Below are 113,659 nucleotides of genomic sequence, written 5' to 3'. Positions count from 1 at the left end.
CTGCGTTGGCGCCCCCGTGAGCCCGGCGAGCAAGCCGCCGAGGAGCTCGGTCCCGAGCAGCACACCACTCAGCAGGCGCCCGTTCGAGCCCGCGTTGAACAGGGTGCCGGTGGGCAGGCAGCCGGCGGTCGTCAGCGATGCGGCCGCCAGGGGTGCCGATGCAGCGGCGACAACAAGCGGGGCCGTCCAGGCCGCGCCCGCGACGACAGAGCGTCGCGTGACCGTGCCGGTTCGGGGCTGGGTGCCGGCGAAGCTGCTCGGCACTTGCGGGTTCTGGGGCGAAGGGTCGTTGGCTGTGCTGGGCATTCGGCACTCTTTCGTCGGGGGAACGAATTACATGGGGAACGAAGCGGAACTCGGCACTGAAGTCCGGCACCTCACCCGAAGATAGCGCAGTATCACGGCACCCTGAACACCCTGGCGCAAATCGAAGAAATGTGAGTGAGTTCACCCAAAGCTTCACCCCAAGCGGCCGACCGAACGGTGAGGCAACTTCGGAGTCGCGTCTAGTCGAACATCCCGTCGAGCAGTCCGCCGATCATGAGCCCCCCGAGCACGCCGCCGACAACGTCCCCCATGTCGCCACCGCGCCGGCCGCCGCGACCGCCGTAGCCACCCTGGTAACCACCACCACGAGGCTGTCCCCACTCGTCGTACCCCTGCTGCTGTTGTGGTCGAGACTCGTCGATATCGCGTTGCGCGAGCTGCAGCGCCTCGCTCGCCAGCGAGCCCGCCCGCCGAGCCAAGGCGAGCGCCTGCTCGCGCTCATCTTCCCCGCCCCGATAGCTGACGAGCTCGTTGCGGATGCGCTCGGCCTCGGCGAGCCTGGTCCGTGGTGCCGACCCGATCCATCCACGGTGTCCCGAGATCACGTCGTTCGCGACCGCGATCTGCCGGTCAGCATCGTCGATCGCTGTCGTCACCTGCCCCTGCGACGGGATGGGGCGCGCCGCCCGGTCCCTGGCCTTCGCGATCGCCTCGTCGAGCCCGGTGTTCGCAGCACGCAGCCGCGACAGCGCGGCGAACGGGTCCGTGCGCTCCCCCGCGGGAGGCAGCGCAGCAAGCGCGTCGGTGAGACGCTTCGCTGCGTCCTCGACCTCCTGGCTGCGCGGCGCGTCACGCGCCGCGACCAGGTCCCCGCGCGAGTCGGCGATGACCGCGGCGAGCGTCGACTCGGCACGCAACGCCTCGATCTCGTAGTTCTCGACAGCGTCCAGCAACGTGTGGACTCGGCGCACGGCCTCCGTCGAGGCCTCGAGCGCGAGCCGCGACTGCTCGTTCTGCCCGGCCTCGCGTCGGCGCAGCGACACGTCTGCGCTGTGCTCGGCAAACGTCAACAGCTGCGCCGCCTCCGCCGGGTTGTCGCCGACCTGGTGGAGGGCAGCATCCGAGTAGCGCAACGCGAGTCGGTCGATACTCGCCTGTGCGTCAGGGATGCGCGCACGCAGCCGCTCCGAGTCGCGTTTGACCCCTTCGAGCACGGCCGGCGTCTGGCGAACAACCGCGACGGCTTCCTCGAGCACCGAGGACTTCTCCTCGAGCAGCCCCATGGCCCACTCGCAGATCTGCACGATGCGGGCGTTCCTCGTTCGCAGCTCGTCCGGCGTATCCGGGATGTCATCGACGTTGAGCTGATTGAGGTGGAACGCCTCGCCCATGTACTTGCGCACATTGACGAGCGTCTCCTTGAGATCTCGGGTGGCGCCCGAACCGAGCTCGGCTTCGGCGAACGACAGCTCGTCGTTCATGAGCCGGATGCGTTCGTCGGCGTCGACAAGCGCGACGCCGGCCTTGAGCGCGAGGTCCTTGTCGTGCGCGTCGATCTCGGCCTGTTGCGCTTGCTTCGCGCGGCGAGCGCGCCCCCAGAATCCAGATGCCATGACGCAGATTCTAGTTGCGCGGCACCGCCGGAACCTGGCGGTGTTCACCGTCGGCGGAGCACCCGCCGTCCGGCTTCAGTACCAGATGCCGGGCGAGGGTTCCGGCGAGACCCGAAGCATGCGCCCAGCGAGCTCGATTGCCCCCTCGTTGAACTCAGAGAGCGCCCCGGAAGCACGGAGCGCCGCGGGCGCCACACCACCGAGGAGGAGCGACGCGAGGGCGTCGACCCGCAGCCGCAGCGCGGGAACGTCCCCAGCGAGCTGGTCGACAGCTTCCACAGTTCCGGCGCCGTCGACTGCGACGGTCAGCACATACGTCCCGCCCGCGAAGCCGAGCGCATCCTCGACCTCGATCCCGAGCACACCGGACGACGCGTAGCTTCGCGCCTCGAGCACGGATTTGGTGTCCAGGATGCGCAGCCACTGATGGTCGGTGGTCGAGACGGTCGCGGCGCGCTGGTCGCCGATCATCCACCTGACCGGCTCATCGACAGCCAGCTGCTCAGCCTTGACGGCCGCGACGAGGTCGGCCTCGAGGAAGAACCGCCACAGCGCCGCGTACGCGTCGTCGCTCACCGTTCGAATGAACTCGACGCTCAGCGTGTGGCTCGCGTAGTCATCCTCCCCGTCCTCGAGCTTGAAGAGCGCGGCACCCTCGAGCACACCCGATTCGGAGGTGTACGTGATGGCGCGAAGTTTCTTGCCATCGCCCTCCTCGTCATGGACCGTGCCGGCCAGCCGGGGCCAAATGCCATCCCAGCCCTCAATCTCACCGACCGTCGAGACTCGTGCCCGCTCGAACAGCCCGGCGATCTGCGCTGCCCACTGCTCGCGGGAAACGTAGTCGACGCGACCGGCAGGGGTTGGGCCGCTCCACCGCACGCGACGCGTGTTGATGCGCAGGGTCGCGGCGAAGGTCGCCGGGCCGAAGCCGAAGCGGCCGTAGATCGTCGACTCGGAGACCGTCAGCGCAGCGAGCGGGATGCCAAGCGCCACTGCCGTGCGCAGCTCACCCTCGAGCAGGTTCCTGGCGATGCCGCGCCTGCGACGGGCCTGAGAGACGGTGACCGAGCTGATCGCCCAGCTCTGCAGCTGCCTGCAGCCGGGCAACGTCAGCTCCGCAGGCCACGAGCTCGCGGTCGCGATGGGCTCATCCGCGAGCGGTGCCGACTCGTCCCAGACACCCGTCGTTCGCCGGTAGCCGAGGGATGCCCGCATGCCCTCCAGGTACTTCTCGCTCGGCTCCGCGGCAAGGAAGCCTCGGAGGTCGGAGCGTGCCCACGCGGCGAACGCGGCGGCGTCGCTCGTGTCGAGTGTGTCGTAGCGGAGGCCCGCCTCGGCGAGTTTCGCCTGGGACGTGGGGTCGACGGGGAGGCGCGCAAAATCTTCAACTGCAGACATGCCACCAGGGTACGGGCCTGGGGCGGGACAGCCCTGTGGAGGTCTGAGCCGCTCTGGCCGCGTCAGGCCGTGCCCAGGTCGGGACGTGTGTAGTCCGGCTGCCTGGGGCCAGACAGGTAGGCCGTGCGAGGGATGAGTTCGATGTCCGGCACCGGATCGAGCGTGAGTCGCGCGTGCGTCTCGACGTCGAAGCGCTGATTGCCGTAGCGGAGCTTCTGTCGCTCGATGCCCTCCGGCCGGAACCCGGCGCGGCTGGCGACCCGGCACGACGCGGCGTTGCCGGTACGGTGGCCGAGCTCGAGGCGATACAGCCCGAGTTCGGTAAAAGCCAGGTCGGCGATCGTCGCGAGGCCCCGCGTGGCGAGTCCCCTCCCCCGTGCGCCTTTCGCGAGCCAGTAGTAGGCCCAGCCCGTCTGGTGCACATGCTCGATGTTGCTGAGCCCCACGTTGCCCACCGCGATGCCGTCGACGATGATCGCGAGATCGTGCTTGGCGGTGCCGGAGACGAGGTGCTGCGCCATGTAGGAGACGTAGTCGAGCTCCGTCGAAGGTACCCCTCCCGGGAACTGCGCGGCGAGGTCCGGCGAGGTGCGCATGGCATTCGCAAGGGCGGGGGCGTCATCGGCCACCCATGGTCGGAGGTGTGCATCCACCCCTGCAGTGTCGCATCTGCACATGTGCTCAGGCCGAGGCGACGCGCGGGAGCGCCGAGCAGGACGTAACATGTACAGGCTTCGGAGCCGGTGGGGGAACATCAGCGTCGGTCTGCGAGACCTCCGAAGCTCATCACTTTCGCCAGATCGGACAACTTCATGACCTCGAAGCCCCTCCAACCCGCGCCGCGGCGGCTCAATCACGGCCTTCAGCGGATGCTCGGCCGCGACACCCACGAGAGCGGTCGCGCCGCGACTCCGCTCGAGCTGCTCTACGACCTCGCCTTCGCCGCGTCGTTCGGCGCCGCTGGCAACCTCTTCGCGCACGGCATCGCCGAAGGCCACACGGGTCCAGCCATAATCGGCTTCGGCTTCGCCATGTTCTCGCTCGTCTGGGCCTGGATCAACTTCTCCTGGTTCGCGTCAGCCTTCGACACAGACGACTGGCTGTTCCGCCTGCTCACGATGGTGCAGATGGCCGGCGTCGTCATCCTCGCCCTCGGATTGCCTGCCATGTTCGAGTCCATCGACCACGGCGAGGTGCTCGACAACCGCGTCATGATCGCGGGCTACGTCGTGATGCGCGTCGCCCTCGTCTGCCAGTGGCTCCGCGCCGCGCATGGCAGCAGGAAGTACCGATCGACAGCCATCACGTATGCGATCTTCGTGTCGATCGCGCAGGTCCTGTGGGTCGTCGTCGCGGTCCTCCCGCTGACGCTCGTCTTCGCCCTCGCGGGCGGATTCATTGCCCTCCTCGTCGAGATCTCGGCCCCGCTCGTCGCCGAGCGGCGCGGCGATCGGACTGGCTCCGCTACGCCGTGGCACGCGCACCACATCGCTGAACGCTACTCACTGCTCGCGATCATCGCGCTTGGCGAGGGCGTCTTCGGCACGATCGCCGCCGTCACGACCATTACGACCGAGTATGGCTGGAGCTTCGACGCGATCGTGCTGGTCATCGTCGGCATGGTGCTCATCTTCGGCATGTGGTGGGTGTACTTCACCGTGCCAGCAGCGGAGGTGCTGCACGTCCACCGCGAGCGCTCGTTCCCGTGGGGCTACGGCCACTTCTTCATCTTCGCTTCCATAGCGGCCACGGGAGCTGGCCTCCACGTCGTCGCGTACACCTTCGACGAGCACTACCATCTGAGCGAAGTCACGGCTGTGCTCTCGGTTGCCATCCCTGTCCTGATCTTCCTGCTCACGGCGTTCGTGCTCTACTCGTACCTGCTGCGCACGATCACTGTCTTCCACGTGGCCCTCATGCTCGCATCCGTCGCCCTGCTTGCGGCGAGCGTCGTCATGTCAGCCAACGGCGCGAGCATCTCGCTCAGCCTTCTCGTCGGGATGCTCGCGCCCGTTGTGATCGTGATCGGCTACGAGGCGCTCGGGCACCGCCACACGGCGGAGCACCTCGACCGCATCGAGCAGGCCGCCCGGACCCGCTGACCGCGCTGGTCTCGGCGCACGTCCGCCGGCCACCCCACCCACAGCAAAGAGCTTCGGGATGGGTTTCTCGCTTCGGGATGGCGTGCACGCCATCCCGAGATGAGAAACCCATCCCGAATCTGTTGGTGGGACTGGCGAGTTGGTGAGTGCGGGCGCGCCTGCCCCGCTACTTGATGCGGCGGCGCCAGGCACCGGTCGAGTAGAGCGACCAGGCAATGAGAACAGGCTGGAAGAAGAGGCGCAGGAAGCGCTTCTTGTCGGTGTCGAGGCCGAACGCGTCGCGGCGATGCACGAATTGCGCGAGGTTCCCGGGGAACACCGCTGCAAAGAAGAAGGCGGCGACCCAGCCGACGGTCGGTCGCTGAGCGCGGCGCGCGAACAGGATCGAGAGCCCGAGCGCGATCTCGGCGACACCGGATGCGAGCACAACCTGGTCGGTCGTCACGGGAACGTACTTGGTCACCGACTTCGGCACCTGCGCCGTGAACTCCTCGCGAGCCACCGTCAGGTGGGTGACGCCGGCGAAGACGAGGAACCCACCGAGCAGTACGCGCTTGACGGTCCGGAGCTTGGAAGATGGAGCCGCTTCCGCCAGGCGGATGCCGGCGCTCTCGATTGCCATGCCCATCACGCCCCCTTCGCGCTCTTGCCGAACCGGAAGGCCATGACGAGCTGTGTGATGCCGCCGATGATGAGGATGAACGCGACGATCCAGAGCACGACGACCACGATCCCGGCGGGCCAGAGCAGGATCAGGAGGCCCGCGACGATGCTCAGCGCGCCGGAAAGGATGGCGAACCATCGGGACTGATCGGGCGACGCATCCGCGAGTGACGCGATGCCCTCGATGATCCAGGTTATGGCGATGAGGATACCGAGTGCGTCGATGAGCGCGGCCGGCTGGACGAGGGCGATGACACCGCCGGCGACGAGCAGCAGCCCGACGACGCCGTTGAAGACCCGCCACCCCGTGGGGATGCCCTTCGAGACGATGGCGCGGACGAGGCGAAGCGCACCAGAGAACACAAAGAACAGGCCGAAGATCCAGGCGATGGCGGTCAGTGCCTTCACCGGGAAGGCGAGCGCGACGATGCCGAGGATGAGCGCGGTCGCTCCCCCGATGCCGAACACCCAGCGCAGTGTCGTCACCTGCCTGGCGCTCAGGAGGCTCGGGTTGAGGTTGAAACGCACGATGGGGGTGGACTGGCTCACTGCAGGCTCCTTCAGTGGTGGATGCGCCTTGGACGGCGCGGACTCTCCTCGTCCGTGGATCGAGGGGTTGCCGTCATCCTAGTGACGAAGCGCAGCGCCGGGTCACGCTGACTTCACCGGTCTCCCGGGGCCATCCGACCGTTCCGGAGCGCGACGACGACGTCCGCCGACGCGATCTCGTGGGCGTCGTGACTCGCGACGACGATGGTCTTGCCCCGCGCCGCGAGCGTCTCGAGGCACACTGCGATGCGGGCGCTGGACTCCGCATCGACGCCGGCCGTCGGTTCGTCGAGGAGCAGCAGCTCGGTGTCCTGCGCGATGCCCTGCGCGACAAGGGTGCGCTGCCGCTGACCCCCCGAGAGCTCTCCGAGGAGGCGACGCCGGAGCGGGCTGAGACCCAGCTGCTCGAGCGCCTCCCTCACGTGTTCGGAGTCCGGGCGCCGCACCCGTTCCGACCGTCCCGCGCCTGGCGTCGGTCCCCCGCGTCGCGCGAAAACGCGCGGCACTCCACGACGGTTCGCCCATCTGCCCATCGCGACGGCTGCTTCGAGGGTGATCGGGAACCCCTCCGGCAGCCTCGCGTGCTGCGGCACGGACGCGATGCGCCCCGGAGAGGCGTCGAAGTCCTGCCACTCCAACGATCCCGTGGTGAGGGCCGTTGTCCCCGCGAGCACGCCGAGGAGCGTGCTCTTGCCCGAGCCGTTGTGCCCGACCACGACGGTGATGGCGGCGCGCTGGATCTCGAGCGAGACCCCCGCGAGCGCGGCGTGCGAGTCGTAGCGAACGGTTGCATCCGAGAGCGTGGTGAGGACGGCCATGCGCGCCACCCTATCGGTAATGAGAAGCGTTTTCATTATGCTACGGTCCTTCCTCGTGCCCTTCCTCACCGATCCCCTCGAAGCGAGCTTCTTCGTCAGAGCCCTCCTCGGCGGCTCCCTCGCCGCCGTGCTGTGTGCGTGTGTCGGCACGTGGGTCGTGCTGCGCGGCATGGCATTCCTCGGCGAGGCGCTCGCGCACGGCATTCTGCCCGGGGTCGCGGTCTCCGTGCTCCTCGGGTTCCCGCCCGTCGCCGGCGCAGCCGTGTCCGCTGCGGTCATGGCCGTCGGTGTGCGCACGCTCACGAAGCGCACTCGGCTCTCGAACGACACCGCAATCGGCATCCTGTTCGTCGGAATGCTCGCGCTCGGCATCGCGATCGTCTCGAAGTCGGGAAGCTTCGCCGTCGACGTGACAGCGATGCTCTTCGGTGACGTGCTCGCTATCGGGCCCGCCGCGCTGTGGCTCATCGGCACAGCCCTCGCCCTTGCGGTCGCCGGGCTCGCCGTCTACCACCGCGGCTTCACCGCGCTGGCCTTCGACGAGCGCAAGGCGTTCACGCTCGGCCTGCGACCCGAGCGGGCGAGCCTCGCCCTCATCGCGCTGGTTGCACTTGCCGTGATCGCGTCCTACCAGGCCATCGGAACGCTTCTCGTGACGGCACTTCTGCTTGCTCCTCCTGCGGCCGCTTCCCTCACGAGGAAGAGCGTCGTCGGCATCATGGCGCTCGGCAGCACCATAGGCATCGCCGCGGTAGTCGTCGGCCTCTACGCCTCTTGGCATCTCTCCATCGCGGCGGGTCCAGTCATTGCCCTCGCCGCCGTTCTCTCCGTGGCCGTCGCGTCGGCCCTGCGCCCGGTTCGGCGCCGCCGCGTCAGTGCGCGCCCACCTGCCCAGTCCCCGTCCCAGTCCCTGGCCCAGTCCCCAGCTCCAGCTCCAGCTCCAGCAGAAAGCGCGCCTTCTTGCCCCACACACGCCTAGCAGCCCTGCCCCTCTCCCCCGCATCCACGCGCGGACGCCCGTTTGTCGCCGGCCTCGTCGCCGTCGGGATGCTCGCCCTGACCGGATGCGCATCTCCCGACGTGGCGGATCCCGCGACCACCGAGACCGCCGCAGCCAACGACGAGCAGCCACACGGCTTCGTGGCGGGTGCGGAGGAGCTCTCGGAGGCCCAGTCGAGCATCGCGAGCATCGGCGCGGACGGCTCCGTCAACGTGCTTAACCTTTTGACTGGGGAGATCGTCGAGCTCGATTCCGTGCAGAGTCCGTCTTGGGCGGTGAGCGACGGCAGGTTCGTGTTCTCGGGAGTCGCTCCCTCCGAGAGCGGGGCAGGTCGCACCGAGATCATCGACACCGGAGTCTGGACGGTGCCCCACGGCGACCACGTGCACTACTACCGCGCAGCGCCCGGTCTCGCCGGAGAGATCTTGGAGTCGGGACCGGCCTCCGTCGCCTCGAACGAGGGCATCGCGGCCTTGAGCTACGCGACCTCTGGAACCACCGTGGTCCTCGACCGGCACGCGCTCGGGCAGGGCGAGACGATTGAGCTCGCACGCATCGAGTCAGCTCCGCACGACGCCGCCGCCGCGCCCGTCGGTGACGCGGTCGTCGCCAGCAGCGTCGTCGCCCCTGGCGCCGTCCCGACCCTCGACGCCTACTCGCTCGACGGGGAGGCGCTTGGCGCCGGGGTCGAGTGCCCCGGCCTGAGCGACGTGCAGGCGACCAGCCTCGGCGCCACCTTCTCCTGCTCGGACGGGCTCGTGTTCGCGTCCGCACCGGATGCAGCGGCCGAGGCGACAGCTCCCACGCTCACCAAGGTCGAGTACCCCACGGCGAGCGGCGCATCTCCCGACGCGACCATCGGCCAGGCGAGCACCCTCGACAGCCGCCCCCACAGGCCCGCAGCAGCCGGCCCGGCCGGCGAAGCCGGCATCTGGCTCGCCGCCTCGCGCTCGCAGGACGTGACCTTCATCCCCACGACGGCGCCGATCCTCACCGCGGTCGCGGTGGGCGACGACAGCAGCCGCGTCGTCGCGGTCGACAACCGCGGCACACTGCTGGTCATCGACGGAGAGAGCGGCGAGGTGACCGGCACGCAGGCCGGCCTCGTCGGCTCACCGGAAACCGCGTCGAGCCTCCATCTCTCCGTCGACACGAGCCGCGCCTACCTGGGCACAAGCAGCTCGGCAGAGCTGTCCGAGATCGACTACAAGGACGGCGCGCGCGTCGCCCGCACCCTCACCCTGCCCTCGGCCCCGGCCTTCGCGTTCGAGACGGGAAACTGAGCGTGGGTGCGCGTACCGTCACACACATCCTCCGTGGCGTCGTCGCTGCAGGTGCCGCCCTTGCGATCGCGTCGGGCCTCGCATCCTGCGGCGCGACGACCCCCGCCGATCGGCCGGAGATCGTCGTCACCACCAACATCCTCGGCGACGTCGTCACCGAGCTCGTGGGCGACCAGGCGACCGTCACGACCCTCATGAAACCAGGGGCCGACCCGCACTCCTTCAGCCTTTCCGCGCAGGAGGCGGCTTCCATCGAGAACGCCGACTTCGTCGTGTCCAACGGGCTCGGCCTCGAGGAGGGGGTCGCCCAGCACCTCGGCCAGGTCGACGCCGCGGGCATCCCACATTTCGTCGCGAGCGACGCGTTCGAGCCGCTCGCCTACACGGAAGGCGACACCGAGGGCATGGACGACCCGCACTTCTGGACTGACCCCGCCCGGATGTCCGCGGTCGTCGAGGCGCTCGGCATGCAGCTCGCCGCCGAAGTCGCTGGCCTCGACGCCGAGACTCTCGAGGTCTCCGTCGCCGACTACGCGAGTCAGCTCGAAGAGCTCGACATGTGGATGCAGGGGGAGTTCGACAGCATCCCGAGCTCCTCGAAGAGCCTCGTCACCAACCACCACGTGTTCGGCTACCTCGCTGACCGCTTCGGGTTCACAGTCGTCGGCACCGTCATCCCAGGTGGGACGACGCTCGCCGCCCCGAGCGCGGCTGACTTCGCCGAGCTCAGCGCCGACATCACCGCCGCCGGAGTTCCCACGATCTTCGCCGACTCGTCGAGTCCGGATGACCTGGCGCGTGCCCTCGCGAGCGAGGCGGGCATCGAGGTCCGCGTCGAGCCGCTCTTCACAGAGTCGCTGACGCCTGCCGGAGGCGGAGCCGCGACCTACCTCGAGATGATGCGCACCAATACGGAGCGCATCACGACCGGCCTGGCACCCGGGTCCTCATAACTGACGACAGCGCCGATCCCCCTCTCCCCCAACCAAGCAGCAACCCCCGAAAGAAAGGGTCTCCATGACCATCGCCTCACCCTCAAGGACACGCGGCGCCATCGCCGCAACCGCCCTCGGCATCCTCGCACTAACGGGATGCGCGCAGACCACGCCGGCAGCCACCGGCGAAGCAGCCGCAAGCCCCGGCGCAGCTGCCGCACCCACCTCCGAGCGGGTCACGCTCACCTACGACGGCGGTCTCGTCGTGCTCGACGCGGCGACCCTCGAGGTCGTCGGGGACGTGCCCATCGAGGGCTTCACGCGCGTCAATCCCGTCGGCGACGGCCGCAACGTGCTCGTCACAACTGATGCTGGCTTCCAGGTGCTCGACACGCAGGAGCCCGGCCTGACCGGCCTCACCTTCGAGGGATCCAAGGCAGGACACGCGGTGCCGCACGCCGGCAAGACCGTGCTGTTCTTCGATGGGACCGGTGACTCCGTCGTCTTCGACACTGACGCGCTGCTCGCCGACAACACCAAGCTCCCGGACACCGAGACCGTCACGAGCGACGCCGCGCACCACGGCGTCTCGATCGAGCTCTCGGACGGCACGTTCGTCACGACACTGAGCGACCGCTCCGGCATCGTTGCGACGGACGCCGACGGCAACGAGCTCGCACGCTCCACCGAGTGCCCAGGGGTGCACGGGGAGGGCACCGTCAAGGACGAGGTTGTCATCGTCGGATGCGAGAACGGCGCACTCGCCTACGCAGACGGCGCGATCACGAAACTCTCCTCGCCTGACGACTTCGGACGCATCGGCAACATGCTCACGACCGAGGACTCGGCGATCGCGCTCGGCGACTACAAGTCAGACCCGGACGCCGAGGGCTACCTGCTCAGTGCCTTCAGCCTCGTCGACACCGCGACGGGCAAGATCTCGGTGCACAACCTCCCCGAGGACATCGGCTACACGTTCCGCGACCTCGGCCGCGGCTCCGACAACGAGGCGATCATCCTCGGCTCCGACGGCGCCCTGCACGTCTTCTCGGAGGCAGACGGCTCGCTGATCACGTCGATCCCAGTGATCGACGCGTGGGAGGGCCCGGCCGAGTGGCAGGACGCGCACCCAGCGCTCAAGGTCCAGGACGGTGTTGCTTACGTCACCGATCCAGCGACGAGCACCATCCACGCTGTGAACCTCGAGACCGAGGAGATCACGAGCTCTGAGACGCTCCCCGGCGCTCCGAACGAGATCGCACTGAGCTAGTTCAACACCTCGTCGCCATCCCCGGCTCGCACTACCGTACGAGGCTGGACGGCACCAGGGGCGCATGGGGAGCACTCCCCATGCGCCCCTTGCGCGAACGGCAATAGGATGCCGAACAGCGGGGCCCCTCACCCCAGCCAATGCAGGCATCGTGCTTCAGGGGAAGCAGAGAATAAGGAGAATGAGCATGCGCAGCGAACTATTCGCGGAAGCGAACCGGGAGAGCCAGAGCACCGAACGTTGGGTGCTGCAGTCCAAGAAGATGCTGCGCGTCGGCTTCGGACCCGAGGTCCTCGCCGCCAAGGGCGCCATGGTCGCCTACCAGGGCCAGTTCGATTTCAAGCACGAGGGCTCCGGCGGCCTCGGCAAATTCATGAAGAAGATGGTCTCCGGCGAGGGTGGCGCACTCATGCGAGTCGCAGGCCAGGGCGAGGTGTTCTTCGCACGCCAGGGTGCCGACGTCTTCACGCTCACGCTCGAGGGCGAGGGCATCACCATCAACACGTCCAACCTGCTCGCGTTCGACGCGAACCTGCAGTGGGACATCAAGATGCTCGCCAACGCCGGAATGATGACGGGCGGCCTCTTCAACCTCGAGCTCGGCGGGCACGGCACAGTGGCCGTCTCGAGCGACGGCCCGCCGATGGTGCTCGACTGCTCCGTGCAGCCGACCTTCGTAGACCCGCAGGCCGCGATCTGCTGGTCGCAGAACCTGCAGCCCACCATCAAGAACGACTTCAAGATGGGCTCGCTCATCGGGCGCGGCTCCGGCGAGTCGTTCCAGCTCGCCTTCCACGGCCCCGGATTCGTGGTCGTGCAGCCCAGCGAGGGTGCGCCGATCGTCGCCACGGCGTAAGCACGCCGAACGCTGACACGAATGGGTGCCAGGGCCATCACGGCCCCGGCACCCATTCGCTGTTCGCGAGGCAATCTGCCCCGGCAAGCACCGCGTGGTCCGGTCAGCGCCGCTTCTTGAAGAGCGTGCCGAAGACCCCTCGAACAACTTCTCGGACAATCGTCTGACCAGTGCGTGATCCGAGCATGTCGCTGACGACGTTGCCGCTCCCCGCATCCTGACGGGACCGCGCCGCGGTGGTCGTGCGTGTCTGGGTGCGCGAGCGGGCCGCCTTCTCCGCTCGCTCCCGTTCCTTCGCATCCTTCGCCGCCTGCTTCTCCGCCTCGAGCGCCGCCGCCTCGGCGCGCTCTCGCTCAGCAGCGGCGTTCATCTTCGCCGTCAGCACCTCGTGCGCCGACTGCGGGTCGAGCACCTGCGAGTAGCGCGGGTACAGCGACGAGGATGCGACAAGCTGCTGAAGACCGGCCTCCGGGGTCGGCGACATCGACGCCTGCGGGGCGCGCAGTCGAGTCCAGGCGACGGGCGACGGTGCGCCCTTCTCGTTCATGACGGTCACGATCGCCTCACCCGTCGCGAGTTGCGTCAGCACCTGTTCGAGGTCGTAGCCGCTCTTCGGATACGTGCGCACCGTCTGCCGGAGGGCCGTGGCGTCGTCCGGGGTGTGTGCACGCAGCTGGTGCTGGATTCGGGAGCCGAGCTGGGCGAGCACATCGTCCGGCACGTCCTTGGGCGTCTGGGTGACAAAGAAGATGCCGACGCCTTTCGAGCGGATGAGCCGCACGGTCTGCGTGATCTGCTCGACGAACGCCTTGGAGGCGCCGGAGAACAGGAGGTGAGCCTCGTCGAAGAAAAAAACGAGCTTCGGCTTGTCGAGGTCGCCGACCTCCGGGAGCTCGTTGAACAGATCGGCGAGCAGCCACATCAGGAACGTGGAGAAGAGCGCCGGGTTGCTGGCCACGCCAGGCAGCTCGAGCAGGCTGACGACGCCGCGGCCGTCGTTCGTCACGCGCAGGAACTCGCGCGTGTCGATCTCGGTTTCTCCGAAGAAGATGTCGGCGCCCTGCTCCGAGAAGTTCACGAGCTCACGCAGGATCACACCGACCGTCTGCTTCGAGAGTCCCCCGATCCCCTCGAGCTCGGCCTTGCCCTCAGCACTCGTGAGGTACTGCAGCACCGTCCGCAGGTCCGAGAGGTCGACAAGCGCGAGGCCCTGCTCATCCGCGAAGTGGAACACGAGGCCGAGGCTCGACTCCTGTGTCTTGTTGAGGCCGAGCACCTTCGAGAGCATGAGCGGGCCGAAGCTCGAGACCGTCGCGCGGATCGGCACTCCGATGCCGCGCCCGCCGAGCGAGAACACCTCGGTGGGCGCGGCTGCTGGCACCCAGTCCTGCCCGATGCCCTTCGTGCGGGCGAGGAGCTTGTCGTTCGGCTCGCCAGGGGTCGCGATTCCGGAGAGGTCGCCCTTGATGTCTGCGGCGAACACGGGCACGCCGGCCGCCGACAGCTGCTCGGCGAGCACCTGCAGGGTCTTCGTCTTACCCGTGCCCGTCGCTCCGGCAACGAGGCCGTGCCGGTTCGTCATGGCGAGCGGGATGCGCACGGGGACGCCGGGGACGGCCTCGCCGTTCACGATCGCGCCGATCTCGAGGGCCGGCGCTTCGAACGCGTACCCCGCACGAACAACCTCGAGCTGCTGCGCATCCAGCGGGCCCGAGGTGTCCGTGGCCGCAACGGGAGCTGCGGGAACTGCGGGAACTGCGGGAGCTGCGGGAGCTGCGGGAGCTGCGGGAGCTGCCGACTCCGCTGGCTCCGCCGGAGTTTTTGGCTCCGCTGGATCTGCTGGCTCCGCGACGAGCTCGGCCTCTGGCGTGCTGGCGGCTTCAGCCTCGGCGGCAGCAAGGGCGGCCGTCGCTTCCTCAAGTGCTCTGCGTGCGGCTTCGATACGGGCGTCGGCGTCAGTCATGGCACCAGGCTAGTCACTCCTAGACTTGGTTCCATGCCTCAGCTCGAAGCGTCCGTGATCGTGCCCCTGTCTGTTGACGACGCCTTCGCGCTTGCGCACACCCTCGGCGAGGCACGCAGCTGGGATCCCGGCGTGGTCCGGAGCGAGTACATCCGCGGTGCAAGCTCGCCGGCTACCGGCGCGCACTTTTTCACGAAGACCCCGAGCGGGCGCCGGATGATCCTCGAGCTTCGTGTTGTCCACGCTCCGCTCGTGAGCGCCGCCGAGATGGTCAAGGGCCCGAGCTGGCTCACCTCGTTCGGCGAGGGATGGCGCTTCGAGGCGGTAGATGGTGGGACGAAGGCGACGTGGAAGTTCACGTACAAGCTCGCTTCCCCCGTCTTCTCCTCAACGCTCGGCGCCGCGACCAAGCCTGTCTTCGAACGTGAGCTGCGCGAACGGGCGGCCGCGTTCAAGGCACGCGCGGAAGAAATCGCCGCGACCCGCGAGACGACTGCCCTCCCCGGGAACTCGGCCACATCCCGCTAGGCGGCCGGCAGGTACGCCGCCCACTCTGGCAGCTCACGCTCCACACTTCGCGGAGACCAGCCCGTCGACCGCGGAGGACGAGGCGTGAGGCGCAGGTGCCACCCCATCTCCCCCGGCGTCTTGTCGCCCTTCACGTTGTTGCACCTCAGGCAGCACGCGACGAGGTTCTCCCAGCTGTCGCGTCCGCCCCTCGAGCGCGGCAGGATGTGGTCGATCGTATTCGCGAACCCGTCGCAGTAGCCGCAGCGGTTTGCATCCCGACGCAGCACGCCCTTGCGGCTGACGGGTTGCATGCGCGCCATCGGCACCCGCACGTACCTGGTGAGCAGGATGACGCGAGGCCGCTCCCACACGCCGCTCGAGCCGAGCACGGGGTGCTCTTCGTCAACATCGATGACGCTGGCCTTGCCGTGCAGGACAAGCACAAGTGCCCGCCTATCGGAGACCACCCCGAGCGGTTCGTAGCCTGCGTTCAGGACGAGAGTTCGCATCGCGGACCTGCTTTCGCATCCGTACGAAAAAAGGGCACCGCCCGGATCGGCGGCACCCTTGAATCGAGTAGGTAGATGGACTGACGAGACTCGTCGGCCTGTATTCGTGCGGTGTGACAGGCTTCGCCGCTCTGGTAGACGTCGAGGGCTGAGCACGCGCGCGCATCCTTGGCGTGGATGCTGCTGCGTGCCCTCATTGACGCTCCCGAGTGTCGTCGATCTGGCCTCAGCGTAGACCACGGACGCGAAATGCGGGAGGGGCGTCTTCACTTGTTCACGCGCCCGATGGGCGTGAGACAGGAAGCTGCCCCTCCCGCATTCGGCGGGAGAAAAGGCTCAGAGGCGCACGAAGTAGTAGCTGCCGCCGGCGTCGAGGCCGCCGAGCTCGACCAATCGACCCTCGGTGGGTGCGTCGATCATCTGACCGTTACCCGCATAGATGCCCACGTGGAAGTTCGGGAAGATGACAAGATCGCCCGGCTGCGGGTCCGACACCCGAGTGCCGGCAGCGGCTTGAGCGCTGACGCCGTGCGCGACGTCGACGCCGTGGAGGCCGAAGACGTACTTCACGAGCCCGGAGCAGTCGAAACCGTCTGGCGTTGCGCCGCCGAACACGTACGGGGAGACGCCGATGAACTGCGAAGCAGTCTCGACGACGCTTGCACCGACGGCGCTCTGTCCAGCCGTGTCAGCTGAGGCAGTTGTCTCGGCTGTGCGCGCATCCGCCGTGGGCTCTGGCGTCGCGACGGCTGCAACCTGGTCTGCGCTCATGCTCACGACCGAGGTCTCGGTACGGTCGGTGACCGTCTCCGGTGCCGGCACGGAGGGCGTCGCGTCCGCGACGGCATCGGCGATAGCCGCCTCGACGCTCACCTGGTCGCTCTGCGCGTCCGCGTTGGTGTCATCGGATGCGCCGTCTTGCGCCGTGACGGCGCTCGAGAGGCTCGCTTCGTTGGCGGGGGCAGCCATGGTGCTGGGCACAATCGCGCCGACGGTCGTGACCGCGGCAAGCGAAGCGGCGACCGCGAGGCCGCCGGCAACGCGTCGGCGGGCGACGAGCTGCTTCGGGCGGGGTGCCCGAACCGTCATGGCGCGCTCGCCGGTGAAGGCAGTGGGGACGCGGGGTGCATCCGATTCCTCCTGACCCGCTGAAGCCTGGACCGTGGGGACCTGACCTGCCGGGATGACGGAGAGAAGCGAGGTGATCGCGTTGCGCTCGATGCGCCCGGTCTCTTCGACCTTGGCGCCGGCCGCGGCCTGGGGCTTGGCGACGGAGGCGAACGTCAGGGCGCTCAGTGCCTGCGTGGCATCTGCGACGGGGCGCACACCGGTCTGGCGTTCGATGGCGCGGGCCTCGCGACGAGTCAGCGTGGTGCTCATGGAGTTCCTTCGGGTGGAGCTGAGCACCAAACGGTGCCCTGGACTTTCTGAAGCCTAACTGTTTATAACGAAATTGTCACGCTGAGGTCACAGAAGCATGTCAAAGAGTCACAGTTTCATCACGACAAAGCGACGCCTCGCGCAGCAGCTGCTGCGCGAGGCGTCGCTTGTGGGAGCCGCCGAAGCGACCCGGGACTAGTTGAAGGTGTAGTACACCGGGTTGCCCCACCAGATCGACCGGTACTGGACGACCTTGCCGCCGTACCCGGGAGAATCGATGACCATCCCATTGCCGGCATAGATGCCGATGTGGGCCCCTGGCTGTACGACGAGGTCGCCTGGCTGCGGGTTGGAGGTCTGGCGTGCCCCGGCGATTTGATTGCTCACAGAGCCCGAGAGCGAGATGCCCTGCGTCGCGTAGACCGCCTTCGTGAGGTCGGTGCAAGCCGGGAAGTACGAGCCGACGTAGCTGTGGGCAGCGGCGATGAGGCTCGAGGTGTCGACGTTTCCGGACCCGCCAGCGGATGCACCCGAGGACGAGGAGGAAGAAGAGGACGACGAAGTCTGACCGCTCGTGTCGCCGCCAGAGGAGGTACTCGACGAGGTCGAGGACTCTGCAACGGGCTCTTCCGTCTCTTCTGGCGTTGGTGTGGGGGTCGGAGTCTCGGCCACTGCGGCCAAGTCATCGCTCGAGATGGAGACGACCGTGGAGTCGGTGCGGTCGACCGCAACCTCGGGAGCGGCGACAAGCGCAACCTCTTCGCCAGATGCCTCTTCGGCCGCGGGAACTGGGTCTGCGGCCGTGGTCGTCGCGCTGGCTTCAGGCGACGTGGCGGCGACGAGGTTGGCCTGCGACTGCACTTCGCTCTGCCCATCCGCGACAGCAGCGGGAACGACGATGCCAGCGGTCGCGGCGGCAGCCACGGTTGCGGCGGCGGCAAAGCTCGCCGCTGTGCGGCGACGACCACGCGCGACAAGTGCCGCAGGCTTCGCGGCCCGGATACTCACGGAGCGCCCGGTGAACGCCTCGGAGATGTCGATGACCTCCGCCGATGGCGTGGCGTCAGGCGCTTCGTCGGGTGCGGCCGACTCCCGATCGACGGTTGGCGCGAACGGGAGGACCGAGACGAGGGACCCGTCTCCGTTCCGTTCGATGCGTGCCGTGTCGTGGACCGAGGGCGCGGACACTGAGGAGTTCGAGCGGGCGGGGGCCGCCGACACGATCTCGGCGACCGACGCCTCGATAACTGGGGCGGATACCCCTGCAATCGCTACTGGTGCGGCGGGTGGTGTGGCGGATGATGCGGCGGGACGGACTCCGGTCTGCCGCTCGATCGCGCGGGCTTCGCGGCGGGTCAGCATCGTGGTGCTGTCCGTGCGCGGCATGCTCGATGTGCTCAAGACTTCTCCTCCGGTGTTTCCGAACACCGTTGGAACCGGCATCCTCGACGCGTCCGAGCCTACACAAAGGTCACAGAATTGTCACGGTGCGGTCACAAATCAGTGCATGCAAGATCACGCGCCGGTAACGACGAAACGCGTCCAGCCGAAGCTGGACGCGTTGCGTCGAGGTGATTCGCTCCTTAGCGGAGCGTCACGTAGTAGGGACTTCCCCACGAGATCGAACGGTACTCGACCGAACGTCCACCGTAACCCGGGTCGTCGATGACCATGCCACCACCGGCGTAGATGCCGATGTGCTCGCCGGGCCAGACGACGAGGTCGCCGGGCTGCGGGTTGGAGGTCGGAGTGCCCATAGCAGCCTGCGCGGAGACGCCACGCGGGAGCGTGATGCCCATTGCGGCGTACGCAGCCTTGGTGAGCAGGTCGCATGCACCGAGGCTGGTGCCGACGTAGCTCATAGCAGCGTTGACCACGCTGGACGAGTCGACGTCGATGCCGGCGCCACCAGTTGAAGCTGAGTTCGCCTGACCGGACGTGCTTCCGCCGGTGGACGTCGTCCCACCGGTCGAGGCACGCGTGTCTGCGGTGGGCTCGGGCGTTGCGACGACTTCAGCGACCTGGTCGCTCGAGAGCGTCACGACACTGGACTCGGTGCGGTCGACCGCAACCTCGGGAGCGGCGACGAGGTCGACGGAGACCTGCTCAGTTGCCGCATCTTCGGTGGCTTCGGCCGTTGCGCTTGGCTCAGCGGCAGGAGCATCGGTCTCGACCGTGGTCGCAGCAAGGAGGTTGGCCTGAGCCTGGCTGGCGTCGTTGCCATCGGCGACCGCCGCGGGAACGACGACGCCTGCCGTTGCGATAGCTGCAACCGTTGCAGCAGCCGCGAAGCTGCCTGCCGTGCGGCGACGCTGACGCGTGACGAGTGCTGCGGGCTTCGCTGCGCGGATGCTGACCGAACGGCCCGCAAAGGCCTCGGGGATCTCGATGACCTCAGCGAGCTTCACCTCGGCCTCATCGCCAGCGACCTGCGGCAGCGCCGTGGTCGTGGGGAGCACGGAGACAAGCGCGCCGAGTTCGTTGCGCTCGATGTGTGCCGTGTCGTGCACGAAAGGCGCAGAAGCAACCAGCGCCGATGGCGCCGAGTTGATCTCTGCGACCGACGCCTCGATCACCGGCGCGGACACACCCGCGACACCGACAGTCGCCACTGGGCGCTGGCCCGTGCGGCGCTCGATCTCACGAGCCTGGCGTCGCGTCAGCGGTGCCGTGGCGTTCGTAAAGTTTTCCAAGTCGTTCCTCCAGCGCCTGACTCCGAGGAGCCGATCCCGCTCTTGCCTGTTACCAGGGGAAGCTAGGTCGAGGAGCGGGATACGGCGCCTCGGCCTGCCAGCTAGGCAGATTGCCTAGCTCATGACTCGCACAACACTAGTGGAAAAGCTGTGAATTGTCACGCTTCGGTGTCAGAACCCTAACGCCGAGGTAACGAACCCCGGAATAGAGCGGAAGTCAGGCGCTGGGAGGTCCGCAGAATGCGGAGGAGATCTTCAGCTGGCCGTGACCAAAACTCAGCCTAGCGCACCTTCGGGGCTCAGGACCGCATCCACGCTCACGACCGCATCAACATAGACGTGCTCGGCGGTCTCGAGCGAGACCTCGACCCCGATGCCGCCGGACACCGGGAGCAGGCCGATCCAGGCACCCCGCCGCTGCAGCGTGACTTCGGTGCCGGGAAGCACTCCGGCCTCGCGCAGCAGCGTGAGCGTCTGCAGGTCAGACTGCACGGGCTCGCCGAGGCGGCGGACCTTGGCGCGGACAGGCTCGGTCGATGTCGCGCCGCGCGCGGCCTCCTCGAGCAGCGTCGACACGCTCACGACTCCAGCAAGAAATTCCTCAGCAGGCTCAGCACCGAACTCATCGAGCCCGGGAATCGGCGTGCCGTACGGCGATTCGCTCGGACGCCCGAGCATCTCGAAGATGCGCTGCTCAGCCTCGTCGCTCATGACGTGCTCCCAGCGGCAGGCCTCTTCATGCACCTGCGCGAGATCAAGCCCGATCACGTTGGCGAGCAGACCCTCGGCGATGCGGTGCTTACGCAGCACTCGTGTTGCCTTGGCCCGACCGTCGGTGGTCAGCACAAGCCTGCGGTCGCTGGCGACGGACACGAGGCCGTCGCGCTCCATGCGTGCGATCGTCTGCGACACCGTCGGACCCGAGTGGCCGAGCCGCTCGGAGATACGAGCCCGAAGCGGGGTGATGCCCTCTTCCTCGAGGTCGAGAATGGTGCGGAGATACATCTCCGTGGTGTCCACCAGATTGGTCACGCCCCGCCACCTCCCGTTGCATTGGTTCGCCAAGCCTAGCGGCGAGCGAGGCCGCTTGCGCGCATAGGCTTGCAGCATGCCTGACATTCGCATCCCGACTGAGTTCATTCCGCTCGACGGCCGATTCGGCTGCGGCCCGTCGGTTGTGCGGCCCGCACAGATCGATCACCTCGTCGCCGGGGCCACCAGCATCCTCGGCACGTCGCACCGCCAAGCCCCCGTCAAGGACCTGGTCGGCCGCGTCCGCTCGGGCATCTCGTCCCTCTACCGTCTCCCAGACGGTTACGAGGTACTGCTCGGCAACGGCGGCTCGACGGCGTTCTGGGACTCGGCTGCCTTCGGCCTGATCTCCGAGCGCGCCCAGAACCTGACCTTCGGCGAGTTCGGCGGGAAGTTCGCCAAGGCCGCCGCCGCTCCGTGGCTCACGGCCCCCGACGTGCGCTCCGCAGCGCCCGGCACCATCGCAGCTCCGGAGGCGGTCGCAGGCGTCGACGTCTACGCCTGGCCGCACAACGAGACGTCGACGGGCGCCATGGCCCCCATCCGGCGAGTGCACGGCGACGAGGGTGCCCTGACCGTCATCGACGCCACGAGCGCCGCCGGCGGCGTCGACATCGACATCAGCGAGACGGATGTCTACTACTTCGCGCCCCAGAAGAACTTCGGCTCGGACGGCGGCCTCTGGATCGCCATCGCGTCGCCGGCCGCGATCGAGCGCATCGAGCGCATCGCCGCTTCCGAGCGCTACATCCCCGACTTCCTGAAGCTCAGCCACGTCGTCGAGAACTCGCGCAAGAACCAGACGCTCAACACGCCTGCGATCTCGACGCTCCTGCTCCTCGAGGCGCAGCTCGACTGGATCAACGGCAACGGGGGCATCGCCTGGGCTGACGATCGCACCCGCACGTCCTCCGGCATCATGTACGACTGGGCCGAGGCATCCGCGTTCGCGACACCGTTCGTCGCGAATCCCGCAGAGCGCTCGCAGGTCGTCACGACAATCGACTTCAACGAAGACGTGGATGCGGCCGCGATCGCTGCGGCCCTGCGCGCCAACGGCATCGTCGACACCGAGCCGTACCGCAAGCTCGGACGCAACCAGCTGCGCGTTGCCACGTTCACGTCCGTCGACCCGGACGACGTGCGCCGCCTCACGGGCGCCATCGACTACGTGGTCGAGCACCTCGCCTGACCTCACCCCGCGCACGGAGCGGGCCGCGGAACATAAGACGGGCGTCACCAGCAGCTGCCGGTGACGCCCGTCTTGTGTTCTCTCAGCGTGTGTTCTCTCAGCGTGTGTTCTCCAGGCGCGCCGCGCGCCCCTGGATTACTCCTTCGCGTCAGCGCTCTTCGGCGCGTCGTCGGCGGCGTCAGGCTCGAAATCGACGCCATCGAAGACGTCGTCCATGTCGTCAGCGAACTCGCGAATATCGGCGGCCTCACCGAATTCCACCGGCGCCTGCGCCGGCAGCTCGTCCTCACTGCGAGGCACGACGACGACCCGACGCCGCTTGCCGCGAGCCTTCGCCTTGGCGGGCTGCGCAGGCTCCGAGTCGTCAGCGACGTGCTTCCGCTCGACAGGTTCGCTGGGCTCGTCCTTCGAAGCCGTCTCATCGGAAGGCACCGCTTCGACAGCTTCGACGGCTTTGACCGCCTTCTTCCGCTTCCGGCGCTCGGGCTTGCTCGGCGCACCATCGTCGGGCGCGCCGACGGGCGCGTCGACCGGCGCGGCCTCGGCCCGCTCTGCTTCGACGGCGTCAGGAGTCGCCTGCTCGACGCGTTTGCGTCGTGATTTCTTCGGCTTCTCGGCCGCCGGCGCGGCTTCCTCGGTCGAGGAGACCGACGACTCGCCCGCAGCCTCAGCGCCCTCGGAACCGTCAGAGCCCTCGGACTTCACGTCGAGCCCAGCCTCGGACTTCGCCTTCTTGGCAGACTTCTCCTTCTTGCGCTTCTTCTTCTTGGGCTTCTCGACCTCGGCCTCGGCTGGCGCGTCGTGATCGGCGGCAGGCGCTCCCGCTGACTCGCCTTCATCCGGCTCGCCCGCACCTGTGTTCGACGCTCCGGGCTCGATCTCGGCCGCCCCGTCGGCGCCGATACGGCGGCGCGTGCGGGTGCGGCGAATGCGCTTGCTCGACTTGGGCGCGGCCTCCTCGCCGGCCGCCTCTGCGGTTTCGTCGCCACCCTCGGCAGCCTCGCCGGCCTCGAGCAGCTGCGCCGCTTCGTAGTCAGCGAGTCGATCGGACCACGGCACCCAGGAAGGCGCGAGCAGGGCCCCGTCGCCTGGGAGCAGCTCGGCCTCGAGGACCGTCGGCTCCGACTGGTCGACCAGGCGCACCAGCGAAACATTCCAGCGCCAGTCCGGATACCCGGGCAGGCGCGTCGTGTACTGGAGCGTGTACACGCCATCGTCCTCTTCCGGGACGACCGCGATGAGCTCGCCGAGCTCCGAGGCCGGCGTCACGTCCAGAAGCGCCGCCCATGCGAGCCTTCGCGAGGGCTCGAGCTCAGCAGCGTCAAGGGCGACCCCGAGCGGGGCAGGAAGCACGGCCTCGTTCGACATCAGGCGTCCAGGTCGTCCGCGACGCGACGAAGCATCGCTGCGATCTTCGCGCCCTGCGGCTTCTCGGGGTAGCGGCCGCGACGCATCGCCCCGCCAACCGTGTCAAGCAGCTTGACGAGGTCCTCGATGATGACCGCCATGTCGTCGGGCGACTTGCGCTGGATGCGGGCGACGCTCGGCGGCGCCTCCAGAACTCGGACCGAGAGCGCCTGGGCGCCGCGTCGGCCGTCGGCGATGCCGAACTCGAGCTTCGTACCCGGGCGCACCGACGAGGTTCCTGCAGGAAGCGCCGTTGCGTGCAGGAAGATTTCCTGACCGTCGTCGGCCGCAATGAAGCCGAATCCCTTGTCCTCGTCGTAGAACTTCACCTTGCCGGTGGGCATGGCCATCTCCTTGTTCGGCGCACAATGCACCAGATCGAACTTTCACAGGCGGGGCGGCGAACTTCGCATCCCCTGGTCGGCCGCGGCGTGCGGCTGATCCGAACCAGTCTACGGTGGCGCGCATGTCGATTAGTCTGGTTCGGTGACCTCTTCCAACGGCGCCCCCATCGCGAAGGGCGAACGCATCCTCGCTTTCATGTCCCTCGGCATCGCGGCGATCTCCTTCATCGCACTCCTCGTGCTGCTCGCGACGCCACTCCTCGGCATCGAGGTCGACGCAAGCAACCCGATCTGGCCGACGCTCCTGTTCGTCACCTACATCGGCTTCCCAGTCGCGTTCCTCCTCATCCTCTCGCTCATCATCTGGCGCATCGTCGCGAACCGACGCTCGCGGGGCAGGTCCGAGAGCTGATAGACGCCTCCCCGAGCGCGCTGCGGGTGCTCCAGCTCCTCCGCAGCCTCGATCGCACCGACCTCGCCGGCCTCGCCGCCTGGCGCAGGCTGTCGATGCGCGGCTCCAGCGGCGCGATGGACATCGCCGAAGCGCTCGCTGACGAGTCCGCCACGGGCGAGGCCGTCGCGCGCCTCGGCTGGCGGGACGCATCCCGACTCGCGTCAGGCTCAGCTGCAGCGCTGCAGCTCGCGAGGCTCCGCGGCCTCGCCGTCGGTACCCCCGACGCGCCAGAACTCCTGCCCGCGGCGGCCACCGCGCTGGCTGAGCTGCTCGCCGACTCGCCCGACCACCAGACCGTCGACGAGGCCAGCCTGGCGCCACTCCCCCAGGCGACCGAGCGCGCCCACGGTGCGGCGCAGCTCGCCGCCGACGCGATCGCCTCCTTGGACCTCGCCCCGCGCGCCTACCGCGACGGCCGTGGCGGCCTCCAGCTCGGAGCCACCACGATTCGACGCATCGCCGCCGAGCTGCACACGGAGCAGGCCGTCCTGTCGCCCCTCTTCGAGTGGATGCTCGACCTCGGACTCTGCAGCCCCGTCGCGGATGCCATGCGACCGACCGACGCCGGCCGGGTCTTCAGGCTGAGCGCCCCGCTTTCGCGCTGGCGCAAGCTCGCGGAGTGCTGGCTCGCCGAGCTTCGCGTGGCCGACCGGTCCGGCATGCTCACCGACAGCCAGTCGCACGCGACGCCCCAGACAGAGCTCCTCGGTCTCACGGTGGAAGGCCAGCTGAGCCAGCTGGGGCTCCTGCTCGCCCAGGACGATCTCGACGCGGCAGCCGACCTACTCGAGGCTTCGCTCCCGGAGGAGGTCACTGGCGTCTACCTGCAACCAGACCTCTCCGTCATCGCACCCGGCCCCCTCGCCCCCGCGGACGAGCAGTCGCTGCAAGCCGTCGCGTCACTCGAGCGGCGCGGTCTCGCCTCGAGCTACCGCCTCTCGGAGGCCTCCGTCACACACGCCCTCGGCACCGGGCTCTCCATCTCCGAGATCGAGGCGACCCTGGCAAGACTTTCCCTCACGGGAATTCCGCAACCAGTGGAGTACCTGCTCCGCGAAGCCGCGAACCGCCACGGACGGGTGCGTGTGCGCGAGCATCCTGTCAGACCAGGAACCATGGTCACGAGCCAAGACCCTGCCCTCATGGACGCACTGCGAGTGGACGCCGCGGTCGCGCCGCTCGGGCTGCGCCAATCAGGTGAGGGAGCGCTCGTCTCGTCAGCTTCGCGAGACACGGTTGTGCTCATGCTGCTCGACGCGCGCTACCCGGCCAGCGCTGAGAACGCCACAGGGCAGCTCGTGCCACTGCGTCCGAGGGAGACAGCTCCGGCACGCGACCTTCGACCGAGCGACGCTGCGCTGCGGTTCGCGGACGCGCTGCACGATGAGGCGACTCGACTCGATGCGGGCGACGACGCCCAGACGTGGGTGCAGCGCCAGCTCGAGGTCGCCAGGCGAGCCAAAAGCGAAGTCACGGTACGCGTCGACCTCGGCGGCGGCAAGGAGACGACCCTCCGCCTCGTGCCGATGAGTGTCGCCGCCGGCCGCCTCCGCGCGAGGGACCTGGCCGCCGACGTCGAGCGGACGCTTCCGATCCGCGCGATCCTCGAAGTGCAGCTCTCAGAAATCCCAGACGCGGAGTAGACGGCGGCGCGGAGTAGACCGCGGCGCAGACTAGTCGCCCTGACCCGACCCCGCCAAGCACTCAGGCGCGCGAAGGCCGGCGGGTATGATTGACCGTTATGGCACTTGGACCGTTGATCGTACAGAGCGACAGAACTGTCCTGCTCGAAGTCGCCCATCCCGACGCCGACGCCGCACGCCACGCGCTTGCGGTCTTTGCCGAGCTCGAGCGTGCTCCAGAGCACATCCATACGTATCGGATCACGCGACTTGGCCTCTGGAACGCCCGCGCTGCAGGCCACGAGGCCGACGAGATGCTCGACGTCCTCGAGCGCTTCGCGAAGTTCCCCGTCCCAGCATCCGTCTCCGCGGAGATCCGCGAGACTGTGGCGCGCTACGGCAAGCTCGTGATCTCCCGCGATGAGCACGGCGAGCTTGTCGTCTCGAGCGACGACCCCGCCGTGCTCCTGCAGATCTCCAGGGCCAAGCACGTTGCGCCCCTCCTCGAGGGGCCGACCGGCGAATCCGGATTCCGGGTTCAGGCCTGGGCGCGCGGCGAGCTCAAGCAGCAGCTCGTGAAGCTCGGCTGGCCCGCGGAAGACCTGGCCGGCTACACACCGGGCACACCGCACGCCATCGCGCTCGACGAATCCGAATGGCAGCTGCGCGACTACCAGCGCTCGGCCGTCGACCACTTCTTCGCCGGTGGCTCCGGCGTTGTTGTCCTCCCGTGCGGCGCTGGCAAGACCCTCGTCGGGGCGGGAGCCATGGCGACAGCCTCGACAAGCACTCTCATCCTCGTGACGAACACGGTGTCTGCGCGGCAATGGCGGGACGAGCTTCTCCGGCGGACCACGCTCACGGAGGACGAGATCGGCGAGTACTCGGGCGAGATCAAGGAGATCAAGCCCGTCACGATCGCGACCTACCAGATCCTCACGGCTCGGAGGAAGGGCGTCTACACGCACCTCTCGCTGCTCGATGCCCTCGATTGGGGTCTCATCGTCTACGACGAGGTGCACCTTCTTCCCGCGCCGGTCTTCAAGCTCACCGCCGAGCTGCAGGCACGCCGCCGCCTCGGGCTCACGGCGACTCTCGTCCGCGAAGACGGGCGGGAGGGCGACGTCTTCAGCCTCATCGGCCCGAAACGCTTCGACGCTCCGTGGAAGGACATCGAGGCGCAGGGGTACATCTCACCAGCCAAGTGCTACGAGGTGCGCGTCGACCTGCCGTACGAGACGCGAATGGAGTACGCGGCGGCAAGCGACGACGAGCGGTACCGGATCGCCGCGACGGCGCCTGCCAAGCACGAGCTCGTGAAGGCCCTCATCGCCAAGCACGAGGGCGAGAACATCCTGGTCATCGCGCAGTACCTCGATCAGATCGACAGTATCGCCGAGGAGCTGGGCGTCCCGAAGCTCACGGGGCAGACGCCCATCGCCGAGCGCGAGGAGCTGTTCCAGGCCTTCCGCGAGGGCCGAGAGAAGGTGCTTGTCGTCTCGAAGGTCGCCAACTTCTCCGTCGACCTGCCGGATGCGTCTGTCGCCGTGCAAATCTCCGGCTCGTACGGCTCACGCCAGGAGGAGGCTCAGCGGCTCGGCCGACTGCTCCGCCCGAGCTCGACGGGCGTGACCGCGTCGTTCTACACGTTGGTCTCCCGCGAGACCGTCGACCAGGACTTCGCGCAGAACCGCCAGCGCTTCCTCGCGGAGCAGGGCTACTCGTACGAGATCCTCGACGCCGACGCGATCCTCGCGCCGGCGTAAACAGTCGGCACGGTCGATCACACGCGCGCGAGCAACTCCACGTGGGTCATGACGAACTCGGCGTCGTCATCGGACGCCCACGCCGACCAGGCATCAGCGATCCGCTGAAGATCTCCAGACGACGCGATGCCCCGAGCTCTGGCGTCCTCCGCGAAGCGAGAGAGCGTTGCTCGCTCGGCCCACGTGGAACCCCACCACTCGCGCTCGTCACCCGTCGCGAAGATCCACGCACTCGCCGTGAGTCGGACATCACCAAGTCCCGCGGCTCGCGCCCAGCTCTTGAGGAGCCTCCCCGCATTCGGCTCGCCGTCGTTCGATCTGGCGACCCGGTCGTACACCGCGAGCCAGTGGTCGAGCGCGGGGAGCTGCGGATGCCACACGCACGTGCCGTAGTCGACGTCGCGCACAGCAACAAGCCCACCCGGCTTCGTCACTCGGCGCATCTCACCCAGCGCCGCAACAGGGTCGGCAAGATGCTGCAGCACCTGATGCGCGTGCACAACATCGAACTCGCCATCCGCGAAGTCGAGCGCGTAGACGTCGCCAAGCTGGAACTCCGTTCGCGAGTCCCCTCGGGAGACCGCGGCGGCACGAGCCGTCTCGAGAGGCTCATCGACGACTTCGATGCCGATGACCTGACCAGCCGCACCGACCAGCGCCGCCAGATCGAGCGTGATCGACCCGGGCCCGCAGCCGACGTCGAGCACGCGCATCCCCTGTCGGAGTTCGGGCAGCAGGTATGCGGCCGAGCTCTCGGCCGTGCGACGCCCGTGCGAGCGAAGCACGCTCGAGTGGTGCCCGTGCATGTACCTGGGTGCAGCGGAGTCGTCCATACCGGCACAGTAGTGCAGTCGTCGGGCCGAAGAATTCTCACGAGGGCGACCCAGAAGATTAGCGCACCCGCAGAGCGGAGACACCGCGCGCCGTCAGACTTCACTCAGACGGCGTCAAGATACTTAGTCCATGACTGATGGCCCCAAGATTCTCGTTGTTGACGACGAGCCAAACATCCGCGAACTCCTGTCGACCAGCCTGCGCTTCGCAGGGTTCATGGTGCGTGCCGTCGGCAACGGCGCCGCTGCGATCTCCGCTGTCATCGAGGAGGAGCCCGACCTCATCGTTCTCGACGTCATGCTCCCCGACATGAACGGCTTCGGCGTCACCAAGCGCCTGCGCGCTTCCGGGTACACGAGCCCCATCCTCTTCCTCACCGCCAAGGACGACACCGACGACAAGATCGAGGGCCTCAACGCGGGAGGCGACGACTACGTCACCAAACCGTTCAGCCTCGACGAGATCGTGGCCCGTATCAAGGCGATCCTCCGTCGCACGATGCAGGCAGAGGAAGAAGCGGTCATCCGCACCGGAGAACTCACGATGGACCAGGACACCCACGAGGTGTTCATCGGCGACGAGCCCATCGAGCTGTCCCCCACGGAGTTCAAGCTGCTCCGCTACCTCATGCTGAACCCGAACCGCGTGCTCTCCAAGGCGCAGATCCTGGACCACGTGTGGGAGTACGACTTCAACGGCGACGCCGGAATCGTGGAGTCCTACATCTCCTACCTGCGACGCAAGCTCGACCAGTTCACGGAGGAGCCGCTCATCCAGACAAAGCGCGGCTTCGGCTACATGCTGAAGGTCTCCGGGGCCAAGGCCTAGCAGAGGTGGCCAGGCTCGGTCACGAGGGGAAGTAGGCGGTGCCGTTCAAGGCCTGGCGCTGGGATCGGCTCTCGCTCCGCAACAAGCTGACGATCGTCAACATCACCCTGTTGACGTTTGGCATCGTCGTCGCCGGAATAGGGACGACGCTGCTGCTTCGACCGACCCTCGTTTCGCAGACGGACTCGCAGTTGAGCGTCTACGCGAGCGACCCGACCCAGTTCCTGGCCACCGACGTATCGTCGCAGCTATTCACGTACGATTCGGTGCGCATTGCGCCGTCGACGCTGTATGTCGCCGTCGTCGATGCCGAAGGCGAAGTTGTCGTCGACAACTGGGGGCAGTGGCAGCGCCCGCGGGCGATCGCACCGGAGGTGCCGACCGACGCCGCCAACCGGGGAAGCCAGAGCCTCTTCGACATGGAAGATCCGCTCGGCGCGAGCTGGCGGACGATCACCGTTCCAGAAGGCGAGTATGCGGCCGATCAGGTGCGAGGAACGCTCCTCATCGCCGCCCCGCTCACGAGCGTGAACGCGACCATGGTCAACTTCCTCGCCATCTTCTTCGGATTCGGACTGACCGTCGTGATCTTCGGGGCCGCCCTCACTCGGGTGCTTGTCTCAGCCACCCTGCTGCCCCTCAGGCAGGTCGAGGCAACTGCCATGCAGTTCGCGTCAGGCGACTACTCGCAGCGGCTCCCCGCCGGGACGCCCAACACGGAGGTCGGGCGACTCTCGCGGTCGCTCAACACCATGCTCGTGCGCATCGACCACGCTTTCGACGAGCGCACACGCACGATCGCCCAGATGCGCAGGTTCGTCGGCGACGCCAGCCACGAGCTACGCACACCGCTTGTCACCGTGCGCGGGTACGCCGAGCTCTACCGCATGGGGGCGCTGAACGACCCGGAGAAGGTCGGCCAGGCCATGGAGCGGATCGAGAAGGAAGCCCTCCGCATGGGCGGCCTCGTCGAGGACCTCCTGCAGCTCGCGCGGCTCGATGAGACCCGCGAGCTCGTCAAGGACGTCATCGATCTCGAACCGATCGCAGAAGACGCGGCGATGGATGCCCACGCCACGGCAAAGGACAGAGTTGTGCGGGCCCTCCCGGTGCGCATCATCCAAGACCCTCAGGACGAGGCCGACTCCCCCGGGATGGCGACCACCGGCGAGCTGCCGGCTCCGATCGAAGCAGAACCGGTCGCCGAAGACATGGCCACCTCGCCGGAGGCCACTCCCGCGCGCCGCGCGATCTGGCGGCGGCGCCCCCTGCCCCGCCCCGCGCTGCGAGGCTTCCCGATCCGTCGCAAGGGCGTGGAAGCAAGCGAGGTCGAAGTCGCTGAGGCCGACGAGGACTTCGGCGACGTGCCGGCCATGGTCCATGCGAACGAGGACAAGGTGCGACAGGCGATCTCCAACCTGCTTGGCAACGCCATGCGGTACACCCCGGAGGGATCGCCGCTCGAGGTCGGCGTCACGGTCGACCTGCCGAACCAGCTGGCAATCGTCGACATCATCGACCACGGGGAGGGCATCCCTCCGCAGATCAGGCAGAAGATCTTCGAGCGCTTCTGGCGCGCGGACACCTCGAGGGCGCGCGAGACCGGCGGCTCCGGGCTCGGCCTGTCAATCGTCTCGGCGATCATGAAGGCGCACGATGGCGAAGTCGACGTGTTCGAGACGCCTGGCGGCGGTGCAACCTTCCGCCTCAAGTTCCCACTCCTCATGTCTGCGCCTGTGGACAGTTCTTCCTCCACAGCCCCGAACGCATAGCCTCAGCTCGGCCCCGAGCTCCCTTAGCCTTCTCGCGAGGTGCCGCCGGAAGCGGTCCGGCGGCCGACGAGGGGGGAACCACCATGGCCATCTACATGGTTGACAGCGAACAGTTGCAGCTCACCGTGACGAACACCCAGGCATCCATCGGCCGCGTGCAGGCGGAGGTCGCGACGCTTCTGTCCAACCTGACCGCCTTGGAGGGCTCGTGGACCGGTGAGGCCGCGACTGCCTTCCAGGGGCTGGTCCAGCAATGGCGCGCAACCCAGGTGCAGGTCGAGTCGAGCATCTCGTCGATCAACGGTGCCCTTGGCAGTGCAAGCGCCAGCTACGGCACCGTCGAGGGCGACGTGCGGCGGCTCTTCAGCGCCTAGTTACCCGGGAGCGCCTGGGGGTCGGACGCAGATGGGTGGGCACACCCGCTCGCTACTCGGCGAAAGCGTGCACGACAGGGCGTGCACGACAAGGCCTGCACGACAAAGCCTGCACGACAAGGCCTGCACGACAAAGCCTGCACGACAAGGCCTGCACGACAAAGCCTGCACGACAGGGCCTGCACGACAAAGCCTGCACGACGAAGCGGGCGACTCCGTGAGGAGCCGCCCGCTTGCCTACTTGCGTGGGGTGCTTAGAAGTCCATTCCAGCGCCCGGGTCCATCGCAGGAGCGCCAGCCTTTTCGGGCTTGTCTGCGACGACGACCTCGGTCGTGAGGAAGAGACCAGCGATCGACGCAGCGTTGAGCAGCGCGGACCGCGTGACCTTCACTGGGTCGAGCACGCCTGCTTCGATGAGGTTGACGTACTCGCCGGTTGCGGCGTTGAGGCCCCAGCCGTCTTCGAGTCCGGCGACCTTCTCAGCGACGACGCCCGGCTCGAGGCCAGCGTTCGTTGCGATCTGCTTGAGCGGTGCGAGAATGCCGACCTTGACGATGTTGACGCCAGTCGCCTCGTCGCCCTTGAGCTCAAGCTTGTCGAGCACGCGAGCGCCAGCCTGGATGAGCGCAACGCCACCACCGGCGACAATGCCCTCTTCGACGGCAGCCTTCGCGTTACGGACTGCGTCCTCGATGCGGTGCTTGCGCTCCTTGAGCTCGACCTCGGTCGCTGCTCCGGCCTTAATGACGGCGACGCCACCGGCGAGCTTCGCGAGGCGCTCCTGGAGCTTCTCGCGGTCGTAGTCGCTGTCGCTGTTCTCGATCTCGGCGCGGATCTGCGCAACGCGACCGGCGATCTGCTCGGGCGAGCCAGCGCCCTCGACGATCGTGGTCTCGTCCTTCGTGACAACAACCTTGCGGGCCGTGCCGAGGAGGTCGAGCGTCGTGTTCTCGAGCTTGAGGCCGACCTCTTCGCTGATGACCTGTCCACCGGTGAGGATGGCGATGTCCTGCAGCTGTGCCTTGCGGCGGTCGCCGAAGCCGGGAGCCTTGACGGCAACCGACTTGAAGATGCCGCGGACCTTGTTGACGATGAGGGTCGCGAGAGCCTCGCCCTCGACGTCCTCAGCGATGATGAGGAGCTGCTTGCCTGCCTGGATGACCTTGTCGACGACAGGCAGGAGGTCCTTGATGTTGGAGATCTTGCCGTTGACGATCAGGATGTAGGCGTCTTCGAAGACGGCTTCCTGGCGCTCGGGGTCGGTGACGAAGTACTGCGACAGGTAGCCCTTGTCGAAGCGCATGCCCTCGGTGAGCTCGAGCGTCGTGCCGAAGGTGTTCGACTCCTCGACGGTGACGACGCCTTCCTTGCCGACCTTGTCGATCGCCTCGGCGATGATCTCGCCGATCTGTGCGTCGGCAGCCGAGATCGAGGCGGTAGCAGCGATCTGCTCCTTGGTCTCGACCTCCTTGGCGGATGCGAGCAGCTCGGCGACGACGGCCTCGACGGCCTTCTCGATGCCGCGCTTGAGCGAGATGGGGTCTGCACCTGCAGCGACGTTGCGGAGGCCCTCGCGGACGAGCGCCTGAGCGAGGACGGTAGCCGTGGTCGTTCCGTCACCGGCGACGTCGTCGGTCTTCTTCGCGACCTCCTTGACGAGCTCTGCACCGATCTTCTCGAACGGGTCGTCGAGCTCGATCTCCTTGGCGATGGAGACGCCGTCGTTCGTGATCGTGGGCGCGCCCCACTTCTTCTCGAGCACGACATTGCGGCCACGTGGGCCGAGCGTGACCTTGACCGCGTCGGCGAGCGTGTTCAGTCCACGCTCAAGCCCGCGACGGGCCTCTTCGTCAAAAGCAATGATCTTCGACATATGTGTACTGCGTCCTTTCCGGACGTGGTTCGTGAGGTTCGTGGTTGGCACTCGAACGAGGCGAGTGCAAGTCCATATTGGCACTCGCCCCTGTCGAGTGCAAGCCACCCCTGCCCCTTCTCGCTGCGGGCGAACGACAACCCGAATACCGGCGCCGCACAGACGAAAACGGCGCCGACCCGCTCAGGGGCCGACGCCGTTTCTCGTTGTGGGTCAGAGCGCGCGCACGGACTCCGCCTGGGGGCCCTTGTCACCCGCTCCGATTTCGAATTCGACCTTCTGTCCCTCTTCGAGAACGCGGTAGCCCTGCATCTCGATGGCCTTGTAGTGCACGAACACATCCTGTGCGGCCGCGCCGTCGAGCGCATCCACAGTGATGAAGCCGTAGCCCTTGTCAGCGTTGAACCACTTCACGGTTCCGTTCGCCATGTTTGTCTCCATTGCTCAGTAGTACTCGCCGGCGCCAGCCAGCGGAGCCCTGCATGCGTGCGAGGGGGACGAACGATGGTGCCCAGGACTCGAGCAAGATACTAGGTGGCGACCTGTTGAGCTTGGAAGCCCAAAAAGCGGATCTCGTCACCTGGGGACGTTTTGTCTTCAAAAGTTCACACCGTTGGAACACAAGCGCGTCATTCCCCGGAGAATCAACGGACAAAATCGCCGTTCCTGCCTGAGCAGAGCGCGCTGAAGGCCTTAGCCTGCGAGGTCGGTTCCCACGATGACCACGATCGTTCCAGCCGCAGCGACGTTCGGGTCGAGCACGGCGGTTCCGCCACCTAGCGATTGCACGAGGGCAAGCGCCGCGGGCTCCTGTGAGGCGTCGTTGTAGGAGACGGTTGTCGTCTCGTAGTCGGAAGTCGGAGCATCCGCCGTCTCGGTGACGTTCCACCCTGCGGCCGTGAGTTCCGAGGTCGTTCCGCCAGCGACTCCCGCGAGCTCCGTGCCGTTGAGCACCCGAACGGAGACGTTCGGGTCGAGCTGCGGTACAACCTCGGCCGGAACCTCTTCAACCGGAACTTCTTCCGCCGGCGTCTCACTGGCCTCCGTCTCGGCCGTGGGGCTGAAGGAGACGACGCCGTTGATGACCTGCATGGCGACCGCCGCAACGGCGACGATCACGACGACGGCGAGCAGACCCCACAGCCAGGAGGCGAGCTTGGCCAGGCGAGTTCGGGGAGCGCGATGCGCGCCGCGCCTGTCGAGCCCTGGTGGGATGTCGTCGAAGCGATCCTTGGGGTAATTCACGTGTCTACCGAATCCGTCCTGAGGTGGGAGAGGCGCTGGACATACGCTGCTCGCGCCGCAACTGGCGCTCATCCGCACGCCGCTCGCGCGCACGCCGCAGGCGGCCGACGAGCAGTGGCTGATGCGCAAGCGCAGCTGGTGTCTCGATGAGCGTAGCGAGATTTCGGTAGTACTGCGTCGTCGACCAGCCGAAGCGGTCTCTGATCGCCGCCGCCTTCGCCGCATTCTGCCGCGGATTCATCTCTTCGAAATCCAGCAGAGCGCGCTCGAGGTCGCTGAGCTCCACGTCCCTTGCCATGCAGGAAGTGTACGAGCAAGGCTCACGGAGTGGACTCACGCAACGCGCGTATGCTCATTCCTCCCTGGCCGCTCCCAGCGGTCTCGTCGATTTCCAGGAGGCACGGTGTCCTACGCCGTCAACAAGCCAGATTCAGAGTGGCGCGCTGAGCTCACGCCGCAGGAGTACCACGTGCTGCGCGAGGCAGGCACCGAGCGGGCGTACACCGGTGAGCTCCTCGATGAGGGTCGCGCGGGGCTGTACACGTGTCGCGCGTGCGGCTCCGAGCTCTTCAAGGCCGGCACCAAGTTCGATTCCGGATGCGGGTGGCCGAGCTTCTACGAGTCGGTGCGGCCAGACGCAGTCCAGCTGCTCGAGGACCGCACGCTCGGCATGGTGCGCACCGAGGTGCGCTGCGCGAACTGCGGCTCCCACCTCGGCCATGTCTTCCCAGACGGCTTCGGCACGCCGACGGGCGACCGCTACTGCATGAACTCGCTCTCGCTCTCCTTCACACCAGAAGAAGAAACCACCGCCGAATAGGCGCAGACGCAACCTGATTGGCCATGCGGTGCACGAGGTGTGCACCGCATGGCTATGATGGTGCCGCTGCGATTGCAGCAGGCCGACTTAGCTCAGCTGGTAGAGCACCGCTCTTGTAAAGCGGATGTCGCGAGTTCGAACCTCGCAGTCGGCTCCACATCGCCCGTCGCCGCGCGACGCGACTCCCGAGCACGTCTGTGTCTCCATTTGTGCCTGTGTCTCCGCCTGTGCGTATGTCTCCGCCTGCGTCTCGGACTCCGCGAAAGCGCGCCGAACTATACTCGGCTGGATGCACGAGCACACGACCGCGCAGCGCAGCAAGCTCCCGCAGCAGCGCACGGCCGCCAACCGCGGAGTTCTCGGGCTGACGATCGGCGCAGGCCTCGTGCTCACGCTCATCGCTATCCGCACGCTCACGGCGTCGCTCGACGACCAGCCGGTGCTCGGGCCGATCACCGACTTCGTCACCCTCTCGCTGAGCGTCGTCATCGAGTCGATGCCCTTCATCATCCTCGGCATCCTGCTCTCGATCGTTGTGCAGCACTGGCTTCCGCCCGGCTTCCTCATGCGCATTCTGCCGCAGACGCCGTGTCTGCGGCGTGCCGTCATCTCGCTGTTCGGCATCGCACTCCCCGTCTGCGAATGCGGGAACGTGCCGCTCGCCCGCGGGCTCGTGCTCCGCGGCTTCACGCCCGCCGAGTCGATCACGTTCCTGCTGGCGGCCCCCATCCTCAACCCCATCACGATCGTCACGACCTACCAGGCCTTCGGCTGGGACCACGGCATCCTCGCCGCCCGCATCATCGGCGGATTCGTCATCGCGAACGTCATCGGGTTCCTCTTCAGCAGGCACCCGAGGCCGCAGGACTTGCTCACGCCGAGCTTCGCCGCGACCTGTGAGCTCGAGGCGAAGCACGGCCACGACACGCGCTCGAGCGTGCGAGACCGGTTCCGTGCGAGCGCGTCGATGTTCGGTGCCGAAACCTCGACGATGCTCCCCGCGCTCTTCGTAGGCTCCGCCATCGCCGGAGCGATCCAGGTCGGCGTCTCGCGCGACCTGCTCACGACCCTCGGCGAGCATCCGGTGCTCTCCGTGCTCGTGCTCATGACCCTCGGCTTCGTCATCTCGATCTGCGCCAACGTCGACGCCTTCTTCGCCCTCTCGTTTGTCGGCACCTTCATGCCGGGCGGCATCGTCGCCTTCCTCGTGATGGGCCCCATGATCGACGTCAAGATGCTCGCTCTCATGCGTACGACCTACACGAGCGCGGTCCTGGCGCGCATCACCCTCATCGTCGCGCTGTCAGCCTTCACCCTCGGACTCGGAGTGAACCTCATTGCTTGAACGACTGCTCTCCAGGTGGCGCGGCGTCGCCCTCACCCTCATCACCGTCGTCGCGACGGTGTGGCTCTCGATGACCGGCGGGCTGTCGCTCTACATCCACCCTCGCTACTTCGTCTTCACGTCGATCATGGCGGTCATCGGCGGCATCCTGGCGATCGCCGCCATCGCGGTCACGCCAGCGCGCGACGAGCACGGCCACGATGGCCGCCACGACCACTCGCACGAGTCGAATGCGCTCGGCTCGTCACGCTCGAGGCGCCACAACCGCCGCCCTCGCCTCGGCGCGCGTCAGCGCTTCGCCGTCATCGCCTCGACGACCGCCACTGTGCTTGTCGTCGTCACGGCGTTTGTCGCGCTCATCGTCGCGCCGCCCGTCACCCTGAGCTCCGCCGCCGTCGAGAACCGCTCCCTCAACGCCAACGCGCAGACCGTCGACTCCCCAATCGACGAGGGCGAGACGCTGCGCGGACGAGACACGAGCTCTTTCACGGTCAAGGACTGGGCCGCCATGCTCCGGCAGGGCGACGGCGAGCAGCAGGTCATGGGCGAGCGTGCCAAGCTCGTCGGGTTCGTGACCGTCGACCCGGATGCGCCCGACGCGTTCATCCTCGCCCGGTTCGTCGTGAACTGCTGCGCGATCGATGCCGCGCCTGTCGGCGTCGCCGTGCACCAGCCGGGCTGGCAGGCGAACTACCCCGTCGACTCGTGGGTCGAGGTTGATGGCGCATTCGTCACGAACCCGAGCGCGTCCAGCACGGAGCGAGTCGCGCTCATGCCCACGACCATCACCGCTATCGACCAGCCGAACGACCCCTATGTCTACTGATCTCGTGTCTGCCGATCTTGACTCGCGGAGGAGCCGCGGGGGCGGGAGCTTCCGGAAGACGTTCATCATGGCAGTCGTCGTGCTGGCGTTGCTGGCGGCCGGATTAGCCGTCGGCAACATCCTGCAGGGGCCCCGAGTCGCATCGACGGCGGTCAACGCGATCGGCACGGTCGAGCAGCAGGGCACGCGCCTCGTCCTCACCCCCAACCAGCGCCTCCGCGAAATAGATCCGTCACAGGTTGTCCTGGAGCCAGCGGCCGACTACAGCATCACGCAGGAAAACGGCACGATCACGGTGACCTTCGAGCAGCTGCTCGCGTACGACACGAGCTACACGCTCACGGTCGCAGACGCGGTCAGCTCGTCGACCGGTGTCTCGTCGACGCTTGAGACCGAGTTCACGACGCCCCAGCTCGAGGTGTCGACGCTGGTGCGCGGCGCCATCTCCACAAGCGGCAGCCTCGAGGACCGCGTCATCGAGACGAACGTCTCCGGCGGCGGCGAGCCGCGCATCCTCTTCACCTCACCCCGCATCCAGGAGTACGCGCTGACCGACGCGTTTGTCGCGGTCATCGAACAGGATGCTGCGGGGCTTGGCACCGTCGGCGTGGCGCCCCGCGCAGAACCGGGCCCAGCCGTGCCGCTGAACGTGGACGCGACCGGCAGCCTCTCGAGCCTTGCGGCGGACGCGGAGAGCGGGCTGATCGGGTTCGTCATCGACGGCACCCACTCCGATGGGCAGACCGAGCTCGTGCGTTCGCTGTTCGTCTTCGACACGAGCGACACGTCGTTCCGCCCCAAGCAGGTCACCGGGCCAGACGGGACTCCGCTGATGGTCTCGACGTGGGCGTTCGCCCCTCGCACAGGCGCGCTCATCGCGCAGACCCTCGACGAGCAGCTCTACCTCGTGAACGTCCTGGCGGGCACCCCCGCCGAGCCGATCGGACAGGCGCAGCACTTCCACGGGTTCATCCCTGGCACCGCGACAGCCGTGACTTCCGGCGTCGGCGGGTACACGCTCTTCGACCTCAGCACTGGAACGGCCGAACCGCTGACACCAGCGGCGATGACGCTCACCGAGTCCCAGTATCTGACGCAGACGAGCGTCCTCGACCCGGCCGGCACCCAGATCTCGGCGGTCGCGGATGCTGCTGCCGGGCTCGCCGACGTGACGGTCGAGCTCGCAGAGGCCTCAGGCCAGCGCACGCTCTTCGACCCGGGCGACAGCGGAGAGTGGCTCCGCGACATCTGCGTCTCCCCCAACGGCCAGTACCTCGCCGTTGAGACGGGCCTCGGCGCGCAAGGCCCGGACGGCTACGCCGTGCTCCCAGGGATGAAGCAGTCGACGACCACCGTCATCGACATCGCGAGCGGCGCGGAACTGCGCCGGCTCACCGGCTTCCTGACGTCGTGGTGCCGCTGACGGTACCAGCGGTCATCCACCTGTGCTGGCATGACGATGGGCCTCACCCGCAGGGGTGAGGCCCATCAGCGTCAAGCGCCTCGGCTACTTGGCCGCGCGCTTGGCGGCGCGCAGCTTGGCGACCTCGTACATCGTGATGCTCGTCGCGATACCCGCGTTCAGCGACTCGGTCGCCCCGTCGATCGGGATCGAGACGATCGCATCGCAGTGCTCGGTGACGAGCCTCGAAAGACCCTTGCCCTCGCTGCCGACGACGACGAGGAGCGGGGAGGTCGCGAGTTCGAGCGAGGGTAGCGACACGTCGCCGTCACCGTCGAGGCCGATGACGAACACGCCGGCTTTCTTGTAGGCCTTGATGGTGGCCGTCAGGTTCGACGCCATCGACACGGGAAGGCGCGAAGCGGCTCCCGCCGAGGTCTTCCACGCCGAGGCCGTCATGCCGACGGAGCGACGCTGCGGCACGATGATGCCATCGCCACCGAACGCCGCGACCGAACGCACGATGGCGCCGAGGTTGCGGGGGTCGGTGATGCCGTCGAGCGCGACGAAGAGCGGGTTGCGGCGACGCTGAATCGCGCGGTCGAGCTCTTCCATGGGGTCGGCGTACGTGTACGCGGGCACCTTGATGATGACGCCCTGGTGCACCGCATCGCGGCCGGCCATGCGGTCGAGCTCAGGACGCATGACCTCGAGGATCGGGATCTTGCGCTCGGTGGCGATCTTGAAGATCTCCTTGACGCGCTCGTCCATCTCGCCGCGGGCGGCGACGTAGAGCGTCGTCGCGGGGATGCCGGCGCGAAGCGCCTCGACAACCGAGTTGCGACCAGTCACGAGCTCCGTGCTGTCGTCGGTACGGGCGCGGCGGGGCGCGCCGCCCTCGCGCTGCGCCGGGCGCGGCTTGGAGCCGCCGCGCGCCGCCTCGAGGCGTTCCTTCGCGGCCTTCCGCTTGCCGGCGACGTGCCAGGAGCGGTCCTCGGCGCGCGGCGTGTTGCCTCGGCCTTCGAGGGACTTGCGGCCGTTGCCGCCTGTGCCCTTGGTCGGGCCCTTCTTGCTGCGATTGCCGCGCGAGTTCGTGCTCATGCCTTCTCCAACGTCCAGAAGCTGCCGTTCGGCGAGTCTTCAATCTGCACGCCGGCTGCTGCCAGCGTGTCTCGAATCTGATCTGCGCGGGCGAAGTCCTTCGCACCGCGGGCCTGCTTGCGTTCGACGAGCAGCGAGTCGATGAGCGCGGCGAGGGTCGTCTCACCCGTCGCATCCGCTCCCCCGCTCCACTGCTCAGCGCGTGGGTTGATGCCGAGGATGTCGAGCATCGAGGTGACCTCTCGAGCGGCGCGAGCCGCCGCATCCGTCGCTCCCGTATCGAACGCCTGGTTTCCGCTCGTGACCGTCTCATGCAAGGCCGCGATGGCCTGAGGGACGGCGAAATCGTCGTTCATGGCCGCGACGAACGCGGTGGGAAGATCGTCGAGGCTCGGCGTCTCCCCGCCAGAAGCGAGCACGCCGGCACGCTCCGCGCGCTCCAGGAACGCTTCGATGCGGGCAAACGAAGCCGTCGCCTCTTCGAGAGAGGTCGGTCCGATCTCGATCGTCGAGCGGTAGTGCGCCGACCCGAGGAAGTACCGAACGACAACTGGCCGCGCCGACGAGAGCAGATCGAGCGCCGAGACCGTGTTCCCGATCGACTTCGACATCTTCTGCCCTGCGACCGACACGAGACCGTTGTGCACCCACGTGCGAGCGAACTCGAGGCCAGCGGCGCGTGACTGCGCGAGCTCGTTCTCGTGGTGAGGGAAGCGGAGATCGCGGCCACCACCGTGGATGTCGAAGGTCGGCCCGAGGTACTTGGTGGACATGGCGGAGCACTCGATGTGCCACCCCGGCCTGCCTTCCCCCCACGGCGACGCCCAGGCAGCCGAGTCCGGCTCGCCTGACTTCTGCCCCTTCCACAGCGCGAAGTCGGCGGCGCTGCGTTTCCCTCGGCTCGGCGACTCTCCCTCGGCCATGTCCTCGGGACGCTGGTGCGTGAGCTCGCCGTAGCTCGGCCAACTGCCCGTGTCGAACCACACATCGCCGCTCTCATCCGCAGCCGGATAGGCGTGGCCGCGCTCGATGAGCAGCGCGATGAGCTCCTGCATCTCCGGGATGGACCCCGTCGCACGCGGCTCGTAGGTCGGTGGGCGGATGCCAAGGGCCGAGTAGGCGGCGTTGAACTCGCGCTCCACTCGGTACGCCAACGCCCACCACGGCTCGTCCGCCGTCGCACCTGCCAGCGTCTTGTCGTCGATGTCCGTGACGTTGCGCACGAGCGTCACACGAAGCCCAGTCGCCTCGAACCAGGATCGGAATTGGTCGTAGACCAGCGCGGAACGGAGATGGCCTGCGTGCGGCGCCGACTGCACCGTAGGCCCGCAGACGTACAGCGAAACCTCGCCTGGCACCATCGGCGTGAAGTCGCCGAGTGCTTGCGTCTGCGTGTCGTAGATGCGCTGTTTCACTGCACCAGCATACGCGTCGGGGCCGCACGGACGAATGAACGTCCCTGCGGCCCCGGCGATGAAGCGCATGGTGTGTGCTGAGCGGCCGCCCCGAGGGAGGCTGCCGGTGTTCAGAAGACTAGGACGCGAGGACCTTGTCGAGCACGTCTCCGGCCTTCTCTTCGTCGGTCTTCTCCGCGAGAGCAAGCTCCGAGACGAGAATCTGCCGCGCCTTCGCGAGCATCCGCTTCTCTCCAGCGGAAAGGCCCCGATCCTGGTCGCGACGCCAGAGGTCGCGGACGACCTCCGAGACCTTGATGACATCGCCGGAGGCGAGCTTCTCAAGGTTCGACTTGTACCTGCGGGACCAGTTGGTCGGTTCCTCGGTGATGGGGGCCCGCAAGACCTCGAACACACGGTCGAGACCGTCCTGCCCGATGACATCGCGCACTCCAACCAGGTCGACGTTGTCAGCAGGAACCTCGATAACGAGGTCTCCCTGTGCAACGTTCAACTTGAGGAACGTCTTTTCTTCGCCCTTGATGACTCGGATCTTCACCTCTGAAATGGTGGCCGCGCCGTGATGGGGATAGACGACTGTCTCCCCGACCTCAAACTGCATAAATACAAGCCCCTTTCGGCACCTAAGAGTACCATGTCAAAAGGGCTCATCTGAGGGTGGGGGTGGTAGAGTCCGCCGCCGCGTCGTCCAGCAGCCGCACCTAGATCAGATAGGCTTGCCGCATCCTGTGAATTCGTGTGGCGACAGCCGCACGGTCCGAACCTGGAGGCTCCAGACGTGAAGATCCGCGCCGTCGCGTCCGTAACCCTTGCCGCGGCAGTCGCGGTTGGGCTTGCCGGCTGCAACTACATCTCCCCCCAGCGCACTACGACGCAGTACTCGGCCAGTGACGGCACGAACGCCAACGTCGGCGAGCTCGAGGTCCGCAACGCGATCCTCATCACCGACACGCTGACCGGCACCGACGTGACCGACCGCGCCAACCTGATCTTCGCGCTCGTCAACCACACGGGCAGCGCCGGTTCGCTCGACATCACGTACACGGGCCTCATCAACGGCGTCGAGCAGGACGTCGTCGTCACCGTCCCCGTCGCCGCTGCCGCTGGGGTCACGCAGGTCGGCTTCGGCGAGGGCGCCACCGTGCTCCTCGAGGGCATGGACTTCTCACCTGGCTCCACCCACGAGGTGACCTTCACTGCGTCGCTCGACGGTGAGCAAGCAGTCCAGGCCGTGAACGTTCCAGTGCTCGACGGCACGCTCCCCGAGTACTCCACGCTCGTTCCGGGCCCTGCCCAGACCGAGCCACCGGCAGCGCCGCCGAGCATCGCCCCGACGCCGTCCGCGACCACGGCGCCCGAAGAGGGCGGCACGGCCTAGCCGACGCACGCAGATAGCCGAGAAGGGCGCATCCACCTGGTGGATGCGCCCTTCTTGTGTCGCTCGCTTGGCGGCAGATCGCAGGTCAGCCCTCGTAGCGGTACCCGAGACCTCGGACCGTCACGAGTCGGACCGGCGTCGACGGCTTCTCCTCGATGCGGCTGCGGATGCGCTTAATGTGCACGTCGAGCGTCTTGGTGTCGCCGTAGTAATCGGGTCCCCACACCCGGTCGATGAGCTGCCCGCGGGTCAGCACGCGACCCGAGTTGCGCATCAGGTACTCGAGCAACTCGTATTCCTTGAGCGGCATGGGGGTCACCTTGCCGGAGACCTGCAGAGTGTGCCTGTCCAGATCCATGCGCACCTCGCCGACCTCGATGATGCTGTCGTCTTCGCCCTCGTCCTCCTGCTCGTTGCGGCGAAGCACGGCGCGGACGCGGGCCAGCAGCTCTCGAGTGGAGTAGGGCTTCGTGACGTAATCGTCGGCACCGAGCTCGAGTCCAACGACGATGTCGACCTCGCTGTCCTTGGCGGTGAGCATGATGATCGGCACCTTCGACGTGAGTCGGATCTGCTTGCAGACCTCAGTGCCTGGAACGCCCGGGAGCATCAGGTCGAGGAGCACCAGGTCGGCGCCATCCCTGTCGAACAGGTCGAGGGCGTCGAGGCCGGTCTCAGCGACGGCGACTTCGTATCCCTCCCGTCCGAGGAGGAAGGAAAGCGGCTCGTGCAGTGCGGATTCGTCTTCGACGAGGAGGATGCGGGTCACGGGGGCCATTGTGCATATCTTTCGTGAACATTGAGTGACGCACGGGCTTCCGCGCGCGTTGTACGGCGTGGCGCCGCCCGGATGCGCCCGGCGGGCGTCAGGCGGAGCGGCGCTCGGTGAAGCGCTGCAGGTCGATCTCGTCGACCACGGAGTCGGCCGAGGGGAGCCGGACGGTGAAGGTCGACCCCTTGCCCGGCTGCGACCAGACCCGGACGTCCCCGCCGTGGTTCTCTGCGACGTGGCGAACGATGCTCAGGCCGAGGCCGGTTCCGCCCGTCCGGCGGGAACGGGCCTGGTCGACGCGGAAGAACCGCTCGAAGATGCGCCCCTGATCTTCGGGGGCGATACCGATGCCCTGGTCGGAGATGGCGACCTCGACGGTGTCGTCGACGAGGCGCGTGCCGATGCCCACCCGCGAGTTTGGCGACGAGTACTGGACCGCGTTCGACACGAGGTTGGTGAAGCACATGAGCAGGTGCGCGCGTTCGCCGTAGACAAACGCATCCACGTCATCGCCGAGCACGATCTCGACGGCACCGACCTCGGCGGGGACCCTCGACTGATCGACGGCGAGCGAGAGGATCTCGTGGATGGAGATGAGCTCCGGGTGCGCGAGGGAGTCGCTCGACTGCAGCCTCGACAGTTCGATCAGCTCGTTTGTGATGGACGCGAGGCGCAGGCTCTCCTTGCTGAGCCGCCCCGTGAAGTACTTGACTTGCTCCTCGTCGCCCGCCGACTCGGAGATGGCCTCGGCCAGCAGCGTCACCGCACCGATCGGGGTCTTGAGTTCGTGGCTGACGTTCGCGACGAAGTCCCGGCGCACGCTCTCGACGCGGAGCGCTTCTGTGCGGTCTTCGGCGAGCACGAGGAAGAACCTCGTCGACAGGGGGGCCGCGCGCACGCGAACGTGGATCTCCGATCGCCCGAACGGGCCCCTGGCGATCTCGAGATCCCTCGTGACGGCCTCCCCCTGCCTTCTGGCCTCATCGACAACCGCGCCGACGCGTTCGTCGAGGCGGCCTCCGGGTCGAACGAGGCCTTTGGAGGTAGCCCCCGGGGAAGACTGGTAGACGTTCCGAGAAGGGTCGGTGACGATGACGATCGAGTCGAGGGCGCCGAGCAGATGCTCGATGCCCTCTGGGAGGCGGGGTGAGAATGCAGCTCGCGCCTTTGCCTGCCGTACCGAGGCGACGTGGAGCAGCCAGACGAAACCTGCACCCAAGAGGAAGCCGAGTACGATCGCAAGGACCACTGCGACGGACGAGTCCATGTGTCCAGCATATGGGCCAGCGGATGCGTCACCCGTCGTACACGAGTCGGTTACCTTGGCTCCGTAGACTCGCCTGCGAAGGCAGGGTCACTCCCAGAGGCACTGGGCGACCGGTCTGCCCAGAACTACGGGCAGCGGCACATCGCCCGTTGCCATGAAACAGAGGATAAACATGCGCGAAGTTTTCCAGCAGGAACTCGCTGAGGTCAGCAATGGCCTCGTGGAGATCGCCCGCCACGTCGAGTCCGCCATGCAGCGCGCCGCCGTTGCGTTCACCAACTCCGATGTCGCCCTCGCCGAGCAGGTCATCTCCGATGATGCCCGCATCGACGAGCTCGCCATCGCGCTCGATGAGCACACCATTGAGATCATCGCCCGCCAGTCCCCCGTCGCACGCGACCTGCGCCTCGTCGTGAGCGCGCTGCGCATCAGCTCGTCGCTCGAGCGCATGGGTGATCTCGCGGCGCACATTGCGGCGCTCGCCCGCTACCGCTTCCCGGGCGGCGTCGGCCCGAACACGCTCCGTCCGGTGTTCGCCGAGATGAGCCGCCTCGATGTCGCCGTCGCACGTCAGCTCGTCGCCCTGCTCGATGCAGGCAACGACGAGGAGACGAACCGCATCGCCGACGAGATCAAGGCGAGCGACACGCAGATCGACGACCTGCACCGCAGCACGTTCGACGCCCTCCTGTCCGACGACATCCAGGCGCAGAGCGTCGAGGTTGTCGACGCGACGCTCGCGAGCCGCTACTTCGAGCGCTTCGCGGACCACGCCGTCTCGATCGCCCAGAAGGTGCAATACCTGACGAGCGGCGAGTGGATGCAGGAGAAGGAGCCGTCCACGCCAGTCTCCCCGGTCACCCCCGGCGTCTAGCGAACCCCAGCACTGAGACCGCACCCCGGTCGCCGCTGGTCCACTCGGGCCAGCAGCGTCCGGGGTGCGTTCGTGTTTCTGGTGCATCCGTTCGTCTGGCATCTTCGCGAGTGAAAGACGCGCTTGCTTAATACAGCCCTCACTGTATTAATTGGGGCATGACTTCTTCGACCACCACGCGCCTCGATGTCATGAATCGACTCGGCCGCGCGATGGCAGACCCCTCCCGCTCGCGCATCCTCATGCAGCTGCTCGACGGCCCCAACTACCCGGCGCGTCTTGCCGAGGACCTCGGGCTGACTCGGCAGAACGTGTCGAATCACCTGACCTGCCTGCGGGATTGCGGGATCGTCATCGGGGAGCCGGAGGGCAGGCAGACGCGCTATGCGATCTCCGACCCCCACCTCACCCTGGCGCTGACGGCGCTCGTCGGAGTTGCCCTCGCCGTGGACGAGGAAGCTCCCTGCCAGGACTCGGCGTGCCCTGTGCCTGGATGCTGCGAGCCGACCTCGTGACCGGCTCAGCGAAGACCCCAACCACTACCAGCAGATCTGAGGCTCGTCGCGCGGTGTTGCAGCAGCGCATCCGCCTGGTCGTGACCTTCACGATCGCCTACAACGTGATCGAGGCGGTCATCGCCCTCTCAGCGGGCGCCGCTTCATCATCGGCCGCCCTCATCGGCTTTGGTCTCGACTCGGTCATCGAGGTGCTCTCCGCCGCAGCGGTCGCCTGGCAGTTCACCCGCCGCGAACCGGAACGATGGGAGAAACCGACTCTTCGTGTCATTGCGGTCGCCTTCTTCGCTCTCGCCGCCTACGTGAGCATGAGCTCAATCCTCGCGGTCACGTCCGGCTCCGAGGTCGCGCACAGCACCGTCGGCATCGTACTGGCCGCCGTGAGTGTCGTCCTCATGCCGTTCCTCTCGCTCATCGAGCGACGCGCGGGGCGGGAACTCGGTTCAGCCACGGCCGTCGCGGACTCCAAGCAGACCCTCATCTGCACCTACCTGTCCGCCGCTGTCCTCGTCGGACTCCTCCTGAACTCGCTCCTTGGCTGGGCTTGGGCGGACGCCGTCGCGGGTCTTGTCATCGCCGTTTTCGCGGTCCGCGAGGGAATCGAGGCGTGGCGGGGTGACACGTGCGCGACTTCGGTCGGAATGCTCCTCGAGGACGAGGAAGAACACGACCACGAACACGACCATCACCGCTGACGATCCCGTCGTCATTGGTGATCGCGAAAGAGGAGCCCCCGTCCAATGACGGGGAGCTCCTCTTTCGTGTGTCCCGGAGCGAGCCCGGGGTTCGCTCGGTGCTACTTGCCCTGAGAGGCGACCGCGGCTGCGCCGGCGGCGGCTGCTTCGGGGTCGAGGTACTCGCCCTTGCCGAGCACTTCGTGCGTTTCGGGGTCGAAGCGGTACACGAGAGGCATGCCCGTCGGGATGTTGACGGCGGCGATGTCGTCGTCGCTGATGCCCTCGAGGTGCTTCACGAGCGCGCGGAGGCTATTGCCGTGCGCGGCGATCATGACGGTGCCGCGCTCGATGAGCGTCGGCAGGACCTCCTCTTCCCAGTACGGGAGGAAGCGCACGAGGACATCCTTGAGGCACTCGGTGCGGGGAAGGTCGTCGCCGAGGTCGGCGTACCGCTCGTCGTGCGCCTGCGAGAACTCGCTGCTGTCGTCGAGGGCGGGCGGTGGGGTGTCGTACGAGCGACGCCACTCCATGAACTGCTCTTCGCCGTACTGGTCGCGAACCTGGGCCTTGTCCTTGCCCTGCAGGTCGCCATAGTGGCGCTCGTTGAGGCGCCAGGTGCGCTCGACGTCGATCCAGCCGCGACCAGCTTCCTTGAGCGCGAGGTTGGCGGTGTCGATGGCACGCGTGAGCAGCGACGTGTAGAGCACGTTGGGCTTGAGTCCGGAGTCGCGGATGAGGCGGCCCGCACGGGCGCCCTCTTCGCGTCCCTGTTCGGTGAGCTCAACATCCACCCAGCCGGTAAAGAGGTTCTTCTCGTTCCATTCGCTCTGTCCGTGACGGACAAGGATGAGCGTCAGCGCTTCAGTCATGCCACCAAGCGTACCGAGTAGGGGTGACCCGCGTGCGACGCGGAGTTGTCGCACGCTGAAATAGTCCCGTCGGCTCAATACTCTTGTTGCATGGCATTGGGTCGACTCACTCGAGGAACGACGGGAACGAACCGTCTGCGGCGAATCGACCGATGGATAGCACAGCATCCCGCATTGAGATCCGTCGAACGCCCGCTGGTGATCGACTTGGGCTACGGGGCCAGCGGCGCAACCGCCTTCGAGCTGGCGGAGCGTCTCGGGCGCGCCGTGCCCGGGGTCCGCGTGCACGGTCTCGAGATCGACCCTGGACGCGTCGCGCTCGCCAGAGAGCAGCTCGCCGACCGACCGGAGTTGCGTGGTCGCGTCTCGTTTGCGGTCGGCGGGTTCGAGGTGGCGACGCCGAAGGGCGAATCCCCCGCCGTGATCCGCGCCATGAACGTGCTGCGGCAGTACGACGAGTCCGAGGTGGCGGACGCCTGGTCACGCATGACCGCGAGGCTCGCGCCCGGCGGCCTGCTGGTCGAGGGGACCTGCAACGAAGTGGGCCGTGTCTCGTCGTGGGTGGGAGTCGACGCGGCCGGACCGCAGACATTCACGGTCTCGCTGCACACGGCCAGCCTCGAATCGCCGCTGGTCGTCGCCGAGCGACTGCCGAAGGCGCTCATCCACCGCAACGTTCCAGGCGAAGGCGTCCACGACTACCTCAAGGCGCTCGACGACGCCTGGCAGCGGGAGGCCCCGCGGCAGACGTTCGGCGCCCGACAGCGCTTCCTCGCCGTGTGCGAGCGGATGCGCGCGGCCGGCTGGCCGCTCGTGGACACGCAGAAGCGCTGGCGTCTCGGTGAGCTCACGGTCGCGTGGAAAGCAGTCGCGCCCTCCACGGGAGCCCTCGCCCCGTCGCATCCACCATCGCTGCCCGGCGTTTCGCCCTCTGGAGGCCCTCGCAGAGGGGCATTCGACGGGCAGTGATCATGGGGAGAGCCCGGCGAGGCGGCGGGCGGCCGGGCGGCCGGGCGGCCGGGCGGCGCGCGTCGGCTAGCTGACCTCGGGGAGCGCCGTGCGTGCGGCTCCGGGCTCCATGCCGCTCGCGATGAGGAGGTCGACGACAAGGGGCCTGCACTGCATGAGCAGGACGGACTCGGCGAGTTGCGCCCCAGGCAGGTGCTCAGGCTCGAGCCGCGCTGCCGCGATGAGCAGCGTCTGCCTCGCCTGGTGCAGCATCGCCTCGTCGTCGAGGCCGAGCTGCAGTTCAAGCATCCCCGACTGGATATCGCCGAGGAGGTCTGCGAGCTCCTCGCGGTGCCTGCCGTCCCACGACAGCGACCAGGCCCGACGGGCGAGCACACGCAGGTTCCTGGTGGCCAGGTCGATGCTGGTGCGGAGCTCCGCCATCCGCTCGACCCGCACGCGGTGGTGGCGCATGAACGGGGAGATCCGGGCGATGGATGCGGCGCTCTCGAGCTCGGTCGACCACGCGTCGAGGGTGTCTTGCGTCATGCGCAGCTCCTCGAGCGCGGCGAGCCCAGCATCGCTGTCGCCCCGGCGGAGGGCCTGCGAGATGTCGCCGAGTGCCTGCGCGAGGGCCCCGACGAGGCCCTTCGCCTCGTGCTTCGCGAGCGCGGCCGCGTTGCGCGGCACCAACGCCGTGGCCGCGATCGCGACCGCTCCTCCGATGACCGCATCGAGGAGCCGCGTGTACTCGCCGACCCCCTGCACCGGGATGAGCTGCACAAGCGATGCCTGCACGGCGGCGCCGATCGCGAAACCCGGGCTCGGGTGGACGAGCCGCCCGAGCAGGAGCACGACGGCAAGCACGACCGTCACCTGCCAGACGCCTCGGCCAAAGACCACAAGTGAAAGATTGGAGAGCAGCACGCCGAAGGTGATGCCGAGCGCCGTGTCGAACACGCGCCGCGGGCGAGCGTCACGCTGCAGCCCCAGGCTCGTGATCGCGACCGTCACCGCGAGGAACGGGATGGGATGCCCGAGGCCCCAGTGCGCGATGGCGTAGGCGGCGAAGGCCGCCGCCGTGATCTGCAGCACGGCGGGAAGGGATGCCCGCAGGCGGGCGAACGCGGCCCCGACGCCAGCCGCCGGAGCCGCCACGTCTACTGCCCGCGGCGCTCGAGGCGCGGCAGCCGAGGCACGTCCGCCGCTCGACCAGCCGTCGGCGAGACGATCGTCGTCGCACTGGCGGTGACCTGCTGGCCGTCGGCGAGGTGCACGACGAGGGTCGCGTCCTCCGCAAGGGACCGCTTCACGAGCGCAAGCGCGATGGGCCCGTCCTCGTGGTGGATAGCCACGGAGCTGACGCGCCCGACGGTCTGCGCGTTGGCGTCGCCCTCGACCGACAGCGAGCTGCCCGCTGCGGGAAGCTCGCCGAGCGAACCGTCGAGGTCGAGGAGGACGATGCGACGCGGTGGGCGACCGAGGAAGTGGACCTTCGCGACCGTCTCCTGCCCGCGGTAGCAGCCCTTTTCGAGGTGCACGGCGCTGCGGAGCCAGTCGAACTCGTGCGGGATCGCCCTTGGATCGATCTCGGCGCCGAGGCGCGGCCGCAGGGCGGCGATGCGCAACGCTTCCAGCGCGTGCATTCCTGCAATCGGCAGCTCGCCGGTGGCGACGCGTTCGACGATCGCCTGCAGGCTGGCCCGATCGACAACGTGCAGCTTGAGCGGGAAGTCGGCGCCAGGGTGGCCGTCTACGGCGCCCTCTGCCGGCACTACCGGGAACTGGGAGTAGCTCCAGCCGTGCGCGGGTGGCGCAGCCCACGGGTCGTTCCAGACGAGCGGCGTGCCGTTCGGGGCTGCCGCGCCCAGGTCGTGCTCTCCGAGCGTCGCGACGACCGCGAGCTCGTCCGTGACCTCTGCCACCTGCACGTCGAGGAGGAAGCGCATCCGGTTCAGCCACGCTGCGAATGCAGGCGCGGACTCGCGCTCGGTGATGAGCCAAGTCGCGGTGCCATCGTCGATCACGCCGGCACCGTGCTCGATGTGACCCTGGATATCGAGCAGCAGGGTCTCGGCGCTCTCACCCGGCTGCAGCGTTGTGAGCCGCTGCGACGTCAGCGAATCGAGCCAGCTGAGCCGGTCGCTGCCGGTCAGGCGGATGATGCCGAAGTGCGACGCATCCACGATCGAACGCCCGGCAGCAAGCTCCCGCTGGTCGGCCGTGACCTGCCCGTAGTGCCAGGCGACGCCGCCGTCGATGCCAGTGCCTTCCACCGCACCCGGAAGCGCCAGGAAGGGCGACCGGTACGGCTGAGGCTCGTCGGCACCGGCCGACGACTCATTCGAGGCGGAGTGCTCAGTCAAGCTTGGCCAGCTTCGCGGACGCGTGCGTCGCGAGCTCCTGGCCGAGGGCAGCGATGTCCCACGCCCACAGCAACTCACCCGCGACGTAGCCGTACATGCGGGTCGAGGCGGTGAATTCCTTCGCGCCTGGCGCCAGCAGCACTTCCTCGGTTTTGAGGTCGATGCGCGGGCCGCGGGCACTCCCGCTGTACCGCTCGAGCAGACCAGTCGGATGCACGATCGACACCTCGAGGGGGAACGCCTGCTCGTCATCGCGCAGACCCTCGACGCCATCAGCGTCGGTGATCGTCGGCGGCGCCGTCGGCGGCAGGTAACCGGGGCCGACATCGCCGTCGTCCCTCGCCCGCGCCAAGCGCCAGAAGCCGGTCTCGCCCGTGAGCGGGATCTGCACTGGCTCGTCGCCCGTGCCTTCTTCGAGCCACAGTTGGGCTGAATAGTTGAGATAAGCGAGGCCGTCATGGCTGAAGCTCACGCGCTGGCGGAACGCCTGCTCGCGCACCTCGTCGCCCACCTTGTACTCGACGTGGCCGCTACCTTCCCAGACGCCGATCAGCCAGGAGAGGGGCACGATCTCGGGCGGGAGGTCAGTGGGGATGTCGTAGACCATCGGGGGGTTTCCTCTCGATCCGTCAGCTGCTAGGGCGCGCAGGGGCTGGTTAGTTCTGGCCCTTGAAGAGGTTCTTGAGTACAACCACGGAGACGAAGCTGATGGCGACGAGCGCGAGCACCAGCAGGCCGGTGAAGATGATTTCGATAACAAGCACGGTGTCCATGCCGTTCATCCTATCGTTGCGGCAGTGCGCAGCAGACGGTGCGACTCAGCTGTGATTCGGCGTGCCGACAACGGCGTCGCCGCCGAGCAGAGCGAAGCCAAGCGAGGCTATGCCGAGGATGACCAGCGCCCCCACGAGGCTCATGCTCATCCGCATGATGAACCCGTCGCTCTCCTGCAGACGCAACTGGAGGAGGCAGGTCAGGCAGATGAGCGTCAGCATGAGGATGCTCACCCAGACCAGGTGACGAGAGGGATCAGCGAGGATGGCGACGCCGAACACTCCGACCACTGCGGCCAGCCAGACGATGCCGATGCTCACTCGTTCGCGGGTCATTGACCCATTGTGCACGCTGGAGCTGTCCCGAGGGTGCGTAGACTAGCCAGCGAGTCCGACCAAACATCGAGGAGGCCACATTTGGCAGACGTCCTCTTGTTCAGCGCCGGCGGCGTCGAGCACGCTCTCCCTTCCCTCACTTTGCTGGCGCACCGCGTCCGGGTGCTCCCTCCGACCGCATCAGCCCTCGCCTCGGCCCCGCAAGCCGACGCGAACATCATCGACGGCACGAGCGACCTCCCGAGCGCGAAACGCTTGTGCGGCGTCCTCAACACGATCGAGTCGTCGGTTCCCGTCCTGCTTGCCATCACGGAGGGCGGCCTTCCTGCCATCTCCTCCGACTGGGGCATCGGTGACGTCATCCTGCGAACTGCCGGACCGGCGGAGGTGGATGCTCGCATCCGTCTCCTTCGCCCGCAGGCCGCAGTGGAGGAGCCGAGCGGCACGATCGCGATCGGCCCCCTCACGATCGACGAGCACAGCTACACCGCGAGGTATCGCGGCCGCACGCTCGACCTGACGTTCAAAGAGTTCGAGCTCCTCAGGTACCTCGCCTCGCACCCAGACCACGTCTTCACGCGTGAGCGGCTGCTGAGCGAGGTGTGGGGCTACGACTACTTCGGTGGCACCCGCACGGTCGACGTGCACGTGCGTCGCCTCCGCGCCAAGCTCGGCGACCAGGAGAGCGTGATCGGCACGGTGCGCAACGTCGGCTACCGCCTCCTTCGCGGGGGCGAGGGTGCGCGCGACGAGCCGGCGTCGACGGGCGCGTCCTCCGACGACGCCATCAGGTCCTAGGAGCCGACATGCCCGAGATCTTCACCGCAGCTTCCGCTGAGGCACGCGGTGCGGAGGTCCGCGCCCTCGCGGACGCCGCATCGGCGGCGGACGGCGTCTCGCCCTTCAACGAGGACACGATGCTCTCGCTGGACGCACGGCTGCTGACCGCTATCGAAGACTCTGGCCAGCTCATCGCCGCAGCCCTCACGCGGGATATCGGCGACGGGACCATCGAGGGCGAGCTCGTTGTGCATCCGGACCGCCGACGCCACGGGCTCGGCGGGAAGCTCTTCGACGCCGTAGCGTCGGCGACGGACGCTCCCCCAGTGCTCTGGGCACACGGCAATCTGGCGGGGGCCTCAGCTCTCGCATCGAGCAGAGGCCTCGCCGCTGTCCGCACCCTGTTGAAGCTCGGCCGGTCCATCACCGACGGCGACGCCAAGGCCACGCCGGCCCCGGAGGGGCTCACGATCGCCCCCTTCACGGCCGCAGACTCGGCGGACTTTCTCACCTTGAACTCCGTCGTCTTCCGCAGCCACCCTGAGCAGGGCGCGCTCGACGCACACGGGCTCGACGCCAGGCGGGCCACCGAGTGGTTCGATGCAGACGACTTCCTGCTGCTCCGCGACGCCGACGGCACCCTCCTCGGCTACAACTGGCTCAAACGCGAGGGCGACGAGGTCGAGATCTACGTCGTCGGCATCGCGCCGGACGCGGCGGGTCGCGGTCTCGGCCGTGCCCTCATGCAGGCCGGTCTCGCGCGGATGCACGCGACCGGCGCCGCCCGCACGTCGCTGTACGTGGAGGGCGACAACGAGGCGGCCCTCTCCCTCTACCGCTCGCTCGGCTACGAGCAGCTCTCGATCGACGTGCAGTACACGCACGCTCGTTCATGATCCGTTTGCGTGGCTCTGTTGATCTTCACCTCGGCAGGACCTCTTCGATCCTGCCGGAGTTGGACACCGTGACACCGTTCCTCTCCGTAGACCTGGAAGGATGACCGCATGACTATCGAACTCCGCGCTCCCGAGGCCGGTGCAGACTCGCAGGAGATGCCGCGCAGCCGCTTCGTCGACCGTGAGCTGAGCTGGCTCGCGTTCAACCAGCGCGTGCTTGAACTCGGCGAGGACCCGTCGACGCCGCTCCTCGAGCGAGCGAACTTCCTCGCGATCTTCTCGTCGAACCTCGACGAGTTCTTCATGGTGCGCGTCGCGGGCCTCAAGCGCCGCATCGCGACCGGCCTCGCCGTGCCGACGCCTGCCGGCGTCCCGCCGCAGGAGGCGCTCGACACGATCCGTTCGAAGGCCTACGACCTCCAGAAGCGCCACGCGGCGATCTTCAACGACAGCGTGCGTCCTGAGCTCGCGGAGCAGGGCATCCACATCGTCAGCTGGGACGAGCTCTCCGACGCCGAGCGCGTTGAGCTTGGCGACCTGTTCGACGAGCAGATCTTCCCGGTCCTCATGCCACTCGCGGTCGACCCGGTGCATCCATTCCCCTACATCTCGGGGCTCTCTCTCAACATCTCCGTGCGTGTCTACAACCCGCGCAGCGAGAAGGAGGAGTTCGCGCGCCTCAAGGTCCCGCCGGTCCTGCCTCGCTTCTACCCGCTGCAGTCAGACCACGGCAAGGCGCGCTTCATTCTGCTCGAGGACCTCATCGCCCAGCACCTGGGCCACGTCTTCCCCGGCATGAAGATCCTCGACCACCACGCGTTCCGCCTCACCCGCAACGAGGACATGACGATCGAGGAGGACGAGACCGAGAACCTCCTGCAGGCCCTCGAGAAGGAGCTCCTGCGCCGACGCTTCGGGCCGCCCATCCGGCTCGAGGTCTCGAACGACATGGACGACGTGACGCTCGAGCTGCTCATGACCGAGCTCGACATCACCCACAACGAGGTCTACGTGCTTCCGGGGCCGCTCGACCTCGGTGGCCTCTTCGCGCTCGGCGCGATCAAGCGCCCAGACCTCAAGTACCCGACGCACGTTCCCGTCACGGCGGCCGCGTTCCGCACCTCAGAGAGCGACGAGAAGCCCGACATGTTCGGTGCCATCGCGCGCCGCGACGTGCTCGTGCAGCACCCATACGAGGCGTTCTCGACGAGCGTGCAGGCCTTCCTCGAGGTCGCCGCCGCCGACCCAAACGTGCTCGCGATCAAGCAGACCCTGTACCGCACATCCGGCGACAGCCCCATCGTGAACGCGCTCATCAAGGCCGCAGAGTCCGGCAAGCAGGTGCTGGTTCTCGTCGAGATCAAGGCGCGCTTCGACGAGCAGAACAACATCGTCTGGGCGCGCAAGCTCGAGAAGGCCGGCGTGCACGTCGTCTACGGGACCGTCGGGCTCAAGACGCACTGCAAGCTCCTCCAGGTCATCCGCAAGGAAGACAACGAGCTCAAGATGTACAACCACATCGGCACGGGCAACTACAACCCGAAGACGAGCCGCATCTACGAAGACCTCGGCCTCTTCACCTGCAACGAGAAGATTTCGCGCGACATCACGCGTCTCTTCAACCAGCTCTCCGGGTACGCCATTGAGCGCAAGTTCACGCGCCTCCTCGTGGCACCCATGCATCTGCGCCCAGGGCTGCTCAATCTCATCGACAAGGAGCGCAAGAACGCGCTTGAGGGCAAGCCGAGCCGCATCCGCATCAAGGTGAACTCCATGGTCGACGAGGAGATCATCGACGCGCTGTACCGCGCGAGCCAGGCCGGCGTGCCCGTCGATATCTGGGTACGCGGCATCTGCGGCCTGCGCCCAGGCGTGCCCGGGCTCAGCGAGACCATCCGCGTGCGCTCCGTCGTCGGCCGCTACCTCGAGCACTCGCGCATCTTCTGCTTCGCGAACGACGGAGACGAGCGCGTGTTCATCGGCTCCGCCGACATGATGCACCGCAACCTCGACCGTCGCATCGAGGCGCTCGTGCGCATCATCGACGAGCACCACGCCGCCGACATCGCCGCCATGTTCGACCTGGCGATGGCCGACACGACAGCGACGTGGCACCTCGGCTCGGACGCCGAATGGGTGCGCCACGCGCGCGACGAGAGCGGTGAGCGCCTCACCGACCTCCACGACGAGATGATGCGCCGTATCAGCAAGCGTCGCAGGCCCACCACGCTGGCCTGACCGGATGACGATCGACACTCCTGCCGCCTCGCGCACCGTCTACGCGGCAGGCGCTGTGCTGTGGCACGAAGACGTTGAAGACGACAAGCTCAAGGTGCTTGTCATCCACCGCGGACGGCACGGCGACTACTCGCTCCCGAAGGGAAAGGTCGACCCGGGCGAGACGCTGCCGGAGACCGCGGCCCGCGAGGTCGAGGAGGAGACCGGCTACCGCGCGACGCTCGGCGCTCCCCTCGGGTACATCGAGTACGTCATGCCGAACGGTCGGCCGAAGGAGGTCCACTACTGGACCGCCGAGGTCGACGAGGCCTCCTTCCAGGCGCACGTCTTCGAGCCGAACGACGAAGTCGACGCCATCGACTGGGTCTCGCTCAAGAAGGCCAAGAAGCTCCTCAGCTACGACAGGGACCGAGAGCTGCTCGAGGTCTTCGCAGACCGGTACCGCCGCGGCCTGCACCGGACGTTCGCCATCCTCGTGCTTCGCCATGCCACGGCCGTGCCCCCGCAGTCCTGGCCGGGCGACGACGACTCGCGGCCGATCACGGCCCGAGGCCTCGAGCAAGCGGAGACCGTCGTGCCGATTCTCCGCGCGTTCGGCCCGGAGGCCGTCGTCACGTCGAACGCTGTGCGCTGCCGCTCGACCGTCGCCCCGATCAGCTCGCTCCTCGAGCTCACCCCGCAGGTCGAGCGAAGCATCGCGCAAGGCTCCTATTCGCGCGACGAGGAGGAGCTCGACGAGGTCGTGCGCAAGCTCATCGCGAAGCGCCGCAGCACCGTCATCTGCAGCCACTCCCCGGTCATGCCGGCCATCGTTCGCTCCATCGCCCTCCACACGGCGACGCGCCCGAGCTCGCTCGCGAGGCACGCCATGCTCTCGACTGGCGAGTGCTCCGTCATCCACGTGCCCGTCAACCACCCGGGGGCTGGCGTCGTGGCAGCCGAGACGCACGGTCCGATCACCTGACCTGCGGCAGTGGAAGCGCCAAGGGTGAGCTGCGCGTTCACGCGCAGCTCACCCCGCGTCCACCTCTCGTCCACTTCTCCTTCATACTGATTCAGGCGGATCTTGCGATCGCCTGACACCTGATGGCAGAAGGAACTCGATGCACCACTCCCGAGCACTCGCCGCCTTGGCGCTCCTCGCAACCACCGTTCTCGCGACAAGCGGATGCGCGCTCAACGAGATATCGGTCAGCAAGGACCCCGGATCACAGCACCTCTCTGGCGTGCTGAGCGCGTCTGGGGCCTCGTCGCAAGGCGTCGCGCAGACGGCGTGGATCGCCGGCTTCTACCCCATCGAGCCGGACGTGCGCGTCAACTACGCAGGCGGCGGCTCCGGCGCAGGGCGCTCCGACTTCCAGAACGGGACTTCCGCTTTCATCGGCTCCGACCGCGCCTTCGATGTCGACGAGATCGAAGAGGGCCCGTTCCGCACGTGCGCCGACGGCAGTGACCTCGTCGAGATCCCCGCGTATATCTCGCCCATCGCCGTGGCGTTCGCCCTTGAGGGAGTCGACGAGCTCCGGCTCGATGCGGCCACGATCGCCGGCATCTTCGCGGGCGACATCACATCCTGGGACGCGCCCGAGATCGCGGCCCTGAACCCAGACGCCACACTCCCCTCGCTTGCCATCACCCCCGTCCACCGCTCCGACAAGTCGGGGACGACGGGCAACTTCACCGCGTACCTCGATGAGGCCGCGGGCGACGCCTGGAGCTTCGGCGAAGTCGACGAATGGCCAGTGCAGAGCGGCGAGGCGGCCCAAGAGAGCGCGGGTATGCAGCAGGCGCTGCGCGCCAACGGCACGATCGGCTACATGGACGCCTCCGCTGCCGCCGGCCTGAAGACCGCCTCCGTCGAGACGGGCGGCGAGTTCGTGCCGTTCTCCCCCGAGGCGGCCGCGGCTGTGATGGACAACTCGACCATCGAGTCCGGGCGGGCAGCCACCGACCTCGCGTTCGAGCTCAACCGTTCAACTCCCGGCGTCTACCCGATCGTGCTCGTTTCCTACCTCATCGGCTGCGCCGAGTATGCCGACCCCGACGAGGGCAACAACGCCAAGGCATACTTCAGCTTTGTCGTGAGCGAGGAGGGCCAGGCAGCCTCAGCCGAGGCAGCCGGCTCCGCGCCCATCTCAGACACCCTCCGGGCTCAGATCGAGCCGGTTCTGGAGCAGATGAAGTAGGCGGATGCGGGTGAAATCTGCGCGCATTCCCAGCCCGTTCACCCTCCGTTCACTTTCCCCGCCCCTCCTCGTCACCCTTCGCGCATAGCGTCACCGACGGATCGCAACTGATCCAACGGAATGTCACCTGTCCCCGAAGGGAAACTCCATGAAGTTCACGCGAGTAGGCGCATCGGTCGCCATGGCCGCAATCGCCGCACTCACGCTTGCTGCCTGCGCCGGCAACGAGACCCCCGCAGCACAGCCGGGATCCGACAGCGACGCAACAGCACTCACGGGCACCCTCGCCGCGTCGGGCGCATCGTCGCAGGGCACCGCCCAGACCTCGTGGATCGCGGGCTTCCAGGCCGTCCAGCCCGGCATCCAGATCAACTACGCAGGCGGCGGCTCCGGCGCCGGCCGCACCGACTTCACGAACGGCACGTCGGCCTTCATCGGCTCCGACCGCGCGTTCAAGATGGAAGAGATCGAGGCTGGCGGCTTCGGCAACTGCGTCGACGGCACCGACCTCGTCGAGATCCCCGCCTACATCTCCCCGATCGCGGTCGCGTTCAACGTCGAGGGCGTTGACACGCTGAACCTCGACCCCGCGACCCTCGCCAAGATCTTCAAGGGCGAGATCACCAACTGGAACGCCCCGGAGATCGCGGCGCTCAACTCGGGCGTCACGTTCCCCGACCTCGCCATCACGCCGGTGCACCGCTCCGACACGTCGGGCACGACGGGCAACTTCACGTCCTACCTCGTCGAGGCAGCACCCGACGTCTGGACCTTCGAGGACAGCGACGACTGGCCCATCGAAGGCGGCGAGGCCGCTCAGGAGACCCCCGGTGTGCAGCAGGCACTGACCTCCGGTAACGGCACGATCGGCTACCTCGACGCATCCGCGGCCGGCGACCTCAGCACCGCAGCCATCCAGACGGGCTCCGAGTTCGTCGAGCTCTCCCCCGAGGCGGCAGCCGCCGTCGTCGACAACTCCACGCTCGAGGAAGGCCGCGCAGCGACCGACCTCTCGTTCGAGCTCGACCGCTCGGCTGAGGGCGTCTACCCGATCGTCCTGGTCTCGTACCTCATCGGCTGCGCCGAGTACACCGACCCGACTGTCGGTGCCAACGTCAAGGCGTACTTCAACTACGTCATCAGCTCTGAGGCTCAGGACGCCGCAGCCGAGAACGCGGGCTCCGCGCCCATCTCGGAAGACCTGCGCGGCCAGGCCCAGGCCGCAGTCGACGCCATCAAGTAGACCGCGAGTACTGAAGTTCCGTTTCAGCCCGGTGCCGTGCTGTGAAAGCATGGCACCGGGCGATTCGGCTCTCAGCCGCCACTCGCCCCGCTCCACCCAAATGACTTAGGGAAACCCTCAGCAGATGACTGCAGAACTCGCCCCAGATGCGGGCACATCGGTGAAGGCCAAGTCGCGCCCGGGCGACCGCGTCTTCAGCTTCCTCTCGACGTTCTCCGGATCGCTCATCCTCGCGATCCTCGCCGCCGTGTTCTTCTTCCTGCTCTTCCAGGGACTCCCGGCCTTCTTCCCCGACGCGGCCGAGAACAGCCACTTCGTGGCCGGGGCGAGCAACCTCGCCGAGCCAGAGGCCGAAGGCAACTTCTTCTGGTACGTGCTTCCGCTCATCTTCGGAACGCTCTGGGCTTCGCTGCTCGCGCTCATCATGGCCGTGCCAGTCGCCATCGGCGTCGCGCTGTTCATCACGCACTACGCCTCGCGCAAGCTCGCGGCCCCCCTCGGCTACGTCATCGACCTCCTCGCGGCGGTCCCCTCGGTCGTCTTCGGCCTCTGGGGCGCCACCGTGCTCGGACCGTTCGTGCAGCCGTTCTACGTGTGGCTCAACGAAAACCTCTCCTGGCTGCCCTTCTTCCAGGGCCAGGTCTCCGCCACCGGGCGCACCATCCTGACCGCCGCCATCGTGCTCGCCGTCATGGTGCTCCCCATCGTCACCGCCCTCACCCGCGAGGTGTTCCTCCAGACGCCGCGCCTCCACGAAGAGGCATCGCTGGCCCTTGGCGCCACTCGCTGGGAAATGGTCAAAATGGCTGTGCTGCCCTTCGCACGCGGCGGCATGGTGTCCTCCATCATGCTCGGCCTCGGACGCGCCCTCGGCGAGACCATGGCCGTCGCCATGGTGCTCTCCGCAACCGGCGTGATCACGTTCCAGCTGACCTCGAACACCAACCCGTCGACGATCGCCGCCAACATCGCCCTCTCGTTCCCAGAGGCGTCGAACCTCGACATCAACGTGCTCATCGCATCCGGTCTCGTGCTCTTCGCCATCACCCTCCTCGTGAACTCCCTCGCACGATGGATCGTGAGCCGCCGCAAGGAATTCTCAGGAGCCAACTGATGACCTCAACACTGCAGAAACCAGCCCAGAACCAGACGGCTCCAGAGATGATCAACCCGCTCACGCACGGGCGCCTCCCCAAGTGGGGGCCGTACGCCATCCTCGTCGGCGGCTTCGTCCTCTCGGCCATCATCATGCTGCTCCTCGCCGCGGGCGGCGGCGAGTTTAACTGGACGGGCTTCGCCGTCCTCGGCGCGATCCTCTACATCGCCGGCCAGTGGATCATCGCCCGCATCATCGAGGGCTCCCGCCAGGCCACGAACCGCTTCGTGACCTCGCTTGTCACCGCCGCGTTCGTCCTGGCCCTCGTGCCATTGCTCTCGCTGCTCTTCACCCTCGTCGCGAACGGCCTCGCCCGCTTCGACATGACGTTCTTCTCCTCCTCCATGGTGGGCGTCGTCACCGAAGGCGGCGGCGGCATCCACGCCATCGTCGGCACGCTGCTCATCACGCTGGTCGCGACCCTCATCTCGGTGCCGATCGGTCTCTTCACGTCGATCTACCTCGTCGAGTACGGCAAGGGTCGCCTCTCGCAGGCCATCAACTTCTTTGTGGATGTCATGACGGGCGTCCCGTCGATCGTCGCCGGTCTCTTCGCCTACACGATGATCATGCTCATCCTGCAGACGCTCGGCATCCCGCTCACCAACGTGCGCACGGGACTCGCCGGCTCAATCGCCCTCACGGTCCTCATGATCCCGACCGTCGTGCGCTCCTCCGAAGAGATGATCCGCCTCGTCCCGAACGAGCTCCGCGAAGCCTCCTACGCGCTCGGCGTGCCGAAGTGGCTCACGATCTCCAAAGTGGTGCTCCCCACCGCACTCGCCGGCATCACGACGGGCGTGATGCTCGCCATCTCGCGCGTCATCGGCGAGAGCGCACCTCTCCTCATCGCGGCCGGCTTCAACATCTACATGAACTACAACATGACACAGGGCGCCATGATGAGCCTCCCCGTGTTCGTCTACCGCTCCTACACCCAGCAGGTCGGCGCGGGAGCCGAGAACATGCTCAACCTCGCCTGGACGGGCGCCCTCGTCCTCCTCATCATCGTCATGCTGCTCAACCTCGTCGCACGCATGATCACCAAGCTCTTCGCCCCCAAGGGCTAACAGGCCAGACGGACCAGGCTGACCAGCCAGGAAGTTAGGGAAATACAGTGTCTAAGCGCATCGAAGTCAACGACCTCAACGTCTACTACGACAAGTTCAAGGCCGTCGAAGACGTCTCCATGGTCATCGAGCCCCGCAGCGTCACCGCGTTCATCGGCCCGTCCGGCTGCGGCAAGTCGACCTTCCTCCGCACGCTCAACCGCATGCACGAGGTCATCCCGAAGGCATGGGTCGACGGCGAAGTCCTCATCGACGGCAACAACCTCTACGGCCCCGGCGTCGACCCGGTGCTCGTCCGCCGCCAGGTCGGGATGGTCTTCCAGCGCCCCAACCCGTTCCCGACGATGAGCATCCGCGAGAACGTGCTGGCCGGCGTGAAGCTCAACAACACGAAGATCTCCAAGAGCGACGGCGACGCCCTCGTCGAGAAGTCGCTGCAGGGTGCCAATCTCTGGAAGGAAGTCAAGGACCGCCTCGACCTTCCCGGCTCCGGACTCTCCGGCGGCCAGCAGCAGCGACTCTGCATCGCCCGTGCGATCGCCGTCTCCCCCGACGTGCTCCTCATGGATGAGCCCTGCTCGGCCCTCGACCCGATTTCCACGCTCGCCATCGAGGACCTCATCGAGGAGCTCAAGACCGAGTACACGATCGTCATCGTGACGCACAACATGCAGCAGGCGTCGCGCGTTTCTGACAAGACGGCGTTCTTCAACATCGCTGGCACCGGCATGCCGGGCAAGCTCATCGAGTACGACACGACGAAGACGATCTTCGAGAACCCGTCAGTCCAGGCCACTGAGGACTACGTCTCGGGCCGCTTCGGCTAGGCCGCGCTCCCCCCGCTTCACGACGAAGGCCCCGGCGTACGCGCGCCGGGGCCTTCGTCGCGCATCCGCTCGCTTGCAGCCGCACGCTCTGAGTCCGCCCGCTCTGAGTCCGCACGCCGCGGCGAGGCCCTCATCCCCATCTCGGGATGGGTTTCTTGTCTCGGGATGGCTTGCAACCCATCTAGAGATGAGCAAGCAATCCCGAAACAAGGGTGAAGCGGTCTGGATGCAGGCGGCCGTGCGGAGGCGCAGGATCGCAGAATCGCAGGAGCAGTGGCTCGGAGACCGACCCCCAGGAAGCAACGGCGGCGCCTGCGGAGCAGAGGAAAGCCAGGCCGCAGGAACGCCTCTCGGCGGAAGGCCGCTCGCAGCGGCGAATATTGGAGCCCGGGGTTACTGCGGCCCGGCGACGTCGAGTTTACCGAACCTCGAGCGCATCGGAAGCCGGATCGGCTCTCCGCGAACACGTCTGAGGCCCCTCTCTGCGCTCGAGTTGGCACAGAGGGTCGTCAAAAAGCGAGCTTGACGACTCTTTGGGGGCAAGTCGCGGGCGAAGCGGCGTCCAGCGGGTGCGCGAGCGCCACCGGGCAGGGCGGGCGGAGCGGAGCGCGCTCGCGAGCTCAGTCGAGCGTGTCGAGGCGCCACATGCCGGCGGAGGCGTGGAGGTCTTCGCCCATCTCGAGGTACCGGATGGCGCGCCGCGTCGACTGCCGGGCGCGGGCGGGCGCAACGCCTTCTTCGTCTTTTGCCAGGCTCGTCGCGCCCTGCGACATGACGAGGCAGAAGGCGGCGGCTCGCTCGAGAGCGAGTGCGAAGTCGCCAGAGAAGGCTCCGTGGAGGATGACATCGGCGAGCGCGACAACTTCTTCCGGGCCGGTCGGAGTGGCGGCTCCGGCGACGACGGAGCTGATGGAGCGGTCGACCTCGTACCCGCGGCGGAACAGGTAGCTCGTCTCGGCCGGGTTGGCCCGCACGGCCTGGCGCAGCAGGTAGAGGCGCCAGAGGGCCCCTGGCAGCGACCGCGACGTGGCACCCGCCCAGAGCTCGGCGATCTCGTCGATTCCGTGCTCGTCGGCGTAGGCGACGAGGCGTGCCACGACGGCCTGGTCGCCTTCTCCGCGTGCTCGCTGGAGGAGAGCCCTCGCCGTGTCGTGCGCGACGCGGCTCACGGTCGCCGGGTCGTCGGCTCCGATGAGCGCCTCGAACGCCTGCGATGGCACGCGCACGGGCCTGTGGTGTCGTTCCGTCATGCTGCCCCTCTCGCCGCCTGAGACCGTTCGGCCTCGTCACGGCCGCATCCAGTCTGCGCGTTCGGAGCCGCGATTGCGAACCTGCCTCGTAGGCTGGGGGTATGGCTACTCCGCAGGACGAAGATTCGCTGGTCGAGGATACGGCGGCGATGTCGTCGTACCCGGCCTACCGCCCCAAGCAGATCGCGTTCGGGGTGCTGGCTGTGCTGCTGGTCGTGACGATGTTCTTCCCCTGGTGGAACTCGGAGATCCCGCTCAACCGGATCGCGCCGACGCTGAATGGGTGGCAGCTCTTCCTCGCCGGTACGGGCCTGAGCCAGATGGACGAAGCTCTCGGCTACAACTGGTTCGGCACGTTCCTGTTCGGTCTCGTGCCGACGCTCCCCCTTCTCGGCCTCGTCGTGGTCCTGATCTTGCGTATCTCCGGGGTGGCGGTCATCTCTGCGAAGATCCTGCAGCTCTACGCGGCGTTCGCGACGCTCGGAGTCCTGTTTCTCTTCGCCTTCGCGACGTTGCGAGTGGATGCGGCCAACGGCGAGTACCCCATCGCGTACGGCGCTTGGCTGGCGCTCGTACCGAGCATTGCGACGCTGGTGCTGGCGACGCTGTGGTGGCGGCGCGAGAAGCTGCACTACCCGACTCGCAAGTGGCTCGGGTTCGGTCCGCAACGCGCGAAGCAGCACGACGAGGCCGTGAGCGCCGCGATGTTCGACGACCTCGTCGACCCAGACGACGACGAGGAGATCTCCCTCGGCTCGGAGACGGCAATCGACGAGAACACCAGCCCGGGCAAGCGTCCCCGCCCATGAGCGCTGGCGACTTCTTCGAGCATCTGTCGATCGGCGGGGACTCGTCGCGCCCGCCAGGCAAGCAGTTGCGCGATGCGATCATTGACGCCGTCGAGCGGGGCGACCTCGAGCCGGGCGAGCGACTGCCGCCGGTTCGCACCCTCGCTGGGACGCTCGGCGTCGCGCCGGGAACCGTGGCGAAGTGCTACACGACCCTCGAGAAGCAGGGTGTTGTTGTGGGTCGCGGCCGGGCAGGAACCTTTGTTACTGACGACAGCAGGCACGGGGACGTTCGGCTCACGGCTGCTGCTCGCGCGTTTGCCGTGGAGGCCCGCGAGCTCGGCGTGAGCGACGACGAGGCGGTCGCCGCGGTGTTCGAGGCGTTTTCGATCTCGGCCGAGCACCACGGCCGCGCCTAGCGCGCCGCGCCTACGTCTCCGCGCCTGCCCAACTCGTGGCGCCGACACAGACTCCGCCCAACTTGGGCTGAGAGCATCCCCTCATGGGAATCGACGATCGTATTCAGAACAAGTCAGAAGACTTCGGCGGACGCGCGAAGGAGGCCGCTGGAGCGGTATCCGGCAACGAGGAGCTGAAAGCCGAGGGCCGGTCCGACCAGGCGAAGGCCGGATTCAAGGACAAGGTCGAGGATGTCAAGGACGCCGCCAGGGAGGGCCTCGACAACCTCAAGCGCAAGATCGACTAGCCGCAACGCCGCAGTCGGCAGCACGCAGGATCAGGGCCCCGTTCGCGGGGCCCTTTCCGGTAGTTGACGACGGTCAACCATCTATGTATGGTTGACCGTCGTCAACTATTAGGAGAACTCGCGTCGATGTCGTCTAGCAAGAACCCCAGATCAAGCAGCAAGCCAGCAGGCGAGCTCACCGAGTCCGGCATGAGCCGCCGCCAGGTACTGCAGGCCCTCTCCGGCCTCATGCTCGGCATGTTCGTGTCGATGCTCGCCTCCACCGTCGTGAGCACGTCGCTCCCCCTCATCATCAGCGACCTCAAGGGCGATCAGAGCGCCTTCACCTGGGTCGTCACCGCGACGCTGCTCGCCACCACCGTCTCCACCCCGATCTGGGGCAAGCTCGCCGACCTCACAAACCGCAAGCTGCTGCTGCAGATCTCGCTCGTCATCTTCGTCGTGAGCTCGGCGATCGCCGGCTTCGCGCAGGACACGTCCATGCTCATCACGATGCGTGTGTTCCAGGGCCTCGGCGCCGGCGGACTCGGAGCGCTCAGCCAGATCGTCATGGCTGACATCCTCAGCCCACGCGAGCGCGGCCGCTACGCCGGCTTCTTCGGCGCAGTGATGGCGCTCGCGACGGTTGGCGGCCCGCTGCTTGGCGGCGTCATCACGGACGCCTTCGGGTGGCGCTGGAACTTCTTCGTCGGCCTGCCGTTCGCAGTTGTCGCCCTCATCCTGCTGCAGGTGACGCTGCACCTGCCGAAGCCGAAGAAGCGCAAGGTGAGCATCGACTACTTCGGCATCGTGCTCATCTCAAGCGGAGTCTCGCTGCTCCTGATCTGGGTGACCCTCGCCGGCTCGCAGTTCGAGTGGAACTCGCTCCCCTCCTACCTCATGGTCATCGGCGGCGTCCTGCTGCTTGTCATCGCCATCCTGGTCGAGCTGCGCGTCAAAGAGCCGCTCATCCCCCTGACGCTCTTCCGCGACCGCACGTTCACCCTCGCGGTCGTCGCGAGCGTCTCAGTCGGCGTCGCCATGTTCGGCACAAGCGTCTTCCTGAGCCAGTACATGCAGCTCGCGCGAGGCGCGACCCCGACCGAGTCGGGCATTCTCACGATCCCGATGATGGCGGGACTGCTCGTCGCATCGACGATCGTCGGCAATCTCATCAGCCGTCGTGGCAAGTGGAAGGCGTTTGTCGTCACGGGAAGCGCGCTCATGGTCGTCGGCCTCTTCCTGCTGAGCCGCCTGCACTACGACACCCCCTACCTCTACGTGGGCCTCTCGATGTTCGCGCTCGGCGCCGGCGTGGGCATGGTCATGCAGAACCTCGTCCTGGTCGTGCAGAACAAGGCAGAGGTCAAGAACATGGGCGTCGCCACGAGCGCTGTCACGTTCTTCCGCAGCCTCGGCGGCACGATCGGTGTCTCGGTTATGGGCTCGATCCTCGGAACGGTCGTCGCCGAGACGATCTCCACGAGCGTCAAGGCGCTGCCGCCAGAGCAGCAGGCTGTAGCGGCCCAGTCGCTTGCCGGCGGCAGCATCCCGCAGCTCGCGACTCTCCCGGACTGGCTGCGGATCCTCGTCGAGGACGCCTACGGCACCTCGGTTGGCGCGATCTTCCTCGCCGCCCTCCCGCTGGCAATCGTCACCCTCATCGCTGTCTCGTTCCTGCCGAACGCACAGCTCGGCACGCAGAACGCCGTGCAACGCGCGAAGGGTGAGGACTCCGCCGCCGAGCGCGCGGGCGCCGAGTCGACCTCGGAAGAACTTGTGGAAGTCGCGGAGGCCATGGTGGGCATCCCCCGCACGGGGGCCATCCCCATCCTCGGCGACTCGGGACGCAAGGCAGACCGCACCTAGGATGATGACCATGCCAGAGTCCCCAGACGACGCCGACTTCGCCGAGGCGATCGCCTCGGTCGAGTCGGAGCTTGGCACGTTCTACCGACGCGTGCGCACCACCTGGAGCGAGTCTGCCGTCGCGGTTCACGCGTCACTGCAGCCCATCGGCTACAAGATCCTCTCGGCGCTTGTGCAGCACGGCACGGCCCACGTGGGGACGCTCGGCGAGCAGCTCGCGATCGACAAGAGCGTCATGAGCCGCCAGGTTCGGATGCTCGAGGAGTTCCAGCTCCTGACGGTCGGATCCGACCCGAACGACGGTCGGGCGCGCATCCTCACCCCCACCCCGTTCGCGGTCGAACGCGTCACCGAGGTGCGGGCACGCAACCGCCACCGATTGCACGCCGTGCTGCGCGACTGGACCCCGGAGGAGCTTCGCGTCTTCTCGGGCCTCCTCGGCCGATTCGGCGCCGTCGGCGAGGCCGTCACCCCCGCGCAATAAGCACCGCGCGGTTGCCCCGCGGCCCGACAACGCACGCCCCGCTGCCCGACAGCAGGAACCGCCGCCCTCACACGAGGGCGGCGGTTCTTTCGCGGAATACGGGGCCGTTACTGCGTGTCGAACCGGGCACCCTCAGGACGCGAGGCGCCCAGCACGAAGACGAGCAGGATGATCGGACCCGCGATCGGGACGAAGACAATGAACCACCACCAACCGGAGCGGTTCGTGTCGTGCAGTCGACGGAACAGCAGTGCGAAGCTCGGCACCAGGATCGCGAGGCTCCAGATCGACTGGATGACCGTGACGACCGGGTTCCCCATGCTCGCTGCCGCGAACCCATCCGTCGTGTCCACGGAGGTTGTGCCGGTGAGCGAGCCGATGAGGAAGAAGAGCGCGTTCACGATGACGCCGACGAGCCACCACCACCAGTACTCGCTGCGGCTGGCCCGGCCGGAGAAGACGGCGTACTTCTTGAAGAATCGCTTCACCGCCTGACCGAGGCTGGCTCCGTAGAGCGGCGGGTAGAGCGGGGCGTCGAGCTGAGGGGTAGACATCACGGGCTCCAATCAGGCACAGCCAATACATAGGGATCTGGTCTGAGCGTAGCGCCGGATAGGCAGACGCTTCGTTTCGATTTGGCAAACAGCTGATTCCGCTTCATACAACGATGCAGAACGCAATACTCCGAGCGCACACAACTGACGCTGAAAGACTCTTCGAGTTCTGATCGCGTGCGACCGTCTGGAGGGACGATGGACCAACTTCACTACGCAGGTGGCGTCTACTTCACGAGCACGAAGATCGCGCGAGAGCTGGTGGGCTACGCGGCGGCTCTCGCCGAAGTTCACCAGGCAAGCGTCGTCGAGATCCCGGTCCGGCATAGCGACGGCACCGCGAATGTCCTCTCCGTACTGGTCGGCCCATCGAGTCAGATCGCGACAGAGACGGTCGACACCGAGCTTCCCGAGTTCGACGACAGCGAGGCTCTGGCGAACTTCCGCAGGCTGCGCGCCGCACTGGCAGACGAGGTCTCAGTGCCAGAGGGTCTCGTCGAGGAGGGCTCGTCGAACGACCCACGCGTGCCGCATCCCGACTGGCTCGACGAGCTCTAGCGTGGCTCGCTGGTCAAGGACCGGCTCCCGCACAGTGATAATGGACGGCGCGCACAAAACGCCAGTGACAAGAAAGCAGGATCAGCGTGGGGAAGTTCATCTATAACTCCGAGGTCACCGTCGACTTCGAAGACCGCCTGCTCGCGCACCTGCAGCTCGCGATCGGCACGAAGCTCCGCCGTGGGGAGTCGTTCTTCTTCAGCTGGAAGGACAACAACGCCGGCGGCGACGGCCGTAGTACTGTCTGGATGCACCCCGCCGTGCCGATCCGCTTCAAGTTCCTCGGCAGCAGGCAGGTGCACATCAATCGCTCGTGGGTCGAGGCCCTCGTGCAGGGTGCGAACTCACAGGCCGGCTTGGCCGTCATCGCGGAACCCGCTGAGAGGGTGTCATGAACGGACAGACCAGGATCGAGCTCCTGTATCAGGGCGAGACCTTCTCGAGGCTCGTGGATGATGTCGACGCGTTCCGCGACGACATCCGCGACCGTGTGGCCGCAGGCGAATGGTTCTGGGTCCGCGGCGATCGCGGCGAGGGCCGACTCGAACCTGCCAATCTGCTCGTCGGTCCCGGAACCGGCATCGTGGTCGTGGAGCCATACCCGGGCGACTGAGCTGAGCAGTAGCCTCAGCTCGCGCAAGCACGCTGACCGTGGGCTGTCAAGAGGCGGACGCTCCTCGGCCTCGACTGGTTATGTGGAGGAGTGTCATCCCCCAGCACTTCCCACGTCGTCGGCGACTCCAGCCGAAGCATTCGGGTCGCGAGTGTCCCGTCAGGGCACGTCTACGTTAGGCACCTCGCAGCCACCGGCATTGAGGCGCCTTCTGTGCGTGTCATCCGCCTCCCCGACCCGCATCCTGACGGCTCGGGACGCGTTGCCGAGGACCGCTGGTGGCCGCCGGTCATGCTCGAGCCCACCTGGATCGACGAGCACGCGGACGACTTCGACGTCTTCCACCTGCACTTCGGCTTCGACGCCCTCTCCCCCGAAACACTGCAGAGTGTCGTGGATGCGCTGCGCCGACGAGCGAAGCCCCTCGTCTACACGGTGCACGACCTCACGAACCCCCACCACGCGACGCCAGAGGCGCACACGGCACACCTCGACATCCTGATCCCCGCCGCGGCTGAGCTCATCACGCTCACGCCGGGGGCAGCCGACGAGATCGAGCGACGCTGGGGCCGCCGACCGGTTGTTGTCCCGCACCCGCACATCGTGGAGCCAGGCGAGGCTGAGGCCGCGATCGCCGCGCGGGAAGACCGTAACGGGCGCTTCCGCGTCGGCCTGCACGCGAAAAGTCTGCGCGCGAGCATGGACCCGCTGCCTGTCATCGAAGCGCTCGCCGAACTCACCACTCTCGACCCCCGCATCGCGGTGCAGGTCAACGGACACCGTGATGTCCTCGACCCGGGTGGCATGAACTACGAAGCAGCACTGGCGGCACGGCTCCGAGAGCTCGCCGACGCCGGACTCATCGAGCTGCGTGTCCACGACTACCTGAATGACGCCGAGCTGTGGCGCTACCTGGCGTCGCTCGACGCCTCCGTGCTGCCGTACCGTTTCGGCACGCACTCGGGCTGGCTCGAAGCGTGCCTGGATCTCGGAACCGCAGTCGTAGCCCCGGATGTCGGCTACTACGCCGATCAGGGGCCGGTCTTCACGTACCACCGTGACCCGTCTAGCGGGCTCGACCCCGAATCGCTGCGGGCCGCGGTGCTCGACGCAGCGCGCTCGCCCGCGCACCGCCACTCCCCCGAGGCACGAACGGCAGAGCGCGCACGGGTCGCCGCGGCCCACGCATCCGTCTACGAATCCGTCCTGAGCCTGGAAGGAGTGTCACGTTGAGGATCTGCATCATCGGCCCCTCGCGCTTCCCCATCAGCGAGCCATTCGCGGGCGGGCTCGAATCGCACACGCACGCGCTCATCCTCGAGCTCAAGCGTCGCGGCCACGAGGTGACGCTCTTCGCGGCCCCGGGCTCCGACCCAGCGCTCGGCGTCGAGCATCTCGCCGTGCAGAGCTTCACGATGAGTGAGATGGCCCGCCGCGACGTCGGCGCGATGCCGATCGAGTGGATGCACGAGCATCATGCCTACCTCGCACTCATGCTGGACCTCGCGCGCACGGCCCCAGCACGCTTCGACGCGGTCCTCAACGTCAGCATCCACCACCTTCCCGTCGCGATGTCGGGCCTCCTCGAGGTGCCGTTCTTCACGACCCTGCACACGCCCCCCGTCGGCTGGATCGAGTCCGCCGTGCGCATTGGCGGCTCGACTGGGACCTTCATCGCCGTCAGCCAGCACATGCGGGACGCCTGGGCGGCGAGCGTCGACTGCGAGGTGATCCTCAACGGCGTCGACACCGAGCGACTGCAGCCCGGACCGGGCGGCGGGGCCGCCTTCTGGTCGGGCCGCATCGTGCCGGAGAAGGGCTTGGAGCTTGCCATCGACGCCGCGGTCCACGCCGGGACGGCCCTGGACATCGCGGGGCCCATCTTCGACGCCGACTACTTCGAAAGCGCCATCCGGCCACGCCTCGGCCCCCGAATCCGCTACCTCGGGCACCTCGACCACGCGACCCTCTTCGAGCACCTCGGCCGGGCAAGCGTGACAATCGTGACGCCGAGGTGGGACGAGCCCTACGGGCTTGTCGCAGCAGAGTCACTCGCCGCGGGCACACCCGTGGCTGCGTTCGACAGGGGCGCGCTGCCCCAGATCATCGACGAGCACAGCGGCAGGCTCGCGGCACCCGACGATGTGCCGGCGCTGGCCGCCGCGCTTCTCGAGGCGGCAGGGCTACCTCGAGAAGGTGCCAGGCGTCGGGCTGTGGCCTTCTGCTCCCTCGTGCGGATGGTCGACGAATACGAGGCGCTGCTCGGCGCCCAGGTGGAAAGGCGGGAAGCGGCATGACCGAGACAGGCTCGCCCGGTGCCGGGAGCATCGGCTACTACGTGCACCATCAGGGCGGAGGGCACGCGAGGCGCGCACTGGCCATCGCACGGGAGTGCACGACCCCGGTGACGGGGCTCTCGACCCTCCCCAAGCCGGAGGCATGGCTGGGCCCGTGGATCCGGCTCGAGCGCGACGATCTCGCCGTCTCGCCGCTCGAGCCCACGGCCAACGGTGCCCTGCATTGGGCGCCCGTCGACGACGAGGGCATGCGCCGACGCATGGCCCGCATCTCGGCGTGGATCGCAGACACCGAACCGACGCTCTTCGTCTCCGACGTCTCCGTGGAGGTCGCCGCCCTCGCGCGTCTGCACGGCGTGCCCGTCGTCTCAGTGGCACTGCCCGGCGTGCGCACCGACGCGGCGCACACGCTCGGCTTCGGCCTCTCCGACGCGATCCTGGCCGCCTGGCCGGCGAGCGCCGAGGGGATGCTGCCTGGAGCATCATCCCGCGTGCTCGCCCGACTGCATGCGGTCGGCTCGATCTCCGCTGCCCAACGCTCGCCCGGTCGAGGGCCTGGCCCCATCACGCGTGTCCTGGTACTGGCGGGGGTCGGCGGAGGAGGCATGTCCTCAGCTCAGATCCGCGAGGCCAAACGGCAGACCCCAGGCGTCGAGTGGGACGAGATCGGCACCACGCCAGGGAACCGAGTCGCCGACCCGGGCCCGCGCATCCGCGAAGCATCCCTCGTCATCACGCACGCCGGCCAAGGGTCGATCGCCGACGTCGCGGCCGCGCAGGTGCCCGCCATCGTCGTGCCCCAGGATCGGCCCCACGACGAGCAGTTCGCGGCCGCGCAGGTGCTCGCATCGACGCCCGAGCTGCCTGTCATCGTCACCGACACCTTCGAACGAGACGACTGGGCGTCGCTCCTGGAAACAGCTGCAGGGCTCGACGGCCGGAACTGGGCGGCGTGGAACGACGGTGCCGGGGCGCTGCGCGCCGCCGCGCTGCTTGACCGCTTGGCACGCCGATGAGGACCGCGACGATCACGGTGGCACACGGGCGCCATCGACACCTGCTCGAGCAGCGACGAGGGCTCCTCCGACAGTCGGTGCCGGTGGATGACGCCATCGTCGTGGCCATGGATGACCCCCAGATCGCTGAGCTCATCTCCGACGGCCTTCTCCCGGGAATCATCGTCGAGATGCCCGCCCAGGCAAGCGCGCTCCCGCTCGCGGCGGCACGCAACGAAGGCGCGCGGGTCGCGCTCCAGCGGGGTGCCGAGCTGCTCGTGTTCCTCGACGTCGACTGCATCCCGGGTCGTGGGCTCGTCGAGGCATACCAGGACACCGCGCGCGATGATCGATGGGCATCGTGCTTGCTCAGCGGGCCGGTGACGTACCTTGAGCCTCCCGGGCCGAACGGTTACGACGCCGAACGCGTTGAGCTGAAGGATGCTCCGCACACCGCCCGTCCTGCCCCGACACCCGGCGAGGTGCAACCTGGCACCGACAGCAATCTCTTCTGGTCGCTCTCCTTCGCCGTGACCGCCGACACCTGGCGCAGCATCGGCGGCTTCCACGAGGGCTACCGAGGCTACGGAGCCGAGGACACGGACTTCGCCCGCGTCGCTTCGCAGGCAGGGGCGGGGCTCGCCTGGGTCGGTGGCGCACGCGCGTACCACCAGTGGCATCCCACCTCGAACCCGCCGGTTCAGCACCTCCACGACATAGCACGGAACGCGAACCTCTTCAGGGAACGCTGGTCGGCGTGGCCGATGGTCGGCTGGCTGCAGGCGTTCCGGGATCAGGGCCTCCTCAAGGGCGGCGTCGGTGACGAGCCGTGCGTCGTCGTCCACGAACCGGGCAATTCCGCGAGCGCTGAGCGCAGCCACAGCGACGAATCATAGGCTCGGGGTATGGCTCTGCGCGTTGGAGGGTTGAGGAGGATAGGGCGGGTGATCGCCGCGTTGGTCACGGCGGCCCTCGTCGCCGTGCTGGTCGCGGGATGCGGGATGCGCGTCCCAAGCGACCCGGACGGAACGCTTGAGCGGGTGCGCGGCGGTGAGTTGCGGGTCGGGATCTCACACAATCCGCCGTTCACGCATCTTGCCGCGGGTGCTGAACCGACGGGCGTCGAAGTCGAGCTCGTCGAGGGATTTGCTGACGAACTCAATGCATCCGTCACCTGGGTCGCGGGCTCAGAAGCTGCCCTCGTGCAAGGACTCGAAGACGGAAACCTGGACCTTGCGGTCGCAGGGTTCCGCGACGATTCCCCCTACGTGGACGAGGCCGGCTCGACGAGACCGTTCCTGGAGACGGAGGACTCGGCGGGCGGCAAAATCTCCCACGTGATGCTCACGCCGATGGGCGAGAACGCGTTCCTCGTAGAGCTCGAGACGTACCTCGCCGAGGCGACCTCATGAGCGACTCGAGCGACGAGGTGCGGCGTCAGGCGATCCGGCTCGAATGGATCACGATCGGCTTCCTGGCTGTCACGGTTACGCTCGTCTACCTCGTGCTCGGCAATTCTCAGGCGATGAAGGCGGCCTGGCTCGAAGACCTGCTGTCATTCATCCCACCGTTCGCGTTCCTCATAGCCGCTCGCATCAGCCGCAAGGCGGCGACGGTGGAGCACCCGTACGGCTACCACAGGGCAGTGGCGATCGGGCATCTCGTCTCCGGGATCGCGCTGACGTCGATGGCTGTGTTCCTCATCGTCGACTCGAGCTCCGGGCTTCTCGCGCAGGAGCATCCGACGATCGGCTCCGTCGAGCTGTTCGGGCTGCAGATCTGGCTGGGGTGGTTGATGATCGGCGTCATGCTGTTCATCGCGTGGCCCCCAGTCATCATCGGGCACCGCAAGATGAAGCTCGCTTCGAAGCTGCACGACAAGGTCCTGTACGCCGACGCCGACATGAACAAGGCTGATTGGCAGACCGCCGTCGGCTCTGCGGTCGGCGTTGCCGGCATCGGCATCGGCCTCTGGTGGCTGGACTCGGTCGCCGCGCTCTTCATCTCAGCGAGCATCATGTACGACGGGGTGCGCAACCTCCGCATCGCCGTCCTCGACCTCATGGACGAGCAGGCGCGCACGTATGACGGCGAACGCCCTCATCCGCTCGCCGGGCGGCTGAATTCCCTCGTGGATGCCCGCCAGTGGGTCGCGCGGGTCGGCTGCCGGGTGCGAGACCAAGGGCACGAGCTGCAGGCGGAAGTCTTCGTCGTCCCCCTTGAAGGCCACGCGCTCGAGTTGGCGGAACTGGAGCAACTCACGGAGGATTGTCGTGAGCTGGATTGGAAGCTGCAGGACGTTGTCCTGGTTCCGGTCGCAGACATCCCGTCATTTGCCTACCGGGAGCTCAAGCCCATCAAATCATCCCCCGAATCCCAGGAGCACGCGTGAGCTACTTCGCCTTCCTCGCCATCGGTCTGCTCGCGGGGGTGGTCGCGAAGCGCTTCTTACCGACCCGCAAGCAGGACGACTGGGTGGCTCCCCTCTTCGTCGGCGCCCTCGGCGCGCTCTTCGGCGGCTGGCTCGGCAGCGTCCTGTTCTGGAGCAGCACCAGCAACCCGTTCTCGCTGCCGAACTGGACCTCGGCGATCGTGGGCGCCATCGTCTCGCTCGCCGCGTACCTCGTCATCGTGCGCCTCACGGCACCGCGTAACGACTAGCGTGCGGCTGGGCGGGCCACCTAGGTGCGGGGCCGCACGACGAAGCGCACGATGAGGCCCGCCACGAGCGCCCAGAACGCCGCGCTGACGCCGCCGATAGCGATGCCGGATGCGGCGGTCGCGAACGCGACGACGGCCGGCACGAGCTCGCCCGTCTCCGCAAGCGCAGCCTTGAGCGACGCAGCCAGCGTTCCGATGAGCGCAAGCCCCGCGACGGCCGCGATGACGCCCGCGGGGGCCAGCAGCACGAGCGTCCCGAATGCGGCGGAGGCGACGCCGAGGATGATGACAACAACCCCGTTCGTGACGCTCGCGATCCACCGCCTCGAGCGGTCGTCGCCTGCCTCCGGGCCCGCGGCGAGGGCTGCGCTGATGGCAGCGAGGTTGATGGCGTGCCCGCCGGCGGGGGCGCCGACAACGGTGCCGATACCGGTTGCGAGGAGCGACCGGCGCCATGGGACCTCGTAGCCGAGGCCCTTCATGACGGCGACGCCAGGCACGTTCTGCGACGCCATCGTCACGAGGTACAGCGGGAGCGCGATGCCGACCATCCCGGTGACGGAGAATTCTGGCGCCGTGAACTGAACACGGGGTGTAAGGTCGGCGGCGCTGATCGACGCCCCCGACGAGACGATGTGCACGCCGATGACGATGGCGGCGACGAGGAACGAGATCGGCGCCGCCCAGCGCGGCAGGAAGCGCAGGGCCAGCAGCCAGGCCACGACGACGGGCGCGACGGCAAGCGGGTTCTCCGCCATGCCCGTGATCGGGCCGAGGCAGAGCTGGAACAGCACCCCGGCGAGCATGGCCTGCGCGACGGAGACGGGGATGCGGGACACGAGTGCACCGAGCTGCGGAATGAGCCCCGTGACGACGATGAGGATTCCCGTGATGAGGAAGGCGCCGACTGCGACGGGCCAGCCGCCCTCTACGGTTCCCGTCGCGGCGAGCAGCGCAGCTCCTGGCGTCGACCACGCGACGGTGATCGGCAGGCGGGTCCAGGTCGCGAGGACGATGCAGCCGAGGCCCATCGTGACGCTCACTGCGAGGAGCCCGCTCGACGCTTGGTCTGGGCTCGCCCCGACGGCGGTGAGACCGGTCAGCACCACGATGAACGAGCTCGTGAACGCGACGAGTGCCGAGACGACGCCGGCCGAGATGGGGCGAAGGATGCCCTCGCGCGGCGAGGTGCTGCTTGTCATCCAGGTCCTCGTCTCGTCCGCTCGCGCATCCCGCGATCTGCAGTTCAGCGTAGAGGCAGGGCGGCGGGCGGGCGAAACGGCGAGGCGACGATGGCGGTGCCTAGGCCTGACCGGCGAGCCATTCGCTGAATCCCGGGCCGGCGATTCTAGCGCCGGCCCCAGGCAGGCACGCTCCGTCCGCCATTCCTTCGCTGGCGCGCACGCCGACAACCTCGACCTCGGTGCCGCGCGCCGCGGCGACACTGCGCACGAAGTCGGTCAGCTCCCCCGCTTCCGGGCCGGCGAGTTCGACAAGCGCTTCGTCGACGCGCCCGTCAGCGATCTGCACCAGGAGGCTCGCGATCTCGGTGACGGCCACCGGCTGGGTCTTGAGCTCTGGGATGACCACCTTGTCGCCGTCTCGGTTCCAGTCCAGCATCTGCCCTGGGAACTCGAGGAACTGGGCGGCTCGCAGGATGCACGCGTCCGGTCCGTGCGCGACTGCCGTTTGCTCCTGGGCGAGCTTGGCTACGTAGTAGCCGTAGTCGGGAACTTGATCGATGCCGATGATCGAGAGCGTGACGGTGCGGGCGACTCCGGCGGTTTTCGCCGCGTCGCCGAGGTTGCCGGCAACGGTGGTGAAGAACTGCGTTGATTCAGCCTCGTCGAGTGTTGGGCTCTGGGTGACGTCGATGACTGCGTCGACGCCGGCGAGGCGCTCAGCGAGTCCCTCTGATGACGTGAGATCGACGCCGTTCTGGCGCGACAGTTCGACGACGTCGTGGCCTGCGGCGGCAGCTTCGTGAACGACGTTGCGGCCGACGAGACCGGTGGATCCGGCGATTGCGATGCGCATGATGACTCCCTCGCTAACTCGGATAACTTTTATCCGCGTACTCGAGCATACACAGACAACACGTATCCGAGTATGATCGGAGACGTGAAGATGTCCGCGGGGGTCGAGTGGGGCCTCCACTGCTGCGCCGTCCTCAGCGCCAGCGAAGCGCCGGTTCCCGTTGCACAGCTGGCCGAGTTGCATGGCGTCTCGAAGACCTACCTGGCCAAGCACATGCAGGCGCTTTCCAAGGCCAACATCATCGCCGCCGTCGAGGGGCGCGACGGCGGCTACCGACTTTCCCGTCGGCCCGAGGACATCACCGTGTACGACGTCGTACGTGCTATCGATGGGCCAGAGCGCGCTTTCAGGTGCACCGAGATACGCCAACAGGGGCCCCTCGCCTCGCCACCGGAGGCCTGCACAACGCCGTGCGGCATCGCGAAGGTCATGGCAAGGGCCGAGATCGCCTGGCGCGACTCGCTGCGCGGCGTCTCAATCGCGGATCTCGCCGCATCGGTCGACGACGCCACACCAGGCGCGTGGGATGGCGTTCGCGGATGGCTTTCCGCAGGCTGACACCCCTCACCGGCACGCAGCAGATCCAGGCACGCGCGGCTTAGAAGAGCGTGGGCTGCACCATCTCGACTGGGACGAGGCCCGTGAGGGTCACGCTGGCAGACTCGAGCTCGGACGTGTTCGAAGCGACTAGCAGCTTCCTCGCCACGGGCATCCACACGTCGAACGAGGCGCTCGAGTCGATTCCCGAGTACTTCTCCCTGACCGGGCCGAGCCCTATCGGCCGCAGCTCCAGCTTGATACCGGTCGCACTGAGGCCCGCCCTACTCGCGCGATGGCACACACGCTCGACGCACCCCTCGACCACTTCCTCTGGGGTTCGGTCGGCGCGCGCGTAACCGGACGTCGAAGACTCCGAGGTGAGGGTCGTGCGGTGCCTGATGGGCGAGATCGTCGCCTCATCCGTGCCGGCGCGGATCCGCCAGAGCCTCCTGGCCATCCCAGTCCCGCACACGCGCAGCAGCTCGTCACGCGGGATGACATCCACGTCGCCGATGCGCGAGACGCCGAGCTTGATGAGCCTCGCCTCCGTGCGCGCGCCGATGCCCCACACCTCGCCGATCGGCAACTCCGTGCGCAGCTCGAGTTCGCGCGCCTCGTCGATGACGTGCACGCCGTCCGGCTTCGCCGCGCGCGAGGCGAGCTTCGCCATGAGCTTCGTGCGGCCGATGCCGACGCTGACCGGGATGCGCAGCTCAGTCGCGGCGCGCCGCCGCAGCTCGTGCGCGACCCCCAGCGCCTCCTCCGCCGTGCGGGCGCTGACGTCAAGGAACGCCTCCTCGATCGAGCCAGGCTCGATGCCGCGCGCCAGGGAGTCGAAGAGGGCGAAGAGAGAATCCCCCACCGACTCGACTTCCTGCCGGTAGGACTCGACGAGGAGGATGCGCGGGCACAGCTCCCGCGCTTCCGTCACGAGCATGCCGGCGTGGATGCCGAACTCCCGCGCCGGATAGTTGGCGCTCGCGATGAAGAGGTGCGCCACCGCGGCGACGGGCTTGGCCGCGAGCTCCGGCCGGTCGCGCAGGGCGACGGACGCGAAGAAGGAATCGGCGTCGGCGTGGAGCAGGTACGAGTTCATGACCGAACCATCGTACCTATGTACTACGGGGTGTTCGAGGGATGCGCGCGTCGCGTGTCACGCACCCGCCCTACCGTCCGGGCACACCGTCCTTGAGTGTGATTGCGATGACGCCAGGGTTCGTGCTGCGATGAGCGCGCGCATCCCGTACCTCGACGCCACCGATGTCGAGGCTCTGCTGACTCCGGCGGCGGCAGTGGACGCGCTGTGCCGCGCACTCATCGACGGGCCCGCACTCACCGATATCCGCACCTCGGCCGGGCGGACGTCATCGTCGAGGACGCCGGCGCGGCATTGCGCGAGTACGGCTGACGCCGACGAGCGACCCAAGACCGAAAATCCCCGGCAGCCGTTCGAGTGCGCATCCTCGACCGACTACCGGGGTTTTCGCTCTGCCGCCCCTCACCGCCACCGAGGTGGCGAAGAGGGAACTCTAGACGCCCGCGGGCTCGCGCTTCCCGAGACGCACCTTCTTGACGGCGCGCTCGGTCTCGAGGTCGTTATCGCTGTACCCGAAGAAGTACGTGAGCGTGAACGACACGACGAGCGCCGCCGCTGAGGCGATGAGGAAGCCCCAGAAGCTGTGGTCGAGCCCCTCAGGGTTGACAAACGAGGGGAACCCGACGAACGCGCCAGTGAAGCCGTACATATTCACATCCATGAGCCCCGTGAGGAACCCGCCGACCGCTCCACCAGCTGACGCGGTGATGAAGACGCGCCCGTACTTGAGGTTGAGGCCATACATGGCAGGCTCGGTGATGCCGGCGAACGCCGAGATGGTAGCGGGGCCCGCGAGGGTCTTGATCTTCTGGCTGCGCGTCTTGATCCAGATGGCAAGCGCACCGCCACCCTGAGCGACCATGGTGGCCGAGATGATCGCGTTGAGCGGCGACGAGCCGTCGATCGCGATCTGCGAGGCGACAAGCGGGATGACCGCCCAGTGCAGGCCGAAGATGACGAGGCACTGGTAGAAGGCGCCGATGACGAGCCCCGCGATGGCGTAGTTGAGCTCGAGCACTCCGTTGATGCCGTTGGCGATACCGCCAGAGATGAACATGATGATCGGGCCGAAGACGACGAGCATCACGGTCGAGATGATGAACACCTCGAGGAGAGGCGCGAAGATCATCCGCACAACCGACGGGATGTACTTCTTCAGCTGCGGCTCGAGCAGCGACGCCAGGTAGGCGGCCACGATGATCGGGAAGATCGAGTACGCGTAGGCATTGCCCTGCGGGAGCGCGACGGGGATGCCGAAGAAGTCGGCGTTGAAGATCGTGTTGCCGAATTGGCTGACGACCATGTAACCGTCGGCTTCCGGGTTCGACATCGTGACGACCGACGGGAACACGAGCACGCCGCCGATGATCGCGACGATGATGGGGTCGGCACCGAAGCGCTTCGCAGCCGTGAAGCCGATGATGATGGGCAGGAAGTAGAACATCGACGACGACATGGCGTCGATGAGCGCGTACGTTGAGCTGTCGCTCTCGACCACGCCGAACTGCGTCAGGAGGGCGAGGATGCCCTTGAGGATTCCGGATGCGGCGAGCAGGCCGATCACGGGGATCATCGACCCCGTGATGACGCCGATGAGGGAGCTGAAGCCGAACTGGAACCAGCCGACGACGGTGGTCGGCCGCTCGACCGGCTCAGCATCGGCGGATGCCTCCCCCGTGCCGCCGATCACGCGAACCACGGCGTCATAGACGTCCTCGACGTCCGGTCCGATGACCACCTGATACTGACCGCCGGCCTTCATGACGTCGATGACGCCGCCGAGGTTCGAGACGAGGTCATCGTTGGCGATCGACTCGTCCTTGAGCGTGAAGCGCACACGGGTGATGCAGTGGATCACAGTGCGGATGTTGTCCTTGCCACCCACTCCCTCCACGATGTCGTAGGCGAGGGCGTCGAAACCGGTCTTGCCGGATGGGTGCCCCGCCGCGACCTCTGGCTTGCCCGTCGCCGCCACCACGGTCGCAGGGTCAGCGTCCGCGGGTGCGGCGATCGGCGCTGCCGCCGGTGCAGGTGCATCCGCCTCGGGAATGTCGAGGGTCGCGGCACGCTCGCCGAGCCCGATGGGTCCGGTCACTGCCTGCACGGTCCCCTTCTTCTGGGCCAGGTTCAGGAAGATGACCATGGTCATCGTGCTCTTGCCTGCCGCCTCGACGGCCGCGAGGTCCATCCGTCCAAGTGGCTGCCCCGCCTCGACGCGTTCGTCGACTTCGACGTGCATCGAGAACGGCGCCCCTTCGAGCTCGACGGTGTCGATGCCCATGTGCACCAGGACCTCGAGCCCGTCGTCGGTGCGGATCCCGAACGCGTGCGCGGTCTTGGCGACCATGATGACGGTTCCAGCGCACGGCGCGACGACGTCGTCAGCGCTCGGTGCCACGGCGAACCCGTCGCCCATCGCCTTCGAGGCGAACACGGGGTCTGGGACGTCGGTGATGGCGACCATCGCGCCGGCGAGCGGCGCGACGATGCCACCACTCAGTTCGGTTTCTGACATTACTGCTCCTAGCTTTCGGAAGATTCGAGGATGATCGCGAGCGCCTCGTACGGCGCCAGCTCGACGTCGGAGATGGCCGGTGCGTCGAGGCGATCGGTGTTGGAAATGAGCACACGACCGGAGATGAACTCGGCCGGCACCTCGATTCGGGTCGAGGCTGCGGAGAAGTTCGCGAGGACAAGCAGCCGCGTCGTCCCGTGGGTGCGCTCGTAGGCGAACACGTGAGGGTGGTCGAGAGCGACGCCAGCGACCTCACCGTGACTGATCACGGGATGCGTCTTCCGCAGCTCGATGAGCGTGCGGTAGTAGGGCAAGATGCGCCCGTCGGTCTCCTCGGCGGCCACGTTGATGAGGTCGCCGTTCGTGGGCCTGAGCCATGGTGTGCCCGCAGTGAAGCCGGCGCTCGGGCCCGCGTCCCACTGCATCGGGGTGCGTGCGTTGTCGCGGGCCTTCGCGCGCACGATCTCCAGCGCATCCTCGTCGGACATCCCGGTGCCGACCAGTGCTTTGTGGGCGTTCACCGCCTCGACGTCAACGTAGTCGCCGATGCTCATGTACTCGGGGTCGGTCATGCCGATCTCCTCGCCCATGTACACGTACGGCGTGCCGCGGAAGAGGTGCAGGACGGTGGCGTGCATGGTCGCCGACTCGACCCTGTACGCCGTCGGGTCGCCGAAGCGGTTGAGCGCGCGCGGCTGGTCGTGGTTGTTCCAGAACAGGGCATTCCAGCCACCGCCAGCCTGCATGCCATCAGCCCACTCCATCAGGACACGACGGAGGTCGTCGAGCTCGAAGCGTGCACGCGACCACTTCTTCCCGTCCGCGTAGTCGACCTTGAGGTGGTGGAAGTTGAACACCATGGAGAGGGCGCCGGAGTCGGGATGCGAGTACTCGACGCACCGCTCGATGGAGGTCGAGGACATCTCGCCGACCGTCACGCATCCGGCGTCCTTCCCGTAGGAGGCCTCAGCCAGCTCGCGGAGGAACGTCGTGACGAGGTCGCCATCGGTGTACATGAACCGGTCGTCGGCGCCTTCAGGAGCCGAGGGCAGGTCGACGGGTTTCGAGATGAGGTTGATGACGTCGAAGCGGAAACCGCGCACGCCCTTCACGCGCCAGAACTCGACGACCTTCGCCATCTCGCGGCGAACTCGAGGATTATGCCAGTTGAGATCAGCCTGCGTGCGGTCGAAGAGGTGCAGGTAGTAGTCGTCGGTCTCACCGAAGCGGCTCCACGCCGGACCACCGAACTTCGAGACCCAGTTGTTCGGCAGTCCCCCGTCTGAGCCAGCCGGTCGCACGTAATAGAAGTCGCAGTACTCGGGATCCCCCGCGAGCGCCCGTTGGAACCACACGTGCTCTGTCGACGTGTGGTTGAGCACCATGTCGAGCATGACCTCGATGCCCTCGGCCTTGAGGCCCTCGACAAGCTCCTCGAAATCCGCCATCGTTCCCATCTCGGGGTCGATGCGGTAGTAGTCGGAGATGTCGTAGCCGTTGTCGGCCTGCGGCGACTCGAAGAACGGGTTGAACCACACCATGTCGACGCCGAGGGAGGCGATGTACGGGATCTTCTGGATCACGCCGCGCAGGTCGCCGACGCCGCTCCCCGTGGAGTCGAGAAACGACTTCGGGTAGATCTGGTAGACGGTGCTCTGCTGGAAGCCGCCGTTGGATTCTGTACGCATCGGCCAAAGCCTAGAACCGGAAGCGAGGCCTTTTCGGGCGCTTGCGTGACTGTTGCGTGACTTTGCGCAAGTGGAAAGAGCACAGCGCGCAAGTGGAAAGAGCACAGTGCGCAAGAGAGAAAGAGCACAGCGCGTAAGCCGGAGAGAGCACAGCGCGCAACGCTCGTCAGCTCGAGGTGGAACGCCCCGTCGACTCGCGCACGACGAGGCGTGTCTCGAGCGTGACCGGCTCGCTCGGCGGGTCCCCCTGGAGCGCTCGCAACGCCATAGATGCAGCGAGGTGGCCCTGCTGACGCGCCGGCTGCGCGATCGTCGTCAGGTGCATGAGGCTCGCAATGGGGCTGTCGTCGACTCCGATGATCGAGAGGTCCTCCGGGATGCGCACCCCCGCCTTCCGGAACGCCGACATCATGCCGGAAGCGAGATCATCGGACGACGCGAAGACGGCGTCGGGGAGGCGATCGCCCGCCAGGAGCTGCTCGGCCGCGGCTTGGCCCGCGCCTGTCCCGAACGGCACCTGCACCTGCCAGCTGGGGTCGAGCCCGGCGCGCTGCATCCGCGCCGCGAAGCCCTCGGCACGCCGACGGGAGGCGTTGCCTGGCGTGCCCTCGTGGTCGGTGCTCGACACGTAGACGATGCTCTTGCATCCGCTGTTGATGAGGTAGTTGGTGGCCTGCTGGCCGACAATGTCGTCGTCGATGCCGACGCTCGCCACGCCCTCCACAAGGGACCCCGCGACCACGACGGGCACGCCGAGGCGGCGCACGTCGGGGACCGGCATGCGCCGTGGCATCGGGACAAGCACAACGACGTCGCTGTTGCGAGAGAGGGCGGTTGCCTCAAAGAGCTTCGCCCGCTCGCTGCCGGACAGGCCCTGATAGACCGTGAGCGTCGCACCCGTCGGAGTCAGCACGTCGTGCAGCCCCGCCAGGATCGAACCGAACACCCAGCGGTCGGGTTCCGGGATGACAGCCGTGATCCGACCCGCGGCTCGAACATCTCTGCCCGCATCCCGGGCCGATTCGTCGGCCAGGTAGCCCTGCGCGCGTGCGATCCGGCGGATCTCGGCGCGCTTCGCGGTCGAGACTCCCGGCACCCCGCTGAGCGCCCTCGAGACGGTGGAGACGGAAACGCCCGCGGCGGCGGCGATGCTCGCCATCCCCACTGGGGAGGTGTCTTCAGGCTCCATGTTCGTGACTATAGCGGCTCGGATGCGGGCGATTGGCGAAGCGGACCGGGTCACCCTCTCCGAGAAAGAGAGTGACCCGACGAGCAGTGGATGCAGGACGCCAGCGGCCGGTCGCGGAACGCGCGTCGCTAGTGTGCCGCCGTCCCGTCGTCCTCGTAGTCCGTCTTCGGCAGCAGCCATCCGCGGTCCTGTGCGAGGCTCACGCGCACGCAGTCCATCGGCTTCAGGATGTCCTCCACCGAGGGGTCCGAGACCTGCGCGACGATCGTTCCTGTGTCTGTCTCGATCTCGTACTCGACGCTGTCTCCGTGGAAGATGGCGTTGAGGACGCGCCCGATGTCCCCGTGCACCTCTTCAGCCTCGACGCGCTCGGAGAGGCGGACCGACTCCGGCCTGATCATGAGGAGCACCTCCGTGTCGATCGTGACGCCGTCCTGGCAGTCGGTCTCGAACTCCCGGCCGAGCGCGACAACGCGCGCCCGTCCATCCGCCGGCTCCGCCAGGAGGGTTGCGTCGAGGAACGTCGCGCGGCCGATGAAGTCGGCGACGAACACTGATTCGGGTCGCCGATAGACCGTGTCCGGGACATCCACCTGCTCGATGCGACCCCTGTTCATCACGACGATGCACTGCGTCGCCTCGGCGAAGCAAAAGGCGGACCATGCACATCGGGCTCGGAACGCTGGCACGACGAACCACCTCTGCCCTCCCGCCTGTGGGAAGCCATGACGCGTTTGGTGTGGCGCGGATAGCCGTCTCGTCGTCAGCATTCACCCCGCGAGCGTAACGGAGCCTGGCCCGCCTCAGACCGCTCCCTTCGTTTCTACTTGAGCCACAGCCATCTCCTGGTTTTATCTTGCAATGCAAGATAGTGTGCAATGCATGACCACTCCCGTTGGCGCACAACTTCGCAAGGGCGTCGTCGAGTACTGCGTCCTGGGGCTGCTCCAACAGGGGCCCGCCTACGGGTGGCGCATCTCCGAACGCCTGGTCGAGCTTGGCCTCATCGGCAGCATCGGCACCCTCTACCCCTTGCTGAACCGGCTGCGCGAGCGACGCCTGATCGTCGCGCACGCCGACGAGTCAGATTCTGCCCGCCCCCGCAAGTACTTCGCCATCACTGAAGAAGGACTCGCCCAGCTGGAGCAGTTCCGTGCACAGTGGCTGCCGTTCGCGGCAGCCGTCGGAGCAGTCATCGAACCCCATACCGACCTGGCGCACCCCGACGCCGGCCGCCCGCTCGACCAGAAGGAAGCAGGCTAGGAATGAAGCCTTTCGAATCGCAGAATGAAGTCGCCCTGGGCTACCTGAGGGAACTGGATGCGGCGCTCGCGGACACCCCGAAGTATCTCCAGGCGGAGATCCTCAGCGACATCGCCGACGACCTTCGTGGGCTCGACGAAGGCGCGACGCGGATTCGCTTGACGGAACTCGGCGACCCTCGAGTGATCGCGGCCGCCGCACGCGAGGAGGCCGCACCGCCAGCGACAACAGAGACACCGCGCGGCTACGCCATCGTGACGTTGGTCGTGCTCGTCGCCGGCTGGTACCTCGTGCCCGTCCTGGGGTGGATCGCGGGACTTGTCATGATCGCCTCCGGAGCGCACTGGCAGGGCAAAGTCCGCAGGAACGGGATCCTCGCATCCGTCGCCGTGATCGTCGTCTCGACGCTCGGTCTGCTCGTATTCCGCGGGAGCGACGCCTGGCTGGTGGGACTTGTCATCTTCGCCGCAGGTCCGCTCATCGGCAACATCTTCGTCGCCGACTACCTACGCCGAAACTGGGCTGCAGCAACGACATGAGGAGGAGTGGGCCCGGTGGGGCTCGAACCCACGACCCGCGGATTATGAAGTTTCAAACCTCGGGCAGCCAACGTTCTGGGCCGCCCCACTGACCATCCTGGGTCTTGCCCTCAGCCACCTTCAGCACCAACGAGATAACCGGTAATTCTACGGGACTGTCCCGATCCCCGGATTCTGCTACATGGATACAGTGAACGACGAGTACAGGGACTACCGTCACTACCTCTACGCAGGCCGGAAAGCTCCGGGGACTATCGAGCAGAGGCTAGGCGACCTAGAACGCTTCCAGCGCACGACTGGGCTCCTGCCCCGCAAAGCAACCGCACGCGAACTGCTCACCTACATGTCAAACGGCTACTCGGACTGGAGCCCTTCGTACAGCAAACGGATTCGCGGCACGCTCCGGAGCTACTACCAGTGGAGAGTCCAGGACGGACGAGCATCCGAAGACCCGAGCGAGAGCCTTCCACCCATCAAGGTCCCCAAGCGCCGAGCCCGCCGCCCAGCGCCAGATGAAGTCGTGCTAGCAGCGTTCGACAGCGGAACACTGGTGGAGCGGGCAATCATTGCGCTGGCGGCGTCGATGGGGCTTCGACGCAACGAGATTGCCAGCCTGCCGCTCTCGGCCAGAGACGGCAGCACGCTCAGAGTCGTCGGTAAGGGATCACGGGAGCGAGTTCTGCCACTCGACTCGGACACGCTGCACCTCTTAGTCGAACTCGAGGGACAGGTCCTCCCGGGACAGCACTACTACTTCCCCGGACGCTTCCCGGGAACCCACCTTCACAGCCATACCGTCTACGAGTACGTCAAACGGCTCATGCCCGAGGAGTTTCCCCACTCACTTCGACACCGAGCAGGGACTAAGGGGTTCCGCGAGACGAAGGACATCCGGGCCACTCAAGAGCTACTCGGGCATGCGTCTCTCGCGACGACCGAGGTCTACATCGAGTCCGATCTGCGCGATGTTGCAGCTCTGACCAGGGCAACCAGCATGAGTCGGATACGTAATCCAAGTTCCCAACCTCTCACCGGCTTGGAAGACCTGATCGAAGCAGCTGCGAAGCTCGGCAGCCAGCTCGCTCCGTTCGGTTGGGATGTGCAGATCATCCGATCGTCACAGCCAGCCCCGGACGCGACGGTAGGTGTGCAATGAGGGTTGAGAATCGAGCTCGACGTGTTCCGGAGGTCATGCTCGTCCAGGGTCGGACCTGTGTCTGGTGCCGCTTCCCCATACCCGTATCGATGCGATCGGACGCACGGGCGTGCTCGGCTGCATGTCGGAAGCCGCTCTCCCGTTACCGCGCGAGCATCGGATGTGCCCCGGCCCGCAGCGCAGGAAATCCGGTTTCCTTCGGCTTCGCAGAACTTGCGAGCGAACGCCGCGACGGTCGCACGGATACGGTGAGGGCGCTGCACAGCGGCGAATCCGGTCTCGCCGCTCTCGTACACGAGCTCGGCATGTTTGAGGCGTGGGCGTTGGCTCTTCGCTGGTCAGTCGCCCCCGCCGCCCTTGAGCTATGTCCAGGCGCACGGCTCGGCCCGATTCATCGTCCGGGGAACGCGGACGCGGTGGACGCTGTCCTGTTCGGAAGCACGCCGCCCGCGATGTCGGGCGAGGTTCCACCGGTGCGCCTGAACACACGACGCCTGGACCGGCAGCAAGCCACGATGCACAAGCCCGCTCAGTTCTGGCGGTGGGTGTTCGAGACCTTGGACGTTCGGCAAGGCGACCAGTTCACGGATGTGTATCCAGGGGCGAGCGGTGGCCGACAAGCGTTCGAGATCTACACCCTCACAACGGAAGGACAACGACCATGACCCACGCACCCGCGCCGGCCTTTTACGCCGGCATGCACCAGGCGACGCGCTCACCCCTGGACAACGAGGGGATCGACGCACGCGGAGTGCAGCATCGCTTCGGCACTCCGAGCGAGTTGGAAGCGGGGACGCGGGAGGTGGCTGGGCGCTTGCATGCGATCACGGAGCATGTCGGGGAACAGTTGGCACGTTTGGACGTTGCGGGATCCGCGCAGGAGCGTGCTGAGTTGACTTTGGACGCGGCCGCGAAGATCCGTGAGGCGCACCAAGCAGTCCTGGCCCCCGTCGAGGCGCTCGAGCGAGCCGAGGTGCTCGCCGCCCTGGACGCACTGACGGCTGGGTGGGAACAGGTCGATGAAGCTGAGCGCGTCGAGCTCCTGAAGGACGTGACAGACCCTCCGCAGTTGATCCCGGGAGTGTGGGTGAACGAACGGGCAGCCCATCGAGAGGTGCCGATCGCGCTCGTCTACGAGACGGTCTCACCTCTTGGCGTCTCGATCCGCGACGTGGTGTGGCCGTCTGGGTTCTACCCCGCTTCGAGCTGGCGTCTCGTTGACACCAAGCCTGCACCCCGTTGGAGGAAGCCCCCGAAGATCTAGCGGTCCACCAACGCGACTGCGCCCCCTTCTCAAAGAGAAGGGGGCGCAGCGCTGTCTGGAGGCGTTGTGGGCTTATGCAGGTGTCAGCGCGACGAACCGCATCGTGTCCTGTCCCCAGTAGCAGGACTGGAGCAGGAGCGTGCCGCTGAGGCCAACAACATCGCCGGTGGTACTGCCGTGCTTGGCGACGTCGCGGGCGTCGGTGACAACATACGTTGCGGTCCTTCCGTCCTGCTGCTGAACGGTGACGTTCGTGCCGAGCTGCCAGGGAAGGACGATGTCGCCACCGCAGTTGTTGTGTGCGGCGTAGACCGGCTGCAGGGTGGCTTCCACCCGGTACTGCTCGAGCTCGGGGAAGCTGCCGTCACACACGTCCAGGAGCGCTTCGGGGCCAAGCTCGCCCAGGCGCACGGTCGGCAGCGCGGGACCGGCCACCGGATCGGTGCTCTCGGCGTAGAGCTCCACGGCCTGCGCCACGTGTCTGACCTGGCCGACGGCCTGCTGGGTGAGGTCCGGGGCGAGGACGGACACGGCGATCGCTGCGGCGCCCATCGCGATCAAGGCCAACGAGGCGACGTTCGTGAGGCGCTGTCGACGTCGACGCGCGAGGCGGAGCGTCCGGCGCGTGGGCAGTCGATCTGGGGATGCAGCGGACGTGCGCATGCGACTCCTTCATCTGCTAGTCGTGAAGCGGTGTCAGTGCGCAATGGCCCGCACCCAGAAGTGGGTACGGGCCATCGCGCAGCTCAGGCAGCGGCTGCTACCTGGTGTGGGCTACTCCGCGATCTGCTCGGTGGTCTTGAGCTCACGCTTTGCGCGGACGCGCTGCGTGATCAGGAGGGCCACGGCGGCTGCGAGGAGCACGCCTGCGGTGCCGAGTCCGAGCGGGAGCATGCCGTCAGCACCCGTCGTTGCCAGCGGAGGCGTTGCTACCGGAGGAGTCGACGGCGCAGGAGGCGTCGTCGCTGCTGGCGGCGTGGTCGGCACGGGCGGGAGCGGGTTCACGACGGTGGTCTCGTTCGGAGCTCCACAGTCGCCCTTGCCGATGACCTTGCCGGACGGGTCGCGCAGCGTCTCGATCCAGTTGAGGTTACCGACCGTAGCCGTCACGTACTCCTCCGAGGTGTACTCGCCAGCCTTGGAGATCTCGATGGGCGAGCCCTTGGTGTCGAACACCTTGTTGGCGTCCTCGCAGACGAGCTTTTCGCCGGTCTTCTGGATGAAGGCCTCGAACGTGATGGTCGAGCCCTTCTTGACCTCGCCGGTCACGATTGCGACGTCGTGCGCCTTGTCGCCCACGGTCACGGACGGGATGGCCTTGGTGGTGATGGTCGGGAGGGGCTTGACGACGGTGGTTTCGTTCGGAGTTCCGCACTCACCCTTGCCGATGACCTTGCCGGACGGGTCGCGCAGCGTCTCGATCCAGTTGAGGTTGCCGACCTCCTTGGTCGTGTACTTGCCGGACGTGTACTCACCGGCCTTGGAGATCTCGATGGGCGAGTTCTTCGTGTCGAACACCTTGTTGGTGTCGTCGCAGACGAGCTTTTCGCCCTTCTTCTGGATGAACGCTTCGAACGTGATCTTCGAGCCAGCCTGGACTTCGCCCTTCACGATCGCGACGTCGTGCGCGTCGTCACCAACCGTGACCGAGGCGATGGCCTTGGTCGTGATCGTCGGGACGGGCGGCAGCGGCACATCTACGCGCGCCTGACCCGAGAACTCCCATGGGAACTCCTTGGGCCCTGCACCGAGGAGCGTCTTCTGTGCGTCGCCGCGGTCAGCGACGCCCCAGACGGAGACCTCTGCCGGGTAGCCCTTGACGGTGCCCGCAACTGTTCCGGAGAACGACGTGGATGCACCGGGAGCGGCGACAGGTGCCGTGTACTTATACGTCTCGCCCAGGTTGACCGTCTTGCTCGAGCTGCCGTCCTCGAACGTTGCACCGGTAAGGGTCAGCGTGCCGGAGGAAGCGCCGGTCGCCTTGGCGGTGACCGTGCCGGTCGCGGGCGTCGAGCCCTCAACGAACTCAACTGATCCTTCGACGGGTGCGGTCGCTGCGGTGACCGCTGCGGATGCGTCGGTGATGTTGTTGAAGTACTGCTCGACCGTGGTTCCGGCGTCGCCCATGAGGGAGGTGTACCCGGTCACGCCACCCTTGGAGGCGAACGTTCCGGGGTCGATGGCCGACCAGATGAACAGCTGCGCGGCAGCTGCGGAGTAGTCATCGGTGTTCGCGAACTGGTCGATGGCCCAGTTCACCTGAGCGAGCGTGTCGCCGGAAGCCTGCTTCCAGGTCGAGACGGTCTCTTCCTGCACGCTCTCGCCAACGCCTGGCCAGACCTCGTTCTCTTCCTCACCACAGAGCACGTACTCGCCGCTCTCGGTCAGGTAAGAGCCGATGTGCCCGCGGTCCCCGGCGCGGATGCCGTGGCCGTGAGTTGCCGCCTGTGCGGCTGGTGCGGATGCGACGAGGAGACCTGCCGCGATTGCGACGGCTCCTGTCCCCGCGAGAATGGCACGCATACGTGCGCCGATGTTGACTGTCATGCTTCCCTCCGAGCTGAACGAACAAGTTTGGTGGTGACACCCGCGGCAACCGCGAGCAGTCCGGCGAGACCGACGCCCGTGAGGGTGTCGTCGCTGCCGGTCTTTGCGAGCGACGCCGATCCCGACGTGTCCGCGGTTTCGGAGCTGGACGACGAATCCGTGTCATCGCTCCAGGTGCCCTCCTCGGGCTGTCCTGCAGGAGCAGCCTGCTCAGGAACCGCGAGGATGGGCGATGACCCGGTCCCGCTGCCTCCGGGCACGCTGGGCGTCGCCGGCTCGACGGGATCTGTCGTCTCAACTGGATCCGTGGTCTCGACCGGGTCCGTGGATGGCTCAGGGTCGGTGGTCTCGCCTGGGTCGGTGGTCTCGATGGGTTGCGGGTTGTCTGTGCCCAGGTCGGGTGCGTCGATGGTGATGCTGGATTCGGGCGGTGATTCTGATGCGGTGGCGTGTGCCACGGGGGCGGTCAGTATGAGCAGACCTGCCCCACAGACGGCGGCCGCGGCCGCGGCCAGCCCTCCTGTAGACGGCATGTGCATCCTCTCGATTAGCGAACATGTTCACCACCCATTGACGAGAAGCCGACCGTTTGCGCACGAAATGCGCACGAATTCAGGAAGTTCCATTCACGAATGTCCGTGGTCGCCGCTAGCGTGCGGACATGCCTTGGATCCGCTACCCGTTCCGTATCAGCGCTGTCCTGTTCAACCCGTTCGCGTGGATGCCCGCCATCCTCATCACAGCCCTGTGGCTGTGCACCTTCTGGCTCGGCCAGTCCCTCATCGCGACGTTCGTCTTGTCACGGTTCTGGGCGAACGAGTACATCCAGAGCCCCGGAACGATGGCGTTCTCGGAGAGCCTGTGGTGGTGGATGGGGATCATCACTCTCAATTGGGTGCTGCTCATCGCTTGGCTTGTGCGTCGACATGATGGGTCGGCCAGGATCCGTCGTCAGTGGCGTCGCAGCATGCCGATCGCACGCCCCGAACGAGAGTGGGCGGAGTTCGCGCGCGAGCAACGCGACCGTGGGGTCTCTTGGGACACGCAAGGTCTTGAACGAGCTCACCCCAGCTCTTAGCGCGTAGGGCACGGTTCCCGAGAGCCAGCCTGCGGCTGGGTTGCCGCGCGATCGCTCTCCGCTGCGCTCCGAGCGATCCCACGCCTCCAAGGGGAGGCTGCCTGACTGTCCGAGGTGGTGATGTTCCCGGAGCGGTAGTCACCGTGCGCTCGAGTTTTCGAGGTGGTGGGGGGAAGCCAAAGTCTAGCTCAGCGAGAATCAGGCATAGGTCCGTTTATGAGGATGAAAGCGAGCCAGTCATGAATGCGTCGGTACTACTAGAGATCCGCGTAGAGGGTGACGCAGATGTGATTCGCGCGATGCACATCGAATCGATATGGACTGGATCGCGGATTACCACGTCCTGGCATGTCCAAAAATCCTCGCAAAAATCAGCCCATGCGATTCGAACGCTGGCTTAGCCTTTCATCAGGTCGATGAGCAGTGGCATCGCTGATGAGGGATTGGGGCCGATCCGGCGCGACGCGAGATCTGGGTCGACTTGTCTCGCGATGCGGCAAGCTTGATCCACGCCTTCGAAGGGAAACTTGGGAAGCAGGCGCTTGTCGTTGGCGAGTTCGAGCCGAATCATGAGCGCGTCGAGCTGGCGAGTACTCAGGACGGAGCGCTTGTCTTCCTTGTGCCATCTGAGCCAAACCTCAAACTTGAGGTTGCAGATGTACATTTCTATCGACTCCCGCTCAGCGAGCTCGCACGCGGCCGCTAATGTCTGGTGTTCGTCGACATCTACGAGACAGACGTGGTGATCGTAGGCTTTGCCTGAATCTGAGAACTCTTCTTTGAGCTTGATGCATTTCCGAACGACGGTCAACGGGTCGCGTCCCACGGGGACCGTTTTGACATGAGTTGTAGTGTTCGGGCTTCGCAGGTGTGAAGCTAGCTGCTCCAAATACTCGGGTTCGGTGGCCGTACCCTCCGTGACCACGAGGATGCGTTGAACGTCGGTCCTGCCAGGTCGGGGCTTGCGCTGGGTTGAGCCACCTCGTTGACGTGGCATCACGCGTCCGTAGAGTTTTGCGTCACGAGCCGGGTGAAGACAGACGGAGAGAGCCTTGGCGTTCCGCCGTAGCGCCCGGTCAGGTAGCGCCGAGCCACGTTGGCGTCTGAGTGCCGCGGGAAATCTGCGAGGCAAGACAGCTCCGTTGCGCCGTCAGCGCTCTTGTCCGTGAACCAAACCTGTTCGGGCTCGAGGTTTGTCTCACTCAGTGGGGAGAGTACGTAAGATTCATGGCTCGTGAAGATGATCTGTGCGTGCTTGATGTTGATACGGGGATCCGCGAACGCACCCAAGAGGAGATCCAAGAGGTGAGGGTGCAGGCTTGCGTCGATCTCGTCGACGCACAAGACGCCGCCCTGCCGGAGTGTCTCCAGAGCGGGAACGGCGATGGCGAGCCAAGCGATGGTTCCGTCGCTCTCCTCGCTGATCGAGAACGGTCGGCTGTCTGGGTCGCTTCCTCGATGCTTGAAGACCAAGCTCCGGATAACGGCCTCTGATTCTTCCTCATCGAGGTCAGCGGACTGGTCCTCGTCTTCTGGGGCAACTGCATTCTCATCGGCTGCGGAGCCGTTGCGGTCCCGCATGAGCTTCGCGATCGCCTTCGAAAGCTCCCGAACGTCGAAGGGGTACTCGCGCTCTTCGAGTCCGATCTTCGTGACTCCGATGTCGGCGACTTGGAGAAGCGCCTCCAGGTCAGCGAAGGTGATCCCGCCATCCCCGAGGGACTCGGCGATGCTCCGCAGCCGTCCCTCGCGATGCGTGGTTGACACAAGGACGAAGTCCAGGTGCTCGATCAGGTCCGCCGCGATTTCGAAGAGTTTGGGAAGGCGGAGCACGTGTGCGCGGCTAAGGGCCAGTTCGCGGTCTGACACTCCTCCGAGACCCTTGATGGTGCTGTGAGTTCGGACGTCCCTCCCGCCGTCGCCTTCGTCGCGAGTGCGGACCAAAAGCGTGCGTCGCCGAGTAGTGGGGATGTCTTGCAACGACTCCCGGACGATGCCTCGGGCGTCCACTTCGAAGAAGTAGAAGTGTCGCCGACCCTCGTGGACGAAATCGAGTTCGTAGGTACTGGACGACGTCTTCGCAGTGCCATTCAAAGCGAATGGCAGGCGCGGCATTTGTGGCTCGTCTTGCCACTGAGTGGAGGTGTACCGGATGGCGGTCTGCACATACTTCAGCGCATCCAGCAAGGCGGACTTCCCCGTTGCGTTCCCGCCGAAGATCCCCGCGACCGGGTAGGCAGCGCTCGCCCAGTCCCCATCCTTGGGCTGCAGAGTTCGGAACGACGGCTTGACGAGGTCCAGCGTGAGCTGATCTCGAATGCTCCTGTGGTTGCGCACGGTGAAGCTCAGAAGGATCATGGCGTCACGATAGCAGTCTGAGCGGTGCAATTTGGACGATTTTCGCGCACAGCGAGTCCCTAAGGGTCAACAGCCGCTCCAAGACAACAGCTGGCTACGAACGAACGCCGCCCTGAACTCTGCCTACAGGCATGCGCACCGCCGCATGGGTGCTACTCGTCCGACGTGAAAACGCTTGCGCCCGACTATCCGCATGACCGGCCGTAGCTGAGCGGGTCGCGTGTGGCCGTGGCCGGACACTGGCGGTGCTTTATCGAGTGTCCGGCCACAGCTCTTGGCCCGGTCAGCGACCGGTCCCGGTCAGTCCTCGGTCCTGTGAGCGCGTCCGACCTCGTTGCCGGACATGTCCAGTGTCCGCCTGATCGGTTTCCGGTCAGCGTTGTCTAGCGGCGGACCGACCGGAGGTCGAGGGTGGACAGGTATCCCTTGAGCTCGAGAAGCTCCCCTGCGGCCGTGTCCGGGTATCTCGTGAACCAGGCGACGAGCGCCTGATGTTCCTCGGCTGCCCACTGCTGGTCGAGCTTGCGGAGCTCGTTCGCTGCGGTGCGGTTCGTGCGTGTCACGACTGACCTCTCCTCGCCGGGCCGCATTGCCGCGCCCGACGGTATTCCCGGGTCGGCGCTGGGCGTTCCCGGAGGACGAGCCCTGCGCTCTCCCTCCCCTCCTATGCGTCGACTCGGTCGGAACGCGTCACCGACGCCCGAACCGCCTCGATTCACGTCGAGACATGAACGGTCAAAGTCACGCGGAGAGGACACCAGGAAGCAAGAGCAGCGAACGAATGGGAACGACGAGAGAGAACGAGGAACGACGAAATCAGGGAGGAAGGAGTGAAGAGGACGAGGGAACTAGGAGGAGGGAAGGTGACGGACACGAAGAGAGAAGGGATGTAGGGCACGCAGGCACTTTTAGTGTGGGCTACGCTCAGTGCGTGCGCGGCGGAGTAGCGAGATGGAAGCGGGGCGTCGCAGGCCATGGCCTGCGAGCCGCGGTCCACTACGCCTTCGACGGCGTCTGCGACGGCGCTCGAGCCGATCGGCTCGCGTCGGTCGACGCCGCGATCGGGTATGCCCACGCGGGATCGACCGTGACCCGCTTCACCGCCACCGAAGCGGGCATCGCCGCCGACGAGCTGGGCGTGGAGCAGCTGAAAGCGTGGGTCGCGGGCAGCGACCCGGCCACGGGCGTGCACCGCGGCTACCAGATGCAGGGCCCAGATGCGGATCTGCTGTTCGATGCGACCGTGAACGCACCGAAAACGCTGTCGCTCGCGGCACTGCTGGACCCGGAGATCGCTGCCGCGTTCGACGCTCTGCAGGAGCGGATCCGCTATCGCACGATCGACATGTGGCGCACGGAGCTGAACTCGCGCCGCGGCGCGCAAGGCCGCATCAGCATGGACCTCGCGCAGATCGAGGTCGTCGAGCTGAAGCACGCCCGCTCCCGCTCCCTCGACCCGCACGCCCACACCCACATGTGGTTGAACGCCCGTGTCCTCGGCCAGGATGGCCGCTGGTCAAACCTCGACTCCCGGACAATGCTGCGCTTTCAAACCCTTGTCAACGCCGAAGGCCAGCTGGCCGCGGCCACGGACACCGAATGGGTGGCCACGCTCGCGGCCAAGGGCTTCACGATCGACCCGGCCACGGGTGAGATCTCGCAGCTCCAGCATCTTGTCCGGGCGTTCTCGAAGCGGTCAAACCAGATCGAAGCGGCCAAGGCCCGCTTCCTGGCCGAGTGGCAGGCTGACCACCCCGGACAGGAGCCGACGGTCAATGACGAGATGGCCATTGATCGGCGCGCGTGGGCGGTCGGACGTCCCGAGAAGCCGGACATGGTGTCCGAGGAGGATTGGGCGGACAGTGTCCGCCGCGAGCTCACTGACCTCGACCCGGCCCTGCTGAAGCAGGGGAAGCCGGTCACTCCCCCGGTCACTGACCGGGCTGTCCGCGTGTCCGGGGCGGACATTGACCGCGTGGCCAGGCTGGCCATCGCGGACGCCGACTCCCGGTCCACCTCGTCAAGTGGCCGGTTCTCGGACTTCACGCTGCGCGCGGGCGCGGTCCGCGCGGTCGCTCGCGTCGTGTCCACCGGCGATCGCGACGTGCTCGCGTCCGCGGTGGACGCTGCCCTCGACCGGGCACGCGGCCACTACCTGATCGATTTGGCAGCGGACACCATCGACGTGCCGGGTGGGGTTGGCCGGTACATGCTGGCCGAAACCGCCGCGCTGAAGCGCGACGTCGATGAGGGCATGCGGGCGCAGGCGAAGCGCGGGAAGAACGTGGCGACGCACCTCATCGCCCAGCTCGCCAGCAACACGAAGATCGGCGGCGAGCACGGCCTGGACGAGCAGCAGACCGCGGCAGCGTGCGCGATCGCTGGTTCGTCGCGCCTGGTCACGGTCATCGGCCCCGCGGGTGCGGGCAAGACGACCATGCTGAAGGTGGCCAGGGCGTCCCTGTCCGGCCAGGGCCGGAAGGTGCTCATCGTCGCGCCGACGAAGAAGGCGTCGTCCGTGGCCGGACGCGAGACGGGAGCTGACGCGACCAGCCTGCACGCGCTGCTGTTCCAGTACGGGTTCCGGTGGAGCGCGGACAAAGACACGGGACGGCCAGTCTGGCAGCGCCTGGCCATCGGCCAGAAAGACCCCATGTCCAAAGACGGCCACGCCTACCGGGGACCGAAGGACAGCGCCGTCGTTGGCCGGAAGACGCGCATCGTCGTGGACGAGGCGGGCATGGTCGACCTCCACACCATGCACGCGCTGCTCCAGGTGACTGCCGAGACGGGCGCCGGGATCGCGCTCGTCGGGGATCCCGCCCAGGTGAACCCGGTCGGCCACACCGGGGCGATGGCGCTCGGCCAGCGCTACGCGGACACGCACGTCGATCTCGAATCCGTGCACCGCTTCCGCACCGGAGACGGCGAGACGGACACGGCCTACGCGGACCTGACGCTGCGCATGCGGTCAGGCGACGGGCCGGACGCGGTGGCGCACGAGCTCGTGACCACAGGTCACGTCCGGACAGCGGCCAACATGACCGAGCTGCACGCGGCCATGCGTGACCGCTACCTAGAGTTGGCCGGACACAAGGACCGGGCCGCGTTGTGTGTGGCCACGAACGAGGAAGCGGTCACCCTCAACGACCTCATCCAAGAAGAACGCATCGTCCGCGGACAGGTAACCGGCAAGGTCCTGTCCAGCACCACGGACGGGTCGGTCATCTACGCGGGCGACGTCGTGCAAACCCGGCAGAACGACAGCGACCAGAACGTAGAGAACCGTCAGGTGTGGACCGTCCGCAAGAAGACACTGTCCGGGAAGCTGCTCCTCGAGTCCGTCGATCAGAAGGGACTCACCACCACGGTCGACGCGGACTACGCGGCCGACAAGCTCGCCCTCGCCTACGCATCCACGATCCACGGCATCCAGGGCGAAACCGTCCACGGCTCCATCGTCGGCCCCGGCGTCGACGCCGCCGGCCTCTACGTCGGGCTCACCCGCGGGAAACGCGTCAATGAAGCATTCCTCGTCGCGAGCGACGACGCCACCGCGGAACGGCAGCTCGTGGAGTCGCTGCGCCGCGGCGACCTCGAAGCCAACCTGCACGACAACTACCGGGCGCTGCACCGCGAGCTCGGGATCTCGGCCCGCGAAGGTGTCTTTGCGCCCGCGCCTTGGCAGCAGCGGCCCGCGGGGCACCTGCTCGACCTCGACGCCGCCGAGGCGCAGATCCTCCCGGCGCACACGCACGCGGAGCTGCAGGCCATCAAGGACACTGCCGACCGCCTCGAAGTCGAGCTGCGGCAGCTCCGTCAGACCCGCAACGACGCGAACGCAGACAAGCGCCGCTGCGAGGGACCGGAGTTTGCGGACATCGATGCCCTCCAGGTCCAGGTGAACGAAGCACGCGGGCTCGAACGTGAAGCGACGAAGGCCTCGATGCCAGCGCTACGCAGGCTCGACATGATCCACGCTGAACGCGTTACCCGTGAGCGTCTGATTGACGCGGGTACGTCGACCAGAGAGAACCAGGAACGTGCTCTGGAAACGCGACAACACCGAGGCGTTGGCGCGCGACCCGTCGATGTCCATGCCGCTCACGTCAACCGCGCGGTCTTGGACCAAGGGCCACGAGGGTCATCCGAACTCAAGACGTGAGTACTGGCCGCATGGGGGATCCAACTCCCCAGATACATGGTCACCAGCACTGACCCAGCTGGATCAGATCGAGGTCCAACAAAGCGCAGGATTCAGCGCTGGCCCGTTCTCCGCCCCGACGATCGAGCGGAGCCCCGAAAGCGCTTCGCCTTGAGACTGTTCCGTTCTATCTGCTCGCCGCACCTCACATATCCAGGGGCGGCGGGGAGCCATTACACGCGCCAGAGGCGCTTGCCGTCTGCTCACCTCGGGCTCCATCCGATCACGTCCGGACGCAGGGAACACGAGCGGTGTACTCCACGTTTGCACGCGGTCGAGGGAACGTTTGTGCCATGAGTGTCGCCAGCCTTTCAGGCGGTCCAACCACGCTGCTGCCCACTTCAAAGCGCCAGCCCGCGACCCCCAGGACCCCTGCCCTAGCAAATACAGCGACCGTTGACCCGATCCAGTCGATACCAAGACCTGCAGGAGCGACCGGATCGACTCAGACAATGAAATGCCCCTCGTGAAGGGGGAACCTTCCACGAGGGGCGGGACACAGCGAGCGATATCGCAACGGCTAAGCGTCGCGAGGAGAAGTCGTGAACTCCCCAGATGCACGACCGGCTGCTGGCCCGGGAACTAGAGAAACACATACCCCCGAGATCAGCGGCATTCGAGGCGGACCCTGGAACAGAGTTGTGAGAAGCCGGGACTTTTCGCCACAGCTGCCCCCGCTCAGATCGGGCATGACTCGTCTGCAAGGCACACAGCCGCGGCCGTCCGAAACTGGAGTTGTACCGATGAAGGGGCCGGTGTGGAATCGACCTCGCCCGTAGTCCGGCACCAGGGCAGCTCGACATCTCCGCCTCCGGCAAGAAGAGGCCGAAAAGGTGCGTATACGTCCCAGAATCGCCTATCCACGTACGCCTGCGACCTAGCTTGAATCGACGGCTTCCCGCGCAAGAACGCTGATTGATCGTTTTCGGATGGACCGCGCGGGCACGACTAGGATCCGAGGAGCAACATGCAGGAAGAGAACCACGAGCACACGAGTATCAGGAACTCGACGGCACGAGTTGGGCGCCGCACTCTCGTTACTGGGGCAGCATGGACTGTGCCAGTCATCGCAAGTGCTGTCAGCACTCCATTCGCTGCTGCCAGTACTTGCAACGAGCACGGATCGTTTGAGAACTCGACGCGCTCCACGGGCAACATCGCACGGACCGTCCAGATTCCAGGCTGCGTCACCAAGATCGACTACGCGCTAATTGGTGGTGGTGGTGGCGACGCCGGTGGCTATGCGGGAAGCGGCGCGATCATCAGAGGCACAATTACTCTCGTTGCATCCCCCACCCCGCACGTCCTCGAATACTGGGTGGGGGGCCGGGGTCAAGGTCGTGGAACCACGGGTGCAAGCGCGAGCAGTGGCTGGAGCTTCGGGGGAGCCGGCGGTCTGCGCTCGGGAGTTCGGGACGGAGGCGATGGGGGCGGCTCCAGCGCCATACGAATCGGATCGACCCTACTGGTGGTCGCTGGCGGTGGCGGCGGCGGCGCGAACGGCAGCGGCAGCGTCACGCCCACAGCCGCCGGTACCGGGGGTAGCGGACAGCTGAACGCTGGGGGCGGAACGGGTGGCCGCATCGGCAACCAGACCACGTCCGGCGGTCTCGGAGGAGGCGCGACCGGAGGAGTCGGAGGCCAGGTGTCGAGCAACGGCCAGAGCGGTCAGACCGGAGGTAACGCGCCCGCCGGTAACGGCGGCGTCGGTGGCTCCAACGGACAGTTTGCGGGTGGTGGCGGCGGCGGCGGCGGCGGTTACACCGGCGGCGGCGGCGGCTCAGCGTGGAGGCCAGATCCAGTCAACAACCCAGGCAACACTGTCGGGTCGGGCGGTGGTGCCGGGTCGAGCTTTATCAAGGGTGCGGCCACGCTACCTGGCGCAATCGGCACCTACTCGGCAACAGATTCCCTTCCGCCCTTGCCTGTGGCCACAGTGAAACTAACCTGGTAGCGGTTACCCCGGCCTACGGGGCTGGAATACGTGCGACGCGGGAAACTCGCGCGGATTCCAGCCCTGGGCACAGACCAGAGATGACAGAATCGCGACATCATCGTGTCGCTCACCCTGGCACCGTGTCGGATCTCCCCCCTCGCTCGGTGCAATCGGCCGATCGCACTCGTCGAGCGAGCCTCCAGTGAACGCCGTCATGGGATCTTCGCGTTCGCGTTGGCTACCAGGTCTCACCTGAAGTGGGCTGCGCGAAGAAGCCGAACCAGCGTGCAGCCTGATGCTCGAGCCACTTGGACGGTCCGAGATCTCCCACGGGAGCCACTACGACGCCGTACTCCGGGCGGCCCGTGGTCTTCGGCATTCTCCCCCGACATCCCGCAGAGGACCGGCCTTTGCTCGCTTCCCGTGTCAGAGAATCTCTTTTCGGACGGCGACGGTACATCTCGAGAAGCTTCCCGGCGCTTCGGACACGCAAACTTGGACAGAAGACGAGGACCATCGGCACACGCACGGCAAACTAACGCCACCTAACCGCCGCCCCCGACGCCCCGCCAGAGTAGGGCAGAAGCTCGACGAGAAGCCTAGCTATCCACGCCCGGATCTGTTACTCGACAACAACGCTGACTTCGTGAGTTCGAGGATCGAGATCTCCCAATGCTCGCGGCCATCTCCGACAGGCAGCACGACGTCGAACGAAGCCATCACGGTAGAAACCAGCGCTGCCCACTCTGAGGGCAGCACACTACCCTGATCTTCCTTCGTGATGGACTCAAGCGCAACGCCAGGGGATTCATGTCGCCACTGGACGAGCATCACTGCACTTTCGTTCCCCATAGTTGGCGACGTTCTTGACAGAAGCCGAAACCAGCTCCGGGGCCCAATGGAGCGACCGGCGTTGGTCCCGTCTCCAGCAACCACAATCCCGACGCCGTCATCCCACTTCGAATTCATCTTTACAGCTGAAGCTGAGGGCCCCACCCGGAGTTGAAGACTCAACACTGAGGTCTCAATCTCACGCATCCCCGGCGCGAAAATTGCCACGTCCGCAGACCAAGTCAGTCGGCCATGCGCAAAGAGCGGATACGGAATGATGACACCCAATCTTGAATAATGACCCCAGACAACCGCCCCCGGCGAGGCACGCCTGCAGCCAGCACACTACTGCTCACGAGCCCATCACGCCGCTAGGATTGCCATCTACGTGCAAATGTGGTACTGATCTGGGCCAAAACATCCAAAATCATTCAAAAATCTGCAGTTTTTTCCCAAAGAGGCCGCATCCAACTCGTCGATCAGCGAAGATTTCTCTGACAGCTGGGCGCTCCCCACGTCACGCGCTGCCTCTCCCCCCTCTCTGGTTTAGTTTCCATCTCCCCACCCCGAAGGAAGCTTGTGCGTTCCGAATTCAACACCATGCTCCAAGGCACTGAGGCCTTGGCATGGCTAGCCGACCAGGGATGGTCCGCGGAGCCCCTAAGCAAAGACGTTCGCGTATACGCCGACATCATCTGGTCACCAACGTTCACGCTGGGTCGCCTATGGAACTCCCCCATGAGACTTACTGTGAATCCCGGCGCCTGCGCGCCGGGACTCACCTTCATGACCTTCATTCTCACTGGAACTGTTCACTTGCAGTCTCGAATCCTGAGCCGAGTTCTGGCGCCTGGAGACTTCTACGTCCACGGTCCGGCCGATCCAGTCACAATCTCATCCGAAAAAAGCCACGCGCGTCTCTTTTTTGGCGTGCCGTCGGCGCGCTTCGCTGGAACGCGTTGGGAAGCGCTCATTTCCACTGCAGTATCGACCGCGGAAGGGGCATACTGGCCGATCCTGCAAGCTGGCGTGATGGCCTCGCTCAACGAACGGCCGAGCAGCGAAGGCCGCGAGGAGTCCTATAAATCTTGGAAAAAGGGCATAGAGCATCTCATCTTTGCCGCATCGAGCACACCGCTGCTGCCCATTTCCCCCAGTCAGGCGCGCCACCCGATGTTCGAGAGGGCAGCACAACTGATTTCCGCTAACGCCCGCGACCCAGATTTCTCGACAACAGAACTCGCCCTTGCCTTGAATTGTTCCAAGTCCCAGCTGCACCGAATCTTCGAGCACACCGGAGCCGCGGCGGGGACGAGGCTTCGCCAAACCAGACTGCAGATTGCGTTGGATTTGCTTGACGGTACTGCTTCCTCAGCCAGTGACATTCGTCGCGTGGCCCCCCTATCCGGTTTCCGTTCCGCAAGAGCTCTGCGCCGACTAATCAACGGGCCGGGATCTAAGGAATCCCTCCCCATGACCAGTCTCGCGACGGAAACCGTCGAAAGCAAGTCGAAAGAGGACTTCGAAATCACGGCTTGACCCCGAAGGGTTATCCGCTGATGATCCCGACATGAAAACGTGAAGGCTGAGCGTCTAGTCAGCACCGGATCCTTCTTACTCGCCGAGATGTGACTCGCTGTGAGAAAGCGGGCCGAAGCGACGTAAGTATTCAGGCCCCGTGCCCATGTTCAACTGGACCCAGTAGCGTTTCTGCACATTCATTCCTCCTACCAATACACGAATGCTCCCGCCTGGTCAGTCGCGGGCACGGGCGCCCGCGGCTCGTTCCGAAAACGAATGCCCGTCGACGCTTTGGCGAACCTGTGGAGATCGGGGCCTCTCGTCGCTTGCCGCAGCTCCTCTGCTCGCGCGAACGGAGTCCGGAGGACGTCGCTGAGGCGGCCTGACTCTGCCTCGTCTTGGCGGCGCAGTTTGTTGCCCATGGCGATGGAGCGGGCCGGCCCGTTGAGCTCGAACTGGAGGATGCCGTATCCGCGAGCGTTGTTCATCGTGTCCGCTCTGCCGCTTCTTGGTGCTCGATGCGGTTGTTGTTGTTGACGAGCGCGAGCCGGGAGAGGCTGGTGTTGTGCGCGTAGGCGCGGAACTCATCGGACAGTGCCTTCACGGCGGGGGTCACGGGCGCGACTTCCGGAATCCGAGAGACGAGGTAGGCGGCGAGGCCACCTCGCGCGCGTTCTTCCTGCAGAACGTGCGCGTACGTCGACCAGGGTGCGGTTTCAGGCAGGTCGAGGCTGCTGGAGAAGCGCACGAGACCGTAGAGGTCTGAACACTGATGTGCGTCGAGGTCGCGCAGGAGTCGCACGCTCGCGAGTTCCGACTGATAGGCAGCATCCAGCCAATCCGGCGTCTGCACCGGTGTCTCCCGCTTGCCGATCGCGTAGGAGCCCGGGCGAGACCCGAATGCGTTCGTGGGCGGCAGGGGAACACAAACAACGGTCGACGATCACCCAGCGGCACGAGACGTGGCGGTGCCACCCCGAACTTGCTGCGCTCTCCGACGACCTCTTCTCTAACGAGTGGGGGTTCAAACGGACACGCTCGCGGAACACCCGCGTACTGACCACGACCGCGTGTTCCTTGTCCGCACCGAAGACGTTGACGCGTACATGAAGCAATTCGCCCCCAACCACTGCGATGGGACAGCAGATCAGCCACGACACACAGCCACCTCGACTTCCTCACCTTTGGCACCGCAAAGGGCCTGACGCGAGAACGCATACTGATCCTTCCCACAGAGAAAATGCGGAAGCTACTGCAAAAGGGCGAACCGCTTGAGGAATTATCGGCAGCGAAGCTCTACGTCGGTGTAACCCGCGCTGAGCAGAGTGTCGCGTTCGTCCTCGACAGCGCCGGAGGGTGCGCGCATCCCTACTGGTCGCCGCCAAACGTCCGCACGGAACCAGCCCCGTCCGCCCCTTCGCCTGCTGCCGATACGCGGACTCAAGAGAGCGGCCGCCCCCGGAGCCAGGGCCTGTCTGACGATGGTTCGACCTCCGGAATGAGAGCCAGGGTCGGACAGAACTGCACGGCGGGCCAAGGTCTGGTTTCATCGTGCTCGGTTGGGGCGAACTCCACTCGCGGTGCGTCCCTCTCCGTGAAGTCCGCACCCGGTATGGGTGCAGCTTCTGGGATCTGGACTGCGTACTTCGCGTCCCTGGCAAGTTCTTCCTGCTCACGCCGTTCGGCGCGCTGCCATTGCCGGGCCTCCCGGGCCTCCCGGCGCGCGCTGCGCCGGAGCGCTCCCCAGACCCAGGACGGGAGGCGCGTGAGGACTTCGTTCACGTAGAGCACGTTGGAGTCTCCCCAGTGGTGTCCGTGACCGTATGCGCCTCGCACGAGGAGTACGTCTCCCCGCGTGGGCCATGCCTCCGCGAACCACGATGATGACTCGTCCCCGTCCACGTCCTTCACGGCGCAGCGCGAGCCCGTTGGGTACGCCCCGTCGAGGCGTCCCACCCGCACAAGCCTGGCATCCGAGGGGCAGAGCCGCATGACGGACTCGAGGTAGTCGAGTTTGGCTTCGTCGCTCGCGAAGTACCCCCACCGGGATCCGCCGCGCATCCACCACATCGCAATCTCGGTCACGACTGCACACACGAGCGCGGCCGCGCCGAATCCGGCGAGCCACCATCCAAGTGTGTCTCGCAGCACGTCGACCACGGTCCCACCGACCAGCCACGCCAGCAGGGCCAGGGCAGCGAGCAGCGTGCCCGCCATGACGGTGGCGCGTCCGCTCGCCCATCGCAGCGAAGACCATGTGATCAACGATGCCCCCTGAGTGTCCATGACGACACTGTAGGAGTCTGCACCGACATTCGCAGGCCATCGACAACGCGGCCCCGAAACCAGGGTGGTTTCGGGGCCGCGTGTAGTTGTGCGATCGCACTGGCGATCGCGCCGCCGGCGCATGCGCTCACACAACGACTACAACGACGCTCCTGCGTGTCCAGTAGCGGGTGCGGGCACGGGTGACCGCGCATCGCTTCGGAACCGAATGCCCGCCGACGCTTTAGCGAGCTTGTGGAGGTCGAGGCCTCTCGTCGCTTGCCTCAGCTCTTCTGCTCGAGCGAACGGCGTACGGAGAACGTCGCGGAGACGGTCCGATTCGGCCTCGTCTCCTCGCAGCAGCTTGGTACCCATGGCGATGGAGCGAGCGGGTCCGTTGAGCTCGAACTGAAGAATGCCGTATCCACGAGCGTTGTTCATCGTTTCCACCTGTGCCGCTTCTCGGCGCTCAATGCGTTCGTTGTTGTTGACGAGCGCGAGCCGCGAAAGGCTGGTGTTGTGCGCGTACGCGCGGAACTCGTCCGACAGCGCCTTCACGGTGGGGGTCACGGGCGCGACTTCCGGAATCCGAGAGACGAGGTAGGCGGCGAGGCTACCTCGCGCGCGTTCTTCCTGCAGGACGTGCGCGTACGTCGACCAGGGCGCGCTCTCGGTTCGGGCGAGGCCGCTCGAGAAGCGCACGAGTCCACCGAGGTCCGAGATCTGGTGCGTGTCGAGCGCGCTGAGGAGCCGCACGGAAGTGACCTCCGCCTGGTGGGCGGCGTCCAGCCAGTCGAGCGTCACGGCTTCCATTTCGCGTTTGCCAATCGCGTACGGGCCGGGACGAGCTCCGAATGTGTTCGCGGGCGGCAACGTTCGCAGGATCTGCTCGTTGTGCGTGAACTGTTCCAGGCGGAGCTCGTGGCGCAAGTGGAGCAGTTGCTCGGTGGGCATGCCTCCCTCGCGCTCGGACTGCCGTAACTGCGCGGGGAGCGCTGTGCGGGCCAGGTCGTGCCTCGGGTAGCGGGACTCGAGCCAGATGGGGACGGCGAGACGCAGTGCGCGGCGTCCAGCGCTGCGCTTCACGTCCTTGAGGTCTCCGGTCTGGCCTCGACGTGCCACGTATTCGACGGCGTGTGCGCGCATCTCTCGGGTGGCGCTCCACGCGACGTGGTGCAGGAAGTTCTCCTGGTCTTCGACGTCCTCGAATCCGTCGACGGCGGGGCCGTCGGTGAAGTAGCTGCGAACTGTGCGTCCGACCGCGGCGTTGGCTTTGGTGATCATGCGCGTCTCTCTCAGAGGCCTGGGGCGGCGACGGCCGCGGACGATGCTGGGCGCGGAATGCTTGCTGTCGCGTGGATGTCGTTGGGTCTGGCCGTGCTGCGCTCGTAGGCGTCGGCACGGAACACGTCACGCGCGTAGTCGACTGCAGCTCGTTCCCAGTATTCGTCCCGCTCGTCGTTGTCGAGGTGACCGTGGTGGTCCCCGAAGGCGGGCGTGTGCGGACGTTGACTGGGGGCCGTGAAGGTGTTCCCGTCGATTTCCTCCTTGATCGATTCCAGGAGTTTTGCTGTGGACAGTCGCTGGTGGTCAGCTCCCGGCGCGACGTGCTCGTACCGGATCAGGTCGCGAAGCTGCTCCACGCGCTCTGGGCGGATCGTTTGCAGCACGGACACGGCAGCTCGCGTTGCGGGATCCGCGTCGCGTTGGAAGGTCTGCACGGTGTATTGCACGAAGTCGTAGTCCAGGGTCGCGGCTGTTGTCGCCCGCAGCGCCTCCGGCATACGCTCGGCTATCTCTTGGCCTGGGTTTGCGAGGTTGTAGAGGTGGGTGCGGAGCCGGAAGCGGTCGCCTACCTCGTTGCGACCGGCGTACATCTCCGATTCACCGGCTTGCTCGAGTTCCGAGCGCACGAGCTGCGGCGGAGTCGATGGCGTCTCGAAGGTCCCTGCAGCGATCTCCTGCGTCATGACACGAACCGTCCCGGCCCACGTCGCGGACCCCCACGGCCCTTTCGCCCCGTCCGGGCCGAGGGCCGCTGTGATCAAGTCCTCCGTGTCGGCGAGGCTCTGCCCGTCGAGTTGCCGCAACTGCTGCAGTGCCGCTCGCTGCAGCTGGTGGTCCTGGTCGATCTGCTCCCGAGAGGTCGCGACCTCGCCGCTCACGAGGAACACGGGCTGGTTCGTGTCCCACCGGAACGTGTCGTAGGCCTCCATCGCGCGCAACCGCATCGGCGTCGGAACGCTGGTGATGGTGTCGGAGAGCGCGATGTAGAAGGTCTCGGCTTCCACGATGCCCTTGGCCTTCTCGAGCTCGGGTGGCGCGACGCGCGTCATGATGACGGGGAACACGACACGCTCGACGCGGGTACGCAGTTCGCGCGTGGGTCGCTCGAGGTTGTTCACCGCCACGAAGTCCACGTCGTCTCTCACCGCGTCAGCGATCTCTGCGGCGTACGTGTTGATGAGCTGCTTCGGATCGTTCGACCGCTTGAGGGCTGTGGGTGCGTGGGTGGTGAGGTACTGTTCGACCGCTTTGCGGTATCGACGGCTCATGAGGGTTCCTTTCAGATGGACGCGCCAGCGGGGCCGCTGACGGGTCTGGTGTGGGTGTGGTCGGCGTGGATGTCGACCGGGCGAGCGGGACGCTCTTCGGGAGTCTTGGGGCGGGCTGCTTCGCGGGCGAGTTCCTTGTTCAGGGCTTGGAACGCGGCCCACTTGTCGCGGAGCTCGTCAGCTCGGCGGAAGGGCAAGCCGATGCGTTCCTTGGCTTCTGTGGCGACTCGGTGCTTCTCGTCCCGGTCGAGGCGTCGCTCGGCCAGCCCTGCAGGGATCGCGGCAACGCGGTTCGCGAGACGGGTGACCGCGCCTTCCGGGCTCTGCAGGAACCGCTCCGCGTCGACGGAGACTTCGCTGCCGGGAACGTCCTGCAGCTCCAGGTACACGAGGCGTTGCCCGTAGTCGCGGCCCTGGGATGCGAGCACGGTCATACCGCTGAGCTCCCCCACGGCAGCGCGCGCGGATGACGCGCTGTATCCGCCACGTCCCTGTGGGATCCCGCCGCGATGGAAGAGCCGCACGAGTTGCTGCCCTGCCTCGGTGCGCTTCGAGAAGGTGCCTCGCCCGAGAGTCATGCTGAAGCGATCGCCGTCGAGCTCGCGCATGTGAGGCAAGGCTGCTTCCAACTGCTCGATCTCCCGCTCGAGCCGGGAGACGCGTGCTCGCGCGTTGTCGACAGTCATGCGCAGCGTTGCTTGGGATTGGGCGTGTGCTCGCTCGAGGCGGCGGAGCTTCGTCACGTCGGTGCGCAGTTGCGCGTGCTGCACGAGCTTCGGGTTCCCCGTGGCCAGCGCCTTCGCTTCGCCCGCTTCAAGCTCGGCGGTGCCGATGTCCTCGAGGTCTCGCACGCGAGCATCCCCACGCATGGCTTGCGCGATGAAGCGCCCCTTCTGCTCCTGCTTCTGCCACATGAACGCGTCGAAGGAGTGGGACGTCGCGTACCGGTAGTGCTGCACGACGTCGTTCTGGTTGCCCTGGCGCATGATGCGTCCGGCCCGCTGCTGCAGGTCGGATGGGCGCCAGGGGCAGTCGATGTCGTGGAGCGCGATCGCGCGGCGCTGCACGTTGGTGCCGACGCCCATCGTCTCCGTCGACCCGAACAGCACCGACACCTGCCCGTCGCGGGCAGCCTTGAAGAGTGCCGCCTTCTTGGCGCTGCCCTTCGCGTCCTGGACGAACGCGATCTCCGACCGGGGCACGCCCGCGGCCGCGAGCCGGTCGCGCATCTTCTCGTACACGGACCAGCCGCGGTCCTTGTTCGGCGTGCCCAGGTCCAGGAACACGATCTGCAGCGCACCCTTGTGCGCTGCCTCGTTCCCAGTGTCGGGATCCGCGTACGAGTTCCCGGCGTTGTCCTGGTAGATGCGGGCGATGTTCTCCACGGCGCGGTCGATCTTCGTCTCGGCCCCGTCGTCGGAGAGGCCCACGAGTTCCGCGTCCAGCGCGGCCTTGCGGCCGTCGGAGCTGATGCGGAGCATGTTGTCGCTCTTATCTGCACGGGTGAGCTTGTCGATGCGGACGCGCAGCTCCCCGATGTACTCCCGCACGGCGGGAGAGGCCGGGACGATCACCATCTCGGGGCGCGCCTGCCCCTTGCTGTTGAGCGCGAGCTCGGGAGTGGGGAGGTTCAGGTCCGCGGCGGTCTTGACGTCGCCAGCGACCCGCCAGAGGCGCAGCATTTCGGGCAGGTTCTTGAACCGACTCAGACGCGTTTTCGTCTTCATGCCACCCGCGACGTCGACTTCCATCTCCGTGTGCAGCTCCCCGAAGGTCGCCGCCCACGCCTCGAAGTCGTGCACGCCTGCTTCCTCGAGCAGGTCGGGGCGCAGGTAGCGCTGCATCGTGTACGCCTCGACCAGCGAGTTCGAGAGCGGCGTGGCCGTGGCCACGGTCGCGATACGGCCCGTCTCGCTGGTAGCGCGCAGCAGCTCCATCTTCATGTGCAGGTCGGTGGCGCGACCCGACACGGCGGGGATGTTCGCGCCCGTGAGTTTGCTGCCGATCGCGAGCCCCTTGAAGTCATGCATCTCATCGACCACTAGGTAGTCGATGCCCATCTGCTCGAACGTCGCGACACCGAGATCACGCACAAGCGGATCCTTCTTCGCGAGCTCCTGTTCGAGCTTGCTGCGGGCGTCTTCGGCTTCCTTGATCGTCATGGACCCGGACTCGACGGCACGGTCGAGGTAGGAAGACTGCACGGCGAGCTCGCGGCGGCTGTAGGTGTCTTCCCACTCGGGCGAGACGGGGATGCCCTTGAACGCGGTGCGGGTCATGATGATCGCGTCCCACGGGTTCGTGACCGCTCGCGCGACGAACTTGCGCCTGTTCTCCTTCGTCACGTCTCCCGACTCGGCGGCGAGGACGCGCGCTGACGGGTAGAGCTGGAGCCATTCGCGGGAGAACTGCTCGAGCATGTGGTTCGGCACCACGACGACGGGTTTGGTCACGAACCCGAGGCGGCGCAGCTCCATGGTGCCAATCACCATCTCGGCGGTCTTGCCAGCCCCGACCTCATGGAAGAGCCCGACCGTGGGCTCCGCGATCATGCGAGCGACCGCAGCCCGCTGATGCGGATGCGGTGTGAACGTCTCCGCCAAGCCAGGCAGCTGCAGCGCCTGCCCTTCTGTGGAGTAGTCCCGCAGCGCGATCGCGTTGAACCGCTCGTTGTAGATCGCCAGGAGCCGGGAAGCACGTTCCGGGTCATCGAACACCCAGTCCTGGAACTTCTCGCGGATCTCGTCGGCCTTCTCCAGTGCGGCTGCGGTCTCTTCTGGGTTCGGGATCTCGCGCCCGTCTGGGTCTCGGTCCGTGACTTTGATTTCGCTCATGTTGAGGAGCGAGCCGAAGAGCTTGCCGAACGGGCGACGAGCCGTGCCGTACTCGTCGGTGTTCGCGACACCGAACGTGGCTCCCGTGACGCGCCACTCGGAGGCCCCCAGTCGCTCCACACGCGCGTTCCGGTCATTGGAGTGCGCCTGCAGGAACTCCTGGAACGTTTCCGAGTCAATCCATGACGCCCCGACCTGCGGGTAGACGTCCTCAACGCCGAGCGGGGTTGGTTGCACGCGCTCAAGCGCCGCGACGTTGATCTGGAAGCGCGGCTCCCCCAACGCGGCAGCTCTCGCCTCACGCAGCTTGGTGCGGACGTTCCCGGACAGGTACTCCGCCCGGGGCTGCAGCACGTTGTCCGCGGGATCCTCAAACGCGAGGCCGTCGAGCTGCGAGCGCGCTGACTCCTCGCCGACGCCCAAAAGGCCGGCTATCGTCCCCACGTCGATGCGGCCATGCCGGTCAAGGCTTACGGCCACCGCGTCCGCGGGCGTGTCCACGCTCGTGACCACCGGACGCGGGGCGCGAACACGTCCAAGCAACAAGCCCGCGGGCGTGGCACGTTGTTCCTGCTCGTCGTAGTTCTCGAGCGCGAACACGAGCGCCGCTCCCGGGTCTTGCCGGAACGCGCGCGTCGCGGGAGGCGTCCGGCGCTGCACGCGCGGCTCACCCGTGTCCGGGTCGACGCTCTTGAGCTCGATGAGCTTGATGCGGTTCACTGGACCGTACGCGGCCAGGTGCGACTCGTACGTGGTCCGCAGCTCGGCGCGGAGCTCGGCCAGCTCCGCGGTGTCCTCCAGTGTTTCTGCTTCGAGGGTCACCAGCTCGCGGGACAGGTCCCGCATGGCCACGAGGCTGCGCACCTCGGTCAGCGCGCCCTTGGCCACTTTGACCGGGGCGAGGTGACCACCGGTCACCTCGAAGAATCGGCCATCCTGCTCAACGAGCGTGCCCTCCCACGTTCCTTCTGGGGCTGCGGTCAGATCGTCGGTCATGGCCGTGTCCGCGCTCATGTCCGCGTCCGGTGTCCGGGCGGTCATGCCGTGACCGGCCATGACCGCCGTCCGGGCGATGCCGGACAGCGCCTCCCGCAGCGGGGCCGCGTCCGACGCGTTCTCGGCCACGACTCGCAGCTCCGGGCCGAAGCGGCCGATGTCCGCGGACACGTGACCGAGGACGTGCTCGGGGTGCGCGTGGAAGTACCGGTTCATCACCACCGGCACGTCTCCCTCGGTGTCGATGTCGGCCACGGTCAGCCAGCGCGCGTCTCCGCGTTCGGTGCCCTCCTCGCGGCGGCGGAACACGAGCACGTCGGTGATGACGTCGGTCCCGGCCAACTCCTTGTGCGCTCGCTCGGGGAGGCGGACCGCGCCCACCAGGTCTCCGAGCTCATAGAGACGACGCCTGGCGGAATCGTCGGCGGCATCGAGCGTGTGGCGGCTCGTGAGCGCCACAACCATGCCACCCGGGCGGGTCAGGTGCAAGGACTTGGCGAGGAAGTGATTGTGCAGCGACAGCGCGCGGCCAGGATTGTGGAGCGCGTCGCGCAGCTTCACCTGGCCGAAGGGAACGTTGCCGATCGTCGCATCGAAGTAGCCATCAGGGAATCGCACATCCGCGAAACTCGCTGTGCGGATCTCTGCCTGCGGCTGCAGCAAGCGACTGATGAGCGCGGTGGTCGCATCGAGCTCCACGCCCGTCATGCGAACCCCGTCGGGCGCGGTGCCGATGAACGTGCCGAGCCCGGATCCAGGCTCGAGCACCCGCCCGTTGTCGAAGCCGAGCTCACGCAATCCATCCCACATGGCCGTCGTGAATTCCGGCGAGGTAAAGTGCGCATTCAAGGTCGTGCGACGCGCTTGCGCCCACGCATCTTGGCTGAGAAGCTCACGCAACTCCGTGTACTCATCGCCCCAGACCCCGTCGACGGGATTAAACACGCCTGGCACGGCACCCCAACCGGAGTACCGTGCCAGGAGCTGCTGCTCGGCTGGGGTCGCGGCCCGCTCTTCGTCCCGCAGCTGGAACGCGAGGCGGATCGCCGCGACGTTCGCCGCATACCGGGCTTTCGGCCCGGACGGGGCGAGTTGTGCCGACGACTCGACGCGGAAAACTACTGCTGAAGCGCTGCTTGCAGCGTCCCTCGGTGCAGCTCCTGCCGCACCGCGCTGAACAGTTCGCTCCAGTCGAGTTGATCCGGATCCGAGTCCGTCGCCCGGAAGAGCACCGGCTCGATCGCTGCCCACTGCTCCCAAGTCAGCGATCGCACGAACGCCGCGATCGGTGCCTGCTCCGCGAAGTACGCCTCCACTTCCGCCCACGTCTCCGCGGGTCGGCTCGAGTCGATCAGCGTCGGCGGCATCGGCACGCGCTCCAGATCCATCGGCGGAACGATCCACGCCGGTTCGGTCCCCCAGAACTTCCGCTCCGTCTCCAGCAGCCGCGCCAACAGCTCCGGCGTCGGCACCTGGCCCAGCGACCGCGGGAGCTGCCGGGAGTCCTCCCACAGCGGCCGCAGCGGCGGCTCCGTCGGCGGCTCGTCCCCGTCGTCCTCCGGATCCACCTCCGCTGGGTACGCCTCGTACAGCACCTGGTTCAGCGCGATCTCCTCCGCGGTCCGCTTCGCCTGGTTCCGCCGACCCACTTCCTGCAAGTAGTCCGGATTCGAAGACGTCTGCCCAAGCAACTGGTTCTCCGTCTGCTCGACCATCTCGCGGATCTGCGACGCGAGCTCCACGACCGTCTGCTCCCGATCCTCCATGACTGCCCACTCCTGTGGCGTCGCCCGCTGCAGGTAGCCCCGCACGTTCGACTCGTACCTGTGGCTCATCGTCCATCCCTCCCGTTTTGGC

The 113,659-nt window shown here is 66.8% G+C and carries 109 protein-coding genes and 1 tRNA gene (1 of these 110 cut by a window edge); 57 read left to right on the top strand and 53 right to left on the bottom strand.

The genetic code is table 11. From position 1 onward, the window contains the following. The 4 genes from C5B85_RS00555 to C5B85_RS00540 all read right to left on the bottom strand — a co-directional run. Positions 1-306, bottom strand: partial view of a choice-of-anchor G family protein gene (locus C5B85_RS00555; RefSeq protein WP_104284132.1) — the beginning only. 1,437 nt of this gene lie to the left of the window's left edge; 306 of the gene's 1,743 nt are visible here — the first part of the coding sequence; its start codon is at positions 304-306; its stop codon lies off the left edge, out of view. Positions 307-506: 200 nt separating this feature from the next. Then, positions 507-1,880, bottom strand: a complete 1,374-nt coding sequence (locus C5B85_RS00550) for a hypothetical protein (protein ID WP_104284131.1) — start codon at positions 1,878-1,880, stop codon at positions 507-509. 75 nt (positions 1,881-1,955) lie between these two features. Beyond that, complete coding sequence (locus C5B85_RS00545) at positions 1,956-3,281, bottom strand: GNAT family N-acetyltransferase (protein ID WP_104284130.1); 1,326 nt, start codon at positions 3,279-3,281, stop codon at positions 1,956-1,958. A gap of 62 nt (positions 3,282-3,343) precedes the next feature. Further along, positions 3,344-3,934, bottom strand: coding sequence for a GNAT family N-acetyltransferase (locus tag C5B85_RS00540; RefSeq protein ID WP_104284129.1), 591 nt, complete (start codon positions 3,932-3,934; stop codon positions 3,344-3,346). A 159-nt stretch (positions 3,935-4,093) separates the two neighbouring features. Here C5B85_RS00540 and C5B85_RS00535 point away from each other — a divergent pair, with 159 nt between their 5' ends. Then, the gene (locus tag C5B85_RS00535) at positions 4,094-5,383 is read left to right on the top strand and encodes a low temperature requirement protein A (RefSeq protein WP_219819316.1); all 1,290 of its coding nucleotides are present in this window, start codon (positions 4,094-4,096) and stop codon (positions 5,381-5,383) included. A gap of 166 nt (positions 5,384-5,549) precedes the next feature. Here C5B85_RS00535 and C5B85_RS00530 read toward each other — a convergent pair whose 3' ends face one another. The 3 genes from C5B85_RS00530 to C5B85_RS00520 form a co-directional block, all read right to left on the bottom strand. Beyond that, positions 5,550-6,005, bottom strand: a complete 456-nt coding sequence (locus tag C5B85_RS00530) for a hypothetical protein (RefSeq protein WP_181064208.1) — start codon at positions 6,003-6,005, stop codon at positions 5,550-5,552. 5 nt (positions 6,006-6,010) lie between these two features. Further along, positions 6,011-6,595: an HdeD family acid-resistance protein gene (locus C5B85_RS00525; RefSeq protein WP_181064207.1), complete on the bottom strand. Its 585-nt coding sequence runs from the start codon at positions 6,593-6,595 to the stop codon at positions 6,011-6,013. A gap of 113 nt (positions 6,596-6,708) precedes the next feature. Next, positions 6,709-7,413, bottom strand: coding sequence for a metal ABC transporter ATP-binding protein (locus tag C5B85_RS00520; RefSeq protein WP_181064206.1), 705 nt, complete (start codon positions 7,411-7,413; stop codon positions 6,709-6,711). 37 nt (positions 7,414-7,450) lie between these two features. Here C5B85_RS00520 and aztB point away from each other — a divergent pair, with 37 nt between their 5' ends. The 5 genes from aztB (at position 7,451) to C5B85_RS00495 (ending at position 12,757) form a co-directional block, all read left to right on the top strand. Then, entirely contained in the window at positions 7,451-8,392 is a 942-nt protein-coding gene (gene aztB / locus C5B85_RS00515) for a zinc ABC transporter permease AztB (RefSeq protein WP_104284125.1), read from the top strand. Then, positions 8,374-9,696 (top strand): hypothetical protein, encoded by a 1,323-nt coding sequence (locus C5B85_RS00510; RefSeq protein ID WP_104284124.1) that lies wholly within the window; start codon positions 8,374-8,376, stop codon positions 9,694-9,696. Before aztB ends, C5B85_RS00510 begins: the two co-directional genes overlap by 19 nt. 2 nt (positions 9,697-9,698) lie before the next feature. Beyond that, entirely contained in the window at positions 9,699-10,649 is a 951-nt protein-coding gene (gene aztC / locus C5B85_RS00505) for a zinc ABC transporter substrate-binding protein AztC (protein ID WP_258070527.1), read from the top strand. 64 nt (positions 10,650-10,713) lie between these two features. Continuing rightward, the gene (locus C5B85_RS00500; RefSeq protein WP_104284123.1) at positions 10,714-11,901 is read left to right on the top strand and encodes a hypothetical protein; all 1,188 of its coding nucleotides are present in this window, start codon (positions 10,714-10,716) and stop codon (positions 11,899-11,901) included. Positions 11,902-12,088: 187 nt separating this feature from the next. Further along, positions 12,089-12,757, top strand: coding sequence for an AIM24 family protein (locus C5B85_RS00495; RefSeq protein WP_104284744.1), 669 nt, complete (start codon positions 12,089-12,091; stop codon positions 12,755-12,757). A gap of 103 nt (positions 12,758-12,860) precedes the next feature. Here C5B85_RS00495 and C5B85_RS00490 read toward each other — a convergent pair whose 3' ends face one another. Then, the gene (locus C5B85_RS00490) at positions 12,861-14,720 is read right to left on the bottom strand and encodes a helicase HerA-like domain-containing protein (protein WP_104284122.1); all 1,860 of its coding nucleotides are present in this window, start codon (positions 14,718-14,720) and stop codon (positions 12,861-12,863) included. A 33-nt stretch (positions 14,721-14,753) separates the two neighbouring features. On the opposite strand from C5B85_RS00490, the gene C5B85_RS00485 reads away from it, so the two are divergent. Next, on the top strand, positions 14,754-15,248 hold the full coding sequence (locus C5B85_RS00485; protein ID WP_104284121.1) for an SRPBCC family protein: 495 nt from the start codon (positions 14,754-14,756) through the stop codon (positions 15,246-15,248). On the opposite strand, the gene C5B85_RS00480 is transcribed toward C5B85_RS00485, so the two are convergent. The 5 genes from C5B85_RS00480 to C5B85_RS00460 all read right to left on the bottom strand — a co-directional run bounded on the left by C5B85_RS00480 (position 15,245) and on the right by C5B85_RS00460 (position 20,844). Beyond that, a complete protein-coding gene (locus C5B85_RS00480; protein WP_104284120.1) occupies positions 15,245-15,739 on the bottom strand; it encodes an HNH endonuclease in 495 nt (164 codons plus the stop codon). The two genes, C5B85_RS00485 and C5B85_RS00480, sit on opposite strands and share 4 nt — an antisense overlap. A 336-nt stretch (positions 15,740-16,075) precedes the next feature. Continuing rightward, entirely contained in the window at positions 16,076-17,119 is a 1,044-nt protein-coding gene (locus C5B85_RS00475; protein ID WP_104284119.1) for a C40 family peptidase, read from the bottom strand. Positions 17,120-17,314: 195 nt separating this feature from the next. Beyond that, entirely contained in the window at positions 17,315-18,520 is a 1,206-nt protein-coding gene (locus tag C5B85_RS00470) for an NlpC/P60 family protein (protein WP_104284118.1), read from the bottom strand. 182 nt (positions 18,521-18,702) lie between these two features. Continuing rightward, positions 18,703-19,812, bottom strand: a complete 1,110-nt coding sequence (locus C5B85_RS19470) for a C40 family peptidase (protein WP_258070526.1) — start codon at positions 19,810-19,812, stop codon at positions 18,703-18,705. Between the two features lie 276 nt (positions 19,813-20,088). Then, entirely contained in the window at positions 20,089-20,844 is a 756-nt protein-coding gene (locus C5B85_RS00460) for a metal-dependent transcriptional regulator (RefSeq protein ID WP_104284117.1), read from the bottom strand. Between the two features lie 76 nt (positions 20,845-20,920). Here C5B85_RS00460 and serC point away from each other — a divergent pair, with 76 nt between their 5' ends. Beyond that, on the top strand, positions 20,921-22,036 hold the full coding sequence (gene serC, locus C5B85_RS00455; RefSeq protein WP_104284116.1) for a phosphoserine transaminase: 1,116 nt from the start codon (positions 20,921-20,923) through the stop codon (positions 22,034-22,036). Positions 22,037-22,171: 135 nt separating this feature from the next. Here serC and C5B85_RS19340 read toward each other — a convergent pair whose 3' ends face one another. Both C5B85_RS19340 and C5B85_RS00445 read right to left on the bottom strand, forming a co-directional pair. Then, on the bottom strand, positions 22,172-23,404 hold the full coding sequence (locus C5B85_RS19340) for a DUF3027 domain-containing protein (protein WP_104284115.1): 1,233 nt from the start codon (positions 23,402-23,404) through the stop codon (positions 22,172-22,174). Next, complete coding sequence (locus tag C5B85_RS00445; RefSeq protein ID WP_104253894.1) at positions 23,404-23,787, bottom strand: cold-shock protein; 384 nt, start codon at positions 23,785-23,787, stop codon at positions 23,404-23,406. Before C5B85_RS00445 ends, C5B85_RS19340 begins: the two co-directional genes overlap by 1 nt. Positions 23,788-23,929: 142 nt before the next feature. Here C5B85_RS00445 and C5B85_RS00440 point away from each other — a divergent pair, with 142 nt between their 5' ends. The 3 genes from C5B85_RS00440 (at position 23,930) to C5B85_RS00430 (ending at position 27,629) form a co-directional block, all read left to right on the top strand. Next, positions 23,930-24,199, top strand: coding sequence for a hypothetical protein (locus C5B85_RS00440; protein ID WP_104284114.1), 270 nt, complete (start codon positions 23,930-23,932; stop codon positions 24,197-24,199). Between the two features lie 26 nt (positions 24,200-24,225). Then, on the top strand, positions 24,226-25,884 hold the full coding sequence (locus C5B85_RS00435; RefSeq protein WP_104284113.1) for a helicase-associated domain-containing protein: 1,659 nt from the start codon (positions 24,226-24,228) through the stop codon (positions 25,882-25,884). A gap of 98 nt (positions 25,885-25,982) precedes the next feature. After that, positions 25,983-27,629: a DNA repair helicase XPB gene (locus C5B85_RS00430; RefSeq protein WP_104284112.1), complete on the top strand. Its 1,647-nt coding sequence runs from the start codon at positions 25,983-25,985 to the stop codon at positions 27,627-27,629. A gap of 17 nt (positions 27,630-27,646) precedes the next feature. Here C5B85_RS00430 and C5B85_RS00425 read toward each other — a convergent pair whose 3' ends face one another. Continuing rightward, complete coding sequence (locus tag C5B85_RS00425) at positions 27,647-28,462, bottom strand: methyltransferase domain-containing protein (RefSeq protein ID WP_104284111.1); 816 nt, start codon at positions 28,460-28,462, stop codon at positions 27,647-27,649. Between the two features lie 130 nt (positions 28,463-28,592). Between C5B85_RS00425 and C5B85_RS00420 the strand changes: the two genes are divergently transcribed. From C5B85_RS00420 to C5B85_RS00410, 3 genes are all read left to right on the top strand, one after another. Continuing rightward, positions 28,593-29,291: a response regulator transcription factor gene (locus C5B85_RS00420; protein WP_068479813.1), complete on the top strand. Its 699-nt coding sequence runs from the start codon at positions 28,593-28,595 to the stop codon at positions 29,289-29,291. A 38-nt stretch (positions 29,292-29,329) separates the two neighbouring features. Continuing rightward, positions 29,330-31,063 (top strand): cell wall metabolism sensor histidine kinase WalK, encoded by a 1,734-nt coding sequence (locus tag C5B85_RS00415; RefSeq protein WP_104284110.1) that lies wholly within the window; start codon positions 29,330-29,332, stop codon positions 31,061-31,063. 83 nt (positions 31,064-31,146) lie between these two features. Then, positions 31,147-31,437 carry a WXG100 family type VII secretion target gene (locus C5B85_RS00410; protein ID WP_104284109.1) on the top strand — a complete coding sequence of 97 codons (291 nt, stop codon included), beginning with the start codon at positions 31,147-31,149 and terminating at the stop codon, positions 31,435-31,437. Positions 31,438-31,691: 254 nt separating this feature from the next. Here the strand turns inward: C5B85_RS00410 and groL are convergent, their stop codons facing one another. The 4 genes from groL to C5B85_RS00390 all read right to left on the bottom strand — a co-directional run bounded on the left by groL (position 31,692) and on the right by C5B85_RS00390 (position 34,854). Further along, a complete protein-coding gene (gene groL / locus C5B85_RS00405) occupies positions 31,692-33,311 on the bottom strand; it encodes a chaperonin GroEL (protein WP_068479821.1) in 1,620 nt (539 codons plus the stop codon). A gap of 213 nt (positions 33,312-33,524) precedes the next feature. Further along, the gene (locus C5B85_RS00400; protein ID WP_068479823.1) at positions 33,525-33,740 is read right to left on the bottom strand and encodes a cold-shock protein; all 216 of its coding nucleotides are present in this window, start codon (positions 33,738-33,740) and stop codon (positions 33,525-33,527) included. 264 nt (positions 33,741-34,004) lie between these two features. Then, positions 34,005-34,556, bottom strand: coding sequence for a LytR C-terminal domain-containing protein (locus tag C5B85_RS00395; RefSeq protein ID WP_181064205.1), 552 nt, complete (start codon positions 34,554-34,556; stop codon positions 34,005-34,007). Between the two features lie 4 nt (positions 34,557-34,560). Continuing rightward, on the bottom strand, positions 34,561-34,854 hold the full coding sequence (locus C5B85_RS00390; RefSeq protein ID WP_104284107.1) for a DUF3263 domain-containing protein: 294 nt from the start codon (positions 34,852-34,854) through the stop codon (positions 34,561-34,563). Positions 34,855-34,959: 105 nt separating this feature from the next. Between C5B85_RS00390 and msrB the strand changes: the two genes are divergently transcribed. The 5 genes from msrB to C5B85_RS00365 all read left to right on the top strand — a co-directional run bounded on the left by msrB (position 34,960) and on the right by C5B85_RS00365 (position 38,970). Continuing rightward, the gene (gene msrB / locus C5B85_RS00385) at positions 34,960-35,376 is read left to right on the top strand and encodes a peptide-methionine (R)-S-oxide reductase MsrB (protein WP_104284106.1); all 417 of its coding nucleotides are present in this window, start codon (positions 34,960-34,962) and stop codon (positions 35,374-35,376) included. 81 nt (positions 35,377-35,457) lie between these two features. Further along, a tRNA-Thr gene (locus C5B85_RS00380) sits at positions 35,458-35,533 on the top strand. A 132-nt stretch (positions 35,534-35,665) separates the two neighbouring features. Next, positions 35,666-36,721, top strand: a complete 1,056-nt coding sequence (locus C5B85_RS00375; RefSeq protein WP_104284105.1) for a permease — start codon at positions 35,666-35,668, stop codon at positions 36,719-36,721. After that, positions 36,714-37,547, top strand: coding sequence for a TIGR03943 family putative permease subunit (locus tag C5B85_RS00370; RefSeq protein WP_104284104.1), 834 nt, complete (start codon positions 36,714-36,716; stop codon positions 37,545-37,547). The genes C5B85_RS00375 and C5B85_RS00370 overlap by 8 nt, the downstream gene beginning before the upstream one ends. A gap of 4 nt (positions 37,548-37,551) precedes the next feature. Next, the gene (locus C5B85_RS00365; protein ID WP_146077783.1) at positions 37,552-38,970 is read left to right on the top strand and encodes a hypothetical protein; all 1,419 of its coding nucleotides are present in this window, start codon (positions 37,552-37,554) and stop codon (positions 38,968-38,970) included. 84 nt (positions 38,971-39,054) lie between these two features. Here the strand turns inward: C5B85_RS00365 and rlmB are convergent, their stop codons facing one another. The 3 genes from rlmB to C5B85_RS00350 form a co-directional block, all read right to left on the bottom strand. Further along, positions 39,055-40,050: a 23S rRNA (guanosine(2251)-2'-O)-methyltransferase RlmB gene (gene rlmB, locus C5B85_RS00360; RefSeq protein WP_068479835.1), complete on the bottom strand. Its 996-nt coding sequence runs from the start codon at positions 40,048-40,050 to the stop codon at positions 39,055-39,057. Continuing rightward, positions 40,047-41,465, bottom strand: a complete 1,419-nt coding sequence (cysS, locus tag C5B85_RS00355; RefSeq protein ID WP_104284742.1) for a cysteine--tRNA ligase — start codon at positions 41,463-41,465, stop codon at positions 40,047-40,049. The genes rlmB and cysS overlap by 4 nt, the downstream gene beginning before the upstream one ends. A 118-nt stretch (positions 41,466-41,583) precedes the next feature. After that, complete coding sequence (locus C5B85_RS00350) at positions 41,584-42,066, bottom strand: CarD family transcriptional regulator (protein ID WP_068479837.1); 483 nt, start codon at positions 42,064-42,066, stop codon at positions 41,584-41,586. A 177-nt stretch (positions 42,067-42,243) separates the two neighbouring features. Here C5B85_RS00350 and C5B85_RS00345 point away from each other — a divergent pair, with 177 nt between their 5' ends. Further along, on the top strand, positions 42,244-42,843 hold the full coding sequence (locus C5B85_RS00345; RefSeq protein ID WP_104284102.1) for a DNA modification methylase: 600 nt from the start codon (positions 42,244-42,246) through the stop codon (positions 42,841-42,843). A gap of 85 nt (positions 42,844-42,928) precedes the next feature. Here C5B85_RS00345 and C5B85_RS00340 read toward each other — a convergent pair whose 3' ends face one another. Beyond that, complete coding sequence (locus C5B85_RS00340; protein WP_068479999.1) at positions 42,929-43,612, bottom strand: response regulator transcription factor; 684 nt, start codon at positions 43,610-43,612, stop codon at positions 42,929-42,931. Between the two features lie 97 nt (positions 43,613-43,709). Then, complete coding sequence (locus tag C5B85_RS00335) at positions 43,710-44,882, bottom strand: cell wall metabolism sensor histidine kinase WalK (RefSeq protein ID WP_104284101.1); 1,173 nt, start codon at positions 44,880-44,882, stop codon at positions 43,710-43,712. Between the two features lie 172 nt (positions 44,883-45,054). Here C5B85_RS00335 and phoU point away from each other — a divergent pair, with 172 nt between their 5' ends. From phoU to C5B85_RS00320, 3 genes are all read left to right on the top strand, one after another. Then, positions 45,055-45,756: a phosphate signaling complex protein PhoU gene (gene phoU, locus C5B85_RS00330; protein WP_104284100.1), complete on the top strand. Its 702-nt coding sequence runs from the start codon at positions 45,055-45,057 to the stop codon at positions 45,754-45,756. Positions 45,757-45,914: 158 nt separating this feature from the next. After that, entirely contained in the window at positions 45,915-46,271 is a 357-nt protein-coding gene (locus C5B85_RS00325) for a helix-turn-helix transcriptional regulator (RefSeq protein WP_104284099.1), read from the top strand. Next, positions 46,250-46,966 (top strand): cation transporter, encoded by a 717-nt coding sequence (locus C5B85_RS00320; RefSeq protein WP_104284098.1) that lies wholly within the window; start codon positions 46,250-46,252, stop codon positions 46,964-46,966. The genes C5B85_RS00325 and C5B85_RS00320 overlap by 22 nt, the downstream gene beginning before the upstream one ends. Before the next feature lie 101 nt (positions 46,967-47,067). On the opposite strand, the gene C5B85_RS00315 is transcribed toward C5B85_RS00320, so the two are convergent. Further along, positions 47,068-47,817, bottom strand: coding sequence for a phosphoglyceromutase (locus C5B85_RS00315; RefSeq protein ID WP_104284097.1), 750 nt, complete (start codon positions 47,815-47,817; stop codon positions 47,068-47,070). A 90-nt stretch (positions 47,818-47,907) separates the two neighbouring features. Here C5B85_RS00315 and C5B85_RS00310 point away from each other — a divergent pair, with 90 nt between their 5' ends. Continuing rightward, complete coding sequence (locus tag C5B85_RS00310; protein ID WP_104284096.1) at positions 47,908-48,786, top strand: bifunctional 2-polyprenyl-6-hydroxyphenol methylase/3-demethylubiquinol 3-O-methyltransferase UbiG; 879 nt, start codon at positions 47,908-47,910, stop codon at positions 48,784-48,786. Positions 48,787-48,852: 66 nt separating this feature from the next. Here the strand turns inward: C5B85_RS00310 and C5B85_RS00305 are convergent, their stop codons facing one another. The 4 genes from C5B85_RS00305 to C5B85_RS00290 all read right to left on the bottom strand — a co-directional run bounded on the left by C5B85_RS00305 (position 48,853) and on the right by C5B85_RS00290 (position 52,240). Next, complete coding sequence (locus tag C5B85_RS00305; RefSeq protein ID WP_104284095.1) at positions 48,853-49,923, bottom strand: FUSC family protein; 1,071 nt, start codon at positions 49,921-49,923, stop codon at positions 48,853-48,855. Between the two features lie 2 nt (positions 49,924-49,925). Continuing rightward, the gene (locus tag C5B85_RS00300) at positions 49,926-51,131 is read right to left on the bottom strand and encodes a folate-binding protein YgfZ (RefSeq protein WP_104284094.1); all 1,206 of its coding nucleotides are present in this window, start codon (positions 51,129-51,131) and stop codon (positions 49,926-49,928) included. Continuing rightward, the gene (locus C5B85_RS00295; RefSeq protein ID WP_104284093.1) at positions 51,124-51,738 is read right to left on the bottom strand and encodes an FABP family protein; all 615 of its coding nucleotides are present in this window, start codon (positions 51,736-51,738) and stop codon (positions 51,124-51,126) included. The genes C5B85_RS00300 and C5B85_RS00295 overlap by 8 nt, the downstream gene beginning before the upstream one ends. A gap of 211 nt (positions 51,739-51,949) precedes the next feature. Continuing rightward, positions 51,950-52,240 (bottom strand): hypothetical protein, encoded by a 291-nt coding sequence (locus C5B85_RS00290; RefSeq protein WP_104284092.1) that lies wholly within the window; start codon positions 52,238-52,240, stop codon positions 51,950-51,952. Between the two features lie 81 nt (positions 52,241-52,321). Between C5B85_RS00290 and C5B85_RS00285 the strand changes: the two genes are divergently transcribed. From C5B85_RS00285 to pstB, 9 genes are all read left to right on the top strand, one after another. Next, on the top strand, positions 52,322-53,038 hold the full coding sequence (locus C5B85_RS00285; RefSeq protein ID WP_104284091.1) for a winged helix family transcriptional regulator: 717 nt from the start codon (positions 52,322-52,324) through the stop codon (positions 53,036-53,038). A gap of 8 nt (positions 53,039-53,046) precedes the next feature. Next, positions 53,047-53,916 (top strand): mycothiol synthase, encoded by an 870-nt coding sequence (mshD, locus tag C5B85_RS00280; RefSeq protein WP_104284090.1) that lies wholly within the window; start codon positions 53,047-53,049, stop codon positions 53,914-53,916. A 108-nt stretch (positions 53,917-54,024) separates the two neighbouring features. Next, the gene (locus C5B85_RS00275; RefSeq protein WP_104284089.1) at positions 54,025-56,154 is read left to right on the top strand and encodes an RNA degradosome polyphosphate kinase; all 2,130 of its coding nucleotides are present in this window, start codon (positions 54,025-54,027) and stop codon (positions 56,152-56,154) included. A 4-nt stretch (positions 56,155-56,158) separates the two neighbouring features. After that, positions 56,159-57,118 (top strand): NUDIX hydrolase, encoded by a 960-nt coding sequence (locus tag C5B85_RS00270; protein WP_104284088.1) that lies wholly within the window; start codon positions 56,159-56,161, stop codon positions 57,116-57,118. Between the two features lie 139 nt (positions 57,119-57,257). Then, entirely contained in the window at positions 57,258-58,340 is a 1,083-nt protein-coding gene (locus C5B85_RS00265) for a phosphate ABC transporter substrate-binding protein PstS (protein WP_104284087.1), read from the top strand. 148 nt (positions 58,341-58,488) lie between these two features. Continuing rightward, positions 58,489-59,583: a phosphate ABC transporter substrate-binding protein PstS gene (locus C5B85_RS00260; protein WP_104284086.1), complete on the top strand. Its 1,095-nt coding sequence runs from the start codon at positions 58,489-58,491 to the stop codon at positions 59,581-59,583. Positions 59,584-59,707: 124 nt separating this feature from the next. Continuing rightward, positions 59,708-60,697: a phosphate ABC transporter permease subunit PstC gene (gene pstC / locus C5B85_RS00255; RefSeq protein WP_104284085.1), complete on the top strand. Its 990-nt coding sequence runs from the start codon at positions 59,708-59,710 to the stop codon at positions 60,695-60,697. After that, positions 60,697-61,809: a phosphate ABC transporter permease PstA gene (pstA, locus tag C5B85_RS00250; RefSeq protein ID WP_104284084.1), complete on the top strand. Its 1,113-nt coding sequence runs from the start codon at positions 60,697-60,699 to the stop codon at positions 61,807-61,809. Before pstC ends, pstA begins: the two co-directional genes overlap by 1 nt. A gap of 47 nt (positions 61,810-61,856) precedes the next feature. Next, the gene (gene pstB / locus C5B85_RS00245) at positions 61,857-62,636 is read left to right on the top strand and encodes a phosphate ABC transporter ATP-binding protein PstB (RefSeq protein ID WP_104284083.1); all 780 of its coding nucleotides are present in this window, start codon (positions 61,857-61,859) and stop codon (positions 62,634-62,636) included. Between the two features lie 620 nt (positions 62,637-63,256). Here pstB and C5B85_RS00240 read toward each other — a convergent pair. Then, the gene (locus tag C5B85_RS00240; protein ID WP_104284082.1) at positions 63,257-63,886 is read right to left on the bottom strand and encodes a DNA-directed RNA polymerase subunit beta; all 630 of its coding nucleotides are present in this window, start codon (positions 63,884-63,886) and stop codon (positions 63,257-63,259) included. Between the two features lie 101 nt (positions 63,887-63,987). On the opposite strand from C5B85_RS00240, the gene C5B85_RS00235 reads away from it, so the two are divergent. The 5 genes from C5B85_RS00235 (at position 63,988) to C5B85_RS00215 (ending at position 67,712) form a co-directional block, all read left to right on the top strand. Further along, complete coding sequence (locus tag C5B85_RS00235; RefSeq protein WP_104284081.1) at positions 63,988-64,695, top strand: hypothetical protein; 708 nt, start codon at positions 63,988-63,990, stop codon at positions 64,693-64,695. After that, the gene (locus C5B85_RS00230; RefSeq protein ID WP_104284080.1) at positions 64,692-65,093 is read left to right on the top strand and encodes a GntR family transcriptional regulator; all 402 of its coding nucleotides are present in this window, start codon (positions 64,692-64,694) and stop codon (positions 65,091-65,093) included. Before C5B85_RS00235 ends, C5B85_RS00230 begins: the two co-directional genes overlap by 4 nt. 83 nt (positions 65,094-65,176) lie before the next feature. After that, complete coding sequence (locus C5B85_RS00225; protein ID WP_104284079.1) at positions 65,177-65,380, top strand: CsbD family protein; 204 nt, start codon at positions 65,177-65,179, stop codon at positions 65,378-65,380. A gap of 189 nt (positions 65,381-65,569) precedes the next feature. Further along, complete coding sequence (locus C5B85_RS00220; protein ID WP_104284741.1) at positions 65,570-67,228, top strand: MDR family MFS transporter; 1,659 nt, start codon at positions 65,570-65,572, stop codon at positions 67,226-67,228. A 10-nt stretch (positions 67,229-67,238) separates the two neighbouring features. Next, positions 67,239-67,712 (top strand): MarR family winged helix-turn-helix transcriptional regulator, encoded by a 474-nt coding sequence (locus C5B85_RS00215; protein ID WP_181064204.1) that lies wholly within the window; start codon positions 67,239-67,241, stop codon positions 67,710-67,712. Between the two features lie 107 nt (positions 67,713-67,819). On the opposite strand, the gene C5B85_RS00210 is transcribed toward C5B85_RS00215, so the two are convergent. Then, positions 67,820-68,266: a DUF805 domain-containing protein gene (locus C5B85_RS00210; protein ID WP_104284077.1), complete on the bottom strand. Its 447-nt coding sequence runs from the start codon at positions 68,264-68,266 to the stop codon at positions 67,820-67,822. Positions 68,267-68,464: 198 nt separating this feature from the next. On the opposite strand from C5B85_RS00210, the gene C5B85_RS00205 reads away from it, so the two are divergent. The 10 genes from C5B85_RS00205 (at position 68,465) to C5B85_RS00160 (ending at position 75,390) form a co-directional block, all read left to right on the top strand. After that, complete coding sequence (locus C5B85_RS00205) at positions 68,465-68,824, top strand: hypothetical protein (RefSeq protein ID WP_104284076.1); 360 nt, start codon at positions 68,465-68,467, stop codon at positions 68,822-68,824. Between the two features lie 86 nt (positions 68,825-68,910). Further along, on the top strand, positions 68,911-69,219 hold the full coding sequence (locus C5B85_RS00200; protein WP_068495442.1) for an ATP-dependent DNA ligase: 309 nt from the start codon (positions 68,911-68,913) through the stop codon (positions 69,217-69,219). Further along, complete coding sequence (locus tag C5B85_RS00195; RefSeq protein ID WP_104284075.1) at positions 69,216-69,437, top strand: hypothetical protein; 222 nt, start codon at positions 69,216-69,218, stop codon at positions 69,435-69,437. Before C5B85_RS00200 ends, C5B85_RS00195 begins: the two co-directional genes overlap by 4 nt. A 213-nt stretch (positions 69,438-69,650) precedes the next feature. Beyond that, entirely contained in the window at positions 69,651-70,670 is a 1,020-nt protein-coding gene (locus tag C5B85_RS00190; protein WP_258070525.1) for a glycosyltransferase, read from the top strand. Further along, positions 70,667-71,734, top strand: coding sequence for a glycosyltransferase (locus C5B85_RS00185; RefSeq protein ID WP_219819315.1), 1,068 nt, complete (start codon positions 70,667-70,669; stop codon positions 71,732-71,734). The genes C5B85_RS00190 and C5B85_RS00185 overlap by 4 nt, the downstream gene beginning before the upstream one ends. Next, positions 71,731-72,750 (top strand): glycosyltransferase, encoded by a 1,020-nt coding sequence (locus tag C5B85_RS00180; RefSeq protein WP_104284072.1) that lies wholly within the window; start codon positions 71,731-71,733, stop codon positions 72,748-72,750. Before C5B85_RS00185 ends, C5B85_RS00180 begins: the two co-directional genes overlap by 4 nt. Continuing rightward, entirely contained in the window at positions 72,747-73,625 is an 879-nt protein-coding gene (locus tag C5B85_RS00175) for a glycosyltransferase family 2 protein (RefSeq protein ID WP_146077782.1), read from the top strand. Before C5B85_RS00180 ends, C5B85_RS00175 begins: the two co-directional genes overlap by 4 nt. Positions 73,626-73,673: 48 nt before the next feature. Beyond that, the gene (locus tag C5B85_RS00170; RefSeq protein WP_258070524.1) at positions 73,674-74,141 is read left to right on the top strand and encodes a transporter substrate-binding domain-containing protein; all 468 of its coding nucleotides are present in this window, start codon (positions 73,674-73,676) and stop codon (positions 74,139-74,141) included. Beyond that, positions 74,138-75,121, top strand: coding sequence for a cation diffusion facilitator family transporter (locus tag C5B85_RS00165; RefSeq protein WP_104284070.1), 984 nt, complete (start codon positions 74,138-74,140; stop codon positions 75,119-75,121). Before C5B85_RS00170 ends, C5B85_RS00165 begins: the two co-directional genes overlap by 4 nt. After that, complete coding sequence (locus C5B85_RS00160) at positions 75,118-75,390, top strand: GlsB/YeaQ/YmgE family stress response membrane protein (protein ID WP_104284069.1); 273 nt, start codon at positions 75,118-75,120, stop codon at positions 75,388-75,390. Before C5B85_RS00165 ends, C5B85_RS00160 begins: the two co-directional genes overlap by 4 nt. 20 nt (positions 75,391-75,410) lie before the next feature. Here C5B85_RS00160 and C5B85_RS00155 read toward each other — a convergent pair whose 3' ends face one another. Then, positions 75,411-76,592: a benzoate/H(+) symporter BenE family transporter gene (locus tag C5B85_RS00155; protein WP_104284068.1), complete on the bottom strand. Its 1,182-nt coding sequence runs from the start codon at positions 76,590-76,592 to the stop codon at positions 75,411-75,413. Positions 76,593-76,692: 100 nt separating this feature from the next. Continuing rightward, complete coding sequence (locus C5B85_RS00150) at positions 76,693-77,427, bottom strand: SDR family oxidoreductase (protein ID WP_104284067.1); 735 nt, start codon at positions 77,425-77,427, stop codon at positions 76,693-76,695. Positions 77,428-77,517: 90 nt separating this feature from the next. On the opposite strand from C5B85_RS00150, the gene C5B85_RS00145 reads away from it, so the two are divergent. Beyond that, positions 77,518-77,985: an Rrf2 family transcriptional regulator gene (locus tag C5B85_RS00145; RefSeq protein WP_258070572.1), complete on the top strand. Its 468-nt coding sequence runs from the start codon at positions 77,518-77,520 to the stop codon at positions 77,983-77,985. Positions 77,986-78,025: 40 nt separating this feature from the next. On the opposite strand, the gene C5B85_RS00140 is transcribed toward C5B85_RS00145, so the two are convergent. From C5B85_RS00140 to C5B85_RS00120, 5 genes are all read right to left on the bottom strand, one after another. Then, positions 78,026-79,063 (bottom strand): DNA polymerase IV, encoded by a 1,038-nt coding sequence (locus C5B85_RS00140; protein WP_104284066.1) that lies wholly within the window; start codon positions 79,061-79,063, stop codon positions 78,026-78,028. 433 nt (positions 79,064-79,496) lie between these two features. Beyond that, positions 79,497-81,578 (bottom strand): PTS glucose transporter subunit IIABC, encoded by a 2,082-nt coding sequence (locus C5B85_RS00135; protein WP_104284065.1) that lies wholly within the window; start codon positions 81,576-81,578, stop codon positions 79,497-79,499. 8 nt (positions 81,579-81,586) lie between these two features. Then, positions 81,587-83,266, bottom strand: a complete 1,680-nt coding sequence (locus C5B85_RS00130) for an alpha,alpha-phosphotrehalase (RefSeq protein ID WP_104284064.1) — start codon at positions 83,264-83,266, stop codon at positions 81,587-81,589. A 166-nt stretch (positions 83,267-83,432) separates the two neighbouring features. Further along, the gene (locus C5B85_RS00125; protein ID WP_181064203.1) at positions 83,433-84,455 is read right to left on the bottom strand and encodes a LacI family DNA-binding transcriptional regulator; all 1,023 of its coding nucleotides are present in this window, start codon (positions 84,453-84,455) and stop codon (positions 83,433-83,435) included. 128 nt (positions 84,456-84,583) lie between these two features. Then, positions 84,584-85,072 (bottom strand): TOBE domain-containing protein, encoded by a 489-nt coding sequence (locus tag C5B85_RS00120; protein ID WP_104284062.1) that lies wholly within the window; start codon positions 85,070-85,072, stop codon positions 84,584-84,586. 265 nt (positions 85,073-85,337) lie between these two features. Between C5B85_RS00120 and C5B85_RS00115 the strand changes: the two genes are divergently transcribed. From C5B85_RS00115 to C5B85_RS00095, 4 genes are all read left to right on the top strand, one after another. Then, positions 85,338-85,718, top strand: coding sequence for a PadR family transcriptional regulator (locus C5B85_RS00115; protein ID WP_104284061.1), 381 nt, complete (start codon positions 85,338-85,340; stop codon positions 85,716-85,718). A gap of 2 nt (positions 85,719-85,720) precedes the next feature. Next, positions 85,721-86,257 carry a hypothetical protein gene (locus C5B85_RS00110; RefSeq protein ID WP_104284060.1) on the top strand — a complete coding sequence of 179 codons (537 nt, stop codon included), beginning with the start codon at positions 85,721-85,723 and terminating at the stop codon, positions 86,255-86,257. A 190-nt stretch (positions 86,258-86,447) separates the two neighbouring features. Further along, complete coding sequence (locus C5B85_RS00105; RefSeq protein ID WP_181064202.1) at positions 86,448-87,413, top strand: tyrosine-type recombinase/integrase; 966 nt, start codon at positions 86,448-86,450, stop codon at positions 87,411-87,413. 661 nt (positions 87,414-88,074) lie between these two features. Further along, positions 88,075-88,677, top strand: coding sequence for a hypothetical protein (locus tag C5B85_RS00095; protein ID WP_104284057.1), 603 nt, complete (start codon positions 88,075-88,077; stop codon positions 88,675-88,677). 72 nt (positions 88,678-88,749) lie between these two features. Here the strand turns inward: C5B85_RS00095 and C5B85_RS00090 are convergent, their stop codons facing one another. The 3 genes from C5B85_RS00090 to C5B85_RS19035 all read right to left on the bottom strand — a co-directional run bounded on the left by C5B85_RS00090 (position 88,750) and on the right by C5B85_RS19035 (position 91,757). Then, positions 88,750-89,340, bottom strand: coding sequence for a hypothetical protein (locus C5B85_RS00090; RefSeq protein WP_104284056.1), 591 nt, complete (start codon positions 89,338-89,340; stop codon positions 88,750-88,752). A gap of 111 nt (positions 89,341-89,451) precedes the next feature. Continuing rightward, positions 89,452-91,224, bottom strand: coding sequence for a hypothetical protein (locus C5B85_RS00085; protein WP_104284055.1), 1,773 nt, complete (start codon positions 91,222-91,224; stop codon positions 89,452-89,454). Further along, on the bottom strand, positions 91,221-91,757 hold the full coding sequence (locus C5B85_RS19035; protein ID WP_181064201.1) for a hypothetical protein: 537 nt from the start codon (positions 91,755-91,757) through the stop codon (positions 91,221-91,223). The genes C5B85_RS00085 and C5B85_RS19035 overlap by 4 nt, the downstream gene beginning before the upstream one ends. Before the next feature lie 128 nt (positions 91,758-91,885). Here C5B85_RS19035 and C5B85_RS00075 point away from each other — a divergent pair, with 128 nt between their 5' ends. Further along, positions 91,886-92,302 carry a hypothetical protein gene (locus C5B85_RS00075; protein WP_104284054.1) on the top strand — a complete coding sequence of 139 codons (417 nt, stop codon included), beginning with the start codon at positions 91,886-91,888 and terminating at the stop codon, positions 92,300-92,302. A gap of 397 nt (positions 92,303-92,699) precedes the next feature. Here the strand turns inward: C5B85_RS00075 and C5B85_RS00070 are convergent, their stop codons facing one another. The 3 genes from C5B85_RS00070 to C5B85_RS00060 all read right to left on the bottom strand — a co-directional run bounded on the left by C5B85_RS00070 (position 92,700) and on the right by C5B85_RS00060 (position 95,223). After that, a complete protein-coding gene (locus tag C5B85_RS00070; RefSeq protein WP_104284053.1) occupies positions 92,700-93,299 on the bottom strand; it encodes an RloB family protein in 600 nt (199 codons plus the stop codon). Beyond that, the gene (locus C5B85_RS00065; RefSeq protein WP_104284052.1) at positions 93,299-94,660 is read right to left on the bottom strand and encodes an ATP/GTP-binding protein; all 1,362 of its coding nucleotides are present in this window, start codon (positions 94,658-94,660) and stop codon (positions 93,299-93,301) included. Before C5B85_RS00065 ends, C5B85_RS00070 begins: the two co-directional genes overlap by 1 nt. Positions 94,661-95,043: 383 nt before the next feature. Beyond that, on the bottom strand, positions 95,044-95,223 hold the full coding sequence (locus C5B85_RS00060) for a hypothetical protein (RefSeq protein WP_104284051.1): 180 nt from the start codon (positions 95,221-95,223) through the stop codon (positions 95,044-95,046). A gap of 368 nt (positions 95,224-95,591) precedes the next feature. On the opposite strand from C5B85_RS00060, the gene C5B85_RS00055 reads away from it, so the two are divergent. Together C5B85_RS00055 and C5B85_RS19030 are read left to right on the top strand one after the other, a co-directional pair. Further along, positions 95,592-98,825 (top strand): AAA family ATPase, encoded by a 3,234-nt coding sequence (locus C5B85_RS00055; RefSeq protein WP_181064199.1) that lies wholly within the window; start codon positions 95,592-95,594, stop codon positions 98,823-98,825. Positions 98,826-100,332: 1,507 nt separating this feature from the next. Then, positions 100,333-100,818 carry a hypothetical protein gene (locus C5B85_RS19030; RefSeq protein WP_181064198.1) on the top strand — a complete coding sequence of 162 codons (486 nt, stop codon included), beginning with the start codon at positions 100,333-100,335 and terminating at the stop codon, positions 100,816-100,818. Positions 100,819-101,038: 220 nt separating this feature from the next. Here the strand turns inward: C5B85_RS19030 and C5B85_RS19025 are convergent, their stop codons facing one another. Then, positions 101,039-101,179: a hypothetical protein gene (locus tag C5B85_RS19025; RefSeq protein WP_181064197.1), complete on the bottom strand. Its 141-nt coding sequence runs from the start codon at positions 101,177-101,179 to the stop codon at positions 101,039-101,041. A 1,238-nt stretch (positions 101,180-102,417) separates the two neighbouring features. On the opposite strand from C5B85_RS19025, the gene C5B85_RS00040 reads away from it, so the two are divergent. Next, entirely contained in the window at positions 102,418-103,170 is a 753-nt protein-coding gene (locus C5B85_RS00040) for an AraC family transcriptional regulator (protein WP_146077780.1), read from the top strand. Between the two features lie 188 nt (positions 103,171-103,358). Here the strand turns inward: C5B85_RS00040 and C5B85_RS00035 are convergent, their stop codons facing one another. The 7 genes from C5B85_RS00035 to C5B85_RS00005 form a co-directional block, all read right to left on the bottom strand. Then, the gene (locus C5B85_RS00035) at positions 103,359-103,640 is read right to left on the bottom strand and encodes a hypothetical protein (RefSeq protein ID WP_104284047.1); all 282 of its coding nucleotides are present in this window, start codon (positions 103,638-103,640) and stop codon (positions 103,359-103,361) included. Further along, positions 103,637-104,005, bottom strand: a complete 369-nt coding sequence (locus C5B85_RS00030) for a hypothetical protein (RefSeq protein WP_104284046.1) — start codon at positions 104,003-104,005, stop codon at positions 103,637-103,639. The genes C5B85_RS00035 and C5B85_RS00030 overlap by 4 nt, the downstream gene beginning before the upstream one ends. A 587-nt stretch (positions 104,006-104,592) precedes the next feature. Beyond that, entirely contained in the window at positions 104,593-105,438 is an 846-nt protein-coding gene (locus tag C5B85_RS00025; RefSeq protein WP_146077779.1) for a hypothetical protein, read from the bottom strand. A 138-nt stretch (positions 105,439-105,576) separates the two neighbouring features. Beyond that, positions 105,577-106,701, bottom strand: a complete 1,125-nt coding sequence (locus C5B85_RS00020) for a hypothetical protein (protein ID WP_104284044.1) — start codon at positions 106,699-106,701, stop codon at positions 105,577-105,579. 11 nt (positions 106,702-106,712) lie between these two features. Then, complete coding sequence (locus C5B85_RS00015; protein WP_104284043.1) at positions 106,713-107,972, bottom strand: hypothetical protein; 1,260 nt, start codon at positions 107,970-107,972, stop codon at positions 106,713-106,715. Positions 107,973-107,983: 11 nt separating this feature from the next. Then, positions 107,984-112,747, bottom strand: coding sequence for a helicase (locus C5B85_RS00010; protein WP_146077778.1), 4,764 nt, complete (start codon positions 112,745-112,747; stop codon positions 107,984-107,986). Between the two features lie 173 nt (positions 112,748-112,920). Continuing rightward, a partial coding sequence (locus C5B85_RS00005; RefSeq protein ID WP_219819314.1) for a hypothetical protein occupies positions 112,921-113,659 on the bottom strand: 739 nt, incomplete at its 5' end.

Source organism: Pseudoclavibacter sp. AY1F1, from assembly GCF_002931075.1.
Classification (GTDB): Bacteria; Actinomycetota; Actinomycetes; order Actinomycetales; family Microbacteriaceae; genus Pseudoclavibacter.
The sequence above is the reverse complement of the archived record's forward strand: the minus strand, read 5'-3'. Positions and strand labels throughout refer to the sequence as shown.

Excerpts from the sequence above, each read along its gene's own strand:
- C5B85_RS00095 (WP_104284057.1), top strand. The coding sequence starts at position 88,075 with ATGACCCACGCACCCGCGCCGGCCTTTTACGCCGGCATGCACCAGGCG.
- C5B85_RS00275 (WP_104284089.1), top strand. The coding sequence starts at position 54,025 with ATGACTATCGAACTCCGCGCTCCCGAGGCCGGTGCAGACTCGCAGGAG.
- C5B85_RS00410 (WP_104284109.1), top strand. The coding sequence starts at position 31,147 with ATGGCCATCTACATGGTTGACAGCGAACAGTTGCAGCTCACCGTGACG.
- C5B85_RS00040 (WP_146077780.1), top strand. The coding sequence starts at position 102,418 with ATGACCTTCATTCTCACTGGAACTGTTCACTTGCAGTCTCGAATCCTG.
- C5B85_RS00140 (WP_104284066.1), bottom strand. The coding sequence starts at position 79,063 with ATGAACTCGTACCTGCTCCACGCCGACGCCGATTCCTTCTTCGCGTCC.
- C5B85_RS00295 (WP_104284093.1), bottom strand. The coding sequence starts at position 51,738 with ATGGTCTACGACATCCCCACTGACCTCCCGCCCGAGATCGTGCCCCTC.
- C5B85_RS00265 (WP_104284087.1), top strand. The coding sequence starts at position 57,258 with ATGCACCACTCCCGAGCACTCGCCGCCTTGGCGCTCCTCGCAACCACC.
- C5B85_RS00175 (WP_146077782.1), top strand. The coding sequence starts at position 72,747 with ATGAGGACCGCGACGATCACGGTGGCACACGGGCGCCATCGACACCTG.
- C5B85_RS00400 (WP_068479823.1), bottom strand. The coding sequence starts at position 33,740 with ATGGCGAACGGAACCGTGAAGTGGTTCAACGCTGACAAGGGCTACGGC.
- aztB (WP_104284125.1), top strand. The coding sequence starts at position 7,451 with ATGCTACGGTCCTTCCTCGTGCCCTTCCTCACCGATCCCCTCGAAGCG.
- C5B85_RS00215 (WP_181064204.1), top strand. The coding sequence starts at position 67,239 with ATGCCAGAGTCCCCAGACGACGCCGACTTCGCCGAGGCGATCGCCTCG.
- C5B85_RS00500 (WP_104284123.1), top strand. The coding sequence starts at position 10,714 with ATGACCATCGCCTCACCCTCAAGGACACGCGGCGCCATCGCCGCAACC.
- C5B85_RS00535 (WP_219819316.1), top strand. The coding sequence starts at position 4,094 with ATGACCTCGAAGCCCCTCCAACCCGCGCCGCGGCGGCTCAATCACGGC.
- C5B85_RS19340 (WP_104284115.1), bottom strand. The coding sequence starts at position 23,404 with ATGTCGAACGAGGCCGTGCTTCCTGCCCCGCTCGGGGTCGCCCTTGAC.
- C5B85_RS00420 (WP_068479813.1), top strand. The coding sequence starts at position 28,593 with ATGACTGATGGCCCCAAGATTCTCGTTGTTGACGACGAGCCAAACATC.
- C5B85_RS00130 (WP_104284064.1), bottom strand. The coding sequence starts at position 83,266 with ATGCGTACAGAATCCAACGGCGGCTTCCAGCAGAGCACCGTCTACCAG.
- C5B85_RS00090 (WP_104284056.1), bottom strand. The coding sequence starts at position 89,340 with ATGCGCACGTCCGCTGCATCCCCAGATCGACTGCCCACGCGCCGGACG.
- pstA (WP_104284084.1), top strand. The coding sequence starts at position 60,697 with ATGACCTCAACACTGCAGAAACCAGCCCAGAACCAGACGGCTCCAGAG.
- C5B85_RS00150 (WP_104284067.1), bottom strand. The coding sequence starts at position 77,427 with ATGCGCATCGCAATCGCCGGATCCACCGGTCTCGTCGGCCGCAACGTC.
- mshD (WP_104284090.1), top strand. The coding sequence starts at position 53,047 with ATGCCCGAGATCTTCACCGCAGCTTCCGCTGAGGCACGCGGTGCGGAG.
- C5B85_RS00545 (WP_104284130.1), bottom strand. The coding sequence starts at position 3,281 with ATGTCTGCAGTTGAAGATTTTGCGCGCCTCCCCGTCGACCCCACGTCC.
- C5B85_RS00390 (WP_104284107.1), bottom strand. The coding sequence starts at position 34,854 with ATGGCAAGGGACGTGGAGCTCAGCGACCTCGAGCGCGCTCTGCTGGAT.
- C5B85_RS00260 (WP_104284086.1), top strand. The coding sequence starts at position 58,489 with ATGAAGTTCACGCGAGTAGGCGCATCGGTCGCCATGGCCGCAATCGCC.
- C5B85_RS00270 (WP_104284088.1), top strand. The coding sequence starts at position 56,159 with ATGACGATCGACACTCCTGCCGCCTCGCGCACCGTCTACGCGGCAGGC.
- groL (WP_068479821.1), bottom strand. The coding sequence starts at position 33,311 with ATGTCGAAGATCATTGCTTTTGACGAAGAGGCCCGTCGCGGGCTTGAG.
- rlmB (WP_068479835.1), bottom strand. The coding sequence starts at position 40,050 with ATGAGCACGAACTCGCGCGGCAATCGCAGCAAGAAGGGCCCGACCAAG.
- C5B85_RS00155 (WP_104284068.1), bottom strand. The coding sequence starts at position 76,592 with ATGACAAGCAGCACCTCGCCGCGCGAGGGCATCCTTCGCCCCATCTCG.
- C5B85_RS00350 (WP_068479837.1), bottom strand. The coding sequence starts at position 42,066 with ATGCAGTTTGAGGTCGGGGAGACAGTCGTCTATCCCCATCACGGCGCG.
- C5B85_RS00480 (WP_104284120.1), bottom strand. The coding sequence starts at position 15,739 with ATGCGAACTCTCGTCCTGAACGCAGGCTACGAACCGCTCGGGGTGGTC.
- C5B85_RS00240 (WP_104284082.1), bottom strand. The coding sequence starts at position 63,886 with ATGACGGAACGACACCACAGGCCCGTGCGCGTGCCATCGCAGGCGTTC.
- C5B85_RS00035 (WP_104284047.1), bottom strand. The coding sequence starts at position 103,640 with ATGAACAACGCTCGCGGATACGGCATCCTCCAGTTCGAGCTCAACGGG.
- C5B85_RS00015 (WP_104284043.1), bottom strand. The coding sequence starts at position 107,972 with ATGAGCCGTCGATACCGCAAAGCGGTCGAACAGTACCTCACCACCCAC.
- C5B85_RS00235 (WP_104284081.1), top strand. The coding sequence starts at position 63,988 with ATGGCTACTCCGCAGGACGAAGATTCGCTGGTCGAGGATACGGCGGCG.
- C5B85_RS00180 (WP_104284072.1), top strand. The coding sequence starts at position 71,731 with ATGACCGAGACAGGCTCGCCCGGTGCCGGGAGCATCGGCTACTACGTG.
- C5B85_RS00110 (WP_104284060.1), top strand. The coding sequence starts at position 85,721 with ATGAAGCCTTTCGAATCGCAGAATGAAGTCGCCCTGGGCTACCTGAGG.
- C5B85_RS00025 (WP_146077779.1), bottom strand. The coding sequence starts at position 105,438 with ATGGACACTCAGGGGGCATCGTTGATCACATGGTCTTCGCTGCGATGG.
- C5B85_RS00290 (WP_104284092.1), bottom strand. The coding sequence starts at position 52,240 with ATGACCCGCGAACGAGTGAGCATCGGCATCGTCTGGCTGGCCGCAGTG.
- C5B85_RS19025 (WP_181064197.1), bottom strand. The coding sequence starts at position 101,179 with ATGCCGAAGACCACGGGCCGCCCGGAGTACGGCGTCGTAGTGGCTCCC.
- C5B85_RS00165 (WP_104284070.1), top strand. The coding sequence starts at position 74,138 with ATGAGCGACTCGAGCGACGAGGTGCGGCGTCAGGCGATCCGGCTCGAA.
- C5B85_RS00495 (WP_104284744.1), top strand. The coding sequence starts at position 12,089 with ATGCGCAGCGAACTATTCGCGGAAGCGAACCGGGAGAGCCAGAGCACC.
- C5B85_RS00210 (WP_104284077.1), bottom strand. The coding sequence starts at position 68,266 with ATGTCTACCCCTCAGCTCGACGCCCCGCTCTACCCGCCGCTCTACGGA.
- C5B85_RS19035 (WP_181064201.1), bottom strand. The coding sequence starts at position 91,757 with ATGCCGTCTACAGGAGGGCTGGCCGCGGCCGCGGCCGCCGTCTGTGGG.
- C5B85_RS00070 (WP_104284053.1), bottom strand. The coding sequence starts at position 93,299 with ATGCCACGTCAACGAGGTGGCTCAACCCAGCGCAAGCCCCGACCTGGC.
- C5B85_RS00490 (WP_104284122.1), bottom strand. The coding sequence starts at position 14,720 with ATGACTGACGCCGACGCCCGTATCGAAGCCGCACGCAGAGCACTTGAG.
- C5B85_RS00220 (WP_104284741.1), top strand. The coding sequence starts at position 65,570 with ATGAGCCGCCGCCAGGTACTGCAGGCCCTCTCCGGCCTCATGCTCGGC.
- C5B85_RS00550 (WP_104284131.1), bottom strand. The coding sequence starts at position 1,880 with ATGGCATCTGGATTCTGGGGGCGCGCTCGCCGCGCGAAGCAAGCGCAA.
- C5B85_RS00230 (WP_104284080.1), top strand. The coding sequence starts at position 64,692 with ATGAGCGCTGGCGACTTCTTCGAGCATCTGTCGATCGGCGGGGACTCG.
- C5B85_RS00075 (WP_104284054.1), top strand. The coding sequence starts at position 91,886 with ATGCCTTGGATCCGCTACCCGTTCCGTATCAGCGCTGTCCTGTTCAAC.
- C5B85_RS00115 (WP_104284061.1), top strand. The coding sequence starts at position 85,338 with ATGACCACTCCCGTTGGCGCACAACTTCGCAAGGGCGTCGTCGAGTAC.
- C5B85_RS00445 (WP_104253894.1), bottom strand. The coding sequence starts at position 23,787 with ATGCCCACCGGCAAGGTGAAGTTCTACGACGAGGACAAGGGATTCGGC.
- C5B85_RS00310 (WP_104284096.1), top strand. The coding sequence starts at position 47,908 with ATGGCATTGGGTCGACTCACTCGAGGAACGACGGGAACGAACCGTCTG.
- pstC (WP_104284085.1), top strand. The coding sequence starts at position 59,708 with ATGACTGCAGAACTCGCCCCAGATGCGGGCACATCGGTGAAGGCCAAG.
- C5B85_RS00020 (WP_104284044.1), bottom strand. The coding sequence starts at position 106,701 with ATGATCACCAAAGCCAACGCCGCGGTCGGACGCACAGTTCGCAGCTAC.
- C5B85_RS00430 (WP_104284112.1), top strand. The coding sequence starts at position 25,983 with ATGGCACTTGGACCGTTGATCGTACAGAGCGACAGAACTGTCCTGCTC.
- C5B85_RS00315 (WP_104284097.1), bottom strand. The coding sequence starts at position 47,817 with ATGACTGAAGCGCTGACGCTCATCCTTGTCCGTCACGGACAGAGCGAA.
- C5B85_RS00320 (WP_104284098.1), top strand. The coding sequence starts at position 46,250 with ATGCTGCGAGCCGACCTCGTGACCGGCTCAGCGAAGACCCCAACCACT.
- C5B85_RS00530 (WP_181064208.1), bottom strand. The coding sequence starts at position 6,005 with ATGGCAATCGAGAGCGCCGGCATCCGCCTGGCGGAAGCGGCTCCATCT.
- C5B85_RS00475 (WP_104284119.1), bottom strand. The coding sequence starts at position 17,119 with ATGAGCACCACGCTGACTCGTCGCGAGGCCCGCGCCATCGAACGCCAG.
- C5B85_RS00135 (WP_104284065.1), bottom strand. The coding sequence starts at position 81,578 with ATGTCAGAAACCGAACTGAGTGGTGGCATCGTCGCGCCGCTCGCCGGC.
- C5B85_RS00205 (WP_104284076.1), top strand. The coding sequence starts at position 68,465 with ATGGACCAACTTCACTACGCAGGTGGCGTCTACTTCACGAGCACGAAG.
- C5B85_RS00195 (WP_104284075.1), top strand. The coding sequence starts at position 69,216 with ATGAACGGACAGACCAGGATCGAGCTCCTGTATCAGGGCGAGACCTTC.
- C5B85_RS00145 (WP_258070572.1), top strand. The coding sequence starts at position 77,518 with ATGTCCGCGGGGGTCGAGTGGGGCCTCCACTGCTGCGCCGTCCTCAGC.
- C5B85_RS00065 (WP_104284052.1), bottom strand. The coding sequence starts at position 94,660 with ATGATCCTTCTGAGCTTCACCGTGCGCAACCACAGGAGCATTCGAGAT.
- C5B85_RS00520 (WP_181064206.1), bottom strand. The coding sequence starts at position 7,413 with ATGGCCGTCCTCACCACGCTCTCGGATGCAACCGTTCGCTACGACTCG.
- C5B85_RS00085 (WP_104284055.1), bottom strand. The coding sequence starts at position 91,224 with ATGACAGTCAACATCGGCGCACGTATGCGTGCCATTCTCGCGGGGACA.
- phoU (WP_104284100.1), top strand. The coding sequence starts at position 45,055 with ATGCGCGAAGTTTTCCAGCAGGAACTCGCTGAGGTCAGCAATGGCCTC.
- C5B85_RS00375 (WP_104284105.1), top strand. The coding sequence starts at position 35,666 with ATGCACGAGCACACGACCGCGCAGCGCAGCAAGCTCCCGCAGCAGCGC.
- C5B85_RS00335 (WP_104284101.1), bottom strand. The coding sequence starts at position 44,882 with ATGGACTCGTCCGTCGCAGTGGTCCTTGCGATCGTACTCGGCTTCCTC.
- C5B85_RS00225 (WP_104284079.1), top strand. The coding sequence starts at position 65,177 with ATGGGAATCGACGATCGTATTCAGAACAAGTCAGAAGACTTCGGCGGA.
- serC (WP_104284116.1), top strand. The coding sequence starts at position 20,921 with ATGCCTGACATTCGCATCCCGACTGAGTTCATTCCGCTCGACGGCCGA.
- C5B85_RS00125 (WP_181064203.1), bottom strand. The coding sequence starts at position 84,455 with ATGGAGCCTGAAGACACCTCCCCAGTGGGGATGGCGAGCATCGCCGCC.
- C5B85_RS00325 (WP_104284099.1), top strand. The coding sequence starts at position 45,915 with ATGACTTCTTCGACCACCACGCGCCTCGATGTCATGAATCGACTCGGC.
- C5B85_RS00485 (WP_104284121.1), top strand. The coding sequence starts at position 14,754 with ATGCCTCAGCTCGAAGCGTCCGTGATCGTGCCCCTGTCTGTTGACGAC.
- C5B85_RS00120 (WP_104284062.1), bottom strand. The coding sequence starts at position 85,072 with ATGAACAGGGGTCGCATCGAGCAGGTGGATGTCCCGGACACGGTCTAT.
- C5B85_RS00425 (WP_104284111.1), bottom strand. The coding sequence starts at position 28,462 with ATGGACGACTCCGCTGCACCCAGGTACATGCACGGGCACCACTCGAGC.